Raw genomic sequence first — 115,343 nt, 5'->3', positions numbered from 1 at the left:
AATCCCGATTCCGGTGTCCTGAACCTCAAAACGGATAACTACCGAATCGGGATCTTCTTGCTGCTTCATCGCGCGTAGCGTGACGGCTCCCCGATCGGTAAACTTGACGGCATTACTAACGTAGTTGATCAAGGCTTGCTTCAGACGTGCCTCGTCGCCCTGCAATAGGGGCCAGGCCGTGTCCGTTATAACCTGAAGAGCAATCCCCTTTGCCTGTGCGTGTGCAGTCAGGATAGATTTAACTGTGGCCAACAGGCTGTTGATATCGATAGGGGCTTTCTCCAAGACAAGATCGCCGGCTTCGATCTTGGAGATGTCGAGAATGTCGTTAATGATATTGAGCAGGTGTTCAGCTGCGGTGTTGATGTTGTCGAGGCGTTTGGTTTGGAAGGGATTCTCAGCATGGCGTCTGAGGATATGTGCCATCCCGATGATGCCGTTCAATGGTGTGCGGATTTCATGGCTCATGTTAGCCAGGAAAGTGCTCTTGGCGCGGTTAGCTGCCTCGGCGGCTTCTTTGGCCAGAGCCAGTTCACGAGTGCGCTCTGCAACGAGCTCTTCAAGATGCGCCTTGATCTCCGCTTCACGGTTTAACGCTTCCATCATTGCATCCTGCGTCTCTCTCAGCGCGGAATTTTGCAATTCCAGTTCGATCTGATGGACCCTCAGTTCATGAATCAGGCGTTGTCTTTCGCCGTCACCAACCGGAAGTGATTTTTCCTGCTGCATTACTTGCTCCTCGGCAAGTCGACGCAGTTCCGCTGGTTCACATGCCCCGCTGTTCTTCGCCATGACAAGTCCCCCTGTTATTAGACGTGCCCGGCTCCCATCGTGGCTGCCCGTGAAGTCTTTGAGTAGAAAGTGGTGAACATATAACAACACCATATTACGCCCGTGTTTAGAAACCAAGTAATCTAATGACGTAGGCAATTCGTGTCCCGAGTTGTCAGTAGATGGTGATAATGGTATTGATGGCTGTGCCCATCACCAAGTGCTCAACTCCACGACAACATCAAATCAAAGGGTAGCAATGACGCCCAAGAAGAACATTATGCCGGTGACCAAAGACATCCAACTCGCTGCTCCTTCTCTGCTTGAGCCGAGCACGGTGGAAATAGCCGACAGTGCTCCGGCCGCCATGATTCCAACGGATTTCCCCGTTATCGGCATTGGTTGCTCGGCGGGCGGCCTCAATGCCCTGGAAAAGTTCTTTCGCCACGTGCCAGCAGGAATTGGCGCAACATTTGTCGTTATCCAGCATCTAGCACCTGACCACGCCAGTGTCTTGCCAGAGTTGCTACAGCGGGTTACCTCGATGGTCGTCGCGGAGGCCACGGACGGCTTGGTCTTGCAGACGGGGTTCGTCTATATCATTCCGCCTAATCGGGATATTTCCCTCTTGCACGGCACACTCCGATTATTTGAGTTCTCCAAGCCCGATGGCCAGCACCTGCCGATCGATTTCTTCTTCCGTAGCTTGGCGGAAGACCGGCGCTCAAAAGCCATTGGAGTCGTCCTTTCCGGAATGGGTTCTGACGGTCTCTGTGGGGTGCGCGCGATCAAGGACAAGGGCGGACTAACCCTGGCGCAAGAACCAACCAGTGCCTTGGCCGATAGTATGCCCCGGAGCGTCATCGAAGCGGGTTTGGCGGACAGTGTGGCCATACCCGAGGCACTAGCGAAAATGATTGCCGACCATCTGGGATATCCCGCGCTCTCAGCGCATTCCGAAGCGCCCACGCCGACCGACGTTCATCGCGCACTCGACAAGATCATCATCTTGCTGCGTGATCGTGGGGGTAACGATTTTTCCCAGTACAAGAACAATACACTGCATCGCAGGATCGAGCGGCGTATGGCAGTGCACCAGATCGCTGCCATAGACGACTACGTGCGCTATCTGCGCGACAACCCTGACGAGCTGGACCTGCTGTTCAAGGAGTTGCTGATCGGTGTCACCAGTTTCTTCCGCGATGCAGACGTGTGGGAACATCTACGTACGAAAGCACTCCCGGCCTTACTGGCGCGACACCCGCGGGGTCGGGCTTTGCGTGCCTGGGTTCCCGCTTGCTCGACTGGCGAAGAAGCCTATACGCTGGCCATGGTATTTAAGGATGTCTTGGCGCAACAGAAGCCGGAGGCGCGCTTCACACTGCAGATCTACGCCACCGATCTTGACACCGATGCCATCGATACCGCGCGCAAGGGACTCTATCCCGCGAATATCTCAAAGGACGTCTCACCTGAACGGCTAGCCCAATATTTCACGCCTGAAGAAAGGAACGGTTATCGCATCAGCAAGAAAATTCGTGACATGCTGGTCTTTGCCGTACAAAACGTCATTTCCGACCCGCCTTTTACCAAGCTCGACATTCTCACCTGTCGCAATCTGCTGATCTACTTTGATGGAAAGATGCAGAAAAAGCTTCTGCCGCTATTCTATTACGCGCTCAACCCGGACGCTTTGCTCGTCCTTGGCAACGCCGAAAGCGTAGGGAATTTCAACAACCTGTTTTCGCCGATCAACCAGAAGGCGCGTATTTTTCGTCGCTGTGACCAAGTACAGTCGATTTCCGAACTGGAGTTTCCCCGCAAAATGCCCAGCACACCATTATTCATCGCCCCCCCCTCGCACTCCCTGCCCGGCGAAAACCTTGCGCAACTCACCGACCAATTCATCCAGCAAACTTTCGCACCAGCAGCCGTGCTGGTCAATGCAGAGGGGGACATCCTATATGTGAGCGGACGCACTGGAAAATACCTCGAACCCGCGGCGGGGAAATTCAACATTAACATCCATGCCATGGCACGCGAGGGATTGCGCGAGGCGCTCACTGGTGTTATCTCCCGGGCCCTGAAGGATTCAGTGCCGATTCTGATGAATGGACTGCATATTGGCACAAATGGCGGCACACAAGTCGTCAATGTAGTTGTGCAGGCTATAGAAAAGCCGGACGCCCTTCGCGGGCGTGTCATCATCGTTTTCAAGGATGTACCCACGCCGCGGAGTCAGCGCAGAACGAGCAGGAAGGGCTCACAAAGCGATCAGAGTGCGCTGATGCAGGAATTGCAGCAAACTCGCGAAGCGCTTCAGGTTACCCGCGAGGAAATGCAAACCACCGTAGAGGAACTCAAGTCGAGCAACGAGGAACTGCAATCCACCAACGAAGAGTTGCAATCGACCAACGAAGAACTGACCTCCTCGAAGGAAGAGTTGCAGTCGCTCAACGAGGAACTACAAACGGTCAATGCCGAACTGCAATCCAAAGTGGATGATCTCACTTGGGTGCGTAACGATATGACCAACCTGCTCAATAGCACTGAAATCGCGACGATCTTCCTCGACAATGAATTGATGCTGCGCCGCTTCACCACGTATGCTACTAAGCTCTTCAAACTGATTCCCGGCGACGTCGGGCGACCACTTTCAGACGTTGTTACCGACCTGGAGTACCCCCAGTTGAAGAATGACGCGCTTGAAGTGTTGCGTAGCCTGGTGTTCCAAGAAAAGGAGATTCCGACCAGGGATGGTCGTTGGTATCGAGTGCGTGTCATGCCTTATCGAACCCAGGACAATGTAATCGATGGCGTGGTAATGACCTTCATCGAAATCACCAAGATGAAGCAACTCGAGGCAGATCTGAAGCGGCTAGGGGCTTAGGAGGAGCAGTTATGGACCGAACCGCCCGCTGCAGTCCCAGTAAATTGCGCCGACGCGCCGAGGAAAATCTAGCGAAACAATCAACGGAGTTCCCCGTCAACGAAACGGATGCACAACGCCTTCTGCACGAACTGCAAGTGCATCAGGTCGAACTCGAAATGCAGAACAGTGAATTGCGACGCCTCCAAAGTGCATTAGAGGAGAGCGAAGAGCGTCTGCGCGTTGCCATGGAAACGACGCGTGACGCTTTGGTCATTCTGGAAGGCGAACACGGCGCTATCACGGTCTGGAATCCCGCAGCTGAAGCAATTTTTGGCTTCAAGCAGGCCGATGTTCTGGGTCTGTCGCTGCATGAGTTCTTGACGCCCCCCCGGTTTCGCGAAGCTGCGCGGCGCGGTTGGGAACATTTCTTCCGCAGTGGGGAAGGCAGTGCGGTAGGCAAAACACAGGAACTGGTGGCGTTGCGTAAGGACGGGACGGAAATCCCCATCGAACTGTCGCTTTCCGCCATGAAATTACGTGGAAAATGGCAAGCAACAGGTATCGCTCGCGACATTACCGAACGCAAACGCTACATAGAAAAATTGGAGTACCAGTCCAATTATGACGAGTTGACAGGCCTGCCGAACCGCACCCTATTCCAAGACCGGGCCAGCCAGGCCATGGAGGGGTGTTATCGGACTGGGCACCACGGTGCGCTGCTTTTTCTCGACCTGGACAACTTCAAAGTACTCAACGATACACGTGGACATGCCATTGGTGACCAAATGCTGGTTGAGACTGCCAAGCGCATTGTGGCCAACGTGCGTGCCGACGACACGGTAGCACGATTGGGTGGGGACGAGTTCGTTGTGATGCTAAAGGAATTGAGCAGGGACGCTGCTGAAGCAGCCGTGCAGACTCGTCTGGTGGGAGAGAAAATTCGGGAAAGCCTCGCGCAATCTTTTACCCTGATCGGGGGTGAATTTCATTGCTCGGCTAGTTTTGGCGCCAGCCTTTTCCGCGGTCACAATATTACGGTGGAGACCCTGCTCAAGCAAGCCGACATGGCGATGTACAAAGCCAAGAGCTGCGGACGCAATGCACTGTATTTCTTTGATCCGCGCATGCAATCGGCGCTTGACGAACGCACCCTGCTTGAAGCCGATCTTCGGATGGCAGTAGCGCGCGGTCAACTGCGCCTATACTACCAGGCGCAGTTTGGCCAAGATCGTCGAATTCTTGGCGCTGAGGCCCTGCTGCGCTGGGAACATCCGACACGAGGCCAAGTGTCCCCTGGCGATTTCATTCCGTTGGCCGAGGCTTCCGGGTTGATTCTGTCTGTCGGCCACTGGGTGCTCGAAACGGCTTGCACCCAAATCAGGGCATGGGCTGCGATGCCGGAGACACGAGAACTTAGACTCGCCGTTAATGTTAGCGCGCGACAGTTCCAGCAACCGGAATTTGTCGCCGAGGTGTTGCAGGTTCTGAAAGATAGCGGTGCCGATCCTTCGCGTCTTAAATTGGAACTCACGGAAAGCATGAGGCTTGAGGACATTGAGGATTCAATCGACAAGATGCATGCCTTAAAGGCGCATGGCATCGCTTTTTCGATCGATGATTTTGGCACCGGGCACTCTTCCCTTGCCTATCTGACCCGGTTGCCGCTTTATCAGATCAAGATAGATCGTTCGTTCATTAGGAATTTGCCGGACAGTCAGAACGATGCTGTCGTTGCTCAAACGATTATCTCCATGGCGCAAAGCTTGGGATTGGAGGTTATTGCAGAAGGCGTGGAAACGGAATCACAACGAATATTTCTTGAGCGCCACAACTGTCGTGTTTACCAAGGCTATTTGTTTAGCAAGCCAGTCCCGCTCGGGCAGTTTGAAGAACTATTGAACGTAACTGATAAGTAGTAGCGGGCGTTCGCGCTGACATTTCGAACGGGAGCAGTAGGTTTGACGCGGCGTTTGTGGTCGAGGGACGAAGAGATGGCCGCAGGCACTACAAGGGTTGTCTTCATACGAGTCTCCGCTAGGAGTGACCGTATTGAAACCCTGTTAGCGCTTAGAATTGTATCGATGCCACACAGGAATATTTTGCATTTCAGGCTCTATGAACTATATTCAGGAGGCAATACCCCCCTCTCGCCCCTGCTCCTTGCACCTTTTGAGACAGGGGCTTTTTGTTGCCCCCATGTTTTGTGGTCCTCGGCTCATGCTGGTTGGGCCGTCAAGAAAATTCGAAGTCAGAAGAAAGCAAGAAGCTTCCGGGAACGTGTAGACAGAATTTCACATGGGATAGAACAGACGGAGCTTGAGCTTTTCCAGCATTTCCAATGACAGAGGGCGATTGTCATGAAGTACGTTAACTTCAGTTATCTCCTGGCGTTGTGGTTCGGATTTGTTGGTATGCTTCAAGCCACACCGTTGGATGGAACCGCGCGTAGTATTGTAATTCTTACAGAGTCTGTGTCCTGCATCGACGAGTCGAGAAAATTTCCATCACTATCGGACTATACGAAAGCCGAAATATCGAATTACTGCGTTTGCCGTGCAACGAAAATGGCTGACGACCTAACGATGGAAAATTTTGTTCGACTTAATAGCGAACGAAAGAATGGGATTGCTCGGGACGATATCGATCGGGCAATTTTGTTTTGTAATCAGAAATTTTTGCGCCGCCCCACTACTCCTTGAAGAGGAGTTCCTGGCCATTTCAGAGTTCACGGTCTTAAAAGTGCTATGACTCGGCAAAAACACTAAGGCAAAAAAATTGTTCGCCATGTGTTCGTGCTAGCTTCCCATTCGCTCAAAGCGAATAAAAAAACGGCCTGCAGACAAATATTAAGCTGCACGCCGTAAATGGGGGGGTCGAGGAATACATGGTCATCGTAGTTACGAAAAGCTTTAAAATCAACAAATTATCCTTGTTTCCCTGGGGATATGAGCATGTCATAAATTTTGTGTTTGAGGCATAACATGTTGCGTAAACCCGACACTGACCGTAATCCTGCCAACAATAGGTGTTCGTACCGACTGAATTCCAGGCAGTTTGAAGAGGTTGTGCCGGTTTAAAACTGGTCAGGGTGTTCAACCTACCCTGTGCATTTTTTGCGCAGGAGCGAGACGGGGTGATCACCATGGAAATGTTTGGCAAGGTACGCAGGATGTTTTACCGGGACGGGATGTCCCGTTCTGAAATCGCAAAGAGAACTGGACTGTCGCGAACAACGGTCCAGAAGTGGGTTAAGGCGCCAGCGGGCAGTGCGCCGAAATACCAACGCGCAGGCCGGCCCGGCAAGCTGACGCCATACAAGGACGAACTACTTCAGGCACTCAAAGCCGATGCACGTCGTCCGCGTCGTGAGCGGCGCACAGCGCTGAAACTGCTGTCGATGATTCAGGCCAACGGCTACTCCGGGGGTTATACAGCGGTCACGGATTTCATCCGCGCCTGGCACGCCAGCCATGGACAGTCAGCCGTACGCGCCTTTGTGCCGCTGCAATTTGAACCTGGTGACGCACACCAATTCGACTGGAGTGAAGAACATCTGGTCATTGGCGGTGTTTGGCGCAAGATTATGGCGGCGCATCTAAAGCTGTGCTTTTGCCGAGCTTTCGTGGTGCAGGCGTACGAGCACACCAGCGTGATGATCACGACCAATCTGCCGTTTGCCGAGTGGGCCAGCGTCTTTGGTTGCGTATTCCGACGCAAGGTGACCGGTGATTCCGAAAAGGTGTGACCGCTGATTCCGAGGACGTGACCGGTGATTCCGAAATAAGTGTGACCGATTTTGCCGGCGTATCGGAACGGGCGGTCACGTTGTCGGAATCGACGGTCACGATGTCGGAACGGAAAGCGGATGTGTGGCAAAGACGTTTAACAAAGCCGCTACCCTCCCGGGTTTTTTGCGAGGGAAGGGATGGCGGCGGAACGGATTGCCATGCACAAGATCAAGGAGCTTTTGCGGCTCAAATACGAATGCGCGCTGTCGTTCGAGCGAATCGGACGGGCGCTGAAGCTATCGAAAGGTGTTGTCGCCAAGTACGTCAAGGCGGCGCAGGTGGCGGGGCTGGATTGGGCGCAAATCCGAGCGCTGGATGAAGAGGCGCTGGAACACCGTCTGGCTCTTCGCACCGGGCGCGGGAAATCCCGCGGGCACGTGGCGCCGGATTTCGCGGCGATTCATCAGGAACTGAAGAAGAACGGCGTCACCCTGGCGCTGCTCTGGGAAGAGTATCGGCAAACGCGGGGCGAGGCGGCCTACCAGTACTCGCGTTTCTGCGACCTTTACCGGGACTATGCCAAGGGGCTCAAGCGCTCGATGCGGCAAACGCACCGGGCCGGCGAGAAGTTGTTCGCCGATTACGCTGGCGATACCGTCCCGGTCATCGACGCCGCCACGGGCGAAATTCGCCGGGCGCACATCTTCGTCGCCGTGCTTGGTGCCTCGAACTACACCTACGCCTGCGCCACGGCCGCCGAGACGCAAGCCGACTGGCTGGACGGGCTGGGCCGAGCGCTCCAATTTATCGGCGGCGTGCCCGAACTGATCGTCCCCGACAATCCGCGGGCGCTGATAGGCCAAGCCAACCGCTACGAACCCGAACCGCAGCGGGCGATGGCCGAATTCGCGGCGCACTACGGCACCGCCGTCCTGCCGGCGCGTCCCTATCGCCCGCAAGACAAAGCCAAGGTCGAGGTCGGCGTGCAGATCGTCCAGCGCTGGATTCTCGCCCGGCTCAGACACCGGCGCTTCTTCTTGCTGGCCGAACTGAACGAGGCTATCGCCGACCTCGTCGACGACCTCAACCGCCGACCCTTCAGGAAGCTCCCCGGCTGCCGCCGGGACGCCTACGAGTCCCTGGACCGTCCGGCGCTCAGACCCTTGCCGGCGACACCTTTCCAGTACGCGCACTGGAAGAAGGCCCGCGCCAACATCGATTACCACGTCGAGGTCGACGGCCATTACTACAGCGTGCCACACGCGCTCGTCCGACAGGAAATCGAGGTTCGCCTCACCCCGAACAGCGTCGAATGCTTCTTCAAGGGCAAACGGGTGGCCGCGCACCAGCGTAGTCCGCATCGCGGCGCGCACAGTACGGTGCCGGAACACATGCCGGTCTCGCACCGGGCACACGCCGAATGGACGCCCGGCCGAATGCTCAACTGGGCCGCCACACTCGGCCCGGCGACCACCCAAATCGTGCGTTTCCAGCTCGAATCACGCCCGCATCCAGAGCAAGGCTATCGCGCCTGCCTGGGAATCATGCGCCTGGCGCGCCAGTACGGTCCGGAGCGCCTAGAAGCAGCCTGCGCCCGCGCCATCGCGCTCGGGGCATGTCGCTACAAGTCGGTCGCTTCCATCCTCAAGGCCGGCCTGGACCGGCAGCCGTTGCCCGGCGCGCAACAACGCGAACTCATCTTGCCGACGCACGCCAATGTGCGCGGCGCGTCCTACTACCACTGACCTCAACCCCAAGGAGACTTATGCTCACTCACCACAGCCTGACCCAACTCAAGACGCTCCGCCTGGACGGCATGGCGCGTGCCTTCGAGGATCAACTCGGCCAGCCGGGCGCCACGGCGCTGTCGTTCGAGGATCGCTTCGCGATGATCGTCGATCGGGAGATCGCGTTCCGCGATAGCAAGCGGCTCACGCGTCTGCTCAAGCAGGCCAAGCTCAAGGTTGGCGGCGCCTGCCTGGAAGACGTCGATTATCGTCCCGGACGCGGCCTGGACAAGGGGCTCCTCGCTTCGCTCGGCGGCGGCGACTGGATCCGCCATCACCACAATTGCATGATCACCGGCTCGACCGGCAGCGGCAAGACCTGGTTGGCTTGCGCGCTCGGCAATGCCGCGTGCCGACAAGGCTTCTCGGCACTCTACATCCGCTTGCCGCGCCTCTTCGAGGAGCTGCGCATCGCACACGGCGACGGCAGTTTTACCCGCCGTCTGGCCGCGCTGGCCAAAACCGATCTGCTGTTGATCGACGACTGGGGGCTGGCGCCGCCTTCCGCCACAGAACGTTCCGACTTGCTGGAAATCCTCGACGATCGTGTCGGCACGCGATCCACCGTCATCACCAGCCAATTGCCCGTCGAGCATTGGCATGAGTATCTCGGCGAGCCGACCCTCGCCGATGCGATCCTTGATCGCATCCTGCACGCCGCTCACCGCCTTCCGCTGGCCGGCGAGTCGATGCGGAAAGCGAAACCCGCATGAAGTCCGCGCCCATCATACGGGTTCCCCACAGGCGGCCGACCGCCAGCGTGAGAGGCGCGCTGTCGTCCGCCTATGGACAACCCTGTACCACGTCATCGTGACCGGTCAGGGTACAATTTGAACCCCACACATCCGTACTTCCGCATCGGTCACGTTCGTCGGTGCAGCCGGTCACGTTCGTCGGAATGCGCACTTTGGTGATGCCAAGATGACCACCGCGCTGCTCGATCGCCTGACGCATCATTGCCACATCGTCGAAACCGGAAACGAGTCGTATCGCTTCCGGCACAGTAGCGAAGTCGCCCGAACGAGAATCAAGGCCAGAGAACAGAGCAAACGCAATCCGGTTTCCGAACCCTTCTGAGCCGCCGCGCTGGAAATTCCGCTCCGGGCTACGCCCTGCGCGGACTCTCCAGCGCCAAAAACGCATTCCCATCAACGAACCGGAGGCCCAATCCAACAACGACTACGCTACACTGATCTTCAGCTGGCTATCCGAAAACCAGCTTTCGCCCCTGACCAAATTTCAGCCGGCACGCCTGCACAGAATTCACCCGGTACGGACATTCGAGCGCCCCCCGATCTAAGCCGATACGGAAAAGGTTTTGTCGAGAATGGCCGCCCCGTTACCCCCTATGCACGGACAGTCACAGCAACGTTCGAGGAACGTTTTCGAGTAATAAAAAAGCCGCCCGGAAGGGAGGCGGCTTGAAGGGGGGGTAGTTCGATTACTGCGATACCAGCATAGCACCAATTCATGAATACGCAAGCGACCCACAAAGTATGGGATTTGTCATTTGGCTCCGATCTCAACGCATAAGAAAAAGCCGCCCCGGAGGGCGGCAAAGTCATGGAGTGACAACCAGGGGGAACGCAGTCAACTTGATCATAGACCATCATGCAGGATACAAATTCATGCGATGAGTGGACAGTTCCAATCATTCGCGGGTTCCGCCTTGCCAGTACGTTCCCATAGTGCCCACGAAGGATTCCGTTGCATCTACGACCGCTCCCGACGCATAGCCGGTTGTAGGGGCAATTCAAACAACTCGGCCGAAACAGACAATCGATGCCATTGAAAATTTCGACAGCTCCGAGTACCAAAGCTGACCTTGGGCACGTAACCATAGTTTGAACATATTACTTTGGTCTGGCCTAGCCTCTCTGCCCTGGTCTTGGTGGTCTCTGTAACTTCAGCGTCTCGGCAAGCAGGTCGTTGGTGCGGCGCTGCTCAAGGAAAAGTCTCAGAAGCATCGAGCGCAACTCGTCCATTTCGCTGATAGGTTCGTCCGAAATCCATTTATCGAGATCGAGGTCGAACCAGGCAGACGCGCGTGTTGGCACCTCGATGCCTGCTATAGAGCAGTCGGTATCTGCCCTAAAACCTATGCGCTGCTCAATGGATTGGGCCAGCGCTTGGCGCATTCTTTCGTCTCCGTGATTGATAAACACTCGACATGCCGATTGCGGAATGGTGTGCCTGCTTATACGGCGAAAAACGAAATCAACCAACCCGTCGCTGTCCGCGTGTCCCGAGTAATAGCCTCCCAAATCCTCCACCTTCGCCCTGATATTCGAGGTTTCGAATGTAGCGTCGCCAAAATTCAGTTGTTCGGAGACGGCGTTCCCGGACGAACGCGAAACAGCCCGCAACCTGCCACCGACAGTCTCGGGGTCGGCGTAGCCTGTCAGCACTATGGTCGACGTACTGATGGGTAACTCTCGAATTAGATGCGGGACAACTGGGCCCACATCGCACATACCGCTGCTGCTGAGGACAATATTTACATCCCCATCCTTCATAACATCTTCAGTCTCTTCAGGCTTGCAGAATCGGAGTATGTACGATGCAAATTTCGACTCGCTTTCACGCTCGCCAAGAAAGAGCCGATCCGTCAAAGCGTCCACCTGGACTTGAGAATCGAGGCCGAGTAGTTCCTTCAAAGCACAATTACGATACATCGGCACGCCGGGTGATCCGGGCATGCATCGCTTAAGTTCACGTCTGAATACTGAGGTTACGCGCTGTCCCAACGGCGAATCCAGAATTACCTGAATCCGAACTTTGGGAGTGAAGACTCGCATCTCTCTCACCAAACTCCGAGCCTGCTCGAGCGTTACATTGTCGTCAGCGATCGGCCGATAGACTGTATGAAGTTTGCCGCTATCGTCGATCTCCTCGCAGCGTAAGAAAATCTCATTGAAGTGATCACGCCGGTTTTTGGGCCATTCATGCATAGCATTAATGGGCCGGTCGATCTTGTTACCGCGCAGGCCTAGTTGGAGAGCGTTCTCTATATGAGCGTCCTCAGTAAGCCAAGGGCGTACAGAGACAATTTCTTCGCGCAAATTGCGCTCCAGAACAACGTGTATATCGAAGAGCAACTCTTGGCAACGGTGAATGCTAAAGCAGGGAACGACAATGGTGGCTTTTACTGTCTCAACGGCCGAACGAATGATTCGTTTCCACTCTTTTAGTCGGTTGTTCGCATCAGCGAACTGCGGTTCTCGTACACGCCCTCCATAGGTTGACTCGACAAGCAGATACTGCGGGGCGCCACTCAGGTAGGCGCGCCCCGCAAGCAAAGACTGGTTTGCAACCTCGTCGTTGTTGGGGCCTAAATCACCGCTAAATGCCATTTCTTTCCAGGAGTCCTCTCCATTGCGCCATCGGATCGTGACGGAGCATGCACCACCGATATGCGCGGTTGGTTGGAAGGATGCGAATAGCCCCTTTGTTATTGCGAATGGTTTTCCCCATCCGAAACCGTTCAGTTCGTCGACGTGTGTGAACTGGAGTAACTCAACGTCCATTCGCGTAAATGGTGCGCCAGACATAGTCGAAGCGCTGATCAGGTTCAATCGAGCCAGTTCCGCTGTGAAGCGGGTGCAATAGATTTGCCCCGTGAACCCCTCACGCACAAGCCTTGGTAGCAATCCGCAGTGGTCAAGGTGAGCGTGGGTAAGAAGAACGAAATCGATACGTGACGCTAAGAATGGCCACGGCGCTAGGTTGCTCGCCAACGCCCTTGGATCTCCTTGCGCCATTCCGCAATCAACCAGAAAACGCAGACCCGCCTCGGAATGCTCTAACAACGTGCAGGAACCGGTGACGCGTTCAATCGCGCCTATGAACTTAGCTTTCATTTAGGTTGATGATCTCATACAAATTTCGAGCGTTTGAGCTGCAGCAAAAACCTGACAACAGCCGATTCCGAATTCTAGATCTTTGCCATCATTACTTGAGAATCTGAGATGCGCGCTCTGAGTGGTCCATGTTTGAGTTATAGCTTTCGTAGTTACCGCGAAGTCAACTTTCAATCTCGAGAAGACGTAGGTGGTTGCTACTTCGATTGTTGACTCTGGCCGACGAGCGATGATCGGCCAGAGTGGTCGGTCAGCATGTTGCTCTTGAGCGGCAGGTTTACACAAGAATCTGGACATGCCCCTTTCCTAATAGTCAACAGCGCACTCATCGGGAGCTGCTTTTCTGCACAGAGACCGCTGTTCACTGGAAGAACAGTGCCTCCATGTCCTGAATCGCTTGGGGCGTCAGGGTAGTCGCCTGGCGCAAAGCCTCACGGCTCCCCGGATTCATGCCAATCACCGCCGCGTAGACACGCGCACGCCAGTAGTTGAAGGGCGTCAGCCTTTGTGCCTGGGCTTTGGCAAACCCGACCTCACGGAGTTTCTGTAGAAAGGATGCATCGTCAGCCGCGCGAGCATCCTCGGCCAACTTTGCTCCCAACTCCTTGAACTCACCCTCCACGCGAGACTTGATCTCGTAGACGTCATCCCAGGTCGCGAGCTTCTCTTGTCGATCAGGATCAGCGCTCCGAAGGTTCACGACCACGCGTGGAAACAGATCGTTCGCGTCATTGACGACCACCTCGATCTCTTGCAACGATGCGCTCTCGGTCCAGGGCGAAAAGCTGAGGCGACGGATTCCACCCTTGAAAACTAAGTCTTTCGCCAGCTTGGCCTTGGAATTGCAGGTGTTGCAGATGGGCAATAAGTTCTTGGGATCGACTCCGTATAGCGGGTACAGATCTTTCGCCAGAAGGTGGTCGTACGGGCCGCGCCACTGCTCGTTGTCGTTTTCATCTGCCCGAACCTGAGCAAGGTACTCCGTCCCGCAAACGCAGCACACATTGCCATTGCCTGGCGCGTTACCGTGACGAAAGCGTGCGTAGTGGTCGTCAATGCATTCACCACATGCCTGCTCCACACCTTGGAGCTTCGCCGTACGCTGAAAGAGGTGAACAGCCAGTGACTTCAATGCGGGAAAGACCGCTTCGGGTATGGCTGTCAGCGGTACTGTCCGGTCGGACAGGAAAGCACAGGGGTCAGTTCTCGCCGCCAACGCAGCCCCAAGAGCTTGTTTTTGCCCTTGATCAAGCGCCGACAGCTTTGCCGACAGGGCATCAACCGCAGTGCGAGTCGGCTCATTTCCAGCAATCGCAGCACACAGGCCGGCCGGAAGGTGGGCCTCATCCACTGGCCGCCTTTCCAGCGCTGCCAGCATCGCTTCTACAAGGAATAAGTTAAGCCCGTCAAAAACCTTCGACTGCTCAAGATTTGGTCTGATCTCAAACAGCATCAGGAAATTCTCAACTTATTGATGAGATACGAACGCTCCATCGATTCGCCGACGGAATCCTCAAGCCATTCCAACTTTTTTTCGGTTGTAAGTTGAGGGTTTTCCAGCCGCTCGCGAATTTCCTGGACAGCCGTTTCGGAGATCGTTGCACGCAGGTTGAAGTGCTTTTTGATCAGCACGTCAAACGATGCACCAAATGTTTCTCCTGGCGGATTCGTCATGTCGGTCACGCCGTCGACCTTCTTAAAATGGAACACCGCTTCGCGAAGCAGCGAAGAGACCAGAAAGGGCGAGTGCGAGGAGATCATGGCCTGGGCCTTTCCGTTGGCCTCATTCGCCTTTTCAAAATCCAAGTGGAACCGTGTGCGCCAGCTTGGGTTCAGGTGCGTTTCGGGCTCGTCGTAAAGGAACAGCGTCTCATCGTCGCCGAAGAGTCGCACGGCGCCCAGTGTCAACAGAAGCTGTACTTCTCCGTCGCTCAAGTCGTCAAACGCGACACTTCGTTCGCCATCAGACATCCAGAGTTCCTGCACAGAAAGTGGGAGTTTCCCTTTCAGTGGCTTCTCTACATGGCCTTGAAAGTCGTCGCGACGCAGTGCGCGTTTCATCGTCCCAGACCATTCATCAACGCCCAGAAGTTGAAGCTTGTACAGCGCCGAGAACCACTGGTCAGGCGCTCGCGAGTTGTCAGCCATGCGCTGGATTACTTCCGGGTCCTGAAAATTGATCTCGATATCACCCGCCAAGTAGTCCAGCTCCAGCAACTCATACTCGGGCTCGCTGGTCTCGCGGGAGATCGCTTTACAACTGTTTGGCCCCGCCAATTCGATCAATCGCTTAATGTCGCGGGCGTTGTCCGAAGCAGTCGCTTGGCCACGCAGGTCGTACCTCAACACCACGCGCGCTGGATGGCGGAAAGGGATCTCATTCCACACCTCGTCACGATCAGTATGCGAAAGCATGCCGAGTGTCGCGATCAGCAGCGCTGCGCAGTCATAGTCAAGGAAGAGGTTCTTGGGGATCGCCGTGTCGGTCTCACGTAGCCTGAAAAGACCCGATTCGGGATCCTCCCCTTCGGCAGCGAATATGCCCGGGTTGCGCTTGAGATAGCGCTCATTGATGACGAGCGTCGCCCTTTCATCGACATTGGACTGAGCAAGTTCCTTCTTCAGGTTCGCCCTGACACGAATCACGTCAAAGTACTGAAGCGCATTGCGCATGAAGGCCCGTTGAAGGTTCTCGGACATGCCGGAGGCGTATCCAATGACCCGCGGTAGAGCCAACTCCTCCAATGAGCCATCTGCCGTGATCTCACTCCATGTCTCCTGAGCCAGCTGTGCAACACCATCGTGAGGCTGATCAGACAACTGGTGCACCGCAATTCGAAGACCATCCCGCGTGTTCACGGTGAACCGGCGTAAGCCTTCGTAGCGAGACGAAGCCATCTCGTAGGAAACGCGAAAATCATACCCCAGCGGCGCGCGTACCCGGAAATCCTGTCGCTGCCGCCGCTCAAGGAAGGCAAAGGCCTCGGCGATGAGTTCCATCACCTGCGACTTGCCTGAGCCGTTGGCGCCGATGAGGACGGCCACGTCTCCACTCACCGATGAGAAGTCAAAGGCCTGATCCCTCAGGCCTTTGTATTGCCCGAACAGCTCAATCGACAGCAGCTTCATGCCGCGCTCTTCCGCCCGCGCTTCGCACTGGTCGACGGTGCTTCCTGCTGCAGTCGGCGCAGCAGTTCACTCGCCGGTTCGTCGTTCGGGTCTTGTGGCACCAGTTCTCCGCGGAAGGCCTTGGCCAGCAGGGCCGGAGTCAGGCGTTCGGTGGCGGTCTGAGCGGTTAGCAGGCGGTCTTCTAGGCGATCAGCGAAGGTGAACAGTGTTTCGACGCGCCGGACGATTTCGCCTTGCTCTTTGCGTGTCGGCAGTCGACAAGGTGCAGCGATGACGGTCTGCTGATTGATCTTCGGCATGTTGCCTGCAGTACCAGTCGCGTGCTCGCGGAAAAACTTTCTGATGTCTGCTGAGCTGAGCAACAAATGGAGGAAGGCCGGGGAAGTCCGCTCATTGGCACGGCACTTCATCATTAGGTCCGGGTAGATGTAGCCGCCAAGCTCGACATCAACCACTGCGCTGACCCCGACGTACTCGAGGGAGTTGGCTCGCTGGATCAATACGTCGCCTTTTGAGATCCACAAATGAGAGTCAGGCGGAATGTTGTCGGGAACGAACTTGAAGCATTCGGGGCGGAAGCGCCCTGTCGTCGTCGCGGAGAGTGTCAGTGAGCGAATGGGCGTCTCGTGATCGACGGCCTTCGGCGAATAGCCGTTCCGCGGCTTTTCTCGGAGCAGGTCACCGATCTGGCAATCTATCCAAGAACATATGCTCGGATTGACCTCGCGCCAATCCTCCGTCAAACGCCCCGATGTGGCGGCAGCGAGGACGGACTGGCGGAAGCGTTTGAGGATGGGGGCGACGCGAGCCAGGCGGGTGTTGACGGCCTCAACGCGGGTTAGGACGGTGTCGAGTTTATCGGCAATGCGTTTCTGCTCGGACCTCGGAGCCAGAGGAACAACGAGCTGCGAGAAGCGCTCGTGCGTGATGTTCATGCCACTTTCACTGATTCCAGTCTTCATGGCATCGATCTGATTTCTTGTTTTCGGCGTTCGCAAGAATGCCTCAAGAAGTCGCGAATCAATCAAATGATCGTTTGCTCGGAATCGGTACATCTTTCCCGAGATGAATCGCTTAGCAGGCGTCTCCCGTACCAGGCACGCGACTCCGCAACGAACTCGTGGCCCCGCACAAGTCATGAGGAGATCACCGGGCTTAACCTCCAATCGCTCCTTGGGGTCAAGCGAGTCTGGAAGTCGCTTGTTGTGCTCAGGAAGGTAAGCACCATCCTGAATTGCCGTTGTTTTCAGAGCTCCCCAATCGCTATCTGAGCGAGCTGGCCCCGACTCACATTGGGGGCTCCACCCTTGGTGAACGAGCTTCCCATCCGACAGCGGCTGCATGAGTGCACGGATAGGTGCTGCCGTCCAGCTTTCGGGTAGAGCGCTCATAGTTCGGACTCCTCACCCAGCTCAGCCAAGATCGCATCCAACTCCTCCAGAGCCCTGTTCAGCTCTTCCACCGCCTCGCGCGCCAGCTCCGCCGGCTCGGGCAGGTCGGCTGCGTCCTCGGCGTTGTCGTCCTTTAGCCAGGCGATGTCCAAGCCGTTGCCTTTTTCGCCGGCGATCCAGTCCCGGCTGAATCGGCGGAAGCGGCCCTGTTCACCCAGGTCCTGCCGTGTGGCTTTGCCGTTCGGTTCGTCGCCATACGCGGCGATGAAGTCGGCAAAGTGAGCGTCGGTCAGTGGGGTGCGCTTGCCGAACTTGGGTGCGTTGGCGCGCATGTCGTACACCCAGACATCCTGCGTGCTGCCAGTGGCGGCCTGACTGACCTTCTCGAAAAACAGCACATTGGTCTTGACACCCTGGGCGTAGAAGATGCCGGTGGGAAGGCGCAGGATGGTGTGCAGCCGGCACTTGTCCATCAGGTCGCGGCGGATGTCGGCGCCCACGCCAGCCTCGAACAGCACGTTGTCGGGCAGCACCACGGCGGCACGGCCACCGTCTTTGAGGTGGCGCACGATGTGCTGCAGGAAGGCGAGCTGCTTGTTGCTGGTGGCAAAGGTCAGGTCGTCGCGCGTAGGGCCGCCACCGCCCTTGGCGGTGCCAAAGGGCGGGTTGCTGAGGATGACGTGGCTTTGGGGCAAGCCGCTGCCCGCGCTGCCCAGGGTGTTGCCGACGTGCACCACGCCTTCGTCGTCCCCCTCCATGCCGTGCAGCAGGCAGTTCATCAGCGCCAGGCGGCGGGTGCCAGGTACCAGCTCCATGCCCAGGAAAGCGTCGTTGCGCTGGAACTTGCGCTGCTTCTCGGTGAGGTTGTAAAGGTCGTCCGTCTGGTCCTTGATGTATCGGTCCGCAGCAATCAGGAAGCCAGCCGTGCCCGCTGCCGGGTCTTGCACGGTTTCGCCGGGTTGGGGCTTGATGACCTTGACGATGGTGTCAATGAGCGGGCGGGGCGTAAAGTACTGACCGGCACCGCTCTTGGTCTCGCTGGCGTTCTTTTCCAGTAGGCCTTCGTATAGGTCACCTAGGCCGTCTTGTCGGGCGCTGAACCAGTCGATGCTGTCGAGACTTTTGACGAGCTGTTCCAGATGGCGCGGCTCTTTCAGGCTGGTCTGCGCGTCGGCGTAAATGGCGGCGATCAGCCGGTCGTCACTGGCGGAGAGCTTAAGCAGGGTTTCGCGGTAGTGGCGCAGCAGGTTCAGGCCGCTTTTGTCGCGCAGCTCTGGCCAGCGGGCAAAGGGCGGCAGCTTGTGCGCCTGGAGGATGCCGCTCTCCGTGTTCTCGTACTCCATTTTGATGAAGAGCAGCAGCACGAGTTCGGTGACGTAGTCGCTGTAGTTGATGCCGTCGTCGCGCAGCACATCACAAAGATTCCAGAGCTTCTGGACGATGTCTTGGGTGGTCATTTTTGAGTTTTGTGAATTTGTTGAGTGTCAAACACTGAATTGTCAGGCGGCGCGTGGCCAGAGACCGACAGCCAATGCCGCCATTACACTGTCAAGCTGCCCGCCTAGCAGTTTGTCCAATTGCTTCGCACCACCGTCGTTGGCAAAGGCGTTGTTGACGAAAGCTTGGTCGATGACCAGTTCGTGCGTGAGCTGTTTGGCCAGGCGGTCAAGCCATTTGCGCTGTACCGGTGTCCAGGCGTGTAGTGCGTAGATCTTCAGCATCGCCTGGGCCACCCGCTGGTCGAAGGGCAGCAGCGCTTCGCCCAACGCAGCTTGTCGGATGTAGGCGATAACACCAGCAGCGATGTCCTGGTTGCTATGGTTGCGCCAAGCGGCCTTGAGGCTGGCTTCGGAGTAGCCAGCGCCGTCAAGCAACAAGCGAACCTCTTTGAGCTGTTCGCGAGTGAGGTCCGTGGGGCGGTTGACGACCGTGGCCATAGCGACCGACTGGTTGACTTGCGCGCGCACAAAGTGACTGAAGCTGTCGAGGTAGTCCTCGGGCTTGGCATACGAACCCCAGCTCTGGCTGCGTTCCCGCAGCTCGTCGGTGTGGGTGGCGATGACAGGCATGTAGGCCGTGCCCAGGAGCTGCTTGACCTCGGCAAGTTGCAACAGTAGGCGCGTGTTGTGGCGCAGAAAATCGGCTGCGGCCTGGGGGGCACCTTCCTGCCCGAGCTGGCGCAAGTGGCGGTGCAGTTGCTGCGGCGGGACGCCCCATTGCTGCTCTAACTGATCCAACTTTTCTTTCAGGGCCGGGTTCTTCTCGGCCTTGTGCGCGGCATCGCGCAGAACGCGCATGAGCTTCTGGTTGAGCTGATCAAGCACATCGTGCGCGTGGCTGCGGCCGGGGGTGCTGCCCGTAGCCTCGTGCGCGGCCGGGTTGTTCAGCTCTTCGAACAACTGTTCCAGCGTGACCTTAGGATCCTTCACCAACGGCTGCATGGTGTTGACGGCCTGAAGTGAGGCGTACAGGTCCACCGGGTCGTAGATCTTAAAGACGGTCTTGCCGATCTCGTCGCAACGTCTGGTGGCGCGGCCGATCATCTGTTCGTACAGAATACGCGAGCGCACCCGGCGCATGAAGACAAGATGGCAGATGGGCGGCACGTCGATGCCGGTGGTCAGCAAGTCCACCGTGATGGCGATGGTTGGGAAGCGCTCGTTCTTGTAGCGACGGATGAGCTGGTCGACCTTGTCGGATGCGCCGGTGATCTTTTCCACCGCGGCCTGGTTGTAGTGGTCGCCGTGCACAGCCTTGAAGGCGTCGCCCAGCAGCCGTTTGACCATGTCGGCATGAGCGTCGGTGGCGCAGAAGATCATGGTCTTCTCTTCGCCCATAGGGTCCAGCTCTTGGGCGAGCTGTTCACAGATGACACGGTTGAACGGCTCGCTGATGACGCGCTTGTTGAAGCTTTCGAGCTCGAAGTGCAGTTCGTCGTCCAGCTCGGCAGTTTCGATTTCGCCGGTGCCTAGGTTGATCGCCTCAACCTGTTGACCGCTGTCGAAGTGAATGCCGTGCTGGCTCAGTAGGGTCTGGTAACGAATGGGGGGCTCGTGGTCGATGAGCCAGTCGTCGGCCACCGCCTCACGGTATGAGTAGGTGTAGACCGGTCGGCCGAAAATGTCGGTGGTATGGCGTGCTGGCGTGGCGGTTAGCCCCACTTTGACGGCGTCGAAGTAGTCCAGGACACGCCGGTAGGTGGAAAGGTACTGGGCCTGGTCGCGCAGGGCGAGCTCGCCCTCGGTCATATCCTGATCCAGTGTGTAGCCGCGGTGGGCTTCGTCCACGATGATGCAGTCGAAGGCGTCCAGCGGCAGCGGGTTGTCGCTGCCGAAGATACGCTTGACCATGGCCTGGACCGTGGCCACCTGCACGCGGGTTTCAGCCTCGGCAGCCATGTCGCCCAGTTCGGCGATGTTGTAGATCTTGGACAGGGGTTGGCTTTGCTCCAGCGGTGCTTCGTTGAAGGCGTCGATGGCCTGATCGCCCAGCGCCGTGCGGTCCACTAGGAACAAGATGCGTCGAAAACGCTCGGCCTTGAGCAGGCGGTAGATGAGGCCGATGATAGTGCGCGTCTTGCCCGTGCCGGTGGCCATGGCCAGCAAGCAATTGGTCTGGCCGACGGCCAGCGCGGCTTCCACCGCGCTAATTGCTTTTTGCTGGTAATCGCGCAGACCTAAGTAGACAAAGCCTTCCTGTTGCAGCTTGGCCTCCGCCTCGGCCTTGTTGCGGCGGAGCTGGTCGAGCAAGCCGGCAGGTGAGTGGAAGCTTTGCAGTGGCTTGGCCAGATTGCCCTGGTGGCGCAGATCACGGAACCAAGTGCCGCTGGCTTCCGGGCTCTGCTTAACCAGCGGGCGGCCGTTGCACGAATAGGCAAAGGGCAGATGAAACACGCCACCCTGGCCGTCGGGCCATGGGCCTTGGCGGGCTTCAGCCAGCCAAGCGGCTTCGTGCTCGGGCTCGACTTGCAAGCCTCGGGCGTAGCGCTCGGCCTGGCCGATCTTCCCTGCGACATTGACGTTCAAGCGCTTGGCTTCGACCGCAGCAATGGGTGTGAGACCAGCGAACAGTAGGTAGTCGGCGCTCTGCTTTCCCGCAGTGGGCCATTCGGCGATCGCCAGGTTGCGGTTGCGTTCTGGCCGTGCGCCTTTGGCATGGGTGAGTTCATGGGTGTCGGCCTCCCAGCCGGCGTCCTTGAGCATCTGATCGATGAGCAGGCGGGTGGAAGCTTCGTCCATCGCCACCTTTTGTGCAGCCTGGGTGGTGCGCTGCGCAAAGGCCTGAATGTCCAGCGAGGTGGGTACGTCCGGCGCAGCATTGGCGGTTTGCAGGTGGGCGTCGAATTCGGCCTTAAGGGCGGCGTAGCGGGTGCTGGCCTCTTCGGCCAGACTTTCGTAGACGCTGCGCTCTTCGGCGGCCCGCTCGGCTAGCACGCGCTCCTGTGCTGCCTGGGCGGCCAGCAACTCTGCAATTTGGCCTTTGGCGGCCTGTTCACTCTGGGCCTTCTGCAGGTTCTGCGTGAGGTCAGCCACTTGCTGCTGCAGCGTAAGCAGCCGCTGGCTGGGGTCGTCCGGCAGGATGAAGGGACCGGGCTTGAAGTCCGCGTCGCTGCCGAAGCTTCGATGAAACCAAAGCGCGATTTCACGGGCAACCTTCAGCGCCTCTAGACCCTCGCGGTAGCCGATGCGATGGTCCACCTGATGTGCAGCCTCGTTGCCCCTCTGACGCAGCAAATGGAACATCTGCCGCACTTGCGGATCAAGTCCCAAGCGCTGGTCCACTGCGCGCAGCAGCTCGGCCTGGGTGGGTTGGATCAGGCGCACACCTACGCGGGACGCCACATCCTGCGTGATCGACTCGGCCAACAACCGCAGCTTGAGCACGCAGCTGGCCGGATCGAAAGGATAGAGCCGCTCCGCGGTTGCCCCAAGATCAGCGAGCAACGGGCTGTGCTCAGTTAGAAATCCGAAATTGCTTAATCCTTGCGCGATGTCTCTAGCCATTGACCTCTTGCCCCTTAAGTCCTTGCAAGCTCGTTCGCCTTGCGGTGTTTGGTGGACTTAACCTTTCACAACACTCTTATGCGCGCTTGCGGCATCCGCCGCCCATTCACCTCCAATGCCGCGCGATCTGCAGTACTCGAGCACCATAAACTCGACCATAGATGCCAAGCTGCGCCGCTCCTGCTCGGCGGCGGCGACCAGCGCAGCCTTCACATCCGGTGGGACTCTAACGCTAACAACCTCTGTCTTCGTGACGGCCACGAGCTGCTCCTGTGTGAAAAACGCTAGCGTTTTGCTAAGCGTATCAGGAATCGTTTTTCCAGCCAACATCTCTTTGGAATATTGGCGCGCTCTGCGCAGAGAATCATGGCGCACGAAGGTGTGTTAGGGCGCCAACTGAACATGCTTGCCGGCCGTACGCATGTCGATCAATCCATCAGCCTCGCTTGCGCTCACACTCCTCGACGAGCGGAAGGATTTGGCCTCCAGTCCACGCATGTCCGAAATTCTGTGTAAACCGGTCGTTACTACCTCGCATGCTGACAGGCTGCTCTGGCCGAGCAGTGATCGGTCAAAGCTGAAAAGCTGACTGTCCTCAAACCGCTCCGCAATCAGTCTGTCATCAATCACGGCAAAGGATTTGTCAGGGGGCGCTATAACGCTTTAGTAATTACAATGTTGTATTTCCGCATCCATCGGTAGAGCGTGGGGCGTGACACGCCGAGAGCGCGTGCAGTTTCCTTGATGTTGTAGTGATGCGCTTGAAGAGCCGAAAGCACCCTTGTCTGTTCTGGAACTTGATTCAGAACAATGGCGGCGGAGACGGCTTGCCCAGCCTGATCATATTCTCTGTTGCCCAGAAATCTGGTGACCGTCTGGCCGGTAATGCTTGCCGTATTTGCCGTTACCACCAGACGCTCCACAAAATGCATCAGTTCGCGAACATTTCCCGGCCAGTTATGTCTGGCAAGTTCGTCATATGCATCGTCGGAAAACTCTATCGTCCGCTGGTAGGTTTTTTGATACCGCGACAGGAACTCCCTGGCAAGGTGCTCAATATCGCCAGATCGTTGACTAAGGCGGGGCAGATTCAATACTAGAACCTTCAGTCGATAGTAGAGATCCTGCCGGAATACCCCGGATTCGACGAGGCCCATCAGATTCTGGTTGGAGGCGGCAATGACGCGCACATCGATCGGGATGTACTTATCGCCGCCCAGGCGCATGATTTGCCGTTCCTGTAGTACCCGCAAAAGGCGGCTTTGGCCGTATTTGTCCATTTCCGAGATTTCATCGAGAAACAACGTGCCCTGATGGGCCATCTCAAATAGCCCCGGCTTGCCCTTCTTGGTAGCTCCGGTAAAGGCCCCTTCGACATAACCGAACAATTCGCTTTCGAGAAGATTTGGCGGAAGTGCCGCGCAATTGATGGCGACGAACGGCCCGTTTCGGCGGGAGCTCTGATTATGGATGCTTTGGGCGAACAGTTCCTTGCCCGTCCCTGACTCCCCCTGAATCAGGATGCTTGCCTCCGTCGTTGCAATGGCACCGGCAATTCTTTTTGCTTCCATGAGTTGCGGCGATTTCCCGACAATGTCCTGCGTCCGGTATTTGGCGGCAAATTTCTTGACCAGCATTTCCGTACGAATTGACGCTTCGGCTTCCTGAATGCGGCTGACCTCTTGGAACGTCAAAAAAGCGCCGATTACACCACGGTCGACAGTAATCGGGGCGATGTTGAGGCTGATCCATGTCGTGCCCAGCTTATGGACTTCGCCCTGCACAGTTCTGCCGGTCGCCAAGCAATCGTCAATTGCCGGCAAGTCGATGATGTTTCCGACGGGCGTTCCCACATAGTCATCGCAAAAGCCACTGAACAATTGAGCCGCGGCTGGATTGATCAGTAGGATTCTCTTCTCGTTGTCGATGCTAACAATGGCTTCCAGCGAATAGTCGATCAACGCTTTGAATTTCTCCGCACTTTCTTTTTCGATTTGCCTTCCGAGCGCGATCTTTTTTGCCTCTAGCAGCGCATTTCTGACAGACAGCGCCCCGGAAAGAAGCAGCACGGCCTTGAGTCCCCGTTCTTTAGCGATTTTGACCGTTCGTGTGCCTCCGAAAATAACGTCGTAATTGAGCGTGGCCACTTCATCGACCATCGGCGGGATATCTTCATCACTTTGTAGTCGATGGATGGTCACATCGACGTTGGCGAGTTGGGCAATGACATCCACCTCGGTCACCATGTTGTCGAATGCGATGAAAGCGGCGCGGGGGTGCTCCAGTCCTGTAATCGCTTTGGCTTCAAGGCAGATTCGTGCCAAGTCCTGCCCGGTAATCACTACCTCTACCACCGGTGTCCTGGTCAGCGCGGCCTGTATCAACATGGCCAACCCGCCTCGCGCGACGATGACATCGACGCCTGCCTGTTGGAGCTGCAAAGCTTGGCGCGGGGCATCCGACAAAGTTGTGAAATAGAGATCAAGTTCTTGCTCTAGGCCCAGCTCCCGGCAGATAAGACCAGCCTGCTCAAACAGGTCGCTGTCCGATGTGATGAGGGCAATTTTGGCCATGGCGCTGAAAGTCCGATAAATGGAGTCGCGAAATCTCTTACTGAGACCTCGCTTATCGCTCGATACACGTGAAAACACTAACGTATCACGTGTAATGAATACGCAGTTACACAAGAAAACACAAAATTAAAAAATTCTTTAAAAATCAGCGCAAAAAGACTTGGCACGCTAACTGCTATTACAACCCTCAACAATCGACAATTTGGCTAACCGAGGCGAAAGGAAGACGACATGCGTGTGTTATTGAGAGACAACATTGAGCAAGAGCCCCTGCCCGGGCGCGTACTGCAACGTGCCATCGGCAAAAACTCGGCCTCCGAGAGCAAGAAGATGACGGTCTCCTTCTGTCGATATGCCCCCGAAAGCGGGCCAATGGAACCGCATCAACATGCCGAGGAGACGGTTTACATCATTGAGGCGAAGGACGGTTGGGTGCGCAAAGGTCCAACCAAGGACTGCCTCAACGAGAAGGTGATGCTGGCGAAGGACACAGTGCTCCACTTCGACGAATTGGAGTGGCACGTCTTCGAATACGCGTCAGGCGGCTTCATCGATGCGCTGTGCATTTACGGGCAGGTCGACAACATTCGCCCGGAAGACATCCTCAGAGAATCCTCCCGCTAAACCAATTCAGAAAGAAGACAACATGGCGAAGAAATATATTGGCGTTATTCCTCCCATCGTCACCCCGGTGGACGAGCACGAGAATGTCGACGAAAAGGGCTTCAGAAAACTGATCAGCCACTGCATCGACAATGGAATTCACGGCATTTTCGTGGCTGGATCGAACGGCGAATGTCTGGCGCTAACCCAGAAAGAGCGTGACCGTGCCATCAAGATTGCCATCGACGAAGCCGGCGGGCGCGTTCCGGTCATGGCGGGCGTGATGGACAGCAGCACCCGGCGCGTCATCGAGAACACCAAGCGGCTTGAGCAGATGGGCGATGCCGCTGCGGTCATTACTCCCGTGTTCTATGCACGGCATGCCACACAGGACGAGACGGTTCGTCACTTTGAAGAAATTTCCCGAAACACCGCCGCGGATCTGCTGATCTACAACATCCCACCGTTTACCGGCCAAACGCTCACGGCCGCAACCATCATCAAGATCGCCAAGATCGACAAGGTCGTTGGCTACAAGGACACCTCGGGTTCGTTTCCGGAATTCCAGAAGTGCCTGTCTCACTTCAAGGGCACCGATTTCGTACTCCATCAGGGGGCCACGAATCTGGCGGCGGCAAGCATGCTGCTGGGCGCTGACGGCTATATTCCGTCGATGGCGCCGCTGTTCCCTGAACCGCACATCGCGATGTATGAATACGGCCGCAAGGGCGACATCGCCAACACGATGGCTTGCAATGACCTCATCGCCGAGATTTCGACGATCTGGCCGATCACCAAGAGCCAGACTGCATCGACCAAATATGCGCTGAGCCGCCTCGGCTTCTTCGACAAACGCGTCATTCAGCCTACCGAGCCGATTCAACCCGACGAGGAAAAACGCATCGACGCCAAGATTGAGGACATCAAGAAGCTCATCGCCAACTTCCGTGAGGTCAAGGCATGAGCGTCGTCCTTCTGTCACACCGCCTTTACGAAGACGGTATGAAAGTTCTGGAGCGGGAATCAACCACCGACATTGCCAACTCGTCCGACCTGAGAAACAACCTGGAACAAGTGAAGCAGGCTGACGGCATCGTCCTGCGCGTCGGCCGCATCGGTCGCGATTTGATGGAGGCATGTCCCAAACTTCGGGTCATTTCGCGTCCTGGCGTGGGTGTCGATACGGTCGACATGGCGGCGGCCACCGAATTGGGCATCCCCGTGGTCATCGCCCCTGGCGCAAACCTGCGCTCGGTCGCCGAACATGCGATGGCGCTGATCTATGCCATCACCAAGAATGTTCTGGAAAGTCACCTCAAGACCGCAGCAGGCGACTTCGGCATTCGTAACAAGTACGCGGCGATCGAATTGGCTGGCAAGCGGGTCGGCATCGTTGGCTTCGGCAACATCGGCAAGGAAACGGCGCGCATCTGCAAGAACAACGAGCTGGCGGTTTCGGTGTACGACCCGTTTGTCCCAGCCAGCGTTGCCGAAGGGTTGGGGTATCAGTACGAAGCCGATCTCTTCGGGTTGCTCGGTGCCTGCGACATTCTTTCCCTGCACATGCCGGCAACGCCTGAAACGGAAAAGATGTTTGGCGAGCGCCAGTTTGCGGCGATGAAGGCCGGTGCTTTCCTGGTCAATTGCGCTCGCGGGGAAATCATCGACGAAGCAGCGCTTTACACGGCGCTTAGCACGGGACACCTTGCCGGGGCTGCCGTCGACGTAATGGAGGACGAGCCGATGAAACCCGATAGCAAACTTTTCTCTTTGCCGAATTTCATCGCGACCCCACACATGGCAGCCCTGACCAAAGAGTCAGCCTCTCGCACGTCGAAATTGACGGCCGAAGGAACACTGGCCGTCCTGCGTGGGGAACGCTGGCCGCATGTGGCTAACCCGGCAGTCTATGCGCATCCGCGCTGGCAGAAATAGAACTCAATCCGACCCCCGAAGATACTTGGGGGCCTCTATCCACTGCAAGATGTTCTGTGAGGGATCAATATGAAACTGAAGTTCGCTAGTTCGTTATTGGCAGCCTGTTCAATCCTGTGCGCGGGTCAAAGCATGGCGCAAGATGCCGGCAAGTACCCGTCGGACTCAGTGCGAATCGTGGTGCCGTTCGCCGCCGGAGGGGTTGCTGACATTTTTGCCCGCGTCATTGGCGACCATCTGCAAAAGGCCTTCGGCAAGCCGTTCGTCGTTGAGAACGTTCCAGGCGCCGGCAGTATCAACGGCATTGCTCAGGTCGTGCGGGCCAAGCCAGACGGCTTGACGCTGGCGGTTTCCGGCCCCGGCGCCATCGTCATCAACCCACTGCTCAGGCCCGATCAGGTGCCTTACAAGCCGCTCAAAGACATCATTCCGGTAGTGATGTTCGACACCGTACCCAACGTCTTAGTCATTAACAAAAACAAGATCCCGGTCAATTCGGTACCGGAACTGATTGACTACCTGAAGAAGAATCCGGGCAAGGTGGCCTATGGCTCCGCGGGGGTGGGTACCACGCAGCATCTGGCAGCTGAATGGTTCCAGCAATTGACCGGCACGAAAATGACGCATGTGCCATATCCGGGATCATCGCGCATGATTACTGACCTAATTGGCGGACAGATCGGTCTGGTGTTTGACAACGTACCGCTGATCCTGCCGCACGCCCAATCAGGGAAACTCACCATGCTGGCGACTGCATCGGCCAAGCGCGCTGCCTTCGATCCCAATCTGCCGGCCGTGTCGGAGTTCCTGCCGGGCTTCGAGTCCAGTTCTTGGCATGGTTTCCTCGTTCCCGCCGGGACTTCGCCGGAGATCATGAAAAAGATTTCCGACGAGGTCAAAGTCTGTATGAGCAAGCCCGAGACGATCAAGAAATTCGCGGACATGGGAGCCGAAGCCGTACATAAATCGCCCAAGGAGTTCGAAGAGCACATTTCCAAAGAACTCGTGCTCTGGAAAGACGTGATCGAGAAAGCGAATCTTCAGATCAAGTAATTGATCTGCTCGTTGGAAAGGGACTGGTGGCGACAAATTCAGCGGAGTTAGTTACACAGCCGGTGAGTTTGTCGTAACACCGTCGTTTGTCGGTTCTTGGTTCCAAGAACAGTTGTCTTCAGCACGATTTCGAGCAGCAGGAATTCTCGTCATAGAGGGAGGGGGCGTAGTGATTCGTAACAAGCAGAATTTTGCGTCTGGGGTGTTTTTTGTGGTGTTTGGCGTGTTCTGCGCGCTGGTGGCACGGGGCTATTCGCTGGGCACGACCGACGACATCGGGGCGGGCTACTTCCCGTTCTGGATTGCCGTCCTGCTCACTGTTCTAGGGGCGGTGCTCTGCGTCAGTTCCCTGGCGGCCAAGGCCGAAGCCACCGAAATCGGCCGGCTCGACTGGAAATCGACCGCCTGGATCGTTGGCGCCGTCGTCCTCTTCGCCTTCCTGCTGCAATACCTCGGCATCGTCCTCTCGGTTATCGTTCTGGTCTTCGTGTCCTCCATGGGCAGCCACGAATTCACCTGGAAAGGCGCGGTGGGTTCGTCAGGCATCCTCGCCGCCCTCGTCTATCTCGTCTTCGTCAAGGGATTGCACCTGCAATTCCCGGCGTGGCCGACCCTATTCTCCTGAGGCAACGCGACCATGGACCTGATTGCCAACCTCTCGCTCGGCTTTGCCACCGCACTCTCGCTGCAGAACCTCCTCTACGCCTTCATCGGCTGCCTGCTCGGCACCCTGATCGGCGTCCTGCCCGGCATCGGCCCGGTGGCGACTATTGCCATGCTGTTGCCGGTCACCTACGGCCTCAATCCCACCACCGCCCTGATCATGCTCGCCGGCATCTTCTACGGTGCCCAGTACGGCGGCTCGACGACGGCCATCCTGGTCAACCTCCCCGGCGAATCCTCCTCAGTGGTCACCGCCATCGACGGCTACCAGATGGCCCGCCGCGGCAAGGCCGGCACCGCCCTGTTTACCGCCGGCTTCGGCTCCTTCTTCGCCGGCTGTATTGCCACTCTGGTGCTGGCCGCCTTCGCCCCGCAACTGGCGGAGCTGGCCTTCAACTTCGGCCCGGCCGACTACTTCTCCCTGATGGTGCTTGGCCTCGTCGGCGCGATCATCCTGTCCTCCGGCTCCATCCTCAAGGCCATCTGCATGATCCTGCTCGGCCTGCTGCTCGGCCTGGCCGGCACCGACGTCAATTCCGGGCTGATGCGCTTCACCTTCGGCATCCCGGCGCTTTTCGATGGCATCGACTTCGTCTGCGTCGCCATGGGCCTGTTCGGCTTCGCCGAAGTCATCACCAATCTCTCGCACAAGGACAAGCGCGAAACCTTCACCAACAAGGTCTCCGGTCTCTGGCCATCAATGGCCGACTTCAAGCGCATGCTGCCGGCGATTTTCCGCGGCACGACGCTGGGCTCCATTCTGGGTATCCTGCCCGGCGGCGGTGCCGTCCTCTCCTCGTTTGCCGCCTATACCTTCGAGAAGAAGATCTCGGCCCATGCCGACGAATTCGGCAAGGGCGCCATCGAAGGCGTTGCCGGGCCGGAATCGGCCAACAACGCGGCGGCGCAGACCTCGTTCATCCCGCTCCTGACCATGGGCATCCCGTCCAACGCGGTGATGGCGCTGATGGTCGGGGCGATGACCATCCACAACATCCAGCCCGGGCCGCAGGTCATGCAGAACAACCCAGAACTGTTCTGGGGGCTGATCGCCTCGATGTGGGTGGGCAACCTGATGCTGGTCATCCTCAATCTGCCGATGCTGGGTGTCTGGGTGAAACTGCTGACGATCCCCTACCGTTTCCTCTACCCGGCGATCCTGGTCTTCTGCTGCATCGGCGTCTATTCGCTGAACAGCAACGTGGCCAACATCTACATCACGGCCATCCTCTCGGTATTTGGCTACGTGCTCTCCAAGCTCGGCTGCGAGGCAGCGCCGATGCTGCTCGGCTTCGTTCTTGGGCCGATGATGGAGGAGTACTTCCGGCGCGCGTTGATTCTCTCGCAGGGCAGCTACGCCACCTTCTTCACCAATCCGATTTCGTTGTCGCTGCTGGTCGCTACTGCCATCCTCATCGCCGTCATGGCCTTCCCGTCGATCAAGCAAAAACGTCAGGAAGCCTTTCAGGAGGAGTGAGTTGACAAGGCAGATGGTACCGATCGGCTCAGAACTACGGAATACGAAACAAGACAAGCAAAGTTAGTGATTCTTCAAAACTGCGCCATCCTCCTCAGGAGATCCTATTATGCGTCGATGCTCTCAGACTCTTTCGATCCTCTTGCTGCTGTTTACCAGCCTGTATTTTTCGGTTGCATTGGGTGCTACTTACCCTGATCGTCCGATCCGTTTGGTTGTTCCATTTCCTCCGGGGGGAGGAGTCGATATTTACGCACGATTGGTGCAACCGGAATTGGCGAAGCAGCTTGGTCAGCCCATCGTAATTGAGAACAAGGCAGGCGCAGGTGGCATGATTGGAACCGACCAAGTTGCCAAAGCTGCACCTGACGGATACACCTTGGCTGCAGGGAATATTGCGACTTTTGCAATGAATGCAGGGGTCTATAAGAACATGCCCTACGACCCGGTCAAGGATTTGACGCCGATCATACAAACCGTGATGGTGCCTTACGTCCTCGTTGTGAACCCGTCCGTACCAGCCCGATCCGTCAAAGAACTCATCGCTTACGCGAAAGCCAACCCGGGAAAACTCATGTACGGATCTTCCGGCAATGGCAGCGGACAACATATGGCGGCCGAGCTTTTCAAATCAAAAACGGGAACGGATATGCTTCATGTTCCCTATAAAGGTGTTGGGGCGATGGTCATTGATCTCATGGCCGGCCATGTCCAACTGGCGATCGCCGATCTCGCAAGTTTGATGCCGCATGTCAAATCAGGGAAGTTGCGTGCTTTGGCCGTCTGCGGTGCTGCCCGCTCAGCTGAATACCCCGATCTTCCGACGGTGATCGAGGCCGCTAACCTGCCCGGTTACGAAACCATTGGCTGGCAGGGAATAGCTGCTCCCGCCGGGCTTCCGAAAGAGGTCATCAAACGACTCAACGAGGCGTTCAACAAGGCTCAAAGTGAACTATCGGTAAAGGAGAAACTCATCTCCACCAGCCTAACCCCTGTCGGCGGCGCCGCGGAGGAATTTGCCCGCTATATCCAAAAAGAAACCGCCAAATGGGCAAAAGTTGCCAAAGACATTAATTTGACTGTCGAATAGGAAACACCTGGGAGCAACATGTCCGGTGGACTAACCTCACGGCGAGGAGGCAGACGTGGTTCGCATAAACGTTCTGTCGTCGCTTATCGGCTGGTTAGGGTCGCTTTGCCGCCCGAAAAGGAATAACACCCGAAAGTCGGCTGTGGCCGACGACTTGACCGTGATAAGTCGTTACGAACGGCCGTTTTATTCAGAGTTCTGCCATAGAACTTCTGATATGCCTCCGCGAGCAGATTAGGGGCTGATGTGTGGGTTCGCTTGATGGTAAGGCTGACAGCGCTCAGTTGTACTCCGAAAAAAATGGACCGATCGGACATGGATACGCAGGCGAGATCTCTCGCTTGCGTATCTATGTTCAGCTATTCGGAATATTGTTTGAAGCGTGCTCCGCCTTCTCGGCCAGTTTGTCTGCCAGCCCTAGCCTCTGGGTTGCAGGCTTTCCATCAGTAATAGGCTGTTGCTCTGACGTAGGGAAGAATTCTTCGACGATGTCGGGAGTGTCGTCCTCGCTATCCTCGAACGCACCGTTAGCAAGCGCCAACCGAGCAGCGGCTTCCAGTGCCCGGATATCCACCCCGGAGTCCTTGTGCTGCGCTGCGGCCATCCGTGCTTGAACTACCGCTTCTTTCAGCGTCATCCCGTCACGTAGGGACAAATCGACGTAGTAGACCGGCGCCCGATGCGATTGCGTCGTTGATTTGCTCCGCAACTTCAGTTGCAACGGTAGATAACGCGTCGCGCCGGAGCCTGTCAGAAATTTTGTGTTTGAGGCATAACATGTCGCCAAGGAGCATGTATGCCAAGCAAGACGAGCAAGAATAAGCCGGTGGAGCTACCCACCATTCCGAAAGAGCTGATTGACCAGATCGCCGATGGACCGATGACCGCGGAGGCAGTGAATGCCGCGTCGATGGCGTTCAAGAAGGCGCTGATCGAGCGAGCGCTAAGCGCCGAGCTTAGCCATCACCTGGGTTATGCGCCCGGCGCCGGCAAGCCGGAAGGCAGCGGCAACCACCGCAACGGCGTCAGCAGCAAGACCGTATTGACGGAAGACGGCCCACTGCGGATCGATGTGCCGCGCGATCGACAGGGGGGCTTCGAACCGCTCCTGATTCCCAAGCACGAACGCCGCTTCACCGGTTTCGACGACAAGATCGTCGCCATGTACGCGCGCGGCATGACGGTGCGCGAAATTCAGGGCTTCCTGGCCGAGCAATACGGTACCGAGGTATCGCCCGAGTTCATCAGTTCGGTCACCGATGCCGTAATGGACGAGGTCACCGCCTGGCAATCCCGGCCACTGGAGCCGATGTATCCGGTGGTGTTCTTCGACGCGCTGCGGGTCAAGATTCGCGAGGACGCTGTCGTTCGCAACAAGGCGATCTACCTGGCACTGGGCGTGCTGCCCGATGGCAGGCGTGACATTCTCGGACTGTGGATCGAGAACACCGAAGGCGCCAAGTTCTGGATGAAGGTCTTCAACGATCTCAAGACCCGCGGTGTCGCCGACATCCTGATCGCCGTCACCGACGGTCTGAAAGGTATGCCTGAAGCACTCGCCGCGGTGTTCCCGGCGACCACGTTGCAGACCTGCATCGTGCACCTGATCCGTAACAGCCTGGACTACGCGAGTTGGAAGGATCGTAAGGCGCTGGCCGCGGCGATCAAGCCGATTTACACGGCACCCAGTGCCGAAGCGGCTCAGGCCGAACTCGATCACTTCGCGCAAGGGCCGTGGGGCGAGAAATTCCCGACCGTAGCTGCGGCTTGGCGGCGAGCGTGGGATCGTGTGATTCCGTTCTTTGCGTTCCCGCCGCCGATCCGCCGGGTGATCTACACCACCAACGCCATAGAAAGCATCAACGCCCGGCTGCGTAAGATCATCAAAACGCGCGGGCACTTCCCGAGCGATGATGCGGCCAACAAGCTGATCTGGCTGGCTCTGCGCAACATTACCGCCGAATGGGGCCGCGCTGCTCATGACTGGAAAGCGGCCATGAACCAGTTCGCCATCATGTATGACGATCGATTCTCTCTGCGTATCGCTTAGAATTAACTCCGACGAACCCCTTTGCGGAACGTCTCCATCCGCCTCACACACAGAAATTCTGACACTCCCTCGCGCCGCTACTGACCGCCTCGAAAAACTCCAGGCGCGCCGTCAATGTCCGAATCGAATTAAACCCGGTCGTCCTGAAGATAAAACACCCAAGTTCGTCCTCCTGTCCTTCGACCTGGACATTCAAACGACCGTAGGGCTTACATCCTCCCTTTTTTCCCATCTCGCATGCCTCCGGAGACGGGCAGGCATATTCCTTCAGCCCTTCGGAGGTCACTCCTTTGGCAGTTTCACCGTTCCCAACACACATTGGGCGTCCTGTCGATTTGTCGAACAGGCTGTATTCGGCCCGAAGATTAAGTTCGCTGGCGTTAAACAGTAGCGTGACGGGAATGGCCCGGAGCTTTTCCGTGGCGGACGCTTCGAGCAATTTCTGATGCAGCGGATGCAAAAGCCAACCGTCCTTGGTTTGCACCTGCGTCGTCAGCGTAAAGCAGTCATCCTTCTCTGGAAGACGTTTGCCGTTACGTTCAACCACCTTACCAATCGAAATGCGCCCGATGACCGGCGGCGTAATGGCGAGCCCTTTAATCATGATGAACTCCTGAAATAGAAAAAGCCGCTGTCCGAATTCGCTCCGGACAACGGCTTGTGGTGCACTGAAAAATGGTTATGCGGAAACCATGGGGCGATTGCTCACGACAGACGAGAATCCCCGCAATTGACATACGTTGAGGCCGATGGCTTCGGTCTTGCGCATGCTCACAAAATGAGAAATCGCCGGCTGCCCGTGCGCGTTAATGGGTACTGCGCCTGTAATTCCGGCAGATCTTTCAGCAGCCGAGTGACATCCAGCCCCAAGCTATCCTTCGACTTTTTCCAACTGACGGAACCCGTTTCAAACAGTGCGCGGCTGCTTTCACCCATGGCCGCCTGGAGTTGCTGCTTGAGTTTGGCTTCTAATGCCTGACGATCCGCAATCAGCTGACGTACCGCCACCAGATCGGAAAAGGCTGCGGATAGGGCGGTGTCCTCTCGGAAATCCATTTCTCCGCCGTTGTCCTCCGGATACAGGCAGCGCAGTGCCAGATCAGCCGATTCCGAACCATCGGCATCCGGTGGCGTATCGCTTTCCACCAACTGCCAGAATTTGCGCTCCAGTTCGATCAGATTCCGGATCAAGCGCTCATCGCGTTCAATACGGTGGATCTCCAGATGTTGGCCGCCAATCAAGACGGCAACATCCGCAGCCTGTTTTCCGGTAACGGCCAATTGGTGGTGTACCTGGGCCTGAACATACTCCGGCACGCCGTCTTTCCATAGGCGGGCGCCATTGATCCCGGCGGTCTTGCATTCCAGAATCTGGACGTCGGGGGCGCCGATGACCTCACGGTCGATATTCGCCAGCATCCAGGCTTTATCCTGATCCGGATGCTGAAGCACCGCATTGATCTTACGAACCCGATTGCCGGATCGTTTCGTGTAGTGCGCAGCAACTATCGGTTCGAGGAAATTGCCCCAATAAGTCGGGCTTTCCTCGTCATGCGGATCGATTTTCGGCAAGGCCTGGTCGCGGCCGGTTTTCTCCATCCAGAGTTCAAGCTGGGATTTGTAGGGACTGAGGCCAACCGCTGCCGCGGCATCAGAGCTGCCGATACCCCGCTTGCGCACTTCCAACCATTCTTGACGGGGAAGGTCGTTGGTTTTGATCAAACGCAACGCTGGGCGAGCGCGCACGGGGGACGGGGGGATACCCCCTGGTTGAGAATGCGACGGACTCGTCGGTTGCATGGATCTTCCTTTCAGGATGCAGATAAGAAACGCCCCGCGCGATCCGTAGATCGGGCAGGGCGCACATGAGGACGGCAACAGATTGGATGCTTACGCGGACAGCGGACCACTATCCATGGATGCGATGTGTTTCGTAAAAGCGAGATTCTGGCCGACAGAACCGTACTGGCTATAGCGCGACGTTTATCGGGAAGCCCCCAACATTGGCATCGTCCGCCATTATTTAGGCTGCCAAGGCCAATGCAGTATCCAGTGCTCGCTGTTTCAACGTAGCCCCCTGCCCGAACCAGGCGGAATCCATCCGGTGCTCGACACTGCGCGAGCGACGTTCGTGATCCACATACTCGGTAACGGCATTGAGCAGACCCCAGGCGGTGTTTCGGGCCGAATCGAGTTCTGAGCCGCGTCCTTGGCCGTCATACAGGCTTTGTACCTTCTTCAGCGCCCGCTCATTGACGAGACCGGCGCTGTCGGAGGCTGGGGATGCATCACACAGCACCCGCAGGAAATAGTTCATGGCTTCGTGCGTCTTGACCTTGCGTTCAGTCAAGGTCCGCATTCGGTACATGAACCCGTCCCATTGCGATACAGCAATGCCGAGTTGCTGCTTTACCGCTTGGGGATCGAAGCGCGTACTGTGGGGTACTCTGATAGCCTGACTGGCGCCGTTCAGGGCGATTGTCAGGGTGTTATGACAGACCACCCGGATCGTCGTCGGCGTCGCGGTGGTGGCCAGCGTACCATCGCAAGAAGTGGCCAAGAGTAGGTAGCCATTGACCGTGTCATTGCCCTTCACAGCAGTCGACTGCCCCGTCTTGGCCAAGGCCCAGAACTTCTTGCCACCTTTCAGCACGCCAGCTGTTTCCAGTTCAAAGCCAGAAATTTCGGAAAGATCCCGGTAGAACTCCAGGACCTCTCGCGGCTGTACGACCTGATAGCGTTGAGAGACGACCGATAGTGCCGTTTTCGTGTCGGATCGATAGAGCACTTTCTGTTCGGGGAACGAGTGGATCGTGCCGAGATTGCCAATCGTGTCGGTCATAAACCGCACTGGCGTTTCTTCGATCTGCCAATCCATGCCGGCTTCCTGTTGCCAGATTTCGATCGGCTGTTTGGCCGGTAATTGATGTCCGAGACCGTGCCACGGGACGGCGTCGACATACGCCATTTGTTGAACGAGATGAGCCATGAAAATTCCTTTCGTAAGAGGGGTGACGAAACGTAAGGCGTGACGAGGCTGCCGAGAACTGCCGGCAGGTGGTGTTCGAAGAAGAGAGGAAAGAAAACGGGAGGATGCAGAGACGCGTTACCTCACGCCGCAATCAGTATCAGCGAGAGACGTCGAGCCGACCCACGCCCCCAAGAATGGCATCGTTTGAAAATGGGGTGATTTCCGTCTCCTTCTGATCGAAGACGAGTGGCGTGCGAAAGTGATGGTCGCAAGCAAGACAGTGGTAATTGTCGAGCAGTCGTTCATCGATGACGTGACCGAGTTGGGCGCCAGTCAATGCGCCAGTGATACCGCCGACCATGCCGCCGACGAGCGTACCGATCCATTTGCCAACGCGGGAACCGACCGGGCCGGCAATAAAGCCGATGGATCCGCCGACAATCGAGCCGATTTCGGCACCGCTTTTTGCGCTGGCGATACCACTGGCTGTCCCGCCAAGAAAACCGACAGTGGCGGCAGCTTTCTTGGCGTAATCCTTGGTTTCAATCTGGGTTGAGAGGCAGTTAGGGCAAATCATGGGCATGACGAACTCCTTGGCAAGGTGAAAGTGCGAGAGGTCAGTATTTGTCCGGCATAAATGCAAAAACGCCCACGACCGTCACGGAGACGATGTGGGCGATGGAGGTGATATCCGGATTGGATGATCCGGTACGAGCTTGGACTAAGAAGTGGCTCGATTAGAGACGGGTCAGTACGAATTTCTCAGGTAAACAATATGTGATCAAAATAATCTGGAAAGGATGCCCTCCGGCTCGAACGTCCACTTGCCACCAGCGCCAACACGCAGTACATGCACCGCGTCTTAATTTTGCTGCTGCTTTTTTTGCCGTAATAGCGGAAAAAAGCAGCAGCAACGAATCACTCCTTTAAATAATTGATCTTCCCACGGGCAGCGTCTGACAAATTCGGGCAATCATGTCAGCTGTGAAGAAGTTCGGGTTCATCGAGATAAAGACCGCCTTGTCGCTCTGCAACTTTCTTTCTCCAGCAATCAGACGTGTGTCCAGGTTCTGGATCGCAGCGTTCAGTCGCGCTATGTTACGGAGCGAGTTCGGACCTCCGCTGCGCACATCATTTTTCTTCACGCAAAGTTGGTTGGTGGTGCGAACGTAGTTTGCCAACCACCGAAGCAGGATGTCGCCATCGATCTGTTCCTGCGGGACAGTCGGTGCAGGGGTGAAATAACGCACAAATTCGGTGGCATACCAGTCCGAAATGGTGATTGCGCGCTCCAGTGTCTCCAGAGAGATAATGGTACTTCCCGTTTCGTAGTACTCCAGGATTGCGGCTAGGCGCGCAATTTTATCCGCGTGCTTTGATCCGAAGTCCTTGAAGGCATAGAAAAAACCACCCGGAGTCATCTGGCTTTCGATCTGGTCATGTTTTCTGATCCATCGGGGTTGGGCCTCTGGGGAGAACGCCAGTATCAGTTTTTCCGGTAAGCATTGACCATCAATGCTGATCTGCTCATTGAGGATTTTGAGGCATCGGGACTCGAATTGTTTGAGGGCGGTACCGTCAGACTTGACTGCGTATTCGAGGAACCGAGTGCCCGCCATTTGCGGTGGCCTCACTACGTACGTCCGGGCAAGAAAACCGGTGCCACGAGCGAGTTCCCCCTTGCGGCAGAGGTACTGTTCAAGGACCTGTCGTTGGATGAATAGCGCAATTGTTAAGGTCGGATCGCGTACGATTTTCGTGCCGTTACTCACCGAGTCAAGATAAATGTCGGATCCGTCCCAGGCCTTGCACAGAATGCTTAGGTCAAGTAGAGCGCGACCATTTGTGATGATGCCGCCTTCATCGGAGAAGAGCGCCGTCGTTGGCAGCGATTCCGAAAATACGGAAGTAATCGCTTCTGACGTGGCCTTCTCGATGATGAGGTGGAATGGTTTGGGGCGCTTTGGCTTTTTGTCGGACAGTTCCTTAAGGCTTGCTTCTTCGCTGTCAAGAGGTATGCCTTTGGCCGCCTTCTTTCGAATGGCGTCTTGAAGTCCTTTCGTCTTCGATTTCCAGGCGGACAGGTCTGACAGATATCGGCTGTACGATTTCTCGTATTCAGAGGCCTGGCTGCTTGAAAAGGAACTAATGGCGCCCGTAGCTCTTTTTACCATCGAGGTTTTCCGCTCACCAGAGTCTTGCTCGACGATGAAGCCAAGCGAGACAGGTGACTCCAGGTTGTCACGTTTTCTGACGCGTATCCTGCCCTGGCAAGTCAGAGAAAGAGTGGCTAGCAATGACGTTGCAATTGCTGCGGCAGAGCCTTTTGTCTCACGGTACATGTCCAATGTGACTGGGACAAGGGAGCCCATTGCTTGGAGCGGGAAATTCTCAAGGTTGGGAATTTGGTTGATTAGGGACGTCATTTTGCGTCTCCTTGATGTCTGCTGTTGGCCTGTTTTTCAATCCAGCAGAGCACCTCCGAAAGGAGATAGCCAACAGCACCCCGTTTCCCGTTACCGGAGAGCGAGAATTTGCGTGGAAAGGTCGGGTCGTAGTATTTGTTGTCATTGGACCCGTTTGTTCGAAGGTAGATCGATGAGCGACACAAGCCAGTGAGTTCTATTACGTCTCGCATTCGAATGACGCGATCAGTGAGAACTTGGCTTTTGCTCTTGGTGGTGCCTGTAAGCTGTGAATCTCCTTTCAGTGTGAGTTGATTCGCTGCTATGGAGATGGGTTGCGTTTGTGTTGATGATGGGTATAGCTGGTATGGTTTCAGAACCTTTTGCGCGCTAGGCGCAGTGTTTGAAGGGTTTCGACCTGAAACTGCGCCCGATTTGACATATGCATTATGCATTTTTAACACCTTTATGACTTTATGAAGCAACGTTTTTCGTCACTGCGCTTAAAATCTCGAAGGGTTGTTTGCATGCGGCAGCGACGGGAAAAACCTGCAAAGCCCCGGAGTTCTTTATGGCCAGGTTCTCGGGCTGTTGAGGCCCGGCCTGGACAGGTCACAAAACGCAACGGCATTTGCCCTTGCCAAGTGACCTAAACGAGGTAGATACGCAGCATCTTTCTCTGCGTGTCATAATCCAGAGCAATTGCAGATAAAATCTGCTAGCTCTGCTATGCAGGCGAGGCATTTACTTCAGCCTCTAGAGGCGCAGACTTCGGCCTCAGCCATGGCACCGCCGGGTGCTCGATAATGCATCGGTAGCGCGTTGCCGCTACGGATGTCGCCAGGTGTTTATCCGCGCTCGCTGCCCAACGTGGTAACTGCCTGACTAACATTGCCTCGAAGGCAAGTATCTTCTCCGCATATTTTTTTGATGCGGCCATCGTTACGACTGCAGCGTCAAACGATGAAAAACGAATTGCCATTCAAGCAGAAAGTAAGAAGTTATGCAAGTGCTCGTTAATGGCTGTGAAGCTTCAGGCTATTTACTTGATTTTGTCTTGATGATTCCAAGATCGCGTGCTGGTTTTAGGAGTTTATCAATTGTGCTGTCGCTTTCATAACCGGGGTCTTTGTTTAGGCAGTGCGCTGCCCATTTCTCCATCATCGGCCGACGTTGTTCCAGTAAGTCTGTTCTGTGATAGGCCGCTTCGACCTTGTTTGCGACGGTGTGGGCCAGGGCGCGTTCTGCTAAGTCTCGCGGAAAGCCATTCTCGCTGCACCAGTCGCGGAAAGAACTACGGAATCCATGAGCGGTTGCAAGGCGTTCTGGGGTGTCGCTTGGCGCCTTGATTCGTCGTAAAAATTGGGTGAGAGCCATGTCGGAAAACATGACTTTGTCCCGTGGTGTCGGAAATACAAACTCTTCGTGCAGTCCTGTTTGCCGCTCGATGATCTGGATGGCTCTTCTGGTTAGTGGAATGCGATGGGGGTGTTTTGCTTTCATTCGCTCTCCGGGGATCGTCCAAACTGCATTATTCAAGTCGATTTCCTTCCACCGCATCCCGCGGATTTCACCCGAGCGGACGGCTGTGAGGATTAGCAGTTCGAGCATCGGACGAATCAGATCTCCTTCGGTATTGCTGCGCAGGTGCTTTACGACGAACTCGGGAATGTCACGCCACGGCATGGCAGGTTGGTGCTGTAAGCGTACGGCCTTGCTTGGTTGTTGTGGCAATAGGTGGTCAACAACATCAACTGGATTTGAAACGCAATGCCCGTGAGCCCATCCCCAGGCCATGATGGCGTGAAGACGTTGTCTTAAGCGGCTTGCCGTCTCAGCTTTGGATATCCAGATTGGGCGTAATACTTCGGCTATATGGCGTGGTTGAATCTGATCCAGAGGAAGTGCGCCGATGGTCGGAATTGCGTATTCAGAAACCGTGTTGATCCACTGCTGGACGTGCTTCTTGTTTTTCCACCCGGGGGATAGCTCCGCATGAACAACATGGGCTGCGGTTCTGAAGTCGGGGAGTTTGGGGGCGTTGGCGGATGCTTTTTTTTCCTCAAGAGGGTCTTTGCCGGTGGCAATCTGCGTGCGCATGGCAGTGCCGATTTTTCCGGCTTCGGCAATGCTGGTTTCAGGGTAGGAGCCCAATCCAGCGTTTCGGCGTTTTCCTGTGACGGGGCTGATATAGCGCAGGACCCACTTGCCATGTCCCTTCGTTTTTGTCGGGATCAGGATCAGCCCAACGATGCCTCCGTGGGGAAGTTGTCCGTCATCCGGCTTGATATTTCGGGCCTTTGTATCGGTAAGTAGAGCCATGGCATACTCCGTATGGTATGCCATAGAGTATGCCATATTTCTCTGGCTGTGATTGTGGCTTGTTGGACTCTATTAGTATTATGTGTCATTAAAAACAATGTAGTACGTGTTTTGTTTGTACTATTTTGGACAGCGTTGGATTGTGTTGTGGCAGTCGCTCTCTCCGCCAGATAGTCAGAAAAAGCCGCCTTGTGCGGCTTTTTCTTTGTAAGGCCCGCGCTGTGCGGGCTTTTCGCTGTATGGGTTTTCTCTGTTCGGGAAAGTCTTGGCTGTTTCTCGGATTTAGGCGCAAATGCCCTCATTTTCTCAGTCGCTACGTTAGACGGTTAGACTTTGCTCAGCTGCATAAGCGAAACGATACAGGGCGCAACGCGCCCTTGGGGAGTGGATCTGGTTGGGAGGTCTTAAGCTGCGTCGGGAATCATCCCGATCCAGCGATATTGCTCAGCCCAATCGATTGGCGGAACCCCCTTCTTCAGTAGCCTTTCGGCACTCAGAGAAACCGGCTGCTTGCCTTGAGCAATACGCTGGATGATCTCGGGCGAGAGGAACGCCAGATAGATGACTCGGGTGATATAGGAAGGTGATACCCCTTCGCGCTCGGCGAGGGCTCCGATACTCATGCAATGTCCGGAAGACAGCAGATCGAACCAGCGATGTGCTTTGGCAATGAGCGCCACCAGTGTCTTGTCGATTCGGGGTCGTGATCGCGTATCGCCGACGATCAATCGTACCGCAGTACCCAGGCGTTTGATCTGAATCGGTACCTCGATAGATTCAACGGCGCCTTGGAACCCCGATTCGGTAGGCTGCAGTACGATCTCCAACTTTCCCGAATGGACAATGATGCGCTCGACGACCTCCCGAAGCGTCTCATGTCGTGTCGTCTGGGCATTGATCCGCTCAGCCATCAACTGGTTCTTTGCCAATGTCTCAGAGGGGCGGATATACCGCGACTTGGCCATCGTCACGATCCTGACCTCATCCTGAAGATAATCGACGACCGCATCGATCACCGTCCGCTCCAACTCCAGCGCTGGAATCCTGAATTGATCAGCGTTGTTATGACGCCCCTGATGCAAGTCAGCGCTCACATAATACTGATAGAGCCGAGTCCCCTTCTTTGAATAGGTCGGGGTCAGTTTCTGATCCTGCGCGTCGAACAACAGACCGACTAGTAACTTTGGGATTTGGGTATTCTCGCGGCGCTTACCATTGGCCTGATTCGCCAACTGCTGCTGCACAGCCTCCCACAACGGTGAATCAATGATCGCCTCGTGTTTTCCCGGATAGATCGCCCCCTTGTGGGGAATCTTGCCGATATAAATCGGATTCTTCAGAATCCGGTGCAGATGGCCACGGCTGAACGGCCGATAACCGGCAGGGCCGTTCGTTTGTGATCGGGCTCGTGTCTTCCAACCCATTCGATCGAGTTCCGCCTTCAACTGCGTCACTCCGCCGCAATCGAGATACAGACTGAAGATCGTACGTACCCGAGGCGCTTCATCAAAATCAATCCGCAGCGTCCGTTCGGATGGGAGATAACCCATCGGCGGAATCCCTCCCATCCATAGCCCCTTACGCTTGGAGGCGGCAATCTTGTCGCGAATCCGTTCGGCGGTGACCTCGCGCTCAAATTGAGCAAAGGACAACAGCACATTCAAGGTCAGTCGGCCCATCGATGTCGTCGTATTGAACTGCTGGGTGACCGAAACGAACGATACCCCGTGCGCATCGAATAACTCGACGAGACGAGTGAAATCGGACAGTGACCGGGTCAATCGATCTACCTTATAGACGACCAACAGTTGAATGCGCCGTTCCTGAATGTCGGCCAAGAGACGGGCGAGTGCAGGGCGTTCGAGCGTGCCGCCCGAATAGCCGCCGTCGTCATACACTGTGGGCGAGGCGATCCAGCCGAGGGATTGCTGACTGACGATATAGGCGGCACAAGCGTCCCGTTGCGCGTCTAGTGAATTGAAATCCTGCTCAAGTCCCTCTTCTGAAGACTTGCGCGTATAGATAGCGCAGAGCAACGGGCGCGGTGTGGAAGCTTTGGCCGGTCTCATAGATCGACCCCGAAGAAGAGCGGGCCAGACCAGGCGGTCCCGGTGATATGACGGGCAATGGCCGAGAGACTCTTGAACACGCGGCCGTTCAACTCAAATCCCTTGGGGAGTACCAACACGTGGAAAACCTCCCCTTGCCATTCCCGGACCAACATCATGCCTGGAGTAAGTTCAGTCCGGGTGTCGCCCTGCAACAGGCGTCTTAAGCGTCGGCGTCCGGCTGAACCTCGCCAGAGCAGGTTCTCCTGCATCTGGCGATGCCAACCGACGGCGTGCTCGACGAGTTGCGCTTGGACATAGCGTGGGAGCGGATGGCCGAAGGCGGACTCCCACGCTTGCGTCAGTGCGTCGCGATGGGTGGATCGCTTCATGATGCTGCGATGATTCGATAAACCCGTCCAGTATCGCTCGGGCTGCACTGGACATTGAGCCCGAGGCGCTTGCGAAAGACGGCACTGATGCAACCACGGATGCTATGGGCTTGCCAGCCTGTGGTGTCGGCCATCTGGGCTAGGGTTGCTCCGTTCGACGATTGGAGGAGGGCGAGCAGTCGCGATTGCTTGCTTCCAGGTGTTCCAAGCAGAGGGATTGTTGACGAGGGCGACGCACTGGTGGATTTGACAACCTTCTTCCGCGAAACCGTAGCTTTCTGCTTGGGGGATGGGGCGGGTTGTTTCGTCGGGCTGGATTTGCGAGTGCTGGTGGCCATGATGACGGCTCCTTGGGTAGGTCTGTCGCGACCGTCGCGGCAGTAACCCTAGTAACGCTCTGTTGCGTGAGTCTATCCAGTCATTTGTGGCGGTCGTAGAGTAAAGTCAGAGAGCTTCTGGATCTGTCAGCTTTCTGCGACAGGAGCGTCCAGAAAGATGGCGTCAAGTATTCATGTCATCAGAGTTATGCAACTGGCGTTGTTTGCTCGCGGTAGCATACTGTTCAACGGAGTTGCCGGCCTTCATGTCAGCTAAGAGCCAAATTGAAAGTTAGCTTCTCGGTTGCGCGAAAGGTAGTCTGCCAACTCTGAGTTGCTGCCTGATCCGAGATACATGCTGTGGCTGGTATCCAGGCGGCGCCGGTCATCCAGTACGGTAACTCACGGACTGGAGGCCGGCCAAAGCGGCCATCATAAACTCCACCTAATTCGGTCAGCAATGCCACCTTTACCTGCGGTTATTTCAGTTGAAGCGTTGGCTCAAAAAAACGGCAGAGCAGCCAAATGATTGTAATTCTGCCTTGGCTGACATAAACACACATCTAAAAAACCGTTTATCATATTCGTGTATATGCTTCGTGGCATCCGCTCTTAATATGCGAGGTGAGGTGAGGTGAAGATATGGCACTGGAACTGCTCTACAGCTTCTTGACTTATCCCAAAAAAGAAGAGGCACCCACAGGTGTGGATATCCCGTTGGATGACTCGAAGCTCTGTTTGATGCTCAGAGGCATATTTGATAATGCCAACAAAGACTGCAATGTGCCAATCCTTTTTACGTCTGAAGGCACCAAGCAAAAAAATATTGTCATGGACGAGGTTCTGACGCTTTTGTCGGCCCCCTCGCTGGAAGTTGCCCAGCCGCTTGCGACGCGGCTTCAGTGTGTGACAAACGGTACGTCAGGCATGGGGCTGATGTTCATCTGCATCGGGAAAGGTCATTCGGGGAAAAAGCAAATAGTGATGTCAAGGTTTCCAGCCGATGAAGGAATTGTTGCTGAGAGGGGAGAAGATAAGCTCTCGGTCCAGTTTGTAGATCAGGTGTTTCTAAAAAGTTCTCATGCCTATAAAGCAGTTACTTACACTTGGAGTGGTATAGCGGGAGACCTATGGAACGGACATGCAGTAGACAAGCAAATCAACCATGGGACCAAATCAATTGCTGACTACTGGATCGTTGATTTTCTTCAATCTGATTTCGCAACATCCCCGGCTTTAGGGACCAAGCGCTTAGCTAACGCACTCAAGAATGCAATGAAGGCCGCAAGTGACCAACAGACCAAGGCCGAGATCGCATCAGCAACTCAGTTGGCAAGAAACCTGTCCTCGAAAGCCTTATCAATTGCAGGTTTCTGTGATGAATTTCATTTCAGCGAGAAGACAAAAAAGACGGTCCTGGACAACGTGGATCCTGCCCGATTGATACAGGAAAAATTCAAATTTGATTCATCAGAATTTTCCAAAGTGATCGCCTTCAAGCAGGTGGAACTCGATTCAGGCGCGGTTGTATCTGCTCCCGCTGACAAATTTTCCCAGTGCTTTACTGTTGGCGACGAGGGCGATCAAAAGACCTATACAGCCAAAGGCAGAGTGATTGACCAGCGCTTAAAGAGTACAAAATGACAGAGACGGAACTGTTGGCGGAATATCAGTCCAGATATCAAGAGCTGAATGGTCTAGCCGAAAAACTTATAGATTTCCTCACGGAAATGCTTGAGGACACCCCTCGGATAGACAGAATTGCCGCGAGGGCCAAGAGCCCGGAGAGATTTCTTGGCAAGGCCTTGAAGCTCAACGATGATGGCTCCATCAAATACAGTAGTCCTTTTGTACAGATCCAGGATCAGATAGGTGCTCGTGTCATAGTTTTTTACAAGCAGGATGTCGATGCAGTAAGTGAAGTAGTGGATAAATATCTACGCAGAATAGAAGAGAGGGTAGTAATTCCAGATTCCGCGAAAGAGTTCGGCTACGTAGGTAAGCACTTTATCTTGGCGCTGCCGGAAGATGTGATCAGCGATCAGTTGGATAGAGAGAAGGTTCCTCAGTTCTTTGAGCTACAGGTGAAAACACTTTTTCAACATGCTTGGGGCGAGGCTGAGCATGATATTTCTTACAAATCGAAGGAGCCCTTAACTAAATTGCAAAAGCGCCAGGTCGCTTTCACTGCAGCGCAGGCATGGGGTGCTGACGAAATATTCGAGCAACTCGTTAATGCTTTGACCTGACTAGATGCCGGTCGAAGTCCAGTATGGCCGACTTCTTGCCGACCACAACGAGTCTCAGCAAGAGACTAATTAGTGCGCATCACGCGGGCTTCGTCTGCGGATTGCGGAGTCCTTCTAATTCTGCTGCTCCGTCGCGCAACGCGAGGAACAAATGTAACGGTAACCTCACCGCAAATTGCTCACAGCCTTTATGGCGCTAGGCTCAAAGAAAGTCTTGGGGCATAGTCAGTTCGTCGCTCACCACGTCATGCCTGGCGACATTTTACTCACGGCTACGCCCGAACCTCTGAGCCAGACGGTCTGTAAGATCACAGGCTAGGATATCTCTCACGCCATGATTTGTGTCGGTAAGTCGAGTGTAGTCGATCTCGCCTGCAACGGTGTTCATGCACGTAATCTTGCGCGGATCATTCTCGGGCCTGGCTGCGCTGGTCATGTGCTGCGACCAGTGAGTCCACTGACAACGGACCAATTGCGCTCCGTCATCTCCTTCGCCAGAGCTGCGGTTGGTATGAATCACACCTTGTGATATACCTCTGCTCCTGACTTCACGAATTCCACCGACTTTGTTTCCATCCCCGCTTTTGCCACTGTTTCCAGCGCGGCCTTCTCGTCGAGACCTTGCTTGGTCGCGAAGTCGCGCACATCCTGCGTGATCTTCATCGAGCAGAAGTGCGGGCCGCACATCGAGCAGAAGTGGGCGATCTTGGCCGATTCCTTGGGCAGGGTTTCGTCGTGGAAGCTCTTGGCCTTGTCCGGGTCGAGGCCAATGTTGAACTGGTCGTCCCAGCGGAACTCGAAGCGTGCCTTGCTCATGGCGTTGTCGCGGATCTGCGCGCCGGGGTGGCCCTTGGCGAGGTCGGCAGCGTGCGCGGCAAGCTTGTAGGTGATGATGCCTTCCTTGACGTCGTCCTTGTTCGGCAAGCCAAGGTGTTCCTTTGGCGTGACGTAGCAGAGCATCGCCGTGCCGTACCAGCCGATCATGGCAGCACCGATGCCGCTGGTGATGTGGTCATAGCCCGGGGCGATGTCGGTGGTCAACGGCCCGAGGGTATAGAACGGGGCTTCCTTGCAGTATTTCAACTGGAGGTCCATGTTCTCCTTGATCATGTGCATCGGCACATGGCCCGGACCTTCGATGAACACCTGGCAGTCATGCTTCCACGCGATGTCGGTGAGTTCGCCGAGCGTTTCCAGTTCGGCCAGCTGGGCTTCGTCGTTGGCGTCGTAGATGGAACCGGGGCGCAGACCGTCGCCGAGCGAGAAGCCGACGTCGTAGGCCTTCATGATTTCGCACATTTCCTCGAAGTTCGTATAGAGGAAGCTTTCCTTGTGGTGGGCGAGGCACCACTTGGCCATGATCGAGCCGCCTCGGCTGACGATGCCGGTCATGCGGTTAGCAGTCATCGGCACGTAGCGCAGCAGCACGCCGGCGTGGATGGTGAAGTAGTCAATGCCCTGTTCGGCTTGCTCGATCAGCGTGTCCTTGAAAATTTCCCACGTCAGCTCTTCAGTCTTGCCGTTCACTTTTTCCAGCGCCTGATAGATCGGCACCGTGCCGATTGGCACCGGCGAATTGCGCACGATCCATTCGCGTGTTTCGTGGATGTTCTTGCCGGTGGAGAGATCCATCACCGTGTCGCCGCCCCAGCGGATCGACCAAGTCATCTTCTCGACTTCTTCCTGAATGCTGGAGCCGAGCGCTGAGTTGCCGATATTGGCGTTGATCTTGGTCAGGAAGTTGCGGCCGATGATCATCGGTTCGGCTTCCGGGTGGTTGATGTTGGCCGGAATGACAGCGCGGCCGCGGGCGACTTCCGAGCGCACGAATTCGGGCGTGATTTCCTCGGGTATCGAAGCGCCGAAGTTCTGACCGGGATGCTGGCGCGTCATCAGCGCGGCGAGCTTGGCGCCTTGCGGGCTGCTGGCCTTCAGCGATTCGATGTAGGCGCGGCGGTTGTTGTTCTCGCGGATGGCGATGAACTCCATTTCCGGGGTGATGATGCCTTGGCGTGCGTAGTGAATCTGGGTGACGTTCTTGCCGGGCTGGGCGCGCAGCGGCTTGCGGTGCAGACCAGGGAAGCGCAGTTCATCCAGCGATTTGTCGGCGGCGCGGATACGACCAAATTCGGAGGAAAGATCCTTCAGTGCTTCGGTATCGTTGCGTTCGGCAATCCACTGGGCGCGTAGCGCGGGCAAACCTTGGCGGATGTCGATCTTGGCGGCTGGGTCGCCGTAGGGGCCAGAGCAGTCATATACGAAGATCGGCGGGTTCTTTTCGCCGCCGAAGGCGGTCGGCGTGTCGGCTTGCGCGATTTCGCGCATCGGCACCTGCAGGTCCAGGCGGCTGCCTTCAACGTAAACCCTGCGGGAATTAGGCAGTGGTTGGATGGCAGCCTCGTCGACGTGGGCGGCGGCTGCGACGAATTTTTCGTTGGCGTTCATGATCAGGTCCGTGGGTGAGGCAAAAAAAAGAAAGCGGCTTCAGGCGGCAGGCCAGCGCACGTGGAAGTGATGCACCTGGCCGTGGCCCTGCGGCGCCGAGGCGACGCTGAGGCGGTCGGCGTGGGCGATGGCGTAAGCCAGCCAGTGATGCGCGTCGCATACGGCCGAAGTAATGTCGGCCCGTTGCGGCAACAGCATAGCGATGGATGCCTAGTAGGCGCTGCCAGTCCGTGTCATAGCCAAACAATGAAGTGACAAATCGAGCTTGGGAATCAGAGTGCTAAAGGTAAGGCCCCAAACTCTATTGATAGAAAAATATTTTTATCTTCTAAAGATTAACAGCACTACTTCCAGCATATAGCTGACAAGTCAATACTTCTGCTGTGAGTGTAACGCGTCAAAACGGTGTTCAAGCAACGGCGAGGACTGCGCTGATTAGTTAGCACAAAGAATGCGGCGCCACACTTAAGGCGGGTTCCCGCCTACTTATTACGTCAATATCCAATCGCCTATAGGAGAATGATATGGGAAAAATGCGCGCGGTTGATGCGGCAGTGTTGGTAATGAAAAAAGAAGGTATTTCTACGGCGTTTGGTGTGCCGGGAGCTGCCATCAATCCCTTCTATTCGGCAATGAAAAAAGCCGGTGGCGTCGATCACGTGCTGGCACGGCACGTGGAAGGCGCGTCGCACATGGCCGAGGGTTATACCCGGGCCAATGCCGGCAATATCGGAGTCTGCATCGGCACCTCAGGACCTGCCGGCACTGACATGATTACCGGACTTTATTCGGCTTCGGCAGACTCGATCCCGATCCTGTGTATCACCGGACAGGCCCCGCGCGCCCGTCTGCACAAGGAAGACTTCCAAGCCGTCGATATCGAAACCATCGCCAAGCCGGTGACAAAATGGGCTGTCACCGTGCGCGAACCTGGTCTCGTTCCTCGGGTCTTCCAGCAGGCATTCCATTTGATGCGCTCCGGCCGTCGTGGCCCCGTGCTCATTGATTTGCCGTTCGATGTGCAAGTGGCCGAAATCGAATTTGACATCGATACGTACGAACCGCTGCCAGTCTATCAGCCGACAGCCAGTACCAAGCAACTCGAAAAGGTGATGGAAATCCTGTGTTCCGCCAAGAAGCCGGTCATCATCGCCGGCGGCGGCATCATCAACGCGGATGCGTCCAAGGAACTCGTTGAATTTGCCGAGCTGACTGGCGTTCCTGTCATTCCAACGCTGATGGGCTGGGGCACGATTCCTGATGACCATCCGCTGATGATCGGCATGGTTGGTATCCAGACCGCCCATCGTTACGGCAACGCCTCTTTCCTCGAATCCGACGTGGTCATCGGCATTGGTAATCGCTGGGCCAACCGCCACACGGGTTCGTTGGAGGTTTACACCAAAGATCGTAAGTTCGTGCACATCGACATCGAGCCGACTCAGATCGGCAGGGTCTTCAACCCTGACTACGGAGTTGTTTCGGATGCCAAAGCGGCGCTGACCGGTCTCCTCCAGTTAGCGAAGCAATCAATCGGCAAATTGCCGGATTGGGATGCCTGGGCTAGAGAGTGCTACGACCGCAAACGCGACATCACAATGCAGCGCAAAACGCATTTCGACAACGTTCCGATCAAGCCGCAACGGGTGTATGAAGAGATGAATCGCGCTTTTGGCAAGGACGCCTGCTATGTGACGACCATCGGCCTGTCGCAAATCGCAGCTGCGCAGATGCTCAATGTGTTCAAGCCGCGGCATTGGATCAATTCGGCTCAAGCGGGCCCCCTGGGGTGGACGTTGCCGGCGGCACTTGGCGTTGCCAAAGCCGATCCGAAGCGTCAGGTGGTGGCCCTATCCGGGGATTACGACTTCCAGTTCCTGATCGAGGAACTCGCCGTCGGCGCCCAGTTCAAGCTGCCCTATATCCATGTGCTGGTTAATAACAGCTACCTAGGCCTTATCCGCCAGTCGCAACGTGCCTTCGACATGGACTACTGCGTACAGTTGTCGTTCGAAAACGTCAACGCTCCGGAACTTGGTCAGTACGGCGTAGACCACAAAACGGTTGTTGAAGGACTGGGCTGCAAGGCCATCCGTGTAACTGATCCGGCTGATTTACCGGAAGCTTTCCAGACCGCGAAGCAATTGATGGCGACCTATCAAGTCCCGGTGGTGATTGAGGCCATTCTGGAGCGAGTGACCAATATTTCGATGGGACCGGAAATTAACAACGTGATTGAAAACGAGCCGCTGGCCGAGAAGCCCGAGGATGCACCCACCACCATCGGTGTGATGTACTGAAACTCTGACAGTCGTCACATCAATAAATTGAGACTACTAAGGAATCAAAATGGCAAGAAGACTGAAAGGTGTCTTGGCTCCCGTTGTAACCCCGTTTGACGCCGATCTGAAGCCCTCTGCTGAGCGGCTTATCACCCACTGCAAATGGCTTGTCTCGCAAAATGCCGGACTGGCCGTATTCGGTACGAACTCGGAAGCCAACTCACTCAGCGTTGCTGAGCGGATGACGCTGATGAGCCAGCTGGTGGAAGCCGGTGTCGACGCCTCGCTGATGATGCCAGGCACCGGGTGCTGCGCACTGACGGACACCGTCGAACTGACCAAGCACGCTGTCAAGCTGGGATGTAGCGGCGTACTGATGCTCCCGCCGTTCTTCTATAAAAACCTCTCGGATGACGGGCTATATCGTGCTTTCTCGGAAACGATTCAACGTGTCGGCAGCGACAAGTTGCGTTTGTACCTGTACCACATCCCGCCTATTGCTCAAGTACCGATCACTCCCGGTGTCATCGAGCGACTGTTGAAAGCCTACCCGGGTACGGTTGCCGGTATCAAGGATAGCTCGGGCGATTGGAACAATACCGACATGTTGCTGAAAAATTTCCAGTCAGAAAGTTTCGACGTGTTCTGCGGTAGTGAAGTTTTCCTTCTGCAAACCCTACGAGGCGGCGGTGCTGGCGCCATTACCGCAACGTGTAACGTTAACCCGGCGATGATTCACGATCTCTATGCGCATTGGCAGGACGCGGACGCGGATGATCGGCAAGCAAAGGTCACGACCGTACGCCGTACGTTCGAGATGTTGCCTCTGATCTCAGCAATGAAGGCTGTGATCGCTTGGAAGCGTAACGATCCGCAATGGTCGGAAGTGCGGCCACCGTTGATGAGTGTGCCGAAGGAAAAACTCGAACCGTTGCGCGAAAAGCTTGACGAAATCGGTTACCAAATGAATCTGTAGTCCAAGCAAGCGACGGAGTACCCGAGCACTGTCTCGGGTATTTCCGCGCGCCGATTTGTCTCTGACAGTTGGTAATAGACCGTACTGATTAAGGTCAGTAGGTGATCTGTTTATCTCAAATTTCGACTAACGGATAGGCTGCAAATGACTTTAGCCGGGCTTTCCCAAACAGAAGCAAGTCGCATGACGAATAACACGCGCGAAGGAGCAAAACATAATGGATGAATCAATCCGCAAATACATGAGGGTCGGCCTGATTCACTTCATGGCCTACCCAAGCGTGATTAAGGGGGAAGGTCCGGTGGAGGAGACCTTCCGCAAGATCGCGCTGGACGACTACTTCGAGGCGGTCGAGATTACCTCGATCAAGGATCCGGCGGTTCGTCAACGCGTCAAGAAAATGATCGACACCTCGCACATTGACGTCGCCTACGGTGGGCAACCGCGGCTCCTGACGACGGGAATGAACATCAACGACCTGGACGAGGTGGCGCGGAAACGGGCAATCGCTAACCTCAAGGAAGGGATCGACGAAGCCTACGAAATGGGCGCCCAAGGATTTGCCTTCCTGAGCGGCAAATACACCGACGACAAACTGGAAGATGCCTACCGGGCGCTGGTCGCCTCGACCCTTGAACTATGCGCCTACGCCAAATCCAAGGGCGACCTCAAGATCGCCTTGGAAGTCTTCGATTTCGACGTCGACAAAAAGTCACTGATTGGCCCGGTCGCGCTGGCCAAACGCTACGCCGAAGAGATCCGTGCTGAATACGACAACTTCGGCCTGATGGTCGACTTGAGTCATATCCCGCTGCTACACGAGACGGTGGCCGAATCGCTCCTGCCAATCAAGGATTACATCATCCACGCCCACATGGGGAACTGCGTGGTCAAGGATTCGTCCTGGCCGGCCTACGGAGACGCCCATCCGCGCTTCGGGTTTCCTGGTGGCGAGAACGACGTCGACGAACTGGTCGAGTATCTCCAGATCCTTAAGCAGATCGGTTTCCTGAACAAGGACAAACGTCCGATCGTCAGCTTCGAAGTCAAACCGGTTGGTGACGAAGATCCGGATCTGGTCGTGGCCAACGCCAAGCGGGTGCTCAACCTCGCTTGGGAACAAGTTGTGTAAGGGAGATCGAAATGGAAAGTGTGGAACGCCTCAAAGGAATCTGTCAGGATGTTCGGGCCGATATCGTCCGGATGACTAACGCCGCCAACTCTGGCCACCCGGGTGGCAGCCTATCCGCCGTCGAAGCCATGGTCGCCTTGTACGGCAACGTAATGAATCACCGTCCGGCTGATCCAAACTGGCCGGAGCGCGACCGCTTCTTCCTATCCAAGGGCCATGCCTGCCCGGTGACCTATGCGGTTATGGCGCGCACCGGTTATTTCCCGGTCGAAGAACTCGTGACCCTGCGCAAACTCGGTACCCGCCTGCAAGGTCATCCGTCTTGTAAAGCGCTCCCGGGTATCGAAGTCTCCAGCGGCTCGCTGGGACAGGGCCTTTCGGTAGCCAACGGCTTCGCCCTGTCGGCCAAGCTCAACCGCAAACCCTACCGGGCCTACTGCCTGCTGGGTGACGGCGAATTGCAGGAAGGCCAGATCTGGGAAGCCATGATGACGGCCGCCCACTACAAGCTCGATAACGTCTGCGCCATTGTCGACTACAACGGCCTGCAGATCGACGGCGACGTGGAGAAGGTCATGGGCATTGCCCCCTTGGCCGACAAGTGGCGCTCCTTCAACTGGCACGTCATTGAGTGCGATGGACACGATATCGCCCAGATGTTGGCCGCCTATGAAGAAGCGAAACAAACGAAGGACAAGCCTTCGGTCATCCTCATGAAGACCGTCAAGGGCAAAGGCGTCTCCTTCATGGAGAACGTCGCTGGCTGGCACGGCAAACCGTGCAACAAAGATGAAATGAAGCAGGCACTCGACGAAATCTACGGGAAGGGGAACGGACAATGAGCCTTATGACGCTGCCGACACGCGATGGCTACGGCCATGCTTTGGTCGAACTGGGTGCGACCAATCCGGATGTGATCGTGCTAGATGCCGATCTCGCCAAATCGACGCGTTCCGACTGGTTCCAAGCAAAATACCCCGACCGATTCTTCGATATTGGGATTTCCGAACAAGACATGATCGGCACCGCTGCTGGCCTTGCTCTGGGCGGCAAGATACCTTTCGCCACAACGTACGCGGTCTTCGTGGCCGGCCGGGCTTGGGATCAGGTGCGGACGACGGTCTGCTATTCCAACCTCAACGTCAAGATCGCCGGGGCGCACGGCGGCTTCTCAGCCGGCGGTGATGGTGCCACGCACCAGGCGCTGGAAGATGTGGCTGTGATGCGCGTCTTGCCGAACATGACAGTGATCCTGCCCTGCGATGCCATCGAAGCCAAGAAGGCAACGATCGCCGCAGCCAAGATGGAAGGCCCCTGTTACCTGCGTTTTGCCCGTGAGGCCACGCCGGTCTTCACCGACGAAGGCGACGTCTTCGAGATCGGCAAAGCCATCGTGATGCAGCCAGGCACGGACGTCACCATCATCGCCGCAGGTCCGCTTGTCTATGAAGCGCTGCTGGCGCACGACAAGTTGGCACAAGAAGGAATCTCCGCGCGCGTGATCAACATGCACACCGTCAAGCCACTCGATGAAGTGGCGGTGCTGGCAGCGGCGAAAGAGACCGGAGCGATAGTCACGGTTGATGAGGCGCAACTGGCCGGAGGCTTGGGCGGCGCCGTCGCCGAATTCCTGGTGAGCCACCATCCGGTGCCAGTCGAAATGGTAGGGATCAAGGACACCTTCCTCGAATGCGGATTGCCAGAAGAACTGGCGACCAAGTATCAGCTCGTGGCCAAAGACTTCGTGGCAGCGGCCAAGAAGGTAATAGCAAGAAAAGCCAAATAATCGACTTTTCGTTCGAGTGTTGCGGCGTATGAAGTCACGCCTTCATACGCCGCATATTTGATCAACGGAAAATTAAACATGAAGTACAACGATTGGAGGTAAAGCGTGGCTAGTGTTGGATTCGTAGGTTTGGGCATCATGGGCACGCCGATGGCAGAGCACCTGATTAAGGCAGGGCATGAAGTGTTCCTGTTCAGCATTCCGAGCGTTCCCGCGTCGCTGGTCGAGGCCGGCGGCAAGTCCTGCGCCAGCGGCAAGGAAGTCGCCAAACAGGCCAACATCATCATCACCATGGTCCCGGACACACCGCATGTTGCGGCGGCATTGTTTGATCCGAACGGCATAGCCGAAGGATTGAGTGCCGGCAAGATCGTCGTCGACATGAGTTCGATCTCTCCGATCGAAACCAAGGAGTTCGCCAAGAAGATCAACGCGCTCGGTTGCGAATACCTCGACGCACCGGTCTCCGGCGGCGAAGTCGGCGCCCGGAACGCCTCGCTCTCGATCATGGTCGGCGGCAAGCAAGCGACCTTCGACGCGGTCAAGCCGCTGTTCGAACTGATGGGCAAGAACATCACCCTCGTCGGTGGCAACGGTGACGGCCAGACCGCCAAGGTTGCCAACCAGATCATCGTTGCGCTCAACATCGAAGCCGTCGGCGAAGCACTGCTGTTTGCCGCCAAGGCCGGCGCCGATCCCGCCAAGGTGCGCGAAGCGCTGATGGGCGGTTTTGCCTCGTCGAAAATTCTAGAAGTGCACGGCGAACGCATAGTCAAGCGGACGTTCAACCCTGGATTCCGCATCGAACTGCACCAGAAGGATCTCAACCTGGCACTGACCACGGCGCGCAAACTCGGCCTTTCGCTGCCCAATACCGCGACCGCGCAGGAACTGTTCAACAGCTGCGCCGCACACGGCGGCAGCGCCTGGGATCACTCCGGCATGGTGCGCGCCCTAGAACTGATGGCCAATTTCGAGATCGGTCAGAAAACGTCAATAGTCGTAAGACCAGCGTAACTAGCCGTCGATCTCAAACCACCAATTACTCACAGGAAGACATCTACGTCGTTCGGAAAGGGACGTCAGTGATAACTAAACCAAAAGCAATTTCGCTTATTGCCGCAGCGGCTTGCATCGGGTTATCAGCGCTGGCAATTGCTTTAAGCAACGAAATTGGAGTAACGGTTGCATCAATTACTTCTGCGTTGAATGCAAATAGCGCAACACTGACATCTCTTGAAGGCGAACTGCGTTTAATGCAAATCGAAATCTTCCTGGCTGTCTGTTGTGCGATAACAGGGTTTGGCTTCAACTATTTCGGCAGTGAGAAAAAAGTCGATAAGGCTCTATCCACAATCTATAAAGCGATTTCATATGCGGCCGACAACCTCGACTTTTCGAAGACAATCGCCATTTCGGGAGACCATCGAGTCGAACGGATACTCTCCGCGTATAACCGCCTAATCGAAAAATTCCGGGAAACATTGCTAGGCATCCAAAACTCGGTTGACACCTTGATTGAAGTCTCCGAGGAAATCGATCATTCAGCACGAAAGATAGCTCGCAATTCGCAACTTCAAAGTGACTCATCTGGAAACATGGCTTCCGCCGTCGAGCAGATGACGGTGAGCATTTCAGTTGTCGCGGGCCAGTCTGAAGACGCTAGTCGTCACACCCAAGAATCACGCCGAATAGCCAGCGACAGTGCCCGAGTTATTCTCGAAACAGTCGGTGGAATTCAGCAGATATCGGATACTGTCACCGAGGCCTCTCAAAGAATTCGCGCCCTACGTGAAGATTGTGATGGCATATCATCCGTGGCCGGAATGATTCGCGAAATTGCAGATCAAACTAATTTGCTTGCACTGAACGCTGCTATCGAGGCAGCGAGAGCAGGAGAACAGGGGCGAGGATTTGCAGTGGTTGCGGATGAGGTTCGGAAACTTGCTGAGCGAACCACTGTTTCCACACAAGAAATAAGCAACTTACTGAATCGCATGCAGGAAAGCGCACGTTTGGCGGTCGAAAGTATGCATCATACGGAAGAAGCGGTTGGCATTGGCGTTCTCAATGCCCGTCAAGCAGGCACGGCCATAGAACGATTAAAATCCGGCGCAGAAGCAACTGCAGTAGCAGTTGCAGACATTTCAGGGGCAATGAGGGAGCAAGAAACAGCCAGTGCCTCAATCGCTCACAATATCGAGCAAATAGCTCAAATTAGCGAGCAAAACTCATCTGCTGCGAAATCTTCGTCAGATAAGATCTGCCAATTGTCACACGTCGGCCACCAACTGAACCAGATCATTAAGAGCTTCAAGAACACTTCGACAGTTGATAAGATTGTCTTACGAGCAGCCTTCCCGAACGCCAATGACTATCCAAGCGTGCGAGCTGTAAGCGCAATGGCCGATATCTTGGCAAAGAAAAGCGAAGGTCGAATAAGTATTAAGATTATTCCAAACGGGGTCTTTGGTTCTGAAAAGGAAACGCTCGATCAGTTGCGGACTGGCGTGTTGGACATCGCAAGAGGTAATGTTGCCTTGCTGGCAAAGGATTACCCAACGGCTAATGTTCTTTCTCTTCCCTATCTGTTTGATTCAATAGAACACCTTCATACCGCAATGGATGGTGCTCCTGGGGAAGAAATTTTACGGACCTGTTCTCAGACAGATTTCGTCGCACTGGCTGTATACGATGCCGGATTTCGGTCCATTTATAGCAATGTGGCAATCCATAAACTTGCCGACATGCGCACTCTGAAATTGAGGGTGATTCAGTCGGATCTATGGTTCGCGATCGCAAGAGCTCTTGATATGATTCCGACCCCCTTGCCGCCCGACCAAGTTATTTCTGCTGCACGTACCGGTCTGATCGACTGCGCGGAAAACAGCGTTATTGTTTTCGACAATTACAAACATCAGGACGCGTTCAAGTATTTCTGTTTGACGGAGCATGCTGTCGTTCCTGAGGTGCTACTCTTTAGCAAGAAACGTTGGAACGAATTGTCCGAAACGGATCAAATGCTCATAGCATCAGTCGCGCGCGAATCAGTTCCAATTCAAAGGCGACTGAACCGTGAAAGCGAAGAATCGGCGCGAAAGCGTGTTACGCAATCAGGGATCGTGTTCATCAAGGACATTGATCGCCGAATGCTCAAAAATGCCATGCGTCCTGTTTACGATCGATTCTTGTCGAATTCTCAACAACGAGCACTATTTCAATCAATCCAATCGATGCGCTAGTCATTAGTGACGACATGCCGCGCTTGCGCTGTCAACGCGGCTATGTTTGACGCTAGTGAGATGTAACAATTATTTTATCGAATGAATATCACGTAATCAGTTGGTTCTCTGACAGTAAATGTTCAAGATCATTTCTCCCGCAAACAATCAAAATTATGGAGGTTCTTGAAATGACCGCATTCAGTATTAATCGTCGTGAAGCTCTTCAAAAACTCGGCATTTTGTCAATCGGTGCAGGTGCAATTGCCTCAGGTGCTGGAACAACATCAGCTCAGATATTGCCGATTAGTTGGTCAACAGGCGTGGATCGCCCCAGAACCAAAGTTCCAGCAAATGCCTGTGACTGTCACCACCACATTTATGACGCACGCTATCCATTCGCACCAGAAGCGACATTACGACCAGGAGACGCCTTAATCGCGGACTACCGTCGCTTGCAAGAGCGTCTCGGTACCTCGCGAAATGTAATAGTTCAACCATCGAGCTATGGGGTCGACAACCGGCTCCTTGTCGAATCGCTAAAACAATTTGGTGGCAACGCGCGCGGAATAGCCGTGGTAAATACAAGCGTCTCAGATGCGCAACTACGTGAGTTGCATGAGGCCGGAGTGCGCGGAATTCGGTTCAATCTCGCACCTCCGGGTACCACAACTTTGGATATGGTCAAGCCACTTGCAATGCGTATTGCGCCGATGGGGTGGCATGTCCAAGTTAATGCACCTGCAAATTATCTGCTAGAAGCAAGAGACATCTGGTCCAGCCTCCCTTGCCCTGTCGTTTTCGATCATCTTGGACGCGTTCCTCAACCCAATGCTCTGCGGCATCCAACATTCGCAATGGTCCGCGAACTTCTGCAACAAGGCCGAGCTTATGTAAAGCTCTCAGGCTTTTACAATGAAACCAAGGTTGGCGGTCCAAGTTACTCCGACAGCGTTGAAGTGGCAAAGGCGTATGCAATTGAGGCGCCTGAACGTGTTGTATGGGGTAGTGACTGGCCTCATCCTACTGAGCATACCAAGGTCATTCCGGATGATGCGATCTTGCTTGATGCCCTAAGTCTTGCCGTGTCGTCAAAATCCGCGTTGCATAAAGTGCTCGTTGAAAATCCCGCGACTCTCTATCAATTCTCGTAGTCGCGCTGGCATTGCTATGGCCTGGGTGGCTCATAAACACTCAGGCCAGACGTTCAAATTGAATCTTCGGCGAAGGCCCTTAAGGTAGTAATTGACAGTATGAATCAGAGAGAAGCGCAGATGACGAGAACGGTTTTCACAAAAACGGCTGATGGTCATGACGAATTACGGAGCAGAACGAGAAAACTCAGTGCTGTTCTTCGTCATTTGCTGATCTTGGTCAATGGAGAGAGATCGACCGCTGAGTTAAGGTCCATGCTCGGAACACGGTCTTCAATAGATAGTGGCCTCAATATGCTGGCTGCAGCAGGGCTGATCGAATGCATACTCGAAGGCGCTGTCATTTCCGAGATATTCCCGGCAGAGACAGGTGAAAAACGCCTATCAAAACCGCTCATCAATAATCACGGAGTTGTCGGAACATGGTTAGTGGATGCATGATCTGCAAATGCATCCAGAGTCATCTGCGCTTTTGGACTCGTTACTAAATCTGTCACCAAACCCACACCACTGAGAAATTGGTTCACCTCAAAAACACTTCGCGATTTCGGGTTTGGCTGAACTTATGAAGCAAATACCACCTCGGCGTCTTCCACGAATTGTCGCGACAAGGTTGCTCTAGCTCCTTGTTTGCTCCAAACAATCCCTACCCTGCGAACAGGAGGGCGATCGGGCAACGGAATCCTCACAATATCCATCCCACTAGACCAAAGCGGAGACCAATCCGGGATCAGGCCAACTCCTAACCTTTGGTTAACCAGTGCCGCGATCGCTAGTAATCCGTCAATTTCCAGTCTTTGATGCGGTCGCAAATCATGGTCTCGTAAGTACCTGTCGGCCAACTGTCCTCCCAGCACCGAGCGGTCATATCGGATGAACGGCTCGTTCTGCAGTAGATCGTGGGCTTCTCGATTAGAAAACTCTGCGGGCGCAACAACGATCAACTCTTCTTCTGTAATGGATTTCCACTCACATCCTTTTCCGATAGCAAATTGCGGTTCGACGATAATTGCGGCATCAAGATCATTATTTCCGACTTGATTGCACAAATCGATGGAGGACCCCACTTTCACGAACACCTTAAGCTCAGGATGCCGTGCGTAAAACCTTCTCAGTACAGGCGGTAGTACGCTTACCATCGCTGATACAAAAACACCGATCCGCATTTCACCAACAGATGCACCGGTGCCAATCAAGGACTTTAATTCGCGAATTTCTCGCAAAATTGTTCGCGCTCGATCCAAGAACAAAATCCCCGTTTCAGTCGGCCTCACAACTCTACCAACGCGGGTGATTAGCTTCGTACCAATTTCTTCCTCGAGCGCATGGACTCTCGCTGCAACCGCCGCCGGTGTCAGATCGAGGTGCCGGGCGGCTTCTGCCATGGACCCGAACTCTACAACGCTAACAAAACTTTGTATGTAACGGATATCCATAGACCCTCCAAGGTATATGTATTCGCTCTGTCCACTGCATTTTTGGGCAAAACACCGTTTTTGTGGCCTAAGACAAAGCCGAAATTTATGATGCATGTGCTTAAACCCCGCTGGACGACGGGTGCGCCAACGGGGTTTTCATTTCATTGCGCTTGTTTGCGGCAATTACTCCTTGAGTTCCACGCGCTTAATTTCACCGACGATAACAAGGTAGCAGAAGATTGCAACCGCCCCATGCGCACCGACGTAGAACAACGCCGACTCAAACGACCCAGCCTTGTCGACAAGGTAACCGATAGCAATCGGCATCGTAATTGCACCAAGATTTCCACATGTATTTAAGACGCCTCCGCTGATTCCTGTGGCTTGCTTTGGCGCTGTATCGGAATTCAAGGCCCAACCAAGCGCTCCGAATCCTTTTCCGAAGAAAGCCATGGCCATGAATGTCACGACCAATACTTCGGAGTCAGTGTAATTGCATGCGGCTACGCCCATCGACAACAGCATTCCGGTAACCATCGGAATCTTCCGTGCCCAGGTGAGCGATCCAGTCTTTGCCAGAATCCAGTCCGAAACAACCCCTCCGAGAATCCCGCCGATGAACCCGGCTATAGCAGGAACAGAGGCGACGAGACCAGCTTTGAGAATAGTCATTCCTCTTCCTTGCACCAGATAGATAGGGAACCATGTCAAGAAGAAATAGGTAAGCGACGTGACGCAATACTGGGCAACGTAAATGCCGATCATCATTCTGTTGCTCAGCAGTTGTCCGATCACTCGAAGATTCGGTCCCTTCGGCTTTTCACTGCCGGAAGAGGCCGCCTTGTCGATATCGATCAGGGCTCCGCCCTTCTCAAGATACTCGAGTTCGGCTGCGTTGACGGACTTATGCTCGCGCGGCGATTTGATAAATTTTAGCCAGAGGGGTGTGTAGAGAATACCGATGCCTCCCATCACAAAGAACACCGACTGCCAACCATATGTCTGAGTCAGCCAAGCCATCAGCGGGGTGCAAAATACCGTCGCAGCGTATTGAGAAGAGTTGAAGATCGCCGACGCGGTACCGCGTTCTTGGCCCGGAAACCACGCGGCGACAATCCGACTGTTTCCTGGAAATGACGGAGCCTCGCAGGCGCCCACCATGAAACGCAGTAAGAAGAAGGTCCCTACGACGATGCCGACGCCAACGAAGCCGACAAACCCCTGCAACAAGGTGAATAGCGACCACGTGAATATGCTGAACGCGTATACCGCCTTCGAGCCGAACTTGTCGAGAAAGTAACCGCCGGGAAGCTGAAACAGCACATACGCCCACCCGAATCCGGAAAGAATATAGCCCATCTGAACCGAGGTGAGCTTCAGATCTTTTGCTATGGCTGGCCCTGCGATTCCAACGGCTGAACGATCGGCAAAGTTGACGATCATGATGAAAAAAATGACAGCGAGAATGAACCATCGAACGTTCGTTCTTTTCTCATTTGTGGTTTGTATTGCAGCTGAAGTTGCTTCCATGCTGGTGCCTCCTCTGATATTTGTAGTGTTCATATTCGCGACATCGGTGTTCTTAAGCATGAGCACAGCCTTCTCGTCTCTTTTCTGATCTGACGAGTCCTTTAAACGAGAAGGCCATGAAAGTGCTTATCGGGGCTTGGGAATCTTGTCGACCATGACTTTGGGACGCAGGAATTCGAAATCCACGCCTTTGTCGGCTTGGGTCACCGTCTCGTAGAATAGTTTTTCGAAGCCGCGATCTGCGGTTCGTGGAACAACCGGATTTGATTTCTTCCGACGCTCCATTTCCTCATCGGATATAAGCACCGATATCTCGCGTTTGCTGGCGCTCAAACGGATTCGATCGCCGTTCTGAACATAGGCGAGAGGACCTCCGATTGAGGCTTCCGGGTTCACATGAAGAACAACCGTTCCAAAGGCTGTACCACTCATTCGTCCATCCGAAATGCGAACCATGTCCTTCACGCCGGCCATTGCCAACTTCTTGGGAATCGGCAGATAGCCTGCTTCCGGCATTCCAGTTCCGCTACGTGGCCCGATATTCTTCAGAACCAACACATCATCAGCGTTAACGTCCAAATCAGGATTGTCGATGCGCTCTGCCATGTCCTCGAGGTTCTCGAACACCACCGCACGACCCTCGAATTCCAACAATTGTTGCGTTGCGGCGGCGGGCTTGATGATGGCGCCTTCCGGCGACAAATTCCCTCGCAGAACAGCGAGTCCGCCTCCCGCATAAATTGGTTTGTCGAACGAACGTACAATGTCTTGTTTGAACGATTTTCCAGACCGTTCGATTTCTTCGCCAAGAGTCAGTCCGCTCACGGTCATGGTGTCGAGGTGGAGAAGAGACTTCAGTTCACGGAACAGCGTCGCCATTCCGCCAGCCTTGTGGAAATCCTCCATGTAGTTTTGTCCGGACGGTTTCAAATCAACCAAGACAGGGGTATCGCGCCCCATGATATCGAGTTGGTCGAGATCCACTTCTATTCCAAGGCGACCAGCAACCGCTGTAAGATGGATAATCGCGTTCGTTGATCCACCAATAGCGAACAAAACACGGAACGCGTTTTCGAATGCTTTCCCGGTCATGATTTGGCTTGGCTTCAGACCGCTCTTGGCCATTGCCACTGCGTACCTTCCGGACAATTCGGCAATGCGCATACGATCAGCGGTGACCGCTGGAGGGGTCGCGCCTCCAGGAGCCATCATGCCCAGTGCCTCCACGACACAAGCCATCGTGCTTGCAGTCCCCATGACAGAACATGTCCCAACGCTGGACACGAGCCGAGTATTAACCTCTGCAATTTCTTGAGAGTTGATCTCTCCTGCGCGGAATTTCCCCCAATATCTTCGACAATCAGTACATGCCCCCACGCGCTCAGCCAGATATGCGCCGGTAATCATTGGCCCCGTCACCAGCTCAATTGCCGGGACATCAGCGGACGCAGCACCCATCAATTGAGCAGGAACTGTCTTGTCACAGCCTCCAATCATCACCACCGCATCCATCGGTTGAGCGCGAATCGTTTCCTCAGTATCGATGGCCATCAAATTGCGTAAATACATCGCCGTTGGTTTGGCAAAGCTTTCATGGAGGGAGATGGTTGGAAAAACCATTGGAAGAGCCCCCTCAAGCATGATTCCACGCTTTGCGGCTTCGATTAGTTGGGCAGCGTTGCCATGACACGCGTTATAGTCATTGCCGGTGTCAATGATCCCGATGATTGGGCGATCAAGAGCGTCATCCGAGTATCCAGCCCCTTTGATAAATGCCTTTCTCAGAAAGAGCGAGAAGTCTTTGTCACCGTAGTTTGTTACGCCTTTCTTAAATCCTGTTTCCTCGCTGTCCCCTGAATTACTGCGAGATCCATTTTGCTGTGTCATGTTTGATACCTTCACCTTGAGTTGTCAGTCACTTTTTCGCCGTCTGATACAAGCGACCGAAAAGCAGAGCCGCAATCAGTGAAGAAAATTCTATTCACTGGCAAGGAGCCAATGAAATAAAAGTTTTATCTTCTAAGTTAGAAGTAAACGTGACTTCCAAAGTAAACAAGTCACTTTCACTCCGCAACGATCGTTGGGTTAGGGGTAGTTCTTCCAGCCGATATCGGAGCAGCATCAAGAAAACGGGCGGTGCATATACGCATGCAAACGCAAGAAAATGGCCTCATGAAAGAGGCCAAAATGCACTGCTTAGGGGCGCTTTAGTTGCAGGCAGTTAGGTAATACATTCCTGTATTTGAAAGCTAACGCCGTATCGTTGTCAGTTATGGCACATATGCAATGCTCAACGCTGAACTCCGGAACAGGTTCGCCGCGACACGTGCTATTCGCTTGATGAGGTCAACCATTGTTACAGAACTGAGGCACAGATTAGGTGTGCGCAGATAAAAATATGCCGTCCGCATTAATTTGTAACATTACGTAAAATCGCACTGATTAAATTTGAGTTCTGAAAAATATGCCTTAGTAATTTCGGCTGCCCGCTCAACATCCTGCTTTGATACATCTCGATGGGTAGCAAAGCGTATACTGTCATCAGTCATTTTGGATACCAAGAGGCCTCGTTTACGGAGTGCGTTGGTCACCTCCTGCGCATTTAGCCCAGTCGGCGTGACGTTCAAGTACACAAAATTGCTCTGATCAGCCTTTTTATCAAAGGTAACATTTGAAATGCTGCCTAGTAATTCTCCTAGATAAGAGGCGTTGGCATGGTCTGTGGCTAGTCGATCTATATTTTCCTTCAACGCCACGATGCCTGCCGCAGCGACGACACCAGCTTGACGCATCAGCGTTCCAACAATTTTACGAACAATCTGTGCCTTGCGAATAAATTCAGTGTTGCCACAGAGAAGAGAACCCACAGGCGCACACAACCCCTTTGAAATGCAGAACATTAAAGAATCCACAGGTTGCGTCAGTTCCTTCACGTCACACCCTAAAGCTATCGCTGCATTGAATACACGAGCACCATCCAAATGCACATGAACTCCATACCGATGTGCCAGCTCGCAAACATTGGCTGTCGTTTCTGGAGTGAGACAAGTCCCACTGGAGTAATTGTGAGTGTTTTCGATGCACAAGACTTTCACTTCGTTGCAATCCAATAGGCGCTTGATTTCAGATAAATCAATTTGAAAATCCGGCGTAAGGTGGTAAGTGACAGGAATCTTGTTGCCGAATTCGGGTAAGAAATCGAATTTCTCATTTATATAAATGTGTGACTTTTCTTCCACCAACACATGGTCGCCATGCTTTGCCGTCGCATACAGCGCAACATGATTGGCAAGGCTGCCAGTGGGCATGAATATGCTGTCATCTTTCCCGGTCATTTTTGCTGCTAGCGCTTCTAATTCCATAACGGTTGGATCTTCGCCCCTTCCTGTAAGATCTACCCGTCCGCCATCGCCAACCTCTGCTTCTGACATGGCTTTCCACATCTCGGGTGTTGGCAAGGTAGAGGTATCGCTACGAAGGTCGAGCATCGCCCTAATGTGTCGCATATGTTCAATTTGATTCATTGTGAGAAACCTCGCTGACTAGATCAGGATAGGTGCGTAGATACGTCCTAGTAAGTCCCCGCCATTCCAAGCTAACGAAGATGTCATCTACTTGGCGGCAAGGGGGGGCGGCCAACCGCTGTTGAACTGTTCGCGCGACTAGAAAGTCAATGTAATCCGGCTTCGATATTGCAAGGCGCCGCCCGACTCCGTAGATAAACTGAAAAAAGCGAGCCCATCGCTAAACTCGAGATCACGCATGGTTACTCGTCGAGCAAAGACCTCGTATCTCGAATTTGAGGCCTTTGTCTCACCAAGAAGTCCTAATATATTGTCTCTAGGTTCCTGCGGGTGAGATCAAAGGCCTCAAACACTCCTCCAACTTCCATTGCACGAAATTACACGGCAGTATTTTCCGCAGGAACGACTATTCCTACATTTTGCAACTCGTGTGTATCTAGCGATTTCCCATAAATTTTGTTAGAAACCGATGCGCCAACAAGATCTTCCATGCAATTCAGAGTGGTAACCCCCATGTCGAAGATGCGGTAAAACGCTCCAACAATTGCCCCCATCTCCAGAGGGATCCCGAAGGCCTGAATCATGATGATTACCTTGATTAGGCCAGCGTTCGGAATCCCTCCGCCTCCATTGGCAATCAAGACCGACATGATGGCCATCTGGAACAATTGGGCGTAGGAAAATTCAATTCCCATAGCTTGCGCACCAAACATCAAGATGGCAGGAAGAAAAAGCGCCATACCATCCATACTGATCTGCGAGCCCAGGGGAATTACGAACGATGAAATTTGCCGGTTAATCTTGAGATCATCGCAAACGTTAAGACTGATCGGGATGGCGGCCGCGCTTGAGCAGGTGCTCATGGTGTACACCGTTAATGGCAGCGACTTCTTCAAGAAGGTTGTCGGAGCGATCTTGGCAATGATGCCTACCAACGGCAGATACCAAAGGACAATCAGCAGCGCCAACGAAAGGTAGACAACACCGATAAAACTGCCAATTGAGCCAATGAAATCTTTTCCATACTGGCCCATTACAGCAGACATCAGGCAAAACACCCCGATGGGACCGAACTCCATGATCAGAGCGATCATCTTGTTGAACAGGGCATGTATGTTTTGGAACCATTTCAAAATACCCGTCTTAACCTCACCATCTGGCATCTTGAGAATGACAAGGCCCATAAACAGGCCGATGACCAACACCTGCATAATCGAACCTTCGACGAACGGCTTGAAGAAATTGTCTGCAAACATGCTCATCACCAGGCTCTTAAACGAGAAGCCGTCGGTAGCTGCTTGAGCCAGTGATTTCGTACTGTATTCCGCAAAGCCGGTAAATCCTGCCCCTGGCTTAAACACAGACATCGTTCCTATTCCGATACCAATGCCAACCAGCGCGCTGATGGTGTAGAACACCACGATAAAAATCGCAATTTTTCCGATGGTCTGTGCGCTCTTGTGTCCCCCTACCGTAGTAACGATTGTGAGGAGGATAAAGGGTGTGATCGTCATTTTCAGAAAGTTGATCCAGGCATCACCAATGAACTTGATGTCACCCATCGACTTGCCAAAAATCAGGCCGAATGCAATACCTAGGATCATGCTGAAAAAGATCTTGTTCGATAGCGATATGCCACGAATTTTTCTTAACAGAGACATCTGATACGCTCCTTTTTATCTCATGGGGCTTCTGGATTTAGCAGGGGGGACTGTGCGACTCGTGAATCAGTTAGGCAATTACGATTCCAGAGGTAAACAGAAGTCGCCGAATCGTTGATAGTGCCGAGACTGGGGTGTAAGCACCGGTGACCCCTGAGCCAGGGTCGCTCATGACTTCGATCTTGAACCAACAGCCTTTGGCCCTAATTTCGATCAAATGGGAGTTGCCGGGTGATTCCGGGTCTGAAACAATTTTCGAGATCGTTTTATCAAACCCCAAACCCGCCAGCGCAATGCCTGCATGTACATTCACATTTCTCGGGAAGGCTTTGCATGCGCCTCGGGTCGGCCCTTCATAGAGCGTCGTCCGCGAAGTATCTGTCCGGCCAAGATTTAGAGGTCTCTTGGTGGTGGTAATCGTCACGTTCTCAAGAACTTCTCTGCCGTCGAACAGGCCATCGAGGCCCAATATTGCCCCATGGGGGACAACAAATTTTGTCCCGTATGCCTGGCTTTGACTTTCAATCTGTTGTTGAAAATCCGGATCTGCAAGGGCTGTCGATGAAAACACAACCATGTCCGTGTACTGCAAAATTTTGGGGCCAAAATCCACGACGGCCTGAGAGGTGGCCGCCTCGATGACAAGATCGACTCCCTCCGAGCATCGCTGGAGCATGACCTCGGGAGATGAAATGAAGATTGCGGGATCCTTTCCTTCTGGCTGATTCGCTATAAAAAAAGGGTCATAAACAAATGAAAATACGACACCATCATTTGATAGTTGATCAAAAAGATATTTTCCAATTGTGCCAAACCCGATCAGTCCGACTTTTTTCGACATGTCTCCCCCTTAAAGAGTAAATATTTCAATTCCTATGCGGCGCGATATCGCTCGATCAATTGGACGATGCGTGTGGCGGCACCGACGGCGGCCTCATGATTCTGTGAAAAATTAAGCCGGATGCTATCGATCGAATTCGGGCTAAATTCCGTTCCGGGCGTGACCGTAACGCCCGCTTGTACTCTGAGCGCACGCACAAAGTGGTGCAGGGGGATTGTCAGTTTTGGAAGACGGGGGAATAGGTAACTTCCAGCTTGCGGGCTACGCACTTGTAGATCCGCTGATTTACTAAAGACGTTTAGCAAGTCGTCTCGAATGGCTTGGTGCTGAGCAATCCGCTCGTCCATCCACCCGGAGGGTTCATTGAACCAAGTGCGAAGAACGGCTTGGCAATATCCCGGTGCGCGAAGCGAAACGATGGCTTGTAATTTTTCCATCCGATCAATGAGGCGAGAGGCTCCAAACGCGACGCCTAGCCGATAGCCACTCAGGGACTCCGTCTTGGACGGCCCCATGATGGTTACGACGTTATCTGAATCGATCTCTGTCGCACGAAGGTGGGTATAGTGGGTCCCGGAATAGAGTAGGCGGGAATAAAGTTGATCGACAATCACCGTCACACCATAGGTGTTAGCCAACTTCGCAATCTGCAGGATTTCCGCTTCCGAATAGACAACCCCGGCTGGGTTGTTCGGATTGGAGAAGAGAAACGTGGTCGCTCCTTGCTTAAAGGCTGCTTCCAGGTCATCCAGATTCAAGCCGGCCTGACTACCGCTGTCGAAATAGTCAAGCCTCACCGGCACCACTTCAGCACCGAGGAATTCGACCAGCTTTCGGTTCGCAAAGTAGTCGGGGCGCACGATAGCGACTTTGTCGCCCGCAACAACGGTCGATGCAACTGCAAGGAATAGCGCACCTTGAGTACCGGGCGTAAGAATTAACTCCGCTGAACCCGAAACGGGGCAACCTGTAAAGCGAGCAAGTTTGCTTGCTATCTCGTCTCTGAGGGCTGCTGCCCCTCGATATTCGGTATAGGCTTGCTGCCCGCCTCGGTGGACCCCTTGTACAAATTCTTCGAGAGATCCCGGTGTGGGTGCAAAAGCCGAGGTGTTGACGTCTCCATGTGAGAAGTCGACGGGAGTCCCCGGAATGTTTTCTCCGATCAATGTTACGTCACCCGATGCCCCTGTTTGCCTGACTTCTTGTCCGGGGGCATTGTCTGTCGCTAACCTTGCAAATCTCTCTTCAATCAAGCTCATTTTTTTTTCCTGTTATACGAATAGGGAACGGTGTTTCGAGGCATGCAGGATCGACCTGCAACTCCCGTCTGCTGTCCGGTTGATACTGCTTCCTCACAATGTGCTTCTATTTTGGCAAGACTTATTAGAGAATAAAATGTCAGTTGTCATTCATTCATAACAAAGAAAATGTTTACATGGATACCGTATTCCTTGAGACGTTTGTGACCGTCATCGACACCGGTTCATTGGCCGAGGCAGCCCGTATTCTTGGACTGACGCCACCTGCGGTCGCGCAGCGAATCAAGGCACTAGAAAAGGAGATTGGTGATGCGCTATTGCAGAGAAATGGTCGCGCCGTTCGCCCAACGGCTTCCGGTTTAGCGATCCTGGGGAAGGCTCATTCGCTGATCAGAGAAGCAAGAGACTTAAGGGCAATCGCTGTCAGCAAGGGAGGTGGCGGACCTGTTGAATTGCGCCTTGGAGCAACGGCAACCGCTCTAACCGGACAATTACCTGATGCAGTCTCCAATATCAGGAAAATATTTCCAAAGGTTGAACTGTACGTTCAACCTGGCTCGTCGTTGGAGTTGTATCCCCGAGTGGTATCTGGTGATTTGGATGCGGCAATTATCGTTCAACCGCAATTTCCCATTTTGAAATCATGCGGTTGGCAGACCCTGCGTAGAGAGCCTCTTGTCTTGCTCGTGCCTGAGTCCCTTGATGTCAGTGACCCGCATCAAGTCATCACATCAGAGCCGTTTATCAGGTATGACCGTAAGCATTGGGGGGGGCAGATCGTTGATCGTTTCTTGCAGGCTAACAATCTTCAAGTAACGACCTTTGTCGAAATGGATGCCTTGGATGCCATTGCGACATTTGTTGGTAGAGGATTGGGGGTGGCAATCCTTCCCGACTGGGCGCCGCCCTGGCCAGAGAAGCTATCGATCAAGAAAATTCCACTGACGGCATCAACGGAGGTCAGAAACGTCGGTGTCTTGTGGTGGCGTGCCAGTCCCCGTATTGCAGTTGTTCGAGCCTTTCTAAGTGCATGCAAATCATTACGCTAGTGGGAGGCTGAAGCATAATTTCCGATATATGCTCTTCCACAGAGAACTTGGGGATCTGTTGCCGCCGAAAATTCCGCCCGTCGGCCAAAGCATGAGTGCAGTAGCACCACTGGCAATGGCTTATTTACACAAAATATCTAATATACGCCATGCCGGACGGGAGATGCCCGGCCGGCGAATTAGCCCGCTCGCGATCGGTTGCAGAGTGCGTCGAAAATTTTGTAGGAAACTGTTCTCAACCAGCTTACTCGCCATGCAACCTCTATCGTGGCCCTTGCAACTTGCGTAGTCGTATCGAATAAACGCCCTTTGATTGCATCCAACCGGGTCGCTATCGACCTTCTTCTTTTTTCTTGGAGTTGATGTTCTTGCCGTTGTATGCCATGAATGGTGAACGTACCTAAATGACATAGCCAAAATGAATAGACATCGCAATTCCGAGAGTTCGAGCCTGCAGAACAGCGAGCCGATTTTTTCGGGCCAGCACGGTCAAAGAGACAAAAACGAACAGACAGTCAGCACAACAAGCACGTTTTTACCGCACTTGCCTGAAGCCGAGGTCCGGGTCAAATTCCGTGGCTGTTTACTCGGAGGGGCTGTAGGTGATGCTTTAGGTGCTCCGGTTGAGTTCATGAAGAGGGCGGAGATCGTTCGGCAATTCGGCGCCCGAGGGATTCAGGATATGGTTCCTGCTTATGGCGTTCTTGGGGCTATCACCGATGATACCCAGATGACGCTATTTACTGCCGAAGGATTGTTGCGTGGCTACGTTCGGAGCCAGAGACGAGGAATTTGCCATCCGCCTAGCCTGATTGACGCAGCTTACCGTCGCTGGTTGCACACACAAGAAGAATCACCCGGAGGTACAGGGAAGACTGATCGGGGCTGGTTGTTCCAACAGACCGAGCTATTTGCACAGCGTGCTCCAGGAATGACGTGTATTGCGGCACTCAAGGCAAAGCGTATTCTGGGCACCCCCGCAGATAACGACAGCAAAGGTTGTGGCGGTGTCATGCGGGTCGCCCCGGTCGGCATGATGCTAAAAGCCTTGTCGGCCGAGCATTCGGCGCTTCGCGATGCCAATTTCCGGCAAGCCTTCGACCTCGCTTGTCAGGCTGCAGCACTGACCCATGGGCATCCCACCGGACAGCTCACGGCCGGCGCCTTCGCCGCGATCATTTTTCTGCTTCTGGAAGGGCAGTCGCTACGCGATAGCATCGAACAGGCGCTAGTGCTTCTGCGCGAACAGCACCATCATGAGGAAACCACGGCAGCGATTAACCGCGCCGTTGATTTGGCTGAGAGGAGCACGCCACCGGAGCAGGCGTTGGATTGGCTGGGCGAAGGTTGGATTGCAGAAGAGGCCTTGGCTGTTGGCATTTTCTGTGCGCTGACGGCAAAAGATTTCGAATCTGGCGTCGTCATGGCGGTCAATCACAATGGAGATAGCGATTCGACGGGGCTGATCGCTGGGCATTTGCTGGGGGCGCTGCATGGAATCGATGCAGTACCTGAGCGCTGGCTCAAAAATCTCGAGCTTCGCGGCGTGCTGGAGATCGTTGCCGATGACCTGGCGACTGTCGCGAAATGGACACTGGATGATGACCAGAGCGCAGCGGGTTTTGCGGAGAGTGATTTCTACACGGCGCGTTACCCGGGATCGTGACCTCAGACGTTATTCTGGGGGGAATGTTTGGCTGCGAAGCGAGCGGATTCCAGTGTTTCCGAAAGAGAGCCTGTTTTTGAAGGTGTGGCGCTGGCTTGCTCCCTCGCAGGATAGCTGACAAGCCTCCTGGCGCGATGACCATTGCCAGGAGGCCTGCGGCTGAATCAGGCAAACCAGATACGGGTTTGGGGATTGAACCGCTTCTCCGCCCAAATGATAAATTGCACCAAACTATCGACTTGGTCGTCGAAACGCCCGTGCGGAAAAGTCAGGAACTCGTTGAGATACGGTTCGATCCAGGCATTTTTTCCGGGTTGATTAAGGATAAAGACTCGCCCCTCATGAATGGTCGGTAACGCATAGGCCGCACGGGTTTGCTTCCCATCCTTCGGGAAATAGGAAAAGCAGTGCAGCAGATTCTTACGGAGGTAACTGATCAGTGAAATCCCAGCACCTGTAGCCTCGACGATGAAATCTACGTTATCCCGTCCGAAGCGCTCGATATACGAATGCGCCCTGCGCTTGAGTTCTTCATAGTCCCAGTGTCCACGTTCTGCGTGGCAGATAACATATCCGTTTCGATCCGCGTAAATCAGTGTCAGTGCTGAATAATCGGCGCTCTCCGCTGTCGAGAGTGCCGTATCAATGCTGACGAAATAGTGACCTTCAGGCAAGGGCTGGGGTAATTTATTAATAAATTTGAACCACGCCCGCTTGAACATCGCACCCTCTGGAATTTCAGGGTGTTGTTGATACTGCGCGGCGAAGTTAGCGGTCCCCATCTGATTGCGGATTCCCTCCAAAATTGCTATCGGCTCACGTTCCTCGTGCAGTGCCTCTCCCTCTAGGCGCTTATAAGCCACGCCATCACGGATATCGATTGTCTCGTCGCGCTCGGCAATCGCGGGCAGCGATAGTTTAAAGAAACCGCCGGCTGCTTCGACGAAACCTGTCAAGTCATTAACATGCAGACGTTGCATGACGATAAGCAGGATGCTATATCGCTTATCATCAAGCCGGCTAAGCAGTGTGCTGCGAAACCATTCGTTGGCACTGTTGCGCAAACTGTCGGATAAAGCATCTTGGGGTTTGATCGGGTCATCAACGATCATAATATCGCCGCCGCGCCCGGTCAGTGTTCCGCCGACAGAGGTTGCCAGGCGGAATCCGCCCTGGTCGGTCACAAATTCCAGCTCGGTCGACTTTGCGCGTTTGACTTCAGGAAATACATTCTGAAACCACGTGCTGTCGACAATCCGCCGAAAGTCCCGCGCCAAGGATTTTGCCAAATCTTCCGAATAGCTGACGCAAATCAGCTTGGCCGTTGGGTCCCGTCCGATCACGAAGGCGGGCAGGGCAATCGAGATGATGAAGGACTTGAGCTGTCTCGGTGGCAGGTTGATGATCAGGCGAGGCAATTCGCCGGCTACACACCGCATTGCGTGGTGAATAATCGCTTCGATGTGCCAGTTTTCATCAAAAGTCTTGCCGGGATAGAGAAATGCAAACGCCTGCTGCACGAAGACCAGAAAATCGTCGCGGACGGATGCCCAGTAGAGCGTTTCGGAAGACGTGCTCATGAAATTTTCTCCAGTGATTTTGTGCTTGCGGATGAGGTAGTGGCAGCTAGTTGGCTGCGTCGCTGGACATATGCCTCGAGAATGGCTTCGTAGTTGTTCGGGACCAGATCGACAGTCTCTGTGCCGTCGAGTCGATCGGAACGCTTGAGGATGTCGAACAGCACCAACAGGGATTTTTTCTCGCCCTGCAGTGCCTCGGCCACCAGGCGCTTGACCATCGCTTGTAGCCGCGTGACCGTCTTCTTCTTGCCGTTCTCGCTCACCACGATGGATTGATCGAGTTCCTTGTCCAACAAGGTCATGAAGTTCTTCGATCCCTTGGGGCGACCTTTGGGATTTCCGGACTTGCCCTTGCTGAACTGCCCCTCCTTCGGGGGGCGTTTGTAGCCAATTTGGTAGGTCATGGCTGTCCTCCCGATACCGCCAGCCGCTCTGTGCGGACCTGCGACCAGGTCTGGCCGGTGGCCTCGAGAATGGCTTCCTTGCCGATGATCCGTTGCCAGCGCAGCACGCCCACATCGACGTAATGAGGGTCGATCTCGATGGCTCGGGCGTAACGGCCAGTCCGCTCTGCAGCGACCAGCAGAGTTCCGCTACCGGCGAAGGGATCCAGGATGAGTCCCTTGCGGTGACTACAGTCACGGATGGCATCGGCAATCAGACTGACATTCTTGACCGTAGGATGTAGGGCTAGTAGTTCGTGACCCTTGCCCGTAAAGGTGTTGACGCCCGGATACTGCCAGACGTTGGTTCGATACCGCCCGTGCTGACCCAATTCGAAGTTGTTGATATGCGGCGCATCACCTTTCTTGAACACGAATACGAGCTCATGTTGGCTACGATAGAACGTGCCCATTCCGCCGTTATCCTTGGCCCACACGCATAGCTGGCGTAAGGAACCGAACAGCGGTTCGGCCGCGTCCAGCAATTCCCGCATATGGCGCCAGTCCATAAAGTAATAGTGGATGGCGCCATCCATCGAGAAGTGATGGGTGTGGGTGAAGGCGTTATTCAAGAATTGCGTAAACTCTGCCTGGCTCATTTCCCCCGAGGCCATGGCAAATTCTTTGTGTTGGGTCTTGCCACTTCCGCAGACATGGCCCGATACCGGGACATTGAACGGGGCATCGGAAATTACCATCTGGGCCACCCCTTCTGCCATCACGCGTTGGTAGCTGTCCTTGTCGAGCGAATTACCGCAGAGCAGCCGATGCTGGCCCAGAATCCACAGATCGCCGGCGCGCGTGACGACCTCTTCGCGGATATCGGTCGGCAGCAGATCACCAGAGTCAGCGCTGGGACTTGCCTTGTTGTCGTCGAAGATTAGATCGACCTCAGCAGTGCTAAAACCCGTGGTTTCAATTTCGAATTCCTCCCGGATCAGGATTTCGAGAGTGGCCTTGAGCTTAGCGTCATCCCATATGGACATATCGCCGAGTTTGTTATCGGCGAGAACGAAAGCTAATTTTTCGGCTTCCGTTAATCCGGAAATAACTCGGACTGGAATAGTCAGCAGACCCATTTCAATCGCAACTTCGACCCGACAATGGCCGCTCAGGATGAAGCTGTTTTCATCAGTAACAACGATTGACGTGAATCCGAACTTGCGAATGGCGGCCCCAAGTTTTGCCTTTTGCTTAGCAGAATGCTTGCGTGGGTTTTCTGGCCAGGGTTTGAGATCAGCCGGGTTTTGATCAACGATCCCGCTGATGGTCGGGGCCATTGTGGCTGGGGGAGGGGAAATGGCTGAAAGCATCTGAATTCTCCCAAAATATTTGAAGTCAAATACTCCCGGAGACTCTGATGCCACAAAGCAAAAAGAGACGCCGGAAATAAACGGACGCCTGTCGGAAAACTGCCCGACATTCGTTTCATTCCATTCCCAATCACGTCTCAGAAGCACTGCATTACAGCAGTGCTGAACTGCGCTCAAATAGCTGAATCAAAAACCCAGCTGCTTTTACTATCCCATACTTGGGATAACGGCGCAACTGTTTTTTGTTTTGTAACTATATGATTAATTGACAAACTTTGTGAATATGGTATGCCGCTGATCAACTCTTGTGCGCCGAGCTCGTCTTGGATGACTGCTTTGAATATTCCACTATCGGCCGTTTGGTGACACAGGTAACTATCGGGCGATTGCAACTGGACATGTCACGTACCTGTCGTTATCAAGCGCTGTCGTCGCGTGAATGATGTTGAGGCGCTCAATTTTTGAGCAACAAGAGAAATGTCTTTGGATGAGCGCATTTGGCGGTGTTTGTCCCGGGTTGTCCACAGGCTTGCCCACTGATTCTGTGAGCTCAGCTCTTGCTCTGTGTCTTTAAATGCTCGATTTTTTGAGTGAACGGACTGTCGCTGTGATAAGTGACCAACAGTCGTTCCGTTGAGCGCGTTAGCGCAACATAGAGCAGACGCGCCTCTTCATGAGCAGGGACCTTGGCATAAGGCATGCATCCCAGGTCGGGGATCACCACACTATTGAATTCCAGTCCTTTGCTCGAATGCATCGTCAGTAGGCGGATGGCATCGGCTCGAGAGGCAAGGTCCGGGGGCTCGATCGGAATGTCCATTTTTGCGAGGGCTAGGTGCAGACGCTCGAGCTGTGTTTTGAAGCGTGCGATGATGGCCATGTCCCTGAATGGAATTCCGTCATTCGCCCGTTTCTTCAGCCAGGCGGCGATATGATCCACTTCTTGGGCCGCGCCCTGGAGGCGGCGGATCTCCGGCATTTGCCCATTGCGACCACCAAACTCAGGGTGAATAAAAGGAATTTCTTCGGTACCACTGTTCTCGTCTATGTATTCCGAAAGGAATTGATACGAGAAATTCAGAGCCTCGACGGTGTTTCGGTAGTTGACCTTGAGGATCGTGCTGCGTCCTTTGGCTTCGATGCCGAGGCTGGCCCAGGACGTCGTGCGTCGCTTGTTTTTCCCGTAAATGTTCTGTGCATCGTCGTAGAGCAGCAGAAGCGAATTGGTTTCAGGGTCAATCATCTGCACCAATAGCTTGAACCATTCCGGTTCAAAATCGTGGCCTTCGTCGATCAGCACTGCGGCATACTGGGCGCGAGGTAACCGGCCTTTTTCTGCACCGGTGATGACGGCTTCGACCTGTTTTTCGTAGACCGGGCGGTTGTCTTTCGCGAGGTCGAGTTGATACAGCGTGCACATGTCTCTGCACCATCCGTGAAAATGACGGACATGCACGCTATCGCCAGCCCCCTTTTCGGTCAGCATTTCCCGGAGTTTTGCTGCCAGCGTCTTGTTAAAGCAGAGTACCAAAATCGGCTTGGACAGATTCTGTTTGTTCAAATGAAGGCAGCGATAGGCCAATAGCAGCGTCTTGCCGGAACCGGCGACGCCATGGATGATTCGGTGTCCTTCCCCTAAGTTGCGGGCGACTTTCTCCTGCTCCAGATCCATGATCTTGACTACGTCAGGAAGTACCTTGGCGATTGACTGACTCGGGTCAGGCGCTTCGGCGGTGGCGGGGTCGAATAGATGACCTTGCTCAATACGGATTTCAGGGAACAGATGCCAGCGGACGCGATCGACGCGTGCCAGGGATAAAACCCGGCCAAAGTTGTACTGGAACATGCCCCACAAGCGTTGTTGGATTGCCTCGGCCTCGACCGTCTCAGTCATTTCATCCTGGCAAATGACGCGATCACCGGGAATCGCTTGGTCGAGCTGTGCTGCTTCGAATTGCTTGCGGGTGATGTTGGTGAGGACGGCTCCGAAGCCCCAGGGCAAGAGCAGATGGCCGTGATAGCGACCGGATTCCTGTTGGACGAGCAGCGGGTCGCGCTCCAACAATTCCTTAATGGAAATGGCGTAGGAACGTGCTTGCTCGAGCGGGTTGGCGACCGTAGTTAAACCGCGATCCGTGAGTAGTTGCGCAGAAAAACGATCCATGCCCTGGATCGTCGGCAACTTCCAGTCTTTGACCTCTAGCGCTAGAATGCCGCGTCCGGGGTGGAGGACGACGAAATCTGGGCGAAACTGCTTGGGGCCAACCGGGACATTGATCCAAACGTGGTAATCGTCTTCCAACTTGCGCATCAGGCAGGTGCCGAAGCGCCGTTCACCTGGGGTGAGCCTCAGACTTCTTGAGCTGAGTGCTGGAAGAAATATGGCCATTAACGTGAGGTGGGTTCCGACTGAACCCAAGAAACGGCGTGAATAATTTTATCAGCATATTACGCCGTGCTTGAACATAGGAGAAGCGGGCCATGTATCCGTAGCTATGATCGGGGCTACGGCGTCGGGGGTATTGCGCCACTATGGCCTAAAAAAACATGGGTTGTTTGCTACACCGCTACTAGATGAAGAGATCTCCCCCTGATTCTGGATCCATCCGAGAAGATCAAGGCAACGACGACTATCCAAAGGGGGGGGGGTATGCTTAGCCAGAACAAAAATACCTCTACGATCCTTTCCGTCGGGGGGGATTGCGGCCCATTGCGGCCAACGATTTGGTCGTCAACACGTTCGGCACCGATTCCGCGAAGATCAAAGCGGTGCTGACGGCGACGTCCGTGGATGGCGTCGATATCTTGACAAGGTCATTGACGACAAACCCCCTCTGAATGCATCAGTCAAGTTTTCTGGAGTCCCGCCACGGTCGAATAAGTGTTTTTTTCGGGCTAAGCGCGACGATAATAAGAACGTAATATTTTGTTGCTATTGTCGTCCGTCCGCTATTTGCTCTCGTATGCTTGTCGATTCGTGATGGTTGAGCCATTCGATTTCGTTTTTCGCTGGCGCCCCCGGAAAAAATTCTGCCGTCCGCTCGCGTTGGACGGATGGACCGGCATGCTTATCCTTTCGATCGGCATCGCCGTAGTGTTTTTCGCCTTCGTCTGGGGGTTGGTGAAAAGTACCACCCAACGCGAGGAGGAGATCGCCCTGCAAGCGGCGATCCGTCGCAATATCAACATCTCGACCATTGCCAAAGCAGACCTTGAGCAGGTGATCGGCAAGACTACGGCATTTTCCAATCTCGCCATTGCCTTGCTTAACGGCAATCGATCCGTCGCCGGCTATCTCAATCCGACAGCAAACGGCGATCAGGAATACCTACGAATTGTCGTGCTGGACCAGTCGGGAAAACTAATCCATTCATCCGCGCGCCAGGTGACCGAGGTGATGGCAGAGGCGCTCACCAAGGAAATTGTGCAGGCGTTCCGTACGGATCCGGAATCCAGGGATATTCTCGTTGGCCGCCCTGACCGCAACGATTCGTGGCGTGTCCCGTTGCTCCTCAAACTGCCCGGACAAGGCGAAAGGCAAGATATCTCGTGGCAATTTTGGACCTGGGATACTTCCTCCGGCTATTTAAGGACATCGACATTGGCAATGACGGCCGTATCGAAATCATCGGGATAGATGGATTTCAGTTCGCCGAGTTGCGCAGGGGGACGCTGTCATCCGGACGGAGTTATCACGATAGCGATTATCAGGAACGGATTCTGCGACACCCGATCAGCTTTGGTACCGTAAAGCGTCCAGGCGATGATGGCGAAAGTATCTACGCAGCATATCGGCTTGAAAATTTTCCTTTGATCATCGCGACCACCGTCAGTGTCAGCGAAGTGCTCGTCGCTCCTAAGGAAAGGCAAAAATACGTCGTGAGGATTCGGACACGCGCATCTTGCGGCACATCTCGGCGACAGCTGTTCCAAGTTCGGCCGGTTTGAGCGCAAAGGCAATTTGCTCTTCCGTGTGTCTCGATCTCTTCATGACAAATCTCCTGCCCGTTAGGGCTTCAAATTTGCCAGAAATCTCTACTTCTCGCCGCTTCGGTTTTCCGGGAGGACGTTACAACTGATTCGGATAGCACGTGACTGTTGCCGAGCGGAATTTCAAAATGAATTGTAGAATGCAATATGAAATAACATAAAAATGTGTTACTTAACAGACGGTTGGGTGAATTTCTGCGAGCCTCCTAAGTTTTATATTTCATATTGCAATCTTTGTCTTGTGTGAGGAGGTGTAGGAGTCCAACCTAGGAGAGAAACGGGGGCGACGAACTGAGTGCCGTCTGCTCAACCAGGCTAATTAAGTGCCGTTTTTCTAAAATAATTCGGAAAAAATACACCTTCAATGCGCAATGACTGGGCTTTGGCATGCCAGTTGCTTATGCTAAGCGTCGTAGATCTGCGTGCAAAGTTGAATAATCAAAAACCACAACAAGAGCGATCGAACGACGCTCTAATACTATGGAATATTTACCTATCATCCATGGCGCTTTAGGGTCTTACTAGTGTCATATATTAATTTCAGGAGATGTTGCTATGAATTTGATTTCAAGTCTCTCTAAGTGTTTGTTCGCTTTATCCACCTTTGCGCTGGTAAACGTCAGTCATGCCGACATTCGCCCACACACATTCAAATTTGCACATGTTTTATCGAAAGCTAGTCACTATGAAGCCGGCGCGCAGAAGTTTGCTGAAATTCTTGCAAAAAAAAGCAACAATAAGTTAATCATCAAGACTTATCCCGATGGAACACTGGGCGGAGAGGTGCAGGTAATCCAAGCTCTTCGGAGCGGAACAGTGGATATTACGACCTGCAATCCGGGGATGTTAATTGGACTTAATAAGAATTTTGGCGTATTTGATATGCCATTCATGTTTAATGACCATTCCGAAGCAGATGCTATCCTCGATGGGCGCATTGGCAAGAGCTTGCTTGATAACCCGCCTCCGGGGTTGGTTGGACTTGCTTATTGGGATCACGGATTCAGGAATGTCTCAAACAGCAAACGTCCTATCGTGAAAATGGAGGACATTGACGGTTTGAAAATTCGTGTTTCGCAGTCGCCGATGATCATTGAAACAATCCGTGGCCTTAATGCGAACCCACTTCCGATGCCATTTACGGAGCTCTACACCGCGCTCGAGACAAAGGCAGTTGATGGACAAGAAAATCCTAATGGTATTTTCGAGTTTAACAAACTATACGAAGTTCAGAAATATCTATCTTTGACCCAGCACCAATACAACCCGCTTATCGTTCTTTTTAGCAAGAAGATTTGGGATGAATTGAATTCGGACGAGCAGAAATTGGTTCGAGAGGCTGCTGCTGAAACGGTTAGTTATCAGCGGAAGTTCTTGCGTGATATGAATTCGAACGCGTTAGTGAGTCTGAAGGAAAAGGGAACGATTATTAATGATGTATCCGCGCAAGAAAAGGAAAGAATGCGTAACAAGCTTCGCCCTGTTTCCGAACGGCTCGCCAAGGAACAAGTGAACGAGGCTATTGTTAAAGACGTAATGGCCGAGCTTGAAAAGATTAGGCAAACGAAAACCAGCAACTAACTGCTGCTGAATCGAGCACGGGCGGATGTGCATTGGTTTTCCGCCTGTGCTGCAGATTTAAACATTTACCCCTATAGAAGTTTGTTCATATGAGCCGGAGTTCTTGGCTCAGGGGAAGTCTTTGTCTAAACGAGTCATATTCGAGGGTCGCGATGAAGTTTATCAATAAATTTATAAGGACTATTGAGTGGGGCCTAGTATGTATGTTCGGTCTAATGGCCATTCTCGTATTCGGTAACGTGGTCCTAAGATACGGATTTAATTCAGGAATTGTATTTGCCGAAGAGATATCAAGATTTTTGTTTATGTGGCTAACGCTTATTGGAGCGATGGTCGTCATGAAGGATCACGCGCACTTGGGTATGAGTAGCGTTGTTAGTATGTTCGGGGAGAGAGGCCAAAGGGTGTGCAGGTTCGCAGCTGATTCGCTATCGTTGGCTTGCTGCCTTTTGCTAACAGATGGAGCATATAAACAAGTTGTCATTGCTATGGATGACCACGCCCCGGTCACGGGTATTCCGATGGGGTATGTTCAGCTATGCCTATTAATTTCCTGTGTCGGCATTTGCATTGTTATTGGGTACTCGTTATTCAGACAGCTCAGCGGAAAAATGCCTGCAAATGAACTGATTCCATTTAGTGGATCCTGTGGGGAATAGGGAATATATATGACAATCGCAACATTTTTGTTCGCGCTGCTTGGCGCTATGGCGTTGGGGGCACCAATTGCACTCTCTCTGCTAATTTGCGGAGTGGCAATGATGGTGCAGATGCAGAACTTCGATACTCAAATCGTCGCACAAAATCTTATCGAAGGCGCAAATAACTATCCGCTAATGGCCGTTCCATTTTTCATGCTCACCGGCGAGTTAATGAACGCTGGTGGGCTGTCCAAGAGGATCGTAGATGTTGCGGACTCGCTGGTTGGCCACATGCGAGGAGGTCTCGGTTACGTCGCAATTATCACCGCAGCGGTAGTCGCTAGCATTTCTGGCTCTGCTGTTGCCGACACCGCTGCTGTTGCCGCCCTGCTTATCCCGATGATGAGAAGCGGTGGTTATAACGTCCCCAGATCTGCAGGACTTATCGCTGCCGCCGGTTGTATAGCGCCTGTTGTGCCGCCGTCGATACCGATGGTTGTCTTTGGGGTTACTACTCAGCTATCGATTACTAAACTGTTTATGGCCGGTGTGTTTCCTGGAATTATGATGGCCGTCGCTCTTGCAACAACATGGTGGATCGTCGCGGGAAAACAACCGCGCAAGAATCATGGCAATTTCTCTTTTGCTCGATTCGTTGGGACTGTCAAAGAAGGTGTGTGGGCTTTGGCTTTGCCGATTGTAATTATCGGCGGAATGAAAATGGGTGTATTTACCCCAACGGAGGCCGCTGCGGTTGCGGTCTTTTATTCGCTATTGGCCGGTCTTGTGATTTACCGTGGGCTTAAGATTCGTGACATTCCGCATATTATGTTGGCGGCATTAAAGACGTCCAGCACAATAATGTTCCTGGTTGCTGCGGCGATGGTTTCGGCATGGCTAATTTCGGTTGCCGATATTCCTGGCCAAACTGTTGCGCTCCTCGAGCCATTTATCGGCAACAAGATTTTACTGGTGTTTGTCATCATGGTCCTGGTCATCATTGTTGGAACTGCGTTGGACCTAATGCCCACAGTTCTAATTCTTGGGCCGATTTTGGTCCCGGTAGTGAAACAGGCGGGAATTGATCCCTACTATTTTGGGGTTTTGTTTCTAATGAACAATGCTATCGGTCTTTTAACACCTCCGGTTGGAACGGTACTAAATGTTGTGGCTGGTGTTTCCAAAGAGAATTTGGACTCGGTAATTAAAGGGGTGTGGCCATTCTTGTTTGCAGAAACAGCGCTGATGTTCTTGCTCGTTCTCTTTCCGTCCTTGGTAACTGTGCCGATGAAATGGCTCATGTGAGCTCTAAAATATTTCCATAATCATCCAAATTTATGTAAAAGGATTTTCGATGTCTCTTGCTTCATTACGCCAGTTGCTAGATCACGCTGCAGAATATGGTTATGGGCTACCGGCCTTTAACGTCAATAATATGGAACAGGTCTGTGCAATCATGGAAGCGGCGGCAGAAGTTGATGCCCCTGTGATCATGCAAGCGTCGGCCGGAGCTCGCAAATATGCGGGAGAGCCATTTCTACGCCACCAAATTTTCGCGGCTATCGAAGCTTATCCCAATGTCCCGATTGTCATGCATCAGGATCATGGGCAGTCGGTTAGTGTTTGCATGCAAGCCATACGCTCAGGATTCTCTTCAGTTATGATGGATGGATCTCTTGAAGCCGATGGTAAGACGGTAGCATCATACGAATATAATGTGGCTACAACCGAAAAGGTGGTTGAGTTGTCGCATGCGATCGGTGTGTCAGTGGAAGCGGAATTGGGCGTTCTTGGGTCGTTGGAGACAATGAAGGGCGACAAAGAAGACGGCCATGGCGCGGACGGTACGATGACCCGCGAGCAATTGCTTACAGATGTGGACCAGGCCGCCGATTTCGTGCAAAGGACCAAATGCGATGCCTTGGCTATCGCTATTGGTACTAGCCATGGCGCCTACAAATTCTCGAAGAAGCCCAGCGGTGACATATTGGCAATAGACCGCATTGCCGAAATTCACGCACGAATTCCAAATACTCACCTTGTTATGCACGGTTCTTCATCAGTGCCGCAGGAGTTGCTTGCCGAAATTCGCGAGTTTGGCGGCGACATGAAGGAAGCCTATGGAGTGCCAGTCGAAGAGATTGTTCGTGGCATCAGTCACGGGGTTCGTAAGATCAACATTGATACTGACATTCGTCTAGCAATGACCGCTGCTATTCGTCGTTATTTCATTGAAAATCCTACAAAATTCGATCCGCGTGATTACCTTAAACCAGCAAAGGAAGGTGCCAAAAAGGTCGTACGCGCGCGTCTTGAGGCATTCGGTGCCGCTGGTCAAGCTTCAAGAATCAGGGTTGTTTTCCTCGATCAAATGGCTGAGCGATATCGGACGAATCAACTGTAGGGAATTTCCCCCCGCTGGTTTTCACCTACTTAGCCAGCGGACTTTTACCGCATCGTCTACCAACCCAGGAAGGTGCGGCTTTTTACACCCCGCGCTCCGAAGACTTGCTGGAATGATTCAATGTATTAAGTATCGGAAGCGATTAATTTCCTCGCCCTCTCAGGGTAAGGCTCCGTTAAGGAAGGCTCCGTTAAGGAGCCTTTTTTTTTGGCGGAAATGTCGAGATTCAGAGCGCCGATGACCTCCGTAGTAGGGGGGCTATTACACCCCTCCGTAATTGAGGGGGGAGATGGGTGCCGACAAAATCCAGCATAACGTTAAGAATGATTGCAGAATAGAATGTATCCTGCATTTTGAAATGTTAGGCACCAAAAATGCTTGTAGAAGGCCATCTGTTGGAATGAAGGGCGTCACAAGCGCATGCGCGGCAATTTAAGGGTGCGAGGCTTGATGCTCCAAATGCACGACAGTGGGAGATCTGCACATGCAGTAGATAGGTTGGGTTGTTGCGAACTCAAGGTTCCGTACGACGGAGATTGTTCCGCACATAGCAATCTGTGAGGCTCGCCGAGCCTAGGAGTGGTGGTTGATGAATAAACAGATAACAGACGTTTCCGCAGAAACTTTTGCATACATCGCGCCGAATCGCGACTGTGCTGCTATGGCGGCACAGGTCATTAGCGAAATATCAGAGTCGGTGCACATTGCCATTTCAGATCAGGCTCAAGCGCTAGGGATTGCGCGTTCAATAGCTGACAACGGGATTTCGGGAATAATTTGTTCAGCTTCAGCAGAGCAAATTATTCGTGCCGTTGTTGATGTGCCGATACAGCCTATTCAGCCGAGTACGGCCGATATCGTACGCCTAATATCTAAGATGATGGATGATGATCAAATCATCAGAATTAAACGTGGGAGTGGATTCACGTTGTCGATTGGCGTTAACGAGACTTTACCGCTTAGAGAGTTTGAATGGATTGAAAATTTCTTTGGGATACATCTAATAAGGGTAAATCAATATTTCGACAAGGCAAAGACGCCTTTGAATGCCTTAATCGTAAATGCTGACGATATTTCTGATGATGATGTGAAGATGCAATATTGTGAGAACGTATGGTATGCAAACCCTGGTGCTGAAACGTTGGTATGGGCTCTGAAAAATCTGAAGTCGCTTGTTACGGAGCGCACTAAAGGGGCTTCGAGCGGCTATAGACTAAGAGCTGCAATGCAGTTTATGCAGGAAGGAATTGTTGTATTTAATCACCATAGCGAAGTCGAATATGTTAATCATGCCGCAGAGAGAATTCTTGGAGAAGAGTTCAAAAATATGGTGTCTGGTAACGGTCAGAATTACGCAATACCAATATCTGACGCTCTGAATTTTGGCCATACCCGAACAGGGCAGATTGAGCACCCCCGCTACAGCCACTGTTGGTACCGAGTTGCACCGATGATCATCGCCAATGAACGAATCGGCGCGATGCTCACAATATTCGATACAAGGCTATTGCCAGGAAAAATTGATAAGACCGCAAACATTAAAAAAAGTGGATTTACGGCCAGGTATTACTTTTCTGATTATCTAACAGAAAATGACCAAATGAAGACTGTGTTGGATGCTGCTAAGCGTTATGCAGCGGCCGACTCTCCGTTGCTTATTACAGGGGAGACAGGGACTGGAAAGGAAATTATTGCACAAAGCGTGCATAACCATAGCGTCCGAGCTATAGGTCCTTTTGTGGCAGTAAATTTCGCGGCTCTCGCGGAGAGCCTTCTTGAGAGTGAACTGTTTGGATATGAGGCTGGCTCATTTACTGGAGCCAAGAAAGAAGGAAAGCCTGGTCTGTTTGAGCAGGCCGAAGGTGGGACGATATTTCTCGATGAAATCGGCGAGGTTCCTCTTGGGATGCAAGCCCGGTTGCTTCGGGTTGTGCAAGAGCGCGTCGTGATGAGAGTAGGTGGGACAAGAGTCATTCCGATTAACGTCCGTCTTATCGCTGCCACCCATCGTGACTTGCCGGATCTGATTGAGAAAGGTCTGTTTCGGCGTGACTTATATCACCGCCTTAATGTGCTTCAACTTCGTCTTCTTCCTTTGGCGCAAAGAAGTTGTGACTTGCCTCTTCTGATCAAAAGGCTTAACGAAAAAATCAGTTCTAAGGCTGGCCGAGATCAGCTCGTTCTCTCGGAGGATGCTATGAGCTTGCTAGCAAAATATTCATGGCCAGGAAATGTGCGGGAACTTGAAAATCTATTGGAGCGCTTGCTGATTTTGAAGTCAGGTGAGATCGCGCGAGCCGAGGATGTTTCGAGTGCGTTAGATATGAATAACGTGAATGCCTTGGCCAACCAGTGGAGACCTCAAGGAATGACTCTAGAACAAATTGAGGTGGAAGCAATCAGGCAGGCGCTGGCCCGATATGGAAATCAAGAAGATGCCGCTCGTTCCCTTGGAATTAGCACTACAACCATTTGGCGAAAGCTTAAAAATTGCAAAATGAACGAGTGAATGCATTTTGCAAGCTAATTAAGTTGTTGATTTTACGTAACGCCAAACTATTTATATATTACGTCTTGCATTTTGCAATTATTGCGCACGGTGTGAGAGTCCTGGATGAAATCTGACTGGCACACGGCGTAGTAGGTGAAAGGCGAATAATACGAAAATGGTGTGGATCTCGTGAAGCCATAGCTAAAAAAATCGCCGCAGATTCGTGAAGATTCATAACGTTCATGACAAAGGATCGTAGGTGCACCTCGGATAGGCGAAGTTTTAGGATTTTCCCTGCCTATACTTCATGCTAAACGGTTTTGGCACACCCCTTGCTTAAGTACCCACATGAGGAAAATCATGCGAAAAAAAGTTGGAGTCATAGCTGATAACTTAACCGGCGCTAATGATAGCGGCGTTCAGTTTAAAAAGTATGGCCTTAATACTCGGGTGATTCTCCCATCAATTCCAGAAAATATATCAGAACATATCGCTGATACAGACATCGTAGTAGTGAGTACCGAAACGAGACGTATGTCTCCGGAAGAGTCCTACGCGAGAGTATATGAAATAGCGAAGCAACTATTGAATCTTAAATTCGATCACTACTACAAAAAGGTCGATTCAACACTTCGCGGACGGGTCGCGGAAGAGATTGAAGCTGCTATGGATGCGCTAGCAATGTCTGTGGCAGTCGTGGTTCCTTCGTTCCCAGAATCCGGTAGATTAGTGCGTAACGGCTATTTGGAAATTTTGCAAGACATAGACGAAGGCGTTTCTTACCCTGTCTGCTATGTGCCATCGGTTATCCAAGGGAAATCGAATAGTCCCGTTGCAATCCTTACGCTGGATGATGTTCACAATGGCCCACTTGCCTTGGGTAAGTGCATCAAGCAGCTAGCCCGGGGTGGCATCAAAAAAATCGTGATCGACGCTGTTAGCGATAAAGACCTATATATTATTGCTCTATCTCTAGCAAGTCTCCGTATTCCCTACTTAGCCGTTGGCTCAGCCGGATTGGCATCGCACCTTCCAATTGCATGGAATCTTGTTCAGGGTACATCAGCGGCAAATCGGCGAGTGGTTGTGTTGGTCGGAACCTCTAATAAGGTCAGTGCGGACCAGGTGAAGAATCTGTGCAGATCTTCGCAAACGGTTCTGGTTCCATTAGATACGCATGGGATATACAACGGTGATTGCACAAAAATCACGGATGAAGCTGTAGAAACTGCTGGGCGAATACTTGCCGGAGAAAAAATTCCGGTAATCGTATTGGACAGCTTGATGGCTGGGTGGAGTGATGCTATCGGCATTACTGAGCGAATAACCAATTTCTCATCAACAGTTTCTGACATTTTTGCCAATATATCTAAAGCGCTAATAGATAAATTCGGCGCTAATACCTTATTTATTGTTGGGGGCGGAACTGCAACCGATGTCTGTCATCGATTAGCAGTTTCGGCAATTGACATTGATCGTGAGTTAGAACCCGGAATCCCACTAGGTGCATTGATTGGTGGCCCGTACGAAGGACTCCGAATTATCACGAAAGGCGGAGGGATTGGACATGCGGATACTTTGACCGAAGTATTAAATCACGTGAGTCCACCATAGCAAGTTTACATAGACAGGAGATTCAGAATGACTGGTGAAGACCAAGCTCTTAAAGCCGTAGCGCAAAATGTTCGTCGTAACATTATTGAAATGACATCGAAGGGGGGCGGGCCTGGTCATCCGGGGCCGGCGCTTTCATGCGCAGACATCGTTACAGCCCTCTACTACAAAGTCATGCGCATTAAACCGGAAGAACCCAATTGGGCAGACCGGGATCGGCTGATTCTGTCGAAGGGGCACGCTTGCCCAGTCATTTATGCCGTACTTGCTGAAAAAGGATATTTCCCTAAGGACTGGATTTATTCATTCAGAAAATTGGGCGGGAAGCTTCAAGGGCATCCGGATATGAACAAAATTCCAGGTGTCGACATGACATCAGGATCTCTTGGTCATGGCTTGTCAGCAGGGCTCGGTATGGCGATTGCGTTAAAACTTCGTAAATCGCCAGCAAAGGTTTATGTGATTATCGGTGATGGGGAATCTCAGGAAGGAATGATTTGGGAGGCCGCAATGTCAGCTCCCAAACTCGGGGCGGATAATCTGATTGCAATCATTGACTATAACCATTTTCAAAGCGGCGGAGTGACTGACAATATTTTGTCACTTGAACCCATCGTTGATAAATGGAAGGCCTTCAACTGGAACGTTGTTGAAGCTAACGGGCACAATATTGAAGAAATCGTCAATAAGCTCGAAATTGCCAAGATGAATACCGGGCGTCCCACCGTGCTCATTGCGCACTCAACTAAGGGTAAAGGCGTGAGTTACATGGAGAACAATAACGCTTGGCACCAAAAAGTTCCATCTGCGGAAGAGTACTCGATTGCATGTAAAGAGTTGGTTTGATTGCATATTGCGTTCAATGCGCTAGCACTTCTCCTGGTTAATAAACATTAAAGTTTCGTAATTGCTCTGTGGAACGTCACGCTTTGTTGTCGAATATGACATAGGCATATTTCCGGCTGCAATCGGCAGTGTTTTTCCAACATGGTTAATATTGAAAATGGGAAAATAAAATGACTATTTTAGATAAGTTGTCAACTCGTGATGCGTTTGGTGAGGCTTTACTTCGAGTCGCGGATGCTCGGCAAAATGTACTTGCTTTCGCCGCGGATACGGCCAAATCAATGGGGCTTGGCCCTATGGCTGCAAAATATCCAGATCGGGTTATAGATGTCGGAATTGCCGAAACCAACATGATGACTGCAGCGGCAGGCGCTGCATCCGTTGGCAATTTGGTCTTCGCAGCAACATATTCGGTGTTTAGTTCAATGAGAACAGCTGAAGAAGTAAGGACATTTATCGCATACCCGAATTTGAACGTTAAGGTTGTTGGCGGTATGGGGGGGCTCGCTGGTACGTACGAAGGCGTTACACACCAGGCAACAGAGGATATCGGAATGATGAGATGTATACCGAATCTAGCTGTAGTTGTTCCGGCGGACGCATCCTCAACGGAAGTAATCACTGAGAAACTAGCTGAATTTCCGGGGCCTGTATATCTCAGATTGGGACGATATGCTGTGCCGAAGGTCTTTGACGATAATTACAAGTTCGTTCTTGGCAAGGCTAACGTGATCAAGGACAGTGGAAGTGATGCAACAATCATTTGCAATGGTGTAATGGTTGGGCGTGCGTTACAAGCCGAAAAACTAATTGCAGAGAAAGGGTACTCAGTTCGAATTGTTGAAATGGCTACTGTGAAGCCGATTGATAAGGAAGAAATTGTTAAGTCCGCGATGCTTACCGGATGTGTTGTCACAGCCGAAGAACACAATGTGATTGGCGGACTTGGAGCCGCGGTTGCAGAAGTCATTGCGACTCTATGTCCTGTTCCAATGAAAATCGTTGGCATAAACGATACATTCGGGGAATCGGGTCATCATGAAGAGTTGTTAGACAAATACGGTCTTTCGGTGGGGGACATTGTTGAAAATGTCCTGGAAGTTATTAAATCGAAAAAATGCACCAAATAAAGATGAGGGCAAATATATGTATGCGCTTATAAAAGAAACCAAGGCATTTGGTGCGGAGTATCGTGAGGTTGAAGAGAAGAGTTTAGCAGCCGGTGAGATAAGAATTGCTGTTGAAGCAGCAGCAATCTGTGGAACTGATATTCACTACTATAAGTGGGATCAGGCCGCAGAAAATTTTGCCAGTGCATTTAACGTTGAACTACCGCTAATTTTGGGTCACGAATTTGCCGGGTCTATCGTAGAGGTTGGGCCGGGTGTTGAGGACAAAAAGGTTGGTGATAGAGTCGCGATCGAAACACACATTCCATGTGGCAAATGCTATCAATGTCAGAATGGCGATGCGCATAACTGTAACAGTACCGGGATATATGGCACGACCTGCGATGGTGCTTTCGCTGATTTTGCAATAGCTCCAGCTTCTGTCGCATTCAAGCTGCCGCCGAGTATCGAGACGGCTGAGGGCGCACTGTTCGAGCCTGCAGGAGTCGCAATGAGAGGTATCGATGAAGCCAACATCAAGCCAGGCGAGACGGTACTTATATACGGTTGTGGTCCGATCGCTATATTTGCAATTCAAATGGCCAGAGTCTGTGGCGCTGGCACTGTCATCGCAGTCGATATCAATGGGTATCGGGTGGACATGGCTAGAAAATTTGGCGCAGTCGGGATTAATTCTACGAAGGACGATGTTTATTCAGAAGTAATGAGGATCGCCGCAGCTCGCGGCGGTGTTGATGTCGTTCTGGAACTTACTGGATCTCCTGCAGTGTACAAGACGGTCTTCGATCTAATCAGAAGGGAAGGCCGACTAGTCACAATTGGACATCCTCCCGGTGAGGTGCCAATTAATTTTACGAAAAACGTTAATCTAAAAGGACTAAGCGTTAAGGGGATTTTCGGGCGTCGTATTTGGAATACTTGGTGGCAACTCTCCGGACTTGTGGCTGGGAAAAAGCTCGATCTCATGTCAGTGGTTACGCACCGATATAAGTATGAGCAACACCAAGAGGCCTTCGACATGACGGCGGGTAATGCTGGGAAAATATTGTTTATGAAATGATCGCCGCTACGAATCGAACAATATTTAATCTATATGCGTAACGACCGCCCCTGCGATGCAGCTGTTGCTTAACAGGGGCGAAGTTACATTTGTTCAACGGACCCCCGCTAGATTATCGCTGAAGTACGCTTATGCAGACCAATAGCACGCAGATTATATTTATTCGTCACGGTGAAACAGAATGGAACTTGCTAGGAAAGTACCAGGGGCAGTCAGATGTGCATTTGAATGCCCGCGGTCTGAGTCAAAGCAGATTGCTTGCAACCAAATTTGACAATTGCTTATCGATTTCCAAAGTCTATTCGAGTGATTTGACTCGAGCCGTACAGACAGCGACTCCGCTTTCCGAGGTGCTATGTCTTCCGATTTTTCAGATGGAAACGCTTCGCGAACGAAATTTCGGGCGCTGTGAAGGGCTAACAATCGAGGAAATTGCACGGAAATATCCGGAAGACGCTCAGGCTCTGGTTAATGGCATTACTGACTACGTAATTCCGGGGGGGGAGAGTCTTAAGGGATTCAGCAAACGAGTTATAACCTATATCACATCGCTTGTGTCAGATCATCCCAATGAGACTTTGGTTGTGGTCACGCATGGTGGTGTATTGGATATGCTGCTATGCCGAATCACTGGTGCTGATATTAGGTCACCAATGAATACAACTGTGAATAATTCGGGGATGTGCAGTGTTTTTTTTACATGTCATGAATGGGCGGTTGAATATTGGAATTCGACGCCGCATTTGTGTGTCGGTAATTAGTTTTAATATCAACTTGAAATATATCCTCGCTGTAAGCGCTATGCGAGATTATTCATGTTCTGCTGATCTTATTAGACCAAGGTGAGTAATAATTAAATAGATAAATTCCTCGTGAAAGCATGGAAAATGTTCTGTTTGTGCTGAGGTTGCGACATTTTTATAACGCTGATCCGTTTTTGGAATTTGATTTTCTTTATGTGGTATTTTTTTCGGCCGATGTATTCCCTGACTCTTTGTTGCCAAAAAAATGAAAATTTCCCTATTGAGCGATGACCTATGGGCGCAAATTGTCCCACTGCTACCACCCCCCAGACCTAGGCGTACCAGATATCCCGGACGCAAGCCTCTAGACGATAGATCCGCGTTAAACGGGATTCTTTATGTTCTCACCGCTGATATTCATTGGGAAGCGCTTCCCGACGAAATAGGATGCGGGTCCGGCCTTAATTGCCTACGTCGTTTGAAAACATGGCAGCAATTCGGTGTCTGGAATAAAGTGCGCACGATTCTGGTATCTGACATCCCAGCAACTAGCACTTTGGATTGGTCGCGTTGTAATAATGCATCAGTAACTTTAATTACGATTTGGAGACAGAAGCGAGAGTCGGCAAAAATTGGCTCCCCACACGGGTAAGCTGGCTTCCCCGGCGATACCGGAATCATCTCCCTGAAATGGGTATTTGATTCCCTGTTATCGCAAAATAAGTTCCCTGTTCAATTTTCGGCACTATTTTGTGAGACGAAGAACAAATGCGGTGCTTTCGGGGTGTTAGAGGCGGAATACAGTATTAAGAACTAGGTACACGCAGTTATTCCCTGTATTTTTCCCTGTTCCAGGGAATATTCGGTAGAGACGAGTTCGCTGCTGACTCGCTGCTCCGCCAGATAATTTCATGAAACCCGCATGCCTAAAGGCTTTGCGGGTTTTTTGTTTTTGAATGACCGTGTCAGCCCACCACGCAGCCCACCACGGCGGAAGCTGCTGCATGGGATTTTTGGTTGTTGTGTCAAATGGCCTTGCCTCTTTGAACGGTGGCGCAAGTAACAACTTTGAAGCGGCGAGTGATCAGTAATTGCTGCAAACCATTCCTTTCCTACAAACAGATAAACGTCAGAGCATCCTGCACGACGCGGTCGCGCCCGGTTGAGGACGTGCCTGCGTGCGCAGGCGCGGGCGATTTACCGGGGCAAGGCTTACGTCGAGCGTTACGCCGACGAAAGCCTTGATCGTGCCGGATCACCAAGCTGCGGCAGCGGCGCAGGCGGCAAGGCGGTTGGTCTGGGCTTTTTCGTTCGGCGCGTCAGCGCCGCTCGATTGGGACTCCCGGTCATTTTCAGAACCCGAATCCGAACAGCACCCCGTATTTTGTGGCGAGGGGGTGGGTGTACCGCGACAGAATGCGAAAGCTGTTTCCCGACTTGGGACTCCTGCTCTGTTTATCTGTTAAATCCGGATGGGGTGGGGTGTTCGCAGTCTGGTGGACCGCTCTATATATTCAAAAATTTTTATCAAAACCTCGTGATTATAATGAAATTGTTATATGCCGGCTAAATAATATTCATTAGAGCTTAATTCTAGAACCAACTGTCCGTATCGGATGAATTCTGTGCAGGCGTGCCGACTGAAATTTGGTCAGGGGCGAAAGCTGGTTTTCGCATAGCCAGGCGAAGATCTGTGTAGCGCAGTGGCTTTGTTGCACAAATCGGTAGCAGGTTTACCCCACTTCCCCAGACGGAATTATGCTGCGGGAACCGTGATGTGAGTCCCGAGATGGGTAAATTGATTGAGTAGTGCAGCTCCGACCTGCAGCTCGGCAACCCGGCGTTCAACGTCACGAGACATGATGCGTTCGTCCCGCAGTTTCAAACATCGAATTTTCGTTTCGCTCAGGCTGTGCCGGTGATAACCGCTCCAATTTTTTTCATATCATTCGAATCTGTTCCGGCGTCCAACGCTTTTCTGCCATTGCCTTATCCTTGCCAGTTGATATCAAAGAGTCTTCACATCATCTGACACAGGAACACCCAGGCAGGTCACATATGCCCTCCATTCGCCTTTATTTAGACCACAATATCAAATTATTCGGAGGTACGAGAGTAATTAGCCCTACTAGAAAGAAGAATGCGGCGTGGCTGCGTTGTTCTTGTTGTTTATGTTGTTCCCCTTCGCTGTGCTCAAGACACGGCACTCAATTTGGCGGAATGCTCGCATCATGAGCGTTGTACCGCTATCTGAGATTGACCCGATGGATGGTCAGTCTCATTTTCTTTGTTGTTTCCTTGGCTTCCAGCCTTGTCAACGGCAAAGCGTTTCTTCCTCGATGCGTCATTCATGAAGCCCTGTCGCTTTACTCCAATCTCAGACGCAAAATCCCCACTGTGCTGCTGCTTCCATCTCTACCCGCGTAGAGCTTATGTCGGTCGCCATTTCTGCTTCATCTCCTGAACCGATACGCCCAAAGAGTTGCTCTTCGGAGCGTTATCAGAATCCTCAATGTCGAGGTCCTTTTAAGGAGAAAACCATGGCTGCATACAAAAAGTGTCCGACTTGCAAGAATCATGAACGTGGCACCACGATTTATCGCTGCAACCACTGCGGTGCGATGTGGTGTTTAAAGGTTGGATTCATCTTCGATAGCGGTTGCGGCGCCGGCATGAATCGCTGTTCTCGCTGCGGGCGCGAGAAGACGCCTTCATTTTTTGGAAGGGGCAGTTTTCGGGAAATCGGGTGCGTCGGCTAGCGTTAGTGGTGCCATTTCGATTTGCCGATAGCATGACTTTATTCTCAGCACACCCCCAGAGATTTACCCAATACTCATAGGACTACCGTCATGATCTCTGCGGCCACCTTCGAAGAATTGGCGGGCTACGCGGCGCGAGGCCGAATCGGTGCCACGGTCACCTTGCGCTGCGACAATCTTCATCCGGAGGCCGGTTCGACCGTCGTCATCGATTGGTCAAGCGACGAAGCAGGACGAATGATGATCGGCAGTCGTGGTCCGTTTTCTGTACCCACACGTGGTCGTCATCGTGTTAATGTCGACGCGGAACCGGTATTGATCCACCTGATTTGTGGCAGAGAGTCGGCGGAAATGCTGATTCGGCCACAGATCTTCGTTCCGACCGCCTGTTTGCACGTACCGGCCAGGATGGTATTCGGCGTGCCTGCTCGCATTCGCTGGCAAAGCGATGCGGAATCCTGTGTCCTGCGCCTGATCGACCAGGAAGGAACTCAAGAAATCGATGCCACCGCATCGGGTTGCCTTGATGTTACTCCACGATACCTCGGAGCCCTCTCGGTCGAGCTTGCGGCCATCGGACGGCACGCTCATCTGTCGGCCACGCTCGGAACCGACAAACAAACCAGGACGATCGAAGTCGTCGCGCCGCCAGTATCCATGTTCTTGGACGCACGCGAGAAATGCGCATTCGTCGGTGAAGAGATCGAGTTCGCCTGGACCATCAGCGGCGCACATTCCGTTCGCGTCGAGGCCCCTGATCGCGGTGAGGCCTATACGGCAAGTTTGATCGGTCGTTTGCTCGTCGAGGTCGGCTACAGACCGGAACGATTTCGTGTCGTTGCCGTGGGATTCGACGGAGCTGAGTACGCGGAAGAGTGTCGCGTCGTTCCGAGGCTACCGGAAATCGAAACGGTTTCATTCAACCTCGACATTCTCAACCACCCTTTGGAGATGAGACTATGACCACCGAACAACGGGCCAACAAGCTGCTGTACGTCGCATGCTGCGTTGCGCGGGCCGATTACGACTTGGCGAACCAGTCGAATCGATTCGATCGCAACACGATCATCGCCAATGCTTTGATGCTCTTGGCCTTGGCGATTCTGGCGACGGTGGCGTGGTCCGCTTTCTTTGCGTCATTCCTGCCCATCTTTGCTGCCGTACCCTTGGGCGTGTTGATTGGCGCGTTCATCTTCATTTTCGACCAAGCGATCTCGGCGTCCGATTGGGGGCTGGTCGGCGTGCTTGATACGGCGGACGGCGTTCGTGACAACCAGTACTGGTTCAAGGCCGTGTTCCGTGTTGTTGTCTCCGTGGTGTTGTCTCAGGCGACGGCAACAGGAGTCTTGCTGTGGCTCTACGGCCATGCGATCGACGCACACCTGCAGCTGGATCGAAGCAACAAGAATGCTCCGCTGGAAGCGGAGTACGCTCATCGCAAGAGCGAGTTCAAGTCGCGCCTAATAGATCCCCTGACGATCGAGATCGGCGCGAGACAATCGGAGCGCGCAGCCTTGCAACGTCAGGTTGAGGAAACGCTCGCCGAGCGAAGCACGGCCAATCGTCGTGCGGCTCAGGCGCGGGTAGAAGCCGGACGCCAGTCCGATGGCGGGCTCAAGGGCTATGTTCGCGGCGAAGGGCCTAAGTACCGCGAGGCCCACCGCCAAGAGATCGAGGCCGCAAAAGCCGCCGAGATAGCTTCCGCCGACGTGCAAGCCTGGCAGGCACGCATGAGTGCTCTCGAACAGGAGATCGCCCGGCTGACGGGCGCTCTGGACCAGAAGCAGTCCGAGTTCCGCACGTTCGTCTTGGAAACCGATGCACAAAAGCGGCTGGACACGCGCTGGGCTCCCGAGCGCAATGACCCGTTGATGCGCATCATGGCTCTTCAGGATGTCTTCAACGATCCCACATACGGTAAAACGGCAAATCAATTCCGCTGGCTGACGGTCGTCTCTTTGTTAGTCTTGGAACTTGGTTTCTTGATCATCAAGATCGCCTTCTCCCCCCCCTCTGTCTACACTGTGCGCCTGATTGCCAGGACGAAGTATGAAGCCGCGACGGTACAAGCCGAGTACGCACGCCAGCTCGAAGCCCTTTACCGCTCGCAGCCGAGAGGCGGCCTGCGCGTTGTCGGCGGCCGTCAAGACGATGGGGGGGCGAAATGAACACGCCGGCCAATCACAATGCGCGAACCGCGTTTGCGGATAATCTATGCGTCGTCGAAGTTGCCTTCATCGGCTATCGTCTCACCATGCTCATCGGAGACGCTGGCAAGCGTCTGTTGCCACCGAGATTCGCCTCTAGCTCCGCTACGCGATCGTCGAAGCTTGCCAGACCAATCTGCTCAACCTTGCCGAACGCGAGGTCGCGATACCGATGCCCTGTTGCACGCACTTGCAGGTCGCCCAGACGGTGACCTTCGGCCACCGTCTGGTGGCCTAGTTCGAAATGACCAGCCGCGACGGCGAACGCTTCGCCGACGTCCAGAAGTGCGTCAATGTCCTGCCGTTCGGCGCCGCTGCGCTGGCCGGCACGACCTGTCCTATCGGCCGCGAATTCGTCGCCGCCGAACTCGACGTTGCCGGCATCTGCGAGAACTAGCTCGACGCCATCTCCGATCGCGATTTCGCCATCGAATTCTGTGCCGCCGCGTCGCTGCTGATAATGCACTTTTCACGCATGTTGGAAGAATTAGTGTTGTGGATGAACCCGCGCTTCGGCATAGTGTGCGATCTTGGGTGCTGATTCATCATGCGAGCAGTGCAACAAAGAAATGGTTTGAGTTTGCCAAACCATAATGTCCGTCCCCCAATTTGGCGATCGGTTGGGAATGAATCTGCCGCAAAAATTGCTCGAAGCAGAAATTTTGGACAAATTGATATATGAAAAATGTGAAGAAGAATCACGTTTTGTGCAGAATATGCCAAGTGGCTCTGTCCGAGAACATATAAGGCAGCTTGAAAACATCAAGAATGCAATATCGAATTTCTTAATGGAGTCCCGTTTGAGCCTGATGGCCGAGAAGAAAGGCACGATGTGAAATTTGTGAACAGTCAACGGGGGCTTCCCGGGAGACTGCCGCGCATTGACTTGAGCGAGTTAGTGCAGGCGCAAATAGAGCTTGAGAAGAATGGAGTTCGACGCGGTGCGCCTGACTCGAGCGACGAGAGAGCAGCTTATTATCGGGCGTTATTTCGAACTTTATCGTCAGAGCATCATAAACTTAAGGAGTAGCCTATGAGCAGCAAACAGGTGGTTCGCTCATTCCTCAATCGGAAGAACTTGCTGGCAATCATTAATCTGGTTGTGGTCTTCTTCGCCCAGCTCGGCTCATCGTACGGTCAGGTGTTATCTCATGAGCAGTCATTAGATGAATCGAACTTAGTTCGCGGCGATAGTGAATCCAGGCAAATTCTCCACTCAGTCGCACCAGAACAACAGTTGACACGGTTGTTGAAGGGACTAGAGCAGCTCAAGTTATTGCATTCAGTTCGGCGCATAGATGGAAAAATACTCCTTAAAATCGAAAACATCGACGTAGAACAGCAGGAGATGGCGAGATTCTTTGTCGAACAGCGCCTTATCGTTCCATCGAACCGAAGCCTTTTGATTGAGATAAAAGCAACGAAACCGTGAGATCAAGGCATCGACCAGAGTGCGCCGGGTAAATTGAGGTCTCTCTTTCGAGAATTACCATGTTGATTTACAGAATTATTTGTCTGAAAGTGACAAAACTAACTAATGTAGAATCATATTCGATCTTTAGTAGAACCTTCTTTGCCGAATTCATTACGTTAGCCGCTCGAATAATTGTTGTCGCGTTTTGTCTTCTGACGACAAATTCCCTTGCTCAAACGACATTGCCGTCAACTGGAAAGGAACTCCAGTCCACATTGATAGGCTTGGAAAAAAGTATAAATACTCGCCCGATTGAACTACTTGAAAATCTTAGAGGTCTGGCAAAACGTTATGCCGAAATCGGTGACTTGCAGAAGTCCTTGGCTTTTTCGTTAAAGGCGCTTTCCATTTCAACACAATTAGAGAGAATTCCCGTAAGGCAAAAAGCCATCGATTTCCTCCTCGTTGGGCAGATGGAATTTAAAATAGATAATATCAAAGAAGCGGCCGAGTGCTACGAAAGATTCGTAACCTTGAATAACTTGGCTGACGAGCCAGTGTTGAGTGGGACGGTGCTTGCGGATTTTACACAGGGTCTAGCGGAACTAGAAATACGCCTAAGCGACTACTCTAAAGCATCAATGTATCTCAACCTAACTTTGATCTTGAAGGAAGAGCTGCTTGGCAAGGATCATCTTGATTTAGCAGTCACACTCGATGCTTTGGCGGCTCTTTACGGAGAAATTGGAAACTTCCCGAAAGCTTTTGCCATTGCTGAACGAGGTTTGAAGATTCGGGAAAAACACTTACCACCTGATGACGTTGCGATGGCATTAAGCTATGGCACGCTCGGCACAATTCATGCGCACAAGAAGAATTGGGCTGAATCACGAGCCTTTTTTAAGCGTGCATACGATTTGGCCGAAAGAAAAATAGGGCCAATGCCAGAAGAGATCGCGGCACAACATAGAAGATCGATGGAATCAGAGGAAAATCCATCGCATTCCGTGCCGCAGCCACAGGCTGACATTGGCAAATCTGGTAAATCAGATATTGTTGATGATCCAGTCCTTCAGATGAGTTTGGCAATCCGTTTCATGGAAACCGGGCAGCATGGGCAGGCTCGAGAATTTGCCTACAAATCTCTACGACTGTTGCTCAACGATAAGAACTTTAACCATGACCTTCTTGCCAATGTACTCTGGGGTACTTCCGGCGTTGAGTTTATAGCGGGCAACTCCGAGTTAGGGATCTATTTCGGTAAGTTGGCCATTAATATTTTCCAATCGCTTCGCGAAAATGTAGCCAAGATATCTTCAAGCACGCGGCGTTCATTTTTCCAGAAGAAATCAGAGTCGTACCGTTCTCTTATTTTCATGCTGATTACCCAAGGACGCCTTGTCGAAGCGCAGCAAGTCGTATCAATGATGAAGGAAGATGAGTATTTTGACTTCATCCAAAAAGATAGTCGTTCAGACCCACGCATTTCTAGAGCTGTCCTCACAGATACTGAGCGTCGATGGACCCAGATTCTTCGAGATAGAGGCGTCGAACTATATCAACTTGAGAGTCAAAGGGTTGAACTCGACAATAAAATTTTAAAGGGTGAGAAAATCGACGCGGAGCAAATAGTCAATCTTGAGGCAGAGATTCTCAGGTTGAGAAACGCCTTTTCCGATGTCTTGCTACTCGACATAAAGAAAGAACGCAAATCTCAGTATAAAAGCGAATATCAACAGATGGTTAAGAATAGCCGTCTACTGAACCTCTCGAGTCAACTGGGCAAAGGCGTTGTTATTTTGCAATACATCGTCTCAGATGCTGGGGCGCGAGTTATTCTGACGGGAGAGAATACACTGTCAGCCCGCGATATTGCGACGACGAAAACCGACCTCTTGACGAAGGTTTTTCAGTTTTCAGGATCAATGCATCCAAGCCGAGATCCCATGCCGATCGCAAGGGATCTTTATGACATTCTTATTGCTCCTGTCGCTCAGGATATAAAAAGACTTGGCGCTACTACAATCATGATATCGCCAGATGATGCGCTTAGGTATTTACCATTTTCGGCGCTCCATGATGGCAAGCGATACTTGATTGAGCAGTATCGGCTTTCGATGTTCAACGACGTAGTCAAGGATAATTCGTATCTTTCCCTCAATAGGGATTGGCGGGTGGCGGGTTTTGGGGTGACACGTCAGCATCAAGGTTTTGAGCCACTGCCATCCGTTCGTAGTGAGATTGAGACCATAGTAAGAACTGATAAGGAGCAAGACGTTATTGGCATTTTTCCAGGAAAAATATTTCTTGATCAAGATTTTACAGAAAACGAACTTCGAAATTCTCTAACTCCTGCATTTCCCGTTTTGCATATCGCTAGTCACTTTAGGTTTCAACCGGGGGGGGAATCAGAGTCTTATCTGCTGTTAGGTGATGGGCGGCGTCTCTCGCTGGCTGATCTTCGAAAGGGTGATTGGAATTTTGGATTCGTTGATCTCATCACTCTTTCCGCTTGCGAGACGGCCAAAGGGGGCGATCACGATGCAGACGGTCGGGAAATAGAAGGACTTGCGGCGCTAATCCAGAATCAAGGGGCAAAAGGCATTATCGCAACGCTTTGGAGGGTGTCCGATAGAAGTACAGCTATGCTGATGCAGAATTTTTACAGATTTCGTCAGGACAAGCTCTCAAAGGCTGAGGCCCTGCGTCAGGCGCAATTGAGCCTGATTGAAAGTGGCGCTTCCAAAGGGGCTGCCACCAATTCAAGCGACGTAAGGCAATTTTCACGAGGTCTTGGGCACCCTTATTATTGGGCTCCGTTCGTACTTATGGGTAACTGGCTTTAGGCTGAGAACTTTTCCACCGAATAGAACAGCGCCTAACCCGTTATATATTAGAGGATCTGAAGTTTTCTATCGGTGACTATTGAATGTAGATCTTCTAACTCTTTCTGTATCGTGTTCAGCGTGTCGTCAATCAGTCTGAGACTGGTCCAGCTTTCTTTCATCTTTTCTTTTCTGGTCCAGAGAACCAACACCGCCCTGTCGTAAGCGTAGCGAGCACTTTCGAGGTCGCCAATATCCTTGAGAACTGCACCCTCGTTGGCATAGGCTCCGGCAATTCCGCGCACCCAGGCAAGAGGACATTGATCACCCAGTCTATCCAGAAGGCTTTGACCTAAGTTCGTCGACAGCCGGAAACAATTTTTGGCTTCAACGATTTTTTCCTCACTTTGCGTCTTAATGGCGATCTGATGTAAAGCATAGCCGTAGTTTGTGTAGGTTAGAGCCAATGCATACGCGCAATCTAGGGACCAACTTTCTCCCATTTCATGTTGCAAGTCGATTTGCAGCTTAATTGATTCATTATAGTTGAGGAGCGCTTCCTCGTAATTTCCGTTCGAACGCAAGGCGAGAGCCGTATTCATATGAGCCGTTGCGAGGTCATTACCCCAATTCCTCAGCCAATTCTCTCCTTCGTATTGGCAACGCAAGCTCTGTCGTAGATCGATCGCACGCCTTAGATTGACCACGGCTTCTGGAATACGTCCCATGCTACGCAAAGCGTTGCCATAGTTTCCATAGGCGCCGGCCAGATTATTCATCCATTCTGCCTCCCAATGGGAATCCATTCGGTGGCGAAGAATCTCCCGCAACCTGACTGCATGCTTGTACGAAGCTAGCATCGCCTTAACATTACCGGTCAGACTCTGATTCTTCCCGCGGTTCATGTAATCTGCGGCAAGCTTTTCGATTGATTCCAGAGGCCACTGCTTTCGCAGTCTCAAACGCAGTTTGCGTCGGATACCAATAGCTACTGTGAAATCTCGTTCAGCGTTTAGCGAATCTCCAAAATTACTGAGCGCGTCGCCGCGGTTTGAGTAGGAAGAGGCTAAGCGTTCATCCCATTCACTCGGAAATGAGTTAGCCATAAAGGCTTTGAGTTGCTCGAGAAGGCAAATTCGCACTTGATATATTCGAATTGCTTCTCGGTGGCGCTGACTTTTTTGTAAATCGATTGCTCGATCCTGGACATAGTCGCAGAGAGCAATAATGCCATTCTTGTATTCCTTCAAAACCTTTTCGAGGTCTGTGTTAGATTCCACGATATGGGCCGCGAGATAACGGAGTTGCCACTGCTCGCTTGAATTCAAGTCAATTTCGTTCCACAATCCCCTCCTTAAGCTGACAGTCGCTGGTGGCGAAATTGATGTTTCAAGCTCGAATCTCTTGAGAATGTTTTCTGCGAGAACTCGATGCGCAGACATGACGTGTTCCGCATACCGCTCCCGGACGATCTTCGTCACTCCCGCTGGCCCTAAGTAGAAACGCGCCTGTCGCTCATCTCCTTCTTTCCAACTCCCAAGAATCGGTTTGAGAGAATATAATGCGTACGCCAACGGCGGAGATATTATTCCTTGGCCGTTCCCATTGCACCGTAGACTGAGAATGTCGAGGGGTAACCCATGCCAATCGTCCTGATCCAACGGGAGACTCTTTTTATCCAACTCATAGGCCTCTGCGGCAGCTGAAAGATGTACGAGAATGCGGATAAATAGTCCCCCCATCTTCGTGTGGTTGCGGTGAGTTGCCTCTATCTGATCGAGGAAGTGCCCGAACATACGATCCGGTGGCGGAAGGTGCTTGATCTGTTCATATTGCAGCGATGTGTTCGCTAGCAAATCGCTGATATAGGCCAGATACAGAAAGAGGCCGTCGGCTTGCTTTATCGTTTCTCGGAACAACACGTTAGGATTCGGTTTGCCATTGCCATTTACGCTCTTTGGATTTTTTTTCCATGCATCGATAACTCCATTCATTCGCTCGTTAAAATAGGCTCGCAACAAACTCTGGTATGACGAAAGGTCGGTTGTCACCGTGTAGGTCGAAGACTTTTCAAGTCGGTTTGCCAAGCGTCTGCGTAACCATGGCGCAAGTTTTTCAACCGGTCGGGAGGTAATCAGGAAATAAATGCCATCGGGGACTTCGTTCGGGGATGGCAAGAAATCCGCAATCGACCGTTCGCTTTCTTCGACAGGGGATAACTCATCAAGTCCATCGATACAAATCAATAGACAACGTTGATTTCCTGCGGCAGCACGAAATTTTGCAAGCCATTCGATCAGGTTCTGAGACGGCTTATCTGCTTCAATCTTGAGCTGTGGCAATCCATTTGTACCTGGCACGACGTTCAACTCATCCTCGAGTTGGCGTTGGAGCGTATGACGAAACTGTTCCAGAGAATTTCGGTATTCACGACGAACATAGAAAACGACAGTCCAAGGATTCCCGGCGAGCGGTTTTTCCTTAAGACTGTTCCGGTGTCTTGGATCAAGGCCGGAAATGAAGGTTGATTTCCCAATATGTCCAGGTGCCTGTAACCACCAAATGCGTGAAGAACCGTCCTTGCAGCTTTTTAGGAAAGTATTGAGTTCGCTGCGCAGGTACCCTGGGGATTTGTAGTTTTCCGAAGACAAAGCGAATTCGCTTAGTTCGTTGACTACGTTGCGGTCCAGTACTTTACCTCCGAGATCGGAGCATTCATCTTCAAAGGAGTGTAGCTCTATTCGGGATAGGGCATTGGCTTCGTGAAGCAGATCGGGTTCATCTTGCCCATATACTTCCAAGCCGTGCCCCTGAAAGAAATCAATGAAGCCAAATGACTGGCTTCTTTTGCCTGGATGATTGCACCGATCAAAAAGAAAAACGTCATTACTATGGCAGGCCATACATCTGCGCAAGGCGATGTATGGCGCCAAACCGAGCTGCGGACCATTCTTGACCCTACGAAGGAATATCGGGATCAAGGAGCGCACATGGGGATCGTTGTGGGAACGCTTATGATTTTCGGCGATGCTGTTACAGCCCATAAGCGGAAATCCGCTTTCGGTGCGCAATTCTATGCCATTCCATATATCTGCGATCTTGCTCAATGCAGCATGCAGGTTCTTGAGAAGCTCTTCGAGTCCCTTCGTCTTGCCGATTCCATGGACCAAGTCAATGTAGTCCAGCTTTAGAGCGCCATGACCGAATTCCGAGTTTCTCCACTCCGAGATGGCAACTAAAGATTCCAGTAGACCTAAATCGTTTGAACTAGATAGAAGATGCGCTATCTCGGGAAACGCCAACGTGGCTTTAGGTCTTCCAAGGATATATATGGCGCACTTTTGGCCGAGAGCCAGCCACTCGTTCATTGTCGGTGCTTTGCCGAGGAGCGATCGGTGAATCTCTTTCTTGATCTTGAATGCCTGCTCGGTGTCATTCGTCAGAATCTTATCGTTCTTCAGAATATCCTGGATCATCACGCAGGTTGGGATGCGGATGAGTACTTCGCCAAGGTCTTTGAGTAACCAAGCGGCATCAGCAACCATGCCTTGCCTTAGGAGCTCGCGCAGCCGATGATACTCTTGAGCAATTGGTCCGGGCCAAGTTTCCAGAACTACCCCGACCCAGTCCTTAGAATCGGCAAGTTGCTGGCACTTCGACGCCACCACTGACCCGACAGGGGAAAGATCAATGTCTTTGGCAAACGCCAGTTTGCACTTCTCACAGTAGCCTCTGCCCTTGCTTACGTCGTAGAGCACGTCTTGGCTCAACCTGCAACGAGGACAAGCAACTTCATTCAGCTTCAACTGGGTCCCCTCAACCTGTTGTGCTCTGTCCATTTATGTGTCTAACATTGCGAATCGTCCATGTCATGGATATCACCTATCAATGATAAGCGGATGAAATAGCTATGAATACTTTATCGGAAATTGAATGGCAGTACTTCATGGAACAGCTTCAAAGGATCGTACGGATTTTTCAGAAACGACTCCAATTGCTTGATACGTTCATCGGCAGTTGGCAACAACTGCCGAAGACCAGGCAGTACTGAATCGGCTTCCCTCCACGAATCTCCCCAAGCAACACAGACCGCTCTACAGCACGCTCCAATCAGTCGAACAGTTGGCCCCTGTTGAGAACCAAACGCAATAGCCGCCGCGGTTTGTGCATGCTTGAGAGCACCTTCCTTATCACATGGATACAACAACATGGCGCGATATATCTCAATCAATGGCCAAGGATGCGCAGAGCCTGAGTGCCAGTTCTTACGTTGAGATAGGTAAGCCTGACCCAATTCTTCATCTTGGCAGGTAACGATCCAGCGGAGGAGGGTATGGTGTCGGTACTGCTCAATTTCGTTTGAAGCTGCGAGCCGCTCTACTGAAGCGTCTAAATTTTTTAGGTAGTCTTCCAGCTTGGCGCGTGCGTTCGAATTATCCAAAGAGATGTCGTCCATCGCCGCGATGGCTGCATAACAGGAGGTCTGATCAATTTCCTTTTCACGCACTGCACGGTCGGACAATTTTTCGAATGCCTTAATGGCTTCCGCAAAGGCATTTCGCGCCTTAGCTAGGTCGCCGCTAAAGGCGAAATGTTGACCAAGGCTCGAATAACTCTGTGCCCAGTAACGCAATCCCGGAATTGCTGGAGCACCGATGACCCACCGCTCCAGCACGTCCTTTGAACTACTAAAGTCAAATCGATTCGTTGCAGCCACTGCGCGGTGAAGGTCTGCTTGGCAACAGAGGGGGGCCACTTCATCGTGCAGTTTGCCAGAGAGTGTAGTCAGCTCTTCAGACCAAGCGCATTCCGTCTCTCCGCGATGATTTGAGCGCGCTAGGCTTACCGTCAGCCATACAAGACGCAACGCATCAGAAATCTTTTCGTCACTCGGCTTGGCCTTGTCCAGCCAATCAACCATCGCACCGAGTCGTTCCAATATAATGGAACTGCCAAACAGATATTGCTCCGTTTCGGCAAGGTATGTCTGCCAACGCGCTTTGTCGCGGCGTGCGACTTTTGCGACAGCGTCGAGAATGGCACTTGTAATGCTTGAGGGGTGCTGCGCCTCGGAAGATGTTACCAATGCTGTCCAATACGTTGGCGATAGTCCTCCTGGGTGATCCCAAGCGTCCCAGCATGCAGCAAGGTCATTTGGCGAGAAATTAAGGAGGCAAGTGTCTATCAGACCGCTACGTTTTCGGCGCTCTTTCGACGAGTTATTCGATGACCCCCATGTGAATGCAAGCGCGTCGGCATAAGCTAACAACGGATGGCCGTCCTTCGGTTGTGTTGACATGCGAAGGTTGATTAGTTTGGCACGATCTGGCCATGCGCGCGCCAACAAGGCCAAGGCATCTCGACATATAGCGTCAGGCTCCATTCCAGGCTTATAAGGAGGGCGAGCTTCGATAATGACGTTCACGGTGGTCGGGCCATCGATCGGGAGAAGTCGCAGAACCCAGTCGACCAAGACCCTCATGCCGTCAAGCCACCGCTCTCCGGGGTTTCTTGGCAGAGATGAAACAGGGAAGCCGATTACTCCGCATCGGGCATCAAGAATCTTTTGGACTACTCTGTCTACCTCCGTGTTAGTCTCGTCTGCAGCATGCCAACCTGGCCGAAGCGGGCTCAGTCCTGGATTGCTTGAGTCAATCAGCAGACCAACAAACTTCCCTTGCTGCCCCGGTGTCGCAACATTGAAACTCTTACCTGTCTCGTCCATTAGCAGAGTCCAGTCTCTTAGTGGTCTAAGGCCACGGATATCATTCGCATGGATGGAAGTTGGCCTCAGTTCCTCGTGTGCTGTGTTGACTCTAACGACCGGTTGTACTGCCGGGATGGTGCTCTGCCGTGCCACAACGGTTGATAGTGGCAAGCCATTCTTGGCTCGATCTCGCTCCTCGTTTAAATACTGCTTCTTTTTGGCGGCGCCTTTTTCACGATTGGCGTCCATCGTCTCTCGTAACTGCGGCAATGCCAAGTCTTCAGCTCTTGCAACCAGCACCTCCCAGGCCTCCACTTTCTTGCTGCCGGCTCCTTCCTTGTAGGCCGCTTCGATCAGTGACCTTGCGATTTTGCGTTTGGCAACCAATTCATTGGCGATCTCTACCCGCTCTGGATAGTATTTCTGAAGCTCCTGACATAGCCCGTATATACGTTGATCGGTGTTGTCGTGCCAGCCAAGCAATAACTTCTCGATATTGTTTAGTATGACTTCTGCTGGGCGCGGCATATATCCTCCTGGACGAGTTGTCTGCCTAGTGCTGAACGAAAAAAATACTTCGATAACTAAGTTATATTAACTGCACTCAAATTATGACAATTAGGATTGTAAGTGGACTTGGCAATAGTTTGCAGCTGAAATTACTTAAGAAATTGATGAAAATCCAGCGCTTGATCAACGTTCAGTGGCAAGTCATCTCTTACGCCGAGGAAACAAGGTGGCGTGGCAGAACGCCGCCTTTTTCACAGGGAGTCAGTGAAAATTAAACGGTAAAACCTTCTGTAACATTTCCATCGGATGCCCTGACGGTTCCGCCAGGAAACGCCGCAAATGGACTATGTATTCGTTCGCTGCCGGTAATTGCCCTTCAAGCGTACTAATCACCGCAGGCCCTTCGGGCCACGCTTCGCCCCACGCCATCGCCACTGCACGGCAGCACGCGCCTATCAATCGAACCACTGGCCCTTGAAAGTTGCCACTCGCGAGTTCATAGGCCTTAATGGCGTGCCTGCACGCCTCCGGCTTGTCTGAGTCTACCAACAACATCCCGCGGTAAAGCTCAATTAGTGGCCATGGGTGCCCATCACCGCATTGCCATGATAAGCGCTTTGAGACATAAGCGGCCCGTTCGTTCGCGTTCCCCCGACCGATCAACCATCGCATCAACAGATGATGGTGATACTTGTTAGCGGGCGCATCACTCACTGCTAGGCGATCGATTGCTTCAACTATCGGCCCGATCACAAATTCGACGGCCTTGCGAGCCTCATCTGCTTCGCCATATTCAACATCGACCAGCGCCCTGTAAGTCGCCGTTTGCAGAACGTCCTTGCGCCGCTGATCGTCATCGCTGAGTCTCCCAAACGCGTTGATCGCAAGCTCGAACGCTTCCTGCGCAGATTTTGGCGAATTCAGAAAAGCTGCATGCTGCCCGAGGCTGGAATGTACCTGAGCCCAGTACCGCAGCCCCGGTACCTGACAAGAAATAGACCGCCAATGCTGTAATAACTGCGACGCGCTTGCAAAATCGAATCGATTGGTTGCCGTCACTGCCAGATGCAGTTGTGCCCAGCAAACCAACGGAGCATCTTCATCCATTAACCGCTGGCAAAGGTCTTCCATCTCCTTCATCCATTCCTGCTCAAGCCCACCTAGATGATTTGCATTGGCTAGACGCGCCGTTAGCCACAACAAGCGCAACCGGGGCGGGATTTTGCCATCGACCGGGCGGAATTCTTCAAGCCAATTGACTTGTTTTGACAACACGCCAATGTCAATCGCCTTACTATCAAGGTGATTGCAGACCTCGGCAACTAATTGTTGCCAGAGCACCTCGTCAGATCTGTACGAATCGCCCAAACGTTGAAGAATCGTCGTCGTCAGACTGCCGGGAGTTCCCACATCCGGCTGATCTAGCAAGCGACTCCAGTCCTGTGAGCGAATCATGATACCCCGGTCGAGCCACTCCCAAGCACGCAAGAGTTGTTCGGTATTTCCTTCGAGGAAACACCTGCCACGCAATTGGGTCGCTTCGAGGCGGGCACGTGAGGCCTCGTTGGGGCTTCCCCAGGTAAATGCCAATGCATCGACAAATCCATTAAACGGAGAACCCGCCTTGTCGATAACAAGAATGTCCAGACTGATCAGGCGTGCACGTTCCGGATATGCCAAGGCTAGACGCCGAATAGCATCGCTTTCGATCGCCTTCCATTCCATCCGGGGTGCAAACACATCCCGATTCTCTATCTTGACCTTGAGCGAGGTCGGACCGTCAAGCGGTAACAGACGCAACACCCAGTCAATCATACTTAATACCCCAGCCGCCCAGCGTTCGTCTGTGCTGACTGGAATTTGCTGCACCGTCAACCCGAAAACGCCAACATTCGCATTCAGGACGGCCTGAACCACTCGGTCTTGTTCTTCGAGGGATTCTTCCTCTGCGTGCCACCCCGGACGCAGCTTAGGCAGACCGTGTCCTTGATCGGGAACTAGCAACGCCACCCATCGCCCGACTTTATGATTCGTGGCCGACAACTCCAGCGCCTCGTCGGAAAAAAGACTTCCGGTTTCATCAATCACCAGCGAGCATGCGGGCGCTGGCTTTTGCCGACGAATGTCTTGGGGATGCATTCCGTTTCTCGGTACGGGAGCAAAGGCCCGCGATTGCGGAGCGATGCTGGGGAGCAAAACTGACCGTTGGACCAGCTGCGGCGGAACCACATTGGTCAGCTTGCCGGACTCCTTTCTGCGTTGCGTTTCTTCTCTTCGACGGTATGCGGCATCACCACTATGTAACGCCCTTACCCCTTTGTCCTTGAGGTAGGGGACTAGTTTACAAAACGAATCCAATGCCTTCTTGGCTGCATCGCTCTGTCCCCCAGAATTGTAGGCGGCGTTGTAGATCGCAGCCAGCCGCACTTTGATCTCTTTACCTTTCTTTATTCTTTCGACGATTTGTCCCTCGTTTCCAGGGTGCCACCGCAAAAGTTCATCTGTACAGCGCTGGATATCTACCGAGTGGTCACCATCCCACGACGCGAATTTCTGGATTTCAAATAGAATTTTGCCGACCGTTGGTACTGTCGTTTCCGGATGCACCGATGCCACTTGGCCTGGATAGGGCAACACCGCCGGTTTTGTAGAGGCTTGGTCTTTGTCCGCACCGCTAACATAGATCGCCAAACCATCTTCCGGCACCGTGACCGAACAAATCGTTTCAGACGTGATTTGTTCGACATTCGCTGCCCCACCGGGTACCGGGCAGGTGTTTTCGGTAACGGCCTCCGCTGCCGCATGACCATTATCCGCCTGTCTTTCGTTCTTCACTCCTGAGCAACAAACCGGTGCTGGATTGACCAAGGAATTTGTCATTGTTTTACCTATTATGGAAATTATCCAAGCCGCAAAATTCGCCTATTTCCGTACTGATCCGAACGAACGGCTGACAGTCTTGTCGCCTGATGAGCTAGTCGCATTTTTTAAGTACCAACCCATTCTATTTGTACCTTTGACTGAGTCGGCTTCGTTTCAGGGAAAGAAATACGTCGAGATATTGCGTAGAGCAAGATCTATTAAATCCCCTCCAACAGGCCAATCGAGTTCGATGTAGTCAGACGCAAATACCAGAAATTTCTTGATGTTGTTAGTCTCTCCCTTTCCCATCAATCATGCGAAGAAATACAAAGAATCTTTGCACGTTGATAGATCCGGTAGCGCGCTTTGACTTGGCCATTCCAAGTCAATTCTATCCGATGCAAAAATCATCAATTTGTCAATTGCTCGCCGCAATTCAGCTTGCTCCTTTTCGATCTGCGTATCGATTTTCTTGATGGCTTCGGCGCCGTTCTTAGCCGCATCGCCTTTTTCTTTTTCCCATTTCTTTTGAGTGGCTATTTTCACAATTTCAGCCAGCGTAGTTGCTTCACATGCCAATTGGTTTGCTATAACCGAGTCCCTGCCCGCCCAACCAGCGACCATATTGTAGATAGCCTTTTCGGTCTCTGAGAGCTTGATATGGTCCCTAAACTGTTCAACTGGTATAGATGGAGCACGAGCAGCAATACTTAAAACAGCGCACCATTGAAGGAATCTGGTGAAAGGAGATGGCTCCGAGCCTGTGCGCATCTTGGCTGAACCATTGTACATGCTGATAAATGCTTCCCGAATACACTCGGAAAGGACCGGCAAGTCAGCAGCGTGGACGCCAAAGGAGTCATGAATAACCGTAAAGTCACTTATGCCGCGAACTGTAGCAAGTTGGATCGTCTTAACAAGATGGGTGCTGTCCATGCTGTGAATAAAATTCGGCAGTATTCCTGATTGCTGATAACGTTCATGAACATCATTGGAGATTCGCTGCCCGGTGAATTTTATGCGGTTATGGAATTTTACGTATTTTTTTGCGCTTAAATCGACAAATCCAAACGTCGGACTGGTGATGCGACAATCAATAATGGTCTTGCTCGTTCTGAAAGCGCGTTGAATCACGGGCAGACCAGACGGTGCCTGCCACAACATGGGCTGCCCACTGCAAATAACAGCCTTTGCAGATGACACAAGTTCTCGCTTGAATTTTCCAATTGATGGGAATTTCTTCGTCAATTGCGCGCTGAATGCCAAAGCAATAGACTCTGCCAATTTAGTCAGGTGAATCAGCAAAGGGTTTATTTTGCGGTTATTCTCATCCACCACCTTTGTCATGCTTTCAGCAAAATTCTCAAGCAGGAATTGACTGAATGTCTCTCCCAATTGCGTGGGTTTGACGATACCGCGTTCTTTTGGAAACATTCGTTTTTGCAGACTTTCACAAATTGCCTTGATCGTTCCGGAATCGCCTGCGCCGTACGGAATGATCATTACAACGTCTTTTGCCATATCCCGATCTATCAAACTGTGCGCGCTAGCGAAGGATGCATAAAGATCTTCGGACGCTTTCTTGTCAATTTGGCTTTGCACAAGTTTTTTTACTTGTAGATATATATCCTGCGGAGGCCCTGGCAACAGGTTGGTTGCCGAGATAAGTACTGGATCTCCTGTCAGAGCTGCAATGTGTTGTAGCCCATTGCAAACGCCATCGACGTGGACGGGAAGGTGACTGATGACTTGGGGGCCGTGGTCAAGGTAGTCTGCCCAGGCAAAGCAAAAAGCAAGGTACGAATAGGGGTTCTTAGCCTTCGTCCAGCCCAGGTTTTCAAGTGGGTTGGCCGCGAAGTTGCGGATATTTTTCTCCTGTTTTTTTATCCAGGCAAGCCGCTCATCACGGGTTAGCGGTCGCTCTTCCTCGATTCCCAAGTCTTGGAGGATTTGCTCGAAGCGAACTTGTTGGCTTCCATGCACCGCGAGATAGTCCGCACCATGCGCTGTAATTGTTTTGCCGTTTGCGAACTCAAGCAATGCTTTCGACAAGTCTTCGCCTTGCGGTGAGAGCCATTGAGCCATGGGGTAAAGTCGGCCACGCGTATCTGCGTTATAAGCGAAATAGAAAGACTTCCCTTCGTCATTGTTCTCATTTCGGCAGGCAAGCTCTTCGACCACGTTCCTGGTCAGTCGCCAACGTAATCTATCTCCACCTCTTTCCTTTTGTTCGGCGTCAAACGCTTTCGGCGCAAATTTCGTCTTGAGGTAGTCATCGTAGCCCAACGCCGGTGGTTCTTTTCGTTTCCCCTTTTTCGTGAGCAAATCGACGCGAGAGAGTAGCGTGGCAACGACAGCCCACACCCGTTGGTTGATGCGAAATGGCGTCGATTGAATTCGGTTGACTGTATCAAGTACCGGGCTAATTTCCGGGGTGCGACAAATCTGAAGAAAATCGCGGATTCGGTCGTTCTTGAGATAAAACTTGTAGAACCCGACTCGCCTCAAGTAGTACCCCCCCCGGTGGAGGGCCCCCATTTCCCATTTTTTTGGTGGGACAATCAATGGCGCATTGACCGGAACCGAGTAAATTTCCGGTGTGTTGGATATTTTGTTGATGCGATCTAGCAACCATGGCGTAGGCACCCAAGATGCCCGCAGGTTTTGCCACATCACCTCTCCGTCCGGCATCGGGGGGGTTCTACGATCAAACCAAGGAAAATTACCATCCCCTTCTCGTGCAACGGATGCGACCAGATTCACGAGCGCCGTCGAAAACTCTTCTGCGGCCTCGCTGAATGGCTTGGCAACTCGGTCCAGGGGGGGCTGTTCGTCCTCAGTCGCGGTTGAAAGCGATATGGCACGTGCTTTCGCAAGAGCGGAGGGGCGTTTGTGTTCACGCGGACGAACAGGGGCTTGCAAGGCGTTTTCAAATGCCTTTTCCAGCCGGGACTCGAAATCAATATCAAGGAAATCGCCGTTCCCACTGGCATTGGCTTTTCCGGAATCCATTAACCACGTGGGGATCCGTACCTCGCCCTGAGAGAGCCAGTCAATCATGTTGAGCAAGAAGGATTGCCAAACTCTCTGGTAAAGCTGTCGTTCTGGCATCCAAGGCCAATCAGTACCGGAGTCAAGAGCCGATTTTGAATCGATAGCGTCGTTGTCTTCGTCATTGCCGGAATCATCGAGATCGGCGGAGAAGCCTTCATTGTCAGTTCCGGAGTCACTTTGCGTCGTCATGACACTCACAAGCATTTCATTGAGTGTTCCCAGGAAAACAATCTCCGTAAATGCAGAAAACTGAATCTGCTCGGGCGACAACTTAACCTGATTGCTCTGCCCCGGCGATGACTGCTCCTGATTGCTCTGCTCCGGCAATTCGAGAAGGGACCAGAATGTTCGAAGATTGCTCGGCTTGCCGCGTTTGGGCTCAAGCAATTCTTTGAGAGCGGTTTGTACCGGAGCGAGAATATTTTCGCGCAGATGCGTTCTTAGATCCCCAATCGTTTCATTTTCTTTCGGCTTATCACCCAATAAGAGTGTCAGGATCGCTTGTTCAAGTAACTCGCGTGAGCGAAATTCAAGGGAGCCTTTCCCTTTACTTTTTTTGGAAACGAATCGCTCGATTTTCCTGATGCCGATCGATCTTTCTCTTTGAAACTGCTTTTGCATCTTCAGTTGGTCGAGCGTCTCCGGCGAGTTATCTTCCCCCGTGGCCGTATCGAATACATGAGACGAATTATTCATATGTCCTCCCTGTGTCCAGTTAATTCTCACAATAACAAATATTTACGGCCAGGAATAGTAATTAGCCCCACTAGAAAGAAGAATGCGGCGTGGCTGCGTTGTTCCTGTTTTGTTGTCACCCCTCCGCTGTGCTCAAGACACGGCATACAGTTCAGCGTCATACTCGTCCCGAGTATTGTTCCGCTGTCTTAGATTGACCCGATGGTTGGTCAATCGCTTTTCCTTTGCTGTTCGTTTTCCTGGCTTCTTGCCTGAATCGGTGGCAAAGCGTTTCTTCCTCGATGCGTCTTCCATGAAGCCCTGCCGCTTCACCCCAATCTCAGACGCAATATCCCCGTTGTGCTGCTCGTTCCATCTCTACCCGCGTAGAGCTCCTGTCGGTCGTTTTCAAGAGATTTGATCTCAAGGCAAATACGCCCCATTTCGATTTGATCGCGTGTTGTTTGACGCATGGCGAGTTCGCTTCGCCATCACGACACTCGCGGATCTTTCGCCCATCACGTCCCTTACAGGAGGAATCATCATGGCCAAACCCAAACTTGTTGTCATCGACGGACAGGCTCGCCAAGTCAGCCACGACTCCCGCATCGTCGATGTCGTGCCAGAGGACGTCTCTTCGGTCGTCACGCACGACTACACACTGATTCCTCGCGCGGACTTCAGTCGCGTTCCTGTCCCTCAGGGATTCCAGACAAATCTGTCGGCAATCAACAAGGGAGGAGCGAAGAAACTGGTGGTTAAGGATTGCCGGCCATCCGAGAACCTCTACAAGGTCAGCGAATATCGCGGAACGTTCTATGTCTACCGCGTCGATCCCGGCTTATTCAGCGACGACCTTTA

Annotated in this window: 79 protein-coding genes and 4 pseudogenes (1 of these 83 running past the window's edge); 46 read left to right on the top strand and 37 right to left on the bottom strand. The window is 53.0% G+C overall.

Annotated elements, in window-relative coordinates; all coding sequences use genetic code 11:
• Positions 1 to 792 carry the 5' portion of a sensor histidine kinase gene (locus tag BLR25_RS05565; RefSeq protein ID WP_176785760.1) on the bottom strand. It extends 249 nt beyond the left edge of the window, so the window shows 792 of its 1,041 coding nt (coding positions 1–792); the start codon lies at positions 790 to 792; its stop codon lies off the left edge, out of view.
• A gap of 238 nt (positions 793 to 1,030) precedes the next feature.
• Between BLR25_RS05565 and BLR25_RS05560 the strand changes: the two genes are divergently transcribed.
• From BLR25_RS05560 to BLR25_RS05535, 6 genes and pseudogenes are all read left to right on the top strand, one after another.
• Positions 1,031 to 3,661 carry a chemotaxis protein CheB gene (locus BLR25_RS05560; protein ID WP_245715479.1) on the top strand — a complete coding sequence of 877 codons (2,631 nt, stop codon included), beginning with the start codon at positions 1,031 to 1,033 and terminating at the stop codon, positions 3,659 to 3,661.
• 11 nt (positions 3,662 to 3,672) lie between these two features.
• Positions 3,673 to 5,559, top strand: a complete 1,887-nt coding sequence (locus BLR25_RS05555) for a putative bifunctional diguanylate cyclase/phosphodiesterase (RefSeq protein WP_091934985.1) — start codon at positions 3,673 to 3,675, stop codon at positions 5,557 to 5,559.
• 1,226 nt (positions 5,560 to 6,785) lie between these two features.
• Entirely contained in the window at positions 6,786 to 7,388 is a 603-nt protein-coding gene (locus tag BLR25_RS05550; RefSeq protein ID WP_091934982.1) for a helix-turn-helix domain-containing protein, read from the top strand.
• Positions 7,389 to 7,568: 180 nt separating this feature from the next.
• Entirely contained in the window at positions 7,569 to 9,116 is a 1,548-nt protein-coding gene (istA, locus tag BLR25_RS05545) for an IS21 family transposase (protein ID WP_091934979.1), read from the top strand.
• A gap of 20 nt (positions 9,117 to 9,136) precedes the next feature.
• Positions 9,137 to 9,871, top strand: a complete 735-nt coding sequence (gene istB, locus BLR25_RS05540) for an IS21-like element helper ATPase IstB (RefSeq protein ID WP_091934975.1) — start codon at positions 9,137 to 9,139, stop codon at positions 9,869 to 9,871.
• A 193-nt stretch (positions 9,872 to 10,064) separates the two neighbouring features.
• Positions 10,065 to 10,235 (top strand): annotated as a pseudogene (locus tag BLR25_RS05535) (ATP-binding protein); the annotation flags it as partial.
• A gap of 791 nt (positions 10,236 to 11,026) precedes the next feature.
• Here BLR25_RS05535 and BLR25_RS05530 read toward each other — a convergent pair.
• The 7 genes from BLR25_RS05530 to BLR25_RS05490 all read right to left on the bottom strand — a co-directional run bounded on the left by BLR25_RS05530 (position 11,027) and on the right by BLR25_RS05490 (position 25,114).
• On the bottom strand, positions 11,027 to 13,018 hold the full coding sequence (locus BLR25_RS05530) for an MBL fold metallo-hydrolase (protein WP_091934971.1): 1,992 nt from the start codon (positions 13,016 to 13,018) through the stop codon (positions 11,027 to 11,029).
• 361 nt (positions 13,019 to 13,379) lie between these two features.
• Positions 13,380 to 14,471, bottom strand: coding sequence for a hypothetical protein (locus BLR25_RS05525; protein WP_091934967.1), 1,092 nt, complete (start codon positions 14,469 to 14,471; stop codon positions 13,380 to 13,382).
• A complete protein-coding gene (locus BLR25_RS05520; protein WP_091934964.1) occupies positions 14,471 to 16,147 on the bottom strand; it encodes an AAA family ATPase in 1,677 nt (558 codons plus the stop codon). The genes BLR25_RS05525 and BLR25_RS05520 overlap by 1 nt, the downstream gene beginning before the upstream one ends.
• Positions 16,144 to 17,082: a restriction endonuclease subunit S gene (locus BLR25_RS05515; RefSeq protein ID WP_143009772.1), complete on the bottom strand. Its 939-nt coding sequence runs from the start codon at positions 17,080 to 17,082 to the stop codon at positions 16,144 to 16,146. The genes BLR25_RS05520 and BLR25_RS05515 overlap by 4 nt, the downstream gene beginning before the upstream one ends.
• Before the next feature lie 452 nt (positions 17,083 to 17,534).
• On the bottom strand, positions 17,535 to 18,995 hold the full coding sequence (locus BLR25_RS05510; protein WP_091934958.1) for a class I SAM-dependent DNA methyltransferase: 1,461 nt from the start codon (positions 18,993 to 18,995) through the stop codon (positions 17,535 to 17,537).
• A 42-nt stretch (positions 18,996 to 19,037) separates the two neighbouring features.
• Positions 19,038 to 22,541, bottom strand: coding sequence for a type I restriction-modification system endonuclease (hsdR, locus tag BLR25_RS05505; protein ID WP_091934955.1), 3,504 nt, complete (start codon positions 22,539 to 22,541; stop codon positions 19,038 to 19,040).
• A gap of 653 nt (positions 22,542 to 23,194) precedes the next feature.
• On the bottom strand, positions 23,195 to 25,114 hold the full coding sequence (locus tag BLR25_RS05490) for a sigma-54-dependent Fis family transcriptional regulator (protein ID WP_091934949.1): 1,920 nt from the start codon (positions 25,112 to 25,114) through the stop codon (positions 23,195 to 23,197).
• Positions 25,115 to 25,345: 231 nt separating this feature from the next.
• Here BLR25_RS05490 and BLR25_RS05485 point away from each other — a divergent pair, with 231 nt between their 5' ends.
• From BLR25_RS05485 to BLR25_RS05455, 7 genes are all read left to right on the top strand, one after another.
• Positions 25,346 to 25,738: a hypothetical protein gene (locus BLR25_RS05485; RefSeq protein ID WP_091934946.1), complete on the top strand. Its 393-nt coding sequence runs from the start codon at positions 25,346 to 25,348 to the stop codon at positions 25,736 to 25,738.
• On the top strand, positions 25,668 to 26,681 hold the full coding sequence (locus tag BLR25_RS05480; protein WP_091934942.1) for a dihydrodipicolinate synthase family protein: 1,014 nt from the start codon (positions 25,668 to 25,670) through the stop codon (positions 26,679 to 26,681). Before BLR25_RS05485 ends, BLR25_RS05480 begins: the two co-directional genes overlap by 71 nt.
• Positions 26,678 to 27,652, top strand: coding sequence for a hydroxyacid dehydrogenase (locus tag BLR25_RS05475; protein ID WP_091934939.1), 975 nt, complete (start codon positions 26,678 to 26,680; stop codon positions 27,650 to 27,652). The genes BLR25_RS05480 and BLR25_RS05475 overlap by 4 nt, the downstream gene beginning before the upstream one ends.
• A 69-nt stretch (positions 27,653 to 27,721) precedes the next feature.
• Entirely contained in the window at positions 27,722 to 28,705 is a 984-nt protein-coding gene (locus tag BLR25_RS05470) for a Bug family tripartite tricarboxylate transporter substrate binding protein (RefSeq protein ID WP_091934936.1), read from the top strand.
• A gap of 169 nt (positions 28,706 to 28,874) precedes the next feature.
• Positions 28,875 to 29,330, top strand: a complete 456-nt coding sequence (locus tag BLR25_RS05465) for a tripartite tricarboxylate transporter TctB family protein (protein WP_091934933.1) — start codon at positions 28,875 to 28,877, stop codon at positions 29,328 to 29,330.
• 12 nt (positions 29,331 to 29,342) lie between these two features.
• Positions 29,343 to 30,845 carry a tripartite tricarboxylate transporter permease gene (locus tag BLR25_RS05460; RefSeq protein ID WP_091934930.1) on the top strand — a complete coding sequence of 501 codons (1,503 nt, stop codon included), beginning with the start codon at positions 29,343 to 29,345 and terminating at the stop codon, positions 30,843 to 30,845.
• A 109-nt stretch (positions 30,846 to 30,954) separates the two neighbouring features.
• Positions 30,955 to 31,935 (top strand): Bug family tripartite tricarboxylate transporter substrate binding protein, encoded by a 981-nt coding sequence (locus BLR25_RS05455; protein ID WP_091934927.1) that lies wholly within the window; start codon positions 30,955 to 30,957, stop codon positions 31,933 to 31,935.
• 355 nt (positions 31,936 to 32,290) lie between these two features.
• On the opposite strand, the gene BLR25_RS05450 is transcribed toward BLR25_RS05455, so the two are convergent.
• Complete coding sequence (locus tag BLR25_RS05450; protein ID WP_091934924.1) at positions 32,291 to 32,572, bottom strand: hypothetical protein; 282 nt, start codon at positions 32,570 to 32,572, stop codon at positions 32,291 to 32,293.
• Between the two features lie 159 nt (positions 32,573 to 32,731).
• Between BLR25_RS05450 and BLR25_RS05445 the strand changes: the two genes are divergently transcribed.
• A complete protein-coding gene (locus BLR25_RS05445) occupies positions 32,732 to 33,985 on the top strand; it encodes an IS256 family transposase (protein ID WP_091934921.1) in 1,254 nt (417 codons plus the stop codon).
• A 43-nt stretch (positions 33,986 to 34,028) separates the two neighbouring features.
• On the opposite strand, the gene BLR25_RS05440 is transcribed toward BLR25_RS05445, so the two are convergent.
• The 10 genes from BLR25_RS05440 to BLR25_RS21915 form a co-directional block, all read right to left on the bottom strand.
• Positions 34,029 to 34,589 (bottom strand): recombination directionality factor, encoded by a 561-nt coding sequence (locus BLR25_RS05440; RefSeq protein ID WP_176785759.1) that lies wholly within the window; start codon positions 34,587 to 34,589, stop codon positions 34,029 to 34,031.
• Between the two features lie 167 nt (positions 34,590 to 34,756).
• Entirely contained in the window at positions 34,757 to 35,707 is a 951-nt protein-coding gene (locus BLR25_RS05435) for a YqaJ viral recombinase family nuclease (protein WP_245715478.1), read from the bottom strand.
• A gap of 301 nt (positions 35,708 to 36,008) precedes the next feature.
• The gene (locus BLR25_RS05430; protein ID WP_091934915.1) at positions 36,009 to 36,974 is read right to left on the bottom strand and encodes a DUF932 domain-containing protein; all 966 of its coding nucleotides are present in this window, start codon (positions 36,972 to 36,974) and stop codon (positions 36,009 to 36,011) included.
• 139 nt (positions 36,975 to 37,113) lie between these two features.
• Positions 37,114 to 37,539, bottom strand: a complete 426-nt coding sequence (locus BLR25_RS05425) for a hypothetical protein (RefSeq protein ID WP_176785758.1) — start codon at positions 37,537 to 37,539, stop codon at positions 37,114 to 37,116.
• Positions 37,540 to 37,882: 343 nt separating this feature from the next.
• Positions 37,883 to 39,382 carry a YfjI family protein gene (locus BLR25_RS05420; RefSeq protein ID WP_091934912.1) on the bottom strand — a complete coding sequence of 500 codons (1,500 nt, stop codon included), beginning with the start codon at positions 39,380 to 39,382 and terminating at the stop codon, positions 37,883 to 37,885.
• Positions 39,379 to 39,816: a helix-turn-helix transcriptional regulator gene (locus BLR25_RS21920; protein ID WP_143009771.1), complete on the bottom strand. Its 438-nt coding sequence runs from the start codon at positions 39,814 to 39,816 to the stop codon at positions 39,379 to 39,381. The genes BLR25_RS05420 and BLR25_RS21920 overlap by 4 nt, the downstream gene beginning before the upstream one ends.
• A gap of 583 nt (positions 39,817 to 40,399) precedes the next feature.
• Positions 40,400 to 41,683, bottom strand: a complete 1,284-nt coding sequence (locus BLR25_RS05410; protein ID WP_091935505.1) for a tyrosine-type recombinase/integrase — start codon at positions 41,681 to 41,683, stop codon at positions 40,400 to 40,402.
• A 404-nt stretch (positions 41,684 to 42,087) separates the two neighbouring features.
• Positions 42,088 to 43,752 (bottom strand): recombinase family protein, encoded by a 1,665-nt coding sequence (locus tag BLR25_RS05405; protein ID WP_091934905.1) that lies wholly within the window; start codon positions 43,750 to 43,752, stop codon positions 42,088 to 42,090.
• On the bottom strand, positions 43,749 to 44,123 hold the full coding sequence (locus tag BLR25_RS05400; protein ID WP_091934902.1) for a DUF2924 domain-containing protein: 375 nt from the start codon (positions 44,121 to 44,123) through the stop codon (positions 43,749 to 43,751). The genes BLR25_RS05405 and BLR25_RS05400 overlap by 4 nt, the downstream gene beginning before the upstream one ends.
• On the bottom strand, positions 44,120 to 44,461 hold the full coding sequence (locus BLR25_RS21915; RefSeq protein ID WP_091934899.1) for a DUF3489 domain-containing protein: 342 nt from the start codon (positions 44,459 to 44,461) through the stop codon (positions 44,120 to 44,122). The genes BLR25_RS05400 and BLR25_RS21915 overlap by 4 nt, the downstream gene beginning before the upstream one ends.
• A gap of 621 nt (positions 44,462 to 45,082) precedes the next feature.
• On the opposite strand from BLR25_RS21915, the gene BLR25_RS05390 reads away from it, so the two are divergent.
• Entirely contained in the window at positions 45,083 to 46,084 is a 1,002-nt protein-coding gene (locus tag BLR25_RS05390) for a hypothetical protein (protein WP_091934896.1), read from the top strand.
• Positions 46,081 to 46,689, top strand: coding sequence for a GTP pyrophosphokinase (locus tag BLR25_RS05385; RefSeq protein WP_091934893.1), 609 nt, complete (start codon positions 46,081 to 46,083; stop codon positions 46,687 to 46,689). Before BLR25_RS05390 ends, BLR25_RS05385 begins: the two co-directional genes overlap by 4 nt.
• A 516-nt stretch (positions 46,690 to 47,205) precedes the next feature.
• On the opposite strand, the gene thiC is transcribed toward BLR25_RS05385, so the two are convergent.
• Both thiC and BLR25_RS21210 read right to left on the bottom strand, forming a co-directional pair.
• Positions 47,206 to 49,134, bottom strand: coding sequence for a phosphomethylpyrimidine synthase ThiC (gene thiC, locus BLR25_RS05380; RefSeq protein ID WP_091934890.1), 1,929 nt, complete (start codon positions 49,132 to 49,134; stop codon positions 47,206 to 47,208).
• Between the two features lie 39 nt (positions 49,135 to 49,173).
• Complete coding sequence (locus BLR25_RS21210; RefSeq protein WP_176785757.1) at positions 49,174 to 49,332, bottom strand: hypothetical protein; 159 nt, start codon at positions 49,330 to 49,332, stop codon at positions 49,174 to 49,176.
• Positions 49,333 to 49,658: 326 nt separating this feature from the next.
• On the opposite strand from BLR25_RS21210, the gene gcl reads away from it, so the two are divergent.
• The 9 genes from gcl (at position 49,659) to BLR25_RS20890 (ending at position 60,126) form a co-directional block, all read left to right on the top strand.
• Entirely contained in the window at positions 49,659 to 51,434 is a 1,776-nt protein-coding gene (gene gcl, locus BLR25_RS05375) for a glyoxylate carboligase (protein WP_091934887.1), read from the top strand.
• Positions 51,435 to 51,483: 49 nt separating this feature from the next.
• The gene (locus BLR25_RS05370) at positions 51,484 to 52,392 is read left to right on the top strand and encodes a dihydrodipicolinate synthase family protein (RefSeq protein ID WP_091934884.1); all 909 of its coding nucleotides are present in this window, start codon (positions 51,484 to 51,486) and stop codon (positions 52,390 to 52,392) included.
• 217 nt (positions 52,393 to 52,609) lie between these two features.
• The gene (locus BLR25_RS05365; protein WP_091934881.1) at positions 52,610 to 53,524 is read left to right on the top strand and encodes a sugar phosphate isomerase/epimerase family protein; all 915 of its coding nucleotides are present in this window, start codon (positions 52,610 to 52,612) and stop codon (positions 53,522 to 53,524) included.
• Between the two features lie 11 nt (positions 53,525 to 53,535).
• Complete coding sequence (locus BLR25_RS05360; protein ID WP_091934878.1) at positions 53,536 to 54,366, top strand: transketolase; 831 nt, start codon at positions 53,536 to 53,538, stop codon at positions 54,364 to 54,366.
• Complete coding sequence (locus tag BLR25_RS05355) at positions 54,363 to 55,310, top strand: transketolase family protein (RefSeq protein WP_218122640.1); 948 nt, start codon at positions 54,363 to 54,365, stop codon at positions 55,308 to 55,310. The genes BLR25_RS05360 and BLR25_RS05355 overlap by 4 nt, the downstream gene beginning before the upstream one ends.
• Positions 55,311 to 55,415: 105 nt before the next feature.
• Positions 55,416 to 56,327, top strand: coding sequence for a 2-hydroxy-3-oxopropionate reductase (glxR, locus tag BLR25_RS05350; RefSeq protein WP_091934872.1), 912 nt, complete (start codon positions 55,416 to 55,418; stop codon positions 56,325 to 56,327).
• 68 nt (positions 56,328 to 56,395) lie between these two features.
• A complete protein-coding gene (gene dctP, locus BLR25_RS05345; protein WP_143009770.1) occupies positions 56,396 to 58,552 on the top strand; it encodes a TRAP transporter substrate-binding protein DctP in 2,157 nt (718 codons plus the stop codon).
• 170 nt (positions 58,553 to 58,722) lie between these two features.
• Complete coding sequence (locus BLR25_RS05340) at positions 58,723 to 59,685, top strand: amidohydrolase family protein (RefSeq protein WP_091935502.1); 963 nt, start codon at positions 58,723 to 58,725, stop codon at positions 59,683 to 59,685.
• A gap of 99 nt (positions 59,686 to 59,784) precedes the next feature.
• Positions 59,785 to 60,126 (top strand): hypothetical protein, encoded by a 342-nt coding sequence (locus tag BLR25_RS20890; protein ID WP_143009769.1) that lies wholly within the window; start codon positions 59,785 to 59,787, stop codon positions 60,124 to 60,126.
• A gap of 122 nt (positions 60,127 to 60,248) precedes the next feature.
• Here BLR25_RS20890 and BLR25_RS05335 read toward each other — a convergent pair whose 3' ends face one another.
• The 7 genes and pseudogenes from BLR25_RS05335 to BLR25_RS05305 form a co-directional block, all read right to left on the bottom strand.
• Entirely contained in the window at positions 60,249 to 61,121 is an 873-nt protein-coding gene (locus BLR25_RS05335; RefSeq protein WP_091934866.1) for a LysR family transcriptional regulator, read from the bottom strand.
• 165 nt (positions 61,122 to 61,286) lie between these two features.
• A pseudogene (locus BLR25_RS05330) lies at positions 61,287 to 62,702 on the bottom strand (MFS transporter); the annotation flags it as partial.
• Positions 62,703 to 62,759: 57 nt separating this feature from the next.
• Positions 62,760 to 64,520, bottom strand: coding sequence for an IlvD/Edd family dehydratase (locus tag BLR25_RS05325; protein ID WP_091934862.1), 1,761 nt, complete (start codon positions 64,518 to 64,520; stop codon positions 62,760 to 62,762).
• Between the two features lie 536 nt (positions 64,521 to 65,056).
• Complete coding sequence (locus BLR25_RS05320; RefSeq protein WP_091934859.1) at positions 65,057 to 66,157, bottom strand: GntG family PLP-dependent aldolase; 1,101 nt, start codon at positions 66,155 to 66,157, stop codon at positions 65,057 to 65,059.
• A 377-nt stretch (positions 66,158 to 66,534) separates the two neighbouring features.
• Entirely contained in the window at positions 66,535 to 67,818 is a 1,284-nt protein-coding gene (locus tag BLR25_RS05315; RefSeq protein ID WP_091934856.1) for a dicarboxylate/amino acid:cation symporter, read from the bottom strand.
• 70 nt (positions 67,819 to 67,888) lie between these two features.
• Positions 67,889 to 68,659 carry an aspartate dehydrogenase domain-containing protein gene (locus tag BLR25_RS05310; RefSeq protein WP_091934853.1) on the bottom strand — a complete coding sequence of 257 codons (771 nt, stop codon included), beginning with the start codon at positions 68,657 to 68,659 and terminating at the stop codon, positions 67,889 to 67,891.
• Positions 68,660 to 68,691: 32 nt separating this feature from the next.
• Positions 68,692 to 69,918: a pyridoxal phosphate-dependent aminotransferase gene (locus BLR25_RS05305; protein WP_091934850.1), complete on the bottom strand. Its 1,227-nt coding sequence runs from the start codon at positions 69,916 to 69,918 to the stop codon at positions 68,692 to 68,694.
• Positions 69,919 to 70,094: 176 nt separating this feature from the next.
• Here BLR25_RS05305 and BLR25_RS05300 point away from each other — a divergent pair, with 176 nt between their 5' ends.
• Complete coding sequence (locus tag BLR25_RS05300) at positions 70,095 to 70,967, top strand: LysR family transcriptional regulator (RefSeq protein ID WP_091934847.1); 873 nt, start codon at positions 70,095 to 70,097, stop codon at positions 70,965 to 70,967.
• A gap of 418 nt (positions 70,968 to 71,385) precedes the next feature.
• Complete coding sequence (locus BLR25_RS05295) at positions 71,386 to 72,633, top strand: ADP-ribosylglycohydrolase family protein (protein ID WP_091934844.1); 1,248 nt, start codon at positions 71,386 to 71,388, stop codon at positions 72,631 to 72,633.
• 164 nt (positions 72,634 to 72,797) lie between these two features.
• Here BLR25_RS05295 and BLR25_RS05290 read toward each other — a convergent pair whose 3' ends face one another.
• From BLR25_RS05290 to BLR25_RS05280, 4 genes are all read right to left on the bottom strand, one after another.
• Positions 72,798 to 74,213: a phage terminase large subunit family protein gene (locus BLR25_RS05290; protein WP_176785756.1), complete on the bottom strand. Its 1,416-nt coding sequence runs from the start codon at positions 74,211 to 74,213 to the stop codon at positions 72,798 to 72,800.
• Positions 74,210 to 74,617, bottom strand: a complete 408-nt coding sequence (locus BLR25_RS21205) for a DUF5681 domain-containing protein (RefSeq protein ID WP_176785755.1) — start codon at positions 74,615 to 74,617, stop codon at positions 74,210 to 74,212. Before BLR25_RS21205 ends, BLR25_RS05290 begins: the two co-directional genes overlap by 4 nt.
• Positions 74,614 to 75,969 carry a site-specific DNA-methyltransferase gene (locus tag BLR25_RS05285; protein ID WP_218122639.1) on the bottom strand — a complete coding sequence of 452 codons (1,356 nt, stop codon included), beginning with the start codon at positions 75,967 to 75,969 and terminating at the stop codon, positions 74,614 to 74,616. The genes BLR25_RS21205 and BLR25_RS05285 overlap by 4 nt, the downstream gene beginning before the upstream one ends.
• 550 nt (positions 75,970 to 76,519) lie before the next feature.
• Positions 76,520 to 78,358 carry a DEAD/DEAH box helicase gene (locus BLR25_RS05280; protein WP_091934834.1) on the bottom strand — a complete coding sequence of 613 codons (1,839 nt, stop codon included), beginning with the start codon at positions 78,356 to 78,358 and terminating at the stop codon, positions 76,520 to 76,522.
• Positions 78,359 to 79,033: 675 nt separating this feature from the next.
• Here BLR25_RS05280 and BLR25_RS05275 point away from each other — a divergent pair.
• Positions 79,034 to 79,606 carry a hypothetical protein gene (locus tag BLR25_RS05275; protein WP_176785754.1) on the top strand — a complete coding sequence of 191 codons (573 nt, stop codon included), beginning with the start codon at positions 79,034 to 79,036 and terminating at the stop codon, positions 79,604 to 79,606.
• Positions 79,607 to 79,849: 243 nt separating this feature from the next.
• Here the strand turns inward: BLR25_RS05275 and BLR25_RS21615 are convergent.
• A pseudogene (locus tag BLR25_RS21615) lies at positions 79,850 to 79,960 on the bottom strand (transposase); the annotation flags it as partial.
• A 554-nt stretch (positions 79,961 to 80,514) separates the two neighbouring features.
• On the opposite strand from BLR25_RS21615, the gene BLR25_RS05265 reads away from it, so the two are divergent.
• The 17 genes and pseudogenes from BLR25_RS05265 to BLR25_RS05185 all read left to right on the top strand — a co-directional run bounded on the left by BLR25_RS05265 (position 80,515) and on the right by BLR25_RS05185 (position 101,695).
• A complete protein-coding gene (locus tag BLR25_RS05265) occupies positions 80,515 to 81,540 on the top strand; it encodes a DctP family TRAP transporter solute-binding subunit (RefSeq protein ID WP_091934822.1) in 1,026 nt (341 codons plus the stop codon).
• A gap of 89 nt (positions 81,541 to 81,629) precedes the next feature.
• The gene (locus BLR25_RS21910) at positions 81,630 to 82,199 is read left to right on the top strand and encodes a TRAP transporter small permease (RefSeq protein ID WP_425438679.1); all 570 of its coding nucleotides are present in this window, start codon (positions 81,630 to 81,632) and stop codon (positions 82,197 to 82,199) included.
• A 9-nt stretch (positions 82,200 to 82,208) separates the two neighbouring features.
• Positions 82,209 to 83,486, top strand: coding sequence for a TRAP transporter large permease (locus BLR25_RS05255; RefSeq protein WP_091934814.1), 1,278 nt, complete (start codon positions 82,209 to 82,211; stop codon positions 83,484 to 83,486).
• A 49-nt stretch (positions 83,487 to 83,535) separates the two neighbouring features.
• Complete coding sequence (fba, locus tag BLR25_RS05250) at positions 83,536 to 84,585, top strand: class II fructose-bisphosphate aldolase (protein ID WP_091934810.1); 1,050 nt, start codon at positions 83,536 to 83,538, stop codon at positions 84,583 to 84,585.
• 589 nt (positions 84,586 to 85,174) lie between these two features.
• A complete protein-coding gene (locus BLR25_RS05245) occupies positions 85,175 to 87,094 on the top strand; it encodes a sigma-54 interaction domain-containing protein (protein WP_091934807.1) in 1,920 nt (639 codons plus the stop codon).
• A gap of 342 nt (positions 87,095 to 87,436) precedes the next feature.
• Positions 87,437 to 88,690 carry a four-carbon acid sugar kinase family protein gene (locus BLR25_RS05240; protein ID WP_176785753.1) on the top strand — a complete coding sequence of 418 codons (1,254 nt, stop codon included), beginning with the start codon at positions 87,437 to 87,439 and terminating at the stop codon, positions 88,688 to 88,690.
• Between the two features lie 27 nt (positions 88,691 to 88,717).
• Positions 88,718 to 89,536 (top strand): transketolase, encoded by an 819-nt coding sequence (locus BLR25_RS05235; RefSeq protein ID WP_091934800.1) that lies wholly within the window; start codon positions 88,718 to 88,720, stop codon positions 89,534 to 89,536.
• Between the two features lie 170 nt (positions 89,537 to 89,706).
• On the top strand, positions 89,707 to 90,666 hold the full coding sequence (locus tag BLR25_RS05230) for a transketolase family protein (RefSeq protein ID WP_091934797.1): 960 nt from the start codon (positions 89,707 to 89,709) through the stop codon (positions 90,664 to 90,666).
• Positions 90,626 to 91,726, top strand: a complete 1,101-nt coding sequence (locus BLR25_RS05225) for an alcohol dehydrogenase catalytic domain-containing protein (RefSeq protein WP_218122638.1) — start codon at positions 90,626 to 90,628, stop codon at positions 91,724 to 91,726. Before BLR25_RS05230 ends, BLR25_RS05225 begins: the two co-directional genes overlap by 41 nt.
• 131 nt (positions 91,727 to 91,857) lie before the next feature.
• A complete protein-coding gene (locus BLR25_RS05220; protein ID WP_091934790.1) occupies positions 91,858 to 92,487 on the top strand; it encodes a histidine phosphatase family protein in 630 nt (209 codons plus the stop codon).
• Between the two features lie 247 nt (positions 92,488 to 92,734).
• Positions 92,735 to 93,121, top strand: a complete 387-nt coding sequence (locus BLR25_RS21905; protein WP_091934787.1) for a transposase — start codon at positions 92,735 to 92,737, stop codon at positions 93,119 to 93,121.
• A 2,197-nt stretch (positions 93,122 to 95,318) separates the two neighbouring features.
• Positions 95,319 to 96,191 (top strand): hypothetical protein, encoded by an 873-nt coding sequence (locus BLR25_RS05210; RefSeq protein WP_091934784.1) that lies wholly within the window; start codon positions 95,319 to 95,321, stop codon positions 96,189 to 96,191.
• Complete coding sequence (locus BLR25_RS05205; RefSeq protein ID WP_091934781.1) at positions 96,188 to 97,396, top strand: DUF4407 domain-containing protein; 1,209 nt, start codon at positions 96,188 to 96,190, stop codon at positions 97,394 to 97,396. Before BLR25_RS05210 ends, BLR25_RS05205 begins: the two co-directional genes overlap by 4 nt.
• Before the next feature lie 166 nt (positions 97,397 to 97,562).
• Positions 97,563 to 97,958: pseudogene (locus BLR25_RS21200) on the top strand (lyase family protein); the annotation flags it as partial.
• A 103-nt stretch (positions 97,959 to 98,061) separates the two neighbouring features.
• Complete coding sequence (locus BLR25_RS05195) at positions 98,062 to 98,271, top strand: hypothetical protein (RefSeq protein ID WP_091934778.1); 210 nt, start codon at positions 98,062 to 98,064, stop codon at positions 98,269 to 98,271.
• Between the two features lie 197 nt (positions 98,272 to 98,468).
• Positions 98,469 to 98,867, top strand: a complete 399-nt coding sequence (locus tag BLR25_RS05190) for a hypothetical protein (RefSeq protein WP_091934775.1) — start codon at positions 98,469 to 98,471, stop codon at positions 98,865 to 98,867.
• 59 nt (positions 98,868 to 98,926) lie between these two features.
• Complete coding sequence (locus BLR25_RS05185; RefSeq protein ID WP_091934773.1) at positions 98,927 to 101,695, top strand: CHAT domain-containing protein; 2,769 nt, start codon at positions 98,927 to 98,929, stop codon at positions 101,693 to 101,695.
• Positions 101,696 to 101,742: 47 nt separating this feature from the next.
• Here BLR25_RS05185 and BLR25_RS05180 read toward each other — a convergent pair whose 3' ends face one another.
• The 4 genes from BLR25_RS05180 to BLR25_RS05165 form a co-directional block, all read right to left on the bottom strand.
• The gene (locus BLR25_RS05180) at positions 101,743 to 105,480 is read right to left on the bottom strand and encodes a tetratricopeptide repeat protein (RefSeq protein ID WP_143009767.1); all 3,738 of its coding nucleotides are present in this window, start codon (positions 105,478 to 105,480) and stop codon (positions 101,743 to 101,745) included.
• A 113-nt stretch (positions 105,481 to 105,593) separates the two neighbouring features.
• The gene (locus BLR25_RS05175) at positions 105,594 to 107,909 is read right to left on the bottom strand and encodes a hypothetical protein (protein WP_091934769.1); all 2,316 of its coding nucleotides are present in this window, start codon (positions 107,907 to 107,909) and stop codon (positions 105,594 to 105,596) included.
• A 243-nt stretch (positions 107,910 to 108,152) separates the two neighbouring features.
• Entirely contained in the window at positions 108,153 to 110,771 is a 2,619-nt protein-coding gene (locus tag BLR25_RS05170) for a hypothetical protein (protein ID WP_143009766.1), read from the bottom strand.
• A gap of 294 nt (positions 110,772 to 111,065) precedes the next feature.
• Positions 111,066 to 114,503 carry a DNA-directed RNA polymerase gene (locus tag BLR25_RS05165; RefSeq protein WP_091934764.1) on the bottom strand — a complete coding sequence of 1,146 codons (3,438 nt, stop codon included), beginning with the start codon at positions 114,501 to 114,503 and terminating at the stop codon, positions 111,066 to 111,068.
• 523 nt (positions 114,504 to 115,026) lie between these two features.
• Here BLR25_RS05165 and BLR25_RS05160 point away from each other — a divergent pair.
• The coding region (locus tag BLR25_RS05160) for a hypothetical protein (protein ID WP_143009765.1) at positions 115,027 to 115,343 on the top strand (317 nt) is incomplete at its 3' end.

The sequence above is a fragment of the Propionivibrio dicarboxylicus genome, from assembly GCF_900099695.1.
GTDB classification, from domain to species: Bacteria; Pseudomonadota; Gammaproteobacteria; order Burkholderiales; family Rhodocyclaceae; genus Propionivibrio; species Propionivibrio dicarboxylicus.
The sequence above is the reverse complement of the archived record's forward strand: the minus strand, read 5'-3'. Positions and strand labels throughout refer to the sequence as shown.

What these genes read in the sequence shown, in the direction of transcription:
- BLR25_RS05520 (WP_091934964.1), bottom strand. Translation starts at nt 16,147, where the DNA reads ATGAAGCTGCTGTCGATTGAGCTGTTCGGGCAATACAAAGGCCTGAGG.
- BLR25_RS05175 (WP_091934769.1), bottom strand. Translation starts at nt 107,909, where the DNA reads ATGCCGCGCCCAGCAGAAGTCATACTAAACAATATCGAGAAGTTATTG.
- BLR25_RS05450 (WP_091934924.1), bottom strand. Translation starts at nt 32,572, where the DNA reads ATGACGCTGAAAGAAGCGGTAGTTCAAGCACGGATGGCCGCAGCGCAG.
- istB (WP_091934975.1), top strand. Translation starts at nt 9,137, where the DNA reads ATGCTCACTCACCACAGCCTGACCCAACTCAAGACGCTCCGCCTGGAC.
- BLR25_RS05400 (WP_091934902.1), bottom strand. Translation starts at nt 44,123, where the DNA reads ATGAAGCGATCCACCCATCGCGACGCACTGACGCAAGCGTGGGAGTCC.
- BLR25_RS05265 (WP_091934822.1), top strand. Translation starts at nt 80,515, where the DNA reads ATGAATTTGATTTCAAGTCTCTCTAAGTGTTTGTTCGCTTTATCCACC.
- BLR25_RS05475 (WP_091934939.1), top strand. Translation starts at nt 26,678, where the DNA reads ATGAGCGTCGTCCTTCTGTCACACCGCCTTTACGAAGACGGTATGAAA.
- BLR25_RS21905 (WP_091934787.1), top strand. Translation starts at nt 92,735, where the DNA reads ATGAAAATTTCCCTATTGAGCGATGACCTATGGGCGCAAATTGTCCCA.
- BLR25_RS05515 (WP_143009772.1), bottom strand. Translation starts at nt 17,082, where the DNA reads ATGAACATCACGCACGAGCGCTTCTCGCAGCTCGTTGTTCCTCTGGCT.
- BLR25_RS05225 (WP_218122638.1), top strand. Translation starts at nt 90,626, where the DNA reads ATGTCCTGGAAGTTATTAAATCGAAAAAATGCACCAAATAAAGATGAG.
- BLR25_RS05430 (WP_091934915.1), bottom strand. Translation starts at nt 36,974, where the DNA reads ATGGCTCATCTCGTTCAACAAATGGCGTATGTCGACGCCGTCCCGTGG.
- fba (WP_091934810.1), top strand. Translation starts at nt 83,536, where the DNA reads ATGTCTCTTGCTTCATTACGCCAGTTGCTAGATCACGCTGCAGAATAT.
- thiC (WP_091934890.1), bottom strand. Translation starts at nt 49,134, where the DNA reads ATGAACGCCAACGAAAAATTCGTCGCAGCCGCCGCCCACGTCGACGAG.
- BLR25_RS21915 (WP_091934899.1), bottom strand. Translation starts at nt 44,461, where the DNA reads ATGGCCACCAGCACTCGCAAATCCAGCCCGACGAAACAACCCGCCCCA.
- BLR25_RS05235 (WP_091934800.1), top strand. Translation starts at nt 88,718, where the DNA reads ATGACTGGTGAAGACCAAGCTCTTAAAGCCGTAGCGCAAAATGTTCGT.
- BLR25_RS05455 (WP_091934927.1), top strand. Translation starts at nt 30,955, where the DNA reads ATGCGTCGATGCTCTCAGACTCTTTCGATCCTCTTGCTGCTGTTTACC.
- BLR25_RS05185 (WP_091934773.1), top strand. Translation starts at nt 98,927, where the DNA reads ATGTTGATTTACAGAATTATTTGTCTGAAAGTGACAAAACTAACTAAT.
- BLR25_RS05320 (WP_091934859.1), bottom strand. Translation starts at nt 66,157, where the DNA reads ATGAATCAAATTGAACATATGCGACACATTAGGGCGATGCTCGACCTT.
- BLR25_RS05355 (WP_218122640.1), top strand. Translation starts at nt 54,363, where the DNA reads ATGAGCCTTATGACGCTGCCGACACGCGATGGCTACGGCCATGCTTTG.
- BLR25_RS05370 (WP_091934884.1), top strand. Translation starts at nt 51,484, where the DNA reads ATGGCAAGAAGACTGAAAGGTGTCTTGGCTCCCGTTGTAACCCCGTTT.
- BLR25_RS05230 (WP_091934797.1), top strand. Translation starts at nt 89,707, where the DNA reads ATGACTATTTTAGATAAGTTGTCAACTCGTGATGCGTTTGGTGAGGCT.
- BLR25_RS05210 (WP_091934784.1), top strand. Translation starts at nt 95,319, where the DNA reads ATGATCTCTGCGGCCACCTTCGAAGAATTGGCGGGCTACGCGGCGCGA.
- BLR25_RS05440 (WP_176785759.1), bottom strand. Translation starts at nt 34,589, where the DNA reads ATGATTAAAGGGCTCGCCATTACGCCGCCGGTCATCGGGCGCATTTCG.
- BLR25_RS05530 (WP_091934971.1), bottom strand. Translation starts at nt 13,018, where the DNA reads ATGAAAGCTAAGTTCATAGGCGCGATTGAACGCGTCACCGGTTCCTGC.
- BLR25_RS05340 (WP_091935502.1), top strand. Translation starts at nt 58,723, where the DNA reads ATGACCGCATTCAGTATTAATCGTCGTGAAGCTCTTCAAAAACTCGGC.
- BLR25_RS05290 (WP_176785756.1), bottom strand. Translation starts at nt 74,213, where the DNA reads ATGAGCACGTCTTCCGAAACGCTCTACTGGGCATCCGTCCGCGACGAT.
- BLR25_RS05445 (WP_091934921.1), top strand. Translation starts at nt 32,732, where the DNA reads ATGCCAAGCAAGACGAGCAAGAATAAGCCGGTGGAGCTACCCACCATT.
- BLR25_RS05300 (WP_091934847.1), top strand. Translation starts at nt 70,095, where the DNA reads ATGGATACCGTATTCCTTGAGACGTTTGTGACCGTCATCGACACCGGT.
- BLR25_RS05240 (WP_176785753.1), top strand. Translation starts at nt 87,437, where the DNA reads ATGCGAAAAAAAGTTGGAGTCATAGCTGATAACTTAACCGGCGCTAAT.
- BLR25_RS05165 (WP_091934764.1), bottom strand. Translation starts at nt 114,503, where the DNA reads ATGAATAATTCGTCTCATGTATTCGATACGGCCACGGGGGAAGATAAC.
- BLR25_RS05280 (WP_091934834.1), bottom strand. Translation starts at nt 78,358, where the DNA reads ATGGCCATATTTCTTCCAGCACTCAGCTCAAGAAGTCTGAGGCTCACC.
- BLR25_RS05390 (WP_091934896.1), top strand. Translation starts at nt 45,083, where the DNA reads ATGGCACTGGAACTGCTCTACAGCTTCTTGACTTATCCCAAAAAAGAA.
- BLR25_RS20890 (WP_143009769.1), top strand. Translation starts at nt 59,785, where the DNA reads ATGAATCAGAGAGAAGCGCAGATGACGAGAACGGTTTTCACAAAAACG.
- BLR25_RS05560 (WP_245715479.1), top strand. Translation starts at nt 1,031, where the DNA reads ATGACGCCCAAGAAGAACATTATGCCGGTGACCAAAGACATCCAACTC.
- BLR25_RS05485 (WP_091934946.1), top strand. Translation starts at nt 25,346, where the DNA reads ATGCGTGTGTTATTGAGAGACAACATTGAGCAAGAGCCCCTGCCCGGG.
- BLR25_RS05550 (WP_091934982.1), top strand. Translation starts at nt 6,786, where the DNA reads ATGGAAATGTTTGGCAAGGTACGCAGGATGTTTTACCGGGACGGGATG.
- BLR25_RS05275 (WP_176785754.1), top strand. Translation starts at nt 79,034, where the DNA reads ATGCTTATCCTTTCGATCGGCATCGCCGTAGTGTTTTTCGCCTTCGTC.
- BLR25_RS05555 (WP_091934985.1), top strand. Translation starts at nt 3,673, where the DNA reads ATGGACCGAACCGCCCGCTGCAGTCCCAGTAAATTGCGCCGACGCGCC.
- hsdR (WP_091934955.1), bottom strand. Translation starts at nt 22,541, where the DNA reads ATGGCTAGAGACATCGCGCAAGGATTAAGCAATTTCGGATTTCTAACT.
- istA (WP_091934979.1), top strand. Translation starts at nt 7,569, where the DNA reads ATGGCGGCGGAACGGATTGCCATGCACAAGATCAAGGAGCTTTTGCGG.
- BLR25_RS05360 (WP_091934878.1), top strand. Translation starts at nt 53,536, where the DNA reads ATGGAAAGTGTGGAACGCCTCAAAGGAATCTGTCAGGATGTTCGGGCC.
- BLR25_RS05420 (WP_091934912.1), bottom strand. Translation starts at nt 39,382, where the DNA reads ATGACGTCCCTAATCAACCAAATTCCCAACCTTGAGAATTTCCCGCTC.
- BLR25_RS05295 (WP_091934844.1), top strand. Translation starts at nt 71,386, where the DNA reads ATGAATAGACATCGCAATTCCGAGAGTTCGAGCCTGCAGAACAGCGAG.
- BLR25_RS05315 (WP_091934856.1), bottom strand. Translation starts at nt 67,818, where the DNA reads ATGTCTCTGTTAAGAAAAATTCGTGGCATATCGCTATCGAACAAGATC.
- BLR25_RS05365 (WP_091934881.1), top strand. Translation starts at nt 52,610, where the DNA reads ATGGATGAATCAATCCGCAAATACATGAGGGTCGGCCTGATTCACTTC.
- BLR25_RS05525 (WP_091934967.1), bottom strand. Translation starts at nt 14,471, where the DNA reads ATGCTGTTTGAGATCAGACCAAATCTTGAGCAGTCGAAGGTTTTTGAC.
- BLR25_RS05480 (WP_091934942.1), top strand. Translation starts at nt 25,668, where the DNA reads ATGCGCTGTGCATTTACGGGCAGGTCGACAACATTCGCCCGGAAGACA.
- BLR25_RS05205 (WP_091934781.1), top strand. Translation starts at nt 96,188, where the DNA reads ATGACCACCGAACAACGGGCCAACAAGCTGCTGTACGTCGCATGCTGC.
- BLR25_RS05285 (WP_218122639.1), bottom strand. Translation starts at nt 75,969, where the DNA reads ATGCTTTCAGCCATTTCCCCTCCCCCAGCCACAATGGCCCCGACCATC.
- gcl (WP_091934887.1), top strand. Translation starts at nt 49,659, where the DNA reads ATGGGAAAAATGCGCGCGGTTGATGCGGCAGTGTTGGTAATGAAAAAA.
- BLR25_RS05460 (WP_091934930.1), top strand. Translation starts at nt 29,343, where the DNA reads ATGGACCTGATTGCCAACCTCTCGCTCGGCTTTGCCACCGCACTCTCG.
- BLR25_RS05190 (WP_091934775.1), top strand. Translation starts at nt 98,469, where the DNA reads ATGAGCAGCAAACAGGTGGTTCGCTCATTCCTCAATCGGAAGAACTTG.
- BLR25_RS05170 (WP_143009766.1), bottom strand. Translation starts at nt 110,771, where the DNA reads ATGACAAATTCCTTGGTCAATCCAGCACCGGTTTGTTGCTCAGGAGTG.
- BLR25_RS05410 (WP_091935505.1), bottom strand. Translation starts at nt 41,683, where the DNA reads ATGGCTCTACTTACCGATACAAAGGCCCGAAATATCAAGCCGGATGAC.
- BLR25_RS05220 (WP_091934790.1), top strand. Translation starts at nt 91,858, where the DNA reads ATGCAGACCAATAGCACGCAGATTATATTTATTCGTCACGGTGAAACA.
- BLR25_RS05255 (WP_091934814.1), top strand. Translation starts at nt 82,209, where the DNA reads ATGACAATCGCAACATTTTTGTTCGCGCTGCTTGGCGCTATGGCGTTG.
- BLR25_RS05245 (WP_091934807.1), top strand. Translation starts at nt 85,175, where the DNA reads ATGAATAAACAGATAACAGACGTTTCCGCAGAAACTTTTGCATACATC.
- BLR25_RS05325 (WP_091934862.1), bottom strand. Translation starts at nt 64,520, where the DNA reads ATGACACAGCAAAATGGATCTCGCAGTAATTCAGGGGACAGCGAGGAA.
- BLR25_RS21910 (WP_425438679.1), top strand. Translation starts at nt 81,630, where the DNA reads ATGAGCCGGAGTTCTTGGCTCAGGGGAAGTCTTTGTCTAAACGAGTCA.
- BLR25_RS21205 (WP_176785755.1), bottom strand. Translation starts at nt 74,617, where the DNA reads ATGACCTACCAAATTGGCTACAAACGCCCCCCGAAGGAGGGGCAGTTC.
- BLR25_RS05490 (WP_091934949.1), bottom strand. Translation starts at nt 25,114, where the DNA reads ATGGCCAAAATTGCCCTCATCACATCGGACAGCGACCTGTTTGAGCAG.
- BLR25_RS05405 (WP_091934905.1), bottom strand. Translation starts at nt 43,752, where the DNA reads ATGAGACCGGCCAAAGCTTCCACACCGCGCCCGTTGCTCTGCGCTATC.
- BLR25_RS05425 (WP_176785758.1), bottom strand. Translation starts at nt 37,539, where the DNA reads ATGCCCATGATTTGCCCTAACTGCCTCTCAACCCAGATTGAAACCAAG.
- BLR25_RS05470 (WP_091934936.1), top strand. Translation starts at nt 27,722, where the DNA reads ATGAAACTGAAGTTCGCTAGTTCGTTATTGGCAGCCTGTTCAATCCTG.
- BLR25_RS05385 (WP_091934893.1), top strand. Translation starts at nt 46,081, where the DNA reads ATGACAGAGACGGAACTGTTGGCGGAATATCAGTCCAGATATCAAGAG.
- BLR25_RS21920 (WP_143009771.1), bottom strand. Translation starts at nt 39,816, where the DNA reads ATGCATAATGCATATGTCAAATCGGGCGCAGTTTCAGGTCGAAACCCT.
- BLR25_RS05310 (WP_091934853.1), bottom strand. Translation starts at nt 68,659, where the DNA reads ATGTCGAAAAAAGTCGGACTGATCGGGTTTGGCACAATTGGAAAATAT.
- BLR25_RS05195 (WP_091934778.1), top strand. Translation starts at nt 98,062, where the DNA reads ATGAATCTGCCGCAAAAATTGCTCGAAGCAGAAATTTTGGACAAATTG.
- BLR25_RS21210 (WP_176785757.1), bottom strand. Translation starts at nt 49,332, where the DNA reads ATGCTGTTGCCGCAACGGGCCGACATTACTTCGGCCGTATGCGACGCG.
- BLR25_RS05510 (WP_091934958.1), bottom strand. Translation starts at nt 18,995, where the DNA reads ATGACCACCCAAGACATCGTCCAGAAGCTCTGGAATCTTTGTGATGTG.
- BLR25_RS05335 (WP_091934866.1), bottom strand. Translation starts at nt 61,121, where the DNA reads ATGGATATCCGTTACATACAAAGTTTTGTTAGCGTTGTAGAGTTCGGG.
- BLR25_RS05305 (WP_091934850.1), bottom strand. Translation starts at nt 69,918, where the DNA reads ATGAGCTTGATTGAAGAGAGATTTGCAAGGTTAGCGACAGACAATGCC.